General features: G+C 64.5%; 93 protein-coding genes (2 of these 93 only partly in view). 36 read left to right on the top strand and 57 right to left on the bottom strand.

Annotated features, from left to right (window positions below; translation table 11 throughout):
* From BB934_RS10795 to BB934_RS10765, 7 genes are all read left to right on the top strand, one after another.
* A protein-coding gene (locus BB934_RS10795) for an Lrp/AsnC family transcriptional regulator (RefSeq protein ID WP_099509632.1) crosses the window boundary here: on the top strand, positions 1-240 show its 3' portion. 189 nt of this gene lie to the left of the window's left edge; 240 of the gene's 429 nt are visible here — the last part of the coding sequence; the start codon falls outside the window, past its left edge; the stop codon is at positions 238-240.
* On the top strand, positions 237-1445 hold the full coding sequence (locus BB934_RS10790; RefSeq protein ID WP_099509631.1) for an NAD(P)/FAD-dependent oxidoreductase: 1209 nt from the start codon (positions 237-239) through the stop codon (positions 1443-1445). Before BB934_RS10795 ends, BB934_RS10790 begins: the two co-directional genes overlap by 4 nt.
* Positions 1446-1747: 302 nt before the next feature.
* A complete protein-coding gene (gene ugpB, locus BB934_RS10785; RefSeq protein ID WP_418294737.1) occupies positions 1748-3055 on the top strand; it encodes a sn-glycerol-3-phosphate ABC transporter substrate-binding protein UgpB in 1308 nt (435 codons plus the stop codon).
* Positions 3056-3184: 129 nt separating this feature from the next.
* Positions 3185-4066 (top strand): sn-glycerol-3-phosphate ABC transporter permease UgpA, encoded by an 882-nt coding sequence (ugpA, locus tag BB934_RS10780; RefSeq protein WP_099509630.1) that lies wholly within the window; start codon positions 3185-3187, stop codon positions 4064-4066.
* Positions 4066-4911, top strand: coding sequence for a sn-glycerol-3-phosphate ABC transporter permease UgpE (gene ugpE / locus BB934_RS10775; protein ID WP_099509629.1), 846 nt, complete (start codon positions 4066-4068; stop codon positions 4909-4911). Before ugpA ends, ugpE begins: the two co-directional genes overlap by 1 nt.
* 93 nt (positions 4912-5004) lie before the next feature.
* Positions 5005-6081 carry a sn-glycerol-3-phosphate import ATP-binding protein UgpC gene (locus tag BB934_RS10770; RefSeq protein ID WP_099509628.1) on the top strand — a complete coding sequence of 359 codons (1077 nt, stop codon included), beginning with the start codon at positions 5005-5007 and terminating at the stop codon, positions 6079-6081.
* A 1051-nt stretch (positions 6082-7132) separates the two neighbouring features.
* Positions 7133-8764 carry an HAL/PAL/TAL family ammonia-lyase gene (locus tag BB934_RS10765; RefSeq protein WP_099509627.1) on the top strand — a complete coding sequence of 544 codons (1632 nt, stop codon included), beginning with the start codon at positions 7133-7135 and terminating at the stop codon, positions 8762-8764.
* 52 nt (positions 8765-8816) lie between these two features.
* Here the strand turns inward: BB934_RS10765 and BB934_RS10760 are convergent, their stop codons facing one another.
* Positions 8817-9122 (bottom strand): hypothetical protein, encoded by a 306-nt coding sequence (locus BB934_RS10760; protein ID WP_099509626.1) that lies wholly within the window; start codon positions 9120-9122, stop codon positions 8817-8819.
* A gap of 78 nt (positions 9123-9200) precedes the next feature.
* Between BB934_RS10760 and BB934_RS10755 the strand changes: the two genes are divergently transcribed.
* Positions 9201-9716, top strand: coding sequence for a GNAT family N-acetyltransferase (locus BB934_RS10755; protein ID WP_210422146.1), 516 nt, complete (start codon positions 9201-9203; stop codon positions 9714-9716).
* A gap of 6 nt (positions 9717-9722) precedes the next feature.
* Here the strand turns inward: BB934_RS10755 and BB934_RS10750 are convergent, their stop codons facing one another.
* Together BB934_RS10750 and BB934_RS10745 are read right to left on the bottom strand one after the other, a co-directional pair.
* Positions 9723-10163, bottom strand: a complete 441-nt coding sequence (locus BB934_RS10750) for a GNAT family N-acetyltransferase (RefSeq protein ID WP_099509625.1) — start codon at positions 10161-10163, stop codon at positions 9723-9725.
* 10 nt (positions 10164-10173) lie between these two features.
* Positions 10174-11412, bottom strand: a complete 1239-nt coding sequence (locus BB934_RS10745) for an allantoate amidohydrolase (RefSeq protein ID WP_099509624.1) — start codon at positions 11410-11412, stop codon at positions 10174-10176.
* A gap of 138 nt (positions 11413-11550) precedes the next feature.
* Between BB934_RS10745 and BB934_RS10725 the strand changes: the two genes are divergently transcribed.
* The gene (locus BB934_RS10725; RefSeq protein ID WP_157934128.1) at positions 11551-15270 is read left to right on the top strand and encodes a beta strand repeat-containing protein; all 3720 of its coding nucleotides are present in this window, start codon (positions 11551-11553) and stop codon (positions 15268-15270) included.
* 28 nt (positions 15271-15298) lie between these two features.
* Here BB934_RS10725 and BB934_RS10720 read toward each other — a convergent pair whose 3' ends face one another.
* The 7 genes from BB934_RS10720 to BB934_RS10690 form a co-directional block, all read right to left on the bottom strand.
* Positions 15299-16342 (bottom strand): NAD(P)/FAD-dependent oxidoreductase, encoded by a 1044-nt coding sequence (locus tag BB934_RS10720; RefSeq protein WP_099509619.1) that lies wholly within the window; start codon positions 16340-16342, stop codon positions 15299-15301.
* A 70-nt stretch (positions 16343-16412) separates the two neighbouring features.
* Positions 16413-16727, bottom strand: coding sequence for a 2Fe-2S iron-sulfur cluster-binding protein (locus BB934_RS10715; protein ID WP_099509618.1), 315 nt, complete (start codon positions 16725-16727; stop codon positions 16413-16415).
* Positions 16728-16831: 104 nt separating this feature from the next.
* Positions 16832-17548 carry an ABC transporter ATP-binding protein gene (locus BB934_RS10710; protein WP_099509617.1) on the bottom strand — a complete coding sequence of 239 codons (717 nt, stop codon included), beginning with the start codon at positions 17546-17548 and terminating at the stop codon, positions 16832-16834.
* Positions 17545-18321 carry an ABC transporter ATP-binding protein gene (locus tag BB934_RS10705; RefSeq protein ID WP_099509616.1) on the bottom strand — a complete coding sequence of 259 codons (777 nt, stop codon included), beginning with the start codon at positions 18319-18321 and terminating at the stop codon, positions 17545-17547. The genes BB934_RS10710 and BB934_RS10705 overlap by 4 nt, the downstream gene beginning before the upstream one ends.
* On the bottom strand, positions 18318-20165 hold the full coding sequence (locus BB934_RS10700; RefSeq protein WP_099509615.1) for an ABC transporter permease: 1848 nt from the start codon (positions 20163-20165) through the stop codon (positions 18318-18320). Before BB934_RS10700 ends, BB934_RS10705 begins: the two co-directional genes overlap by 4 nt.
* Before the next feature lie 5 nt (positions 20166-20170).
* Positions 20171-20599, bottom strand: a complete 429-nt coding sequence (locus BB934_RS10695; protein WP_099512738.1) for an endonuclease domain-containing protein — start codon at positions 20597-20599, stop codon at positions 20171-20173.
* Positions 20600-20678: 79 nt separating this feature from the next.
* A complete protein-coding gene (locus BB934_RS10690) occupies positions 20679-21884 on the bottom strand; it encodes an ABC transporter substrate-binding protein (RefSeq protein WP_099509614.1) in 1206 nt (401 codons plus the stop codon).
* A 268-nt stretch (positions 21885-22152) separates the two neighbouring features.
* Here BB934_RS10690 and BB934_RS10685 point away from each other — a divergent pair, with 268 nt between their 5' ends.
* The 4 genes from BB934_RS10685 (at position 22153) to BB934_RS47015 (ending at position 25572) form a co-directional block, all read left to right on the top strand.
* Positions 22153-23346: an amidase gene (locus BB934_RS10685; protein WP_099509613.1), complete on the top strand. Its 1194-nt coding sequence runs from the start codon at positions 22153-22155 to the stop codon at positions 23344-23346.
* A 74-nt stretch (positions 23347-23420) separates the two neighbouring features.
* A complete protein-coding gene (locus BB934_RS10680; RefSeq protein ID WP_099509612.1) occupies positions 23421-24302 on the top strand; it encodes an SMP-30/gluconolactonase/LRE family protein in 882 nt (293 codons plus the stop codon).
* A gap of 5 nt (positions 24303-24307) precedes the next feature.
* Positions 24308-25309, top strand: a complete 1002-nt coding sequence (locus BB934_RS10675; protein WP_099509611.1) for an aldose epimerase family protein — start codon at positions 24308-24310, stop codon at positions 25307-25309.
* Positions 25310-25395: 86 nt separating this feature from the next.
* Positions 25396-25572 (top strand): hypothetical protein, encoded by a 177-nt coding sequence (locus BB934_RS47015; protein WP_157934127.1) that lies wholly within the window; start codon positions 25396-25398, stop codon positions 25570-25572.
* Between the two features lie 28 nt (positions 25573-25600).
* Here BB934_RS47015 and BB934_RS10670 read toward each other — a convergent pair whose 3' ends face one another.
* Together BB934_RS10670 and BB934_RS10665 are read right to left on the bottom strand one after the other, a co-directional pair.
* The gene (locus tag BB934_RS10670) at positions 25601-27679 is read right to left on the bottom strand and encodes a M3 family metallopeptidase (protein WP_099509610.1); all 2079 of its coding nucleotides are present in this window, start codon (positions 27677-27679) and stop codon (positions 25601-25603) included.
* Between the two features lie 43 nt (positions 27680-27722).
* Positions 27723-28514 carry a dienelactone hydrolase family protein gene (locus BB934_RS10665; RefSeq protein WP_237050246.1) on the bottom strand — a complete coding sequence of 264 codons (792 nt, stop codon included), beginning with the start codon at positions 28512-28514 and terminating at the stop codon, positions 27723-27725.
* A 195-nt stretch (positions 28515-28709) separates the two neighbouring features.
* On the opposite strand from BB934_RS10665, the gene BB934_RS10660 reads away from it, so the two are divergent.
* Positions 28710-30731, top strand: coding sequence for an AI-2E family transporter (locus BB934_RS10660; protein WP_099509609.1), 2022 nt, complete (start codon positions 28710-28712; stop codon positions 30729-30731).
* Between the two features lie 6 nt (positions 30732-30737).
* Here the strand turns inward: BB934_RS10660 and BB934_RS10655 are convergent, their stop codons facing one another.
* From BB934_RS10655 to bcsN, 18 genes are all read right to left on the bottom strand, one after another.
* On the bottom strand, positions 30738-31565 hold the full coding sequence (locus BB934_RS10655) for an ABC transporter ATP-binding protein (protein WP_099509608.1): 828 nt from the start codon (positions 31563-31565) through the stop codon (positions 30738-30740).
* Positions 31562-32419 carry an ABC transporter ATP-binding protein gene (locus BB934_RS10650; RefSeq protein ID WP_099509607.1) on the bottom strand — a complete coding sequence of 286 codons (858 nt, stop codon included), beginning with the start codon at positions 32417-32419 and terminating at the stop codon, positions 31562-31564. The genes BB934_RS10655 and BB934_RS10650 overlap by 4 nt, the downstream gene beginning before the upstream one ends.
* A 2-nt stretch (positions 32420-32421) precedes the next feature.
* The gene (locus BB934_RS10645; protein ID WP_099509606.1) at positions 32422-33336 is read right to left on the bottom strand and encodes an ABC transporter permease subunit; all 915 of its coding nucleotides are present in this window, start codon (positions 33334-33336) and stop codon (positions 32422-32424) included.
* A complete protein-coding gene (locus BB934_RS10640) occupies positions 33333-34343 on the bottom strand; it encodes an ABC transporter permease subunit (RefSeq protein WP_099509605.1) in 1011 nt (336 codons plus the stop codon). Before BB934_RS10640 ends, BB934_RS10645 begins: the two co-directional genes overlap by 4 nt.
* A 65-nt stretch (positions 34344-34408) precedes the next feature.
* Positions 34409-36010 carry an ABC transporter substrate-binding protein gene (locus BB934_RS10635; RefSeq protein WP_099509604.1) on the bottom strand — a complete coding sequence of 534 codons (1602 nt, stop codon included), beginning with the start codon at positions 36008-36010 and terminating at the stop codon, positions 34409-34411.
* A 261-nt stretch (positions 36011-36271) separates the two neighbouring features.
* Positions 36272-38173: a response regulator gene (locus tag BB934_RS10630; RefSeq protein WP_099509603.1), complete on the bottom strand. Its 1902-nt coding sequence runs from the start codon at positions 38171-38173 to the stop codon at positions 36272-36274.
* The gene (locus BB934_RS10625; RefSeq protein ID WP_099509602.1) at positions 38170-39894 is read right to left on the bottom strand and encodes a response regulator; all 1725 of its coding nucleotides are present in this window, start codon (positions 39892-39894) and stop codon (positions 38170-38172) included. Before BB934_RS10625 ends, BB934_RS10630 begins: the two co-directional genes overlap by 4 nt.
* Positions 39891-40967 (bottom strand): chemotaxis-specific protein-glutamate methyltransferase CheB, encoded by a 1077-nt coding sequence (cheB, locus tag BB934_RS10620; RefSeq protein WP_099509601.1) that lies wholly within the window; start codon positions 40965-40967, stop codon positions 39891-39893. Before cheB ends, BB934_RS10625 begins: the two co-directional genes overlap by 4 nt.
* 10 nt (positions 40968-40977) lie before the next feature.
* On the bottom strand, positions 40978-43194 hold the full coding sequence (locus BB934_RS10615; protein WP_099509600.1) for a hybrid sensor histidine kinase/response regulator: 2217 nt from the start codon (positions 43192-43194) through the stop codon (positions 40978-40980).
* A 27-nt stretch (positions 43195-43221) separates the two neighbouring features.
* Positions 43222-44898 (bottom strand): methyl-accepting chemotaxis protein, encoded by a 1677-nt coding sequence (locus BB934_RS10610; protein WP_210422145.1) that lies wholly within the window; start codon positions 44896-44898, stop codon positions 43222-43224.
* Position 44899: 1 nt separating this feature from the next.
* Positions 44900-45496: a chemotaxis protein CheW gene (locus BB934_RS10605; protein ID WP_099509598.1), complete on the bottom strand. Its 597-nt coding sequence runs from the start codon at positions 45494-45496 to the stop codon at positions 44900-44902.
* Positions 45497-45498: 2 nt separating this feature from the next.
* Positions 45499-46929 carry a CheR family methyltransferase gene (locus BB934_RS10600; protein ID WP_099509597.1) on the bottom strand — a complete coding sequence of 477 codons (1431 nt, stop codon included), beginning with the start codon at positions 46927-46929 and terminating at the stop codon, positions 45499-45501.
* On the bottom strand, positions 46929-47435 hold the full coding sequence (locus BB934_RS10595; RefSeq protein ID WP_099509596.1) for a chemotaxis protein CheW: 507 nt from the start codon (positions 47433-47435) through the stop codon (positions 46929-46931). Before BB934_RS10595 ends, BB934_RS10600 begins: the two co-directional genes overlap by 1 nt.
* Before the next feature lie 98 nt (positions 47436-47533).
* On the bottom strand, positions 47534-49696 hold the full coding sequence (locus BB934_RS10590) for a tetratricopeptide repeat protein (protein WP_099509595.1): 2163 nt from the start codon (positions 49694-49696) through the stop codon (positions 47534-47536).
* On the bottom strand, positions 49687-50784 hold the full coding sequence (locus BB934_RS10585; RefSeq protein WP_237050245.1) for a family 8 glycosyl hydrolase: 1098 nt from the start codon (positions 50782-50784) through the stop codon (positions 49687-49689). Before BB934_RS10585 ends, BB934_RS10590 begins: the two co-directional genes overlap by 10 nt.
* The gene (locus tag BB934_RS10580; protein WP_157934126.1) at positions 50781-53348 is read right to left on the bottom strand and encodes a cellulose biosynthesis cyclic di-GMP-binding regulatory protein BcsB; all 2568 of its coding nucleotides are present in this window, start codon (positions 53346-53348) and stop codon (positions 50781-50783) included. The genes BB934_RS10585 and BB934_RS10580 overlap by 4 nt, the downstream gene beginning before the upstream one ends.
* A gap of 9 nt (positions 53349-53357) precedes the next feature.
* Positions 53358-55553: a UDP-forming cellulose synthase catalytic subunit gene (gene bcsA / locus BB934_RS10575; RefSeq protein ID WP_099509593.1), complete on the bottom strand. Its 2196-nt coding sequence runs from the start codon at positions 55551-55553 to the stop codon at positions 53358-53360.
* Positions 55554-55714: 161 nt separating this feature from the next.
* Complete coding sequence (gene bcsN, locus BB934_RS10570) at positions 55715-56644, bottom strand: cellulose biosynthesis protein BcsN (RefSeq protein WP_157934125.1); 930 nt, start codon at positions 56642-56644, stop codon at positions 55715-55717.
* Positions 56645-57026: 382 nt separating this feature from the next.
* Between bcsN and BB934_RS10565 the strand changes: the two genes are divergently transcribed.
* Positions 57027-58214 (top strand): multidrug effflux MFS transporter, encoded by a 1188-nt coding sequence (locus BB934_RS10565; protein ID WP_099509591.1) that lies wholly within the window; start codon positions 57027-57029, stop codon positions 58212-58214.
* Here the strand turns inward: BB934_RS10565 and BB934_RS10560 are convergent.
* Positions 58205-59074, bottom strand: coding sequence for a LysR family transcriptional regulator (locus BB934_RS10560; RefSeq protein ID WP_173909509.1), 870 nt, complete (start codon positions 59072-59074; stop codon positions 58205-58207). The genes BB934_RS10565 and BB934_RS10560 overlap by 10 nt on opposite strands.
* Positions 59075-59242: 168 nt before the next feature.
* Here BB934_RS10560 and BB934_RS10555 point away from each other — a divergent pair, with 168 nt between their 5' ends.
* The 3 genes from BB934_RS10555 to BB934_RS10545 are packed head-to-tail and all read left to right on the top strand — an operon-like array spanning position 59243 to position 62441.
* The gene (locus tag BB934_RS10555; protein WP_099512735.1) at positions 59243-60439 is read left to right on the top strand and encodes an acyl-CoA dehydrogenase; all 1197 of its coding nucleotides are present in this window, start codon (positions 59243-59245) and stop codon (positions 60437-60439) included.
* Positions 60440-60456: 17 nt separating this feature from the next.
* A complete protein-coding gene (gene dapB, locus BB934_RS10550; RefSeq protein WP_099509589.1) occupies positions 60457-61263 on the top strand; it encodes a 4-hydroxy-tetrahydrodipicolinate reductase in 807 nt (268 codons plus the stop codon).
* Between the two features lie 5 nt (positions 61264-61268).
* Complete coding sequence (locus BB934_RS10545) at positions 61269-62441, top strand: CaiB/BaiF CoA transferase family protein (protein ID WP_099509588.1); 1173 nt, start codon at positions 61269-61271, stop codon at positions 62439-62441.
* A 119-nt stretch (positions 62442-62560) separates the two neighbouring features.
* Here BB934_RS10545 and BB934_RS10540 read toward each other — a convergent pair whose 3' ends face one another.
* Positions 62561-63133 carry a TetR/AcrR family transcriptional regulator gene (locus BB934_RS10540; RefSeq protein ID WP_162299153.1) on the bottom strand — a complete coding sequence of 191 codons (573 nt, stop codon included), beginning with the start codon at positions 63131-63133 and terminating at the stop codon, positions 62561-62563.
* A gap of 162 nt (positions 63134-63295) precedes the next feature.
* Between BB934_RS10540 and BB934_RS10535 the strand changes: the two genes are divergently transcribed.
* Together BB934_RS10535 and BB934_RS10530 are read left to right on the top strand one after the other, a co-directional pair.
* Entirely contained in the window at positions 63296-64429 is a 1134-nt protein-coding gene (locus BB934_RS10535) for an efflux RND transporter periplasmic adaptor subunit (protein WP_099509586.1), read from the top strand.
* A gap of 9 nt (positions 64430-64438) precedes the next feature.
* Complete coding sequence (locus BB934_RS10530) at positions 64439-67522, top strand: efflux RND transporter permease subunit (protein ID WP_099509585.1); 3084 nt, start codon at positions 64439-64441, stop codon at positions 67520-67522.
* Positions 67523-67757: 235 nt separating this feature from the next.
* On the opposite strand, the gene BB934_RS10525 is transcribed toward BB934_RS10530, so the two are convergent.
* The 7 genes from BB934_RS10525 to BB934_RS10495 form a co-directional block, all read right to left on the bottom strand.
* Positions 67758-68210 (bottom strand): Fur family transcriptional regulator, encoded by a 453-nt coding sequence (locus BB934_RS10525; RefSeq protein ID WP_099509584.1) that lies wholly within the window; start codon positions 68208-68210, stop codon positions 67758-67760.
* A gap of 195 nt (positions 68211-68405) precedes the next feature.
* On the bottom strand, positions 68406-68822 hold the full coding sequence (locus BB934_RS10520; protein ID WP_099509583.1) for a Fur family transcriptional regulator: 417 nt from the start codon (positions 68820-68822) through the stop codon (positions 68406-68408).
* Between the two features lie 115 nt (positions 68823-68937).
* Positions 68938-70113 carry a Gfo/Idh/MocA family protein gene (locus BB934_RS10515; RefSeq protein ID WP_099509582.1) on the bottom strand — a complete coding sequence of 392 codons (1176 nt, stop codon included), beginning with the start codon at positions 70111-70113 and terminating at the stop codon, positions 68938-68940.
* Positions 70114-70130: 17 nt separating this feature from the next.
* On the bottom strand, positions 70131-71189 hold the full coding sequence (locus BB934_RS10510; protein WP_099509581.1) for a sugar phosphate isomerase/epimerase family protein: 1059 nt from the start codon (positions 71187-71189) through the stop codon (positions 70131-70133).
* 189 nt (positions 71190-71378) lie between these two features.
* On the bottom strand, positions 71379-72329 hold the full coding sequence (locus BB934_RS10505; RefSeq protein ID WP_099509580.1) for a substrate-binding domain-containing protein: 951 nt from the start codon (positions 72327-72329) through the stop codon (positions 71379-71381).
* A gap of 65 nt (positions 72330-72394) precedes the next feature.
* A complete protein-coding gene (locus tag BB934_RS10500; RefSeq protein WP_099509579.1) occupies positions 72395-73393 on the bottom strand; it encodes an ABC transporter permease in 999 nt (332 codons plus the stop codon).
* Positions 73390-74910 carry a sugar ABC transporter ATP-binding protein gene (locus BB934_RS10495; protein WP_099512734.1) on the bottom strand — a complete coding sequence of 507 codons (1521 nt, stop codon included), beginning with the start codon at positions 74908-74910 and terminating at the stop codon, positions 73390-73392. The genes BB934_RS10500 and BB934_RS10495 overlap by 4 nt, the downstream gene beginning before the upstream one ends.
* A gap of 255 nt (positions 74911-75165) precedes the next feature.
* On the opposite strand from BB934_RS10495, the gene BB934_RS10490 reads away from it, so the two are divergent.
* Positions 75166-76227 carry a LacI family DNA-binding transcriptional regulator gene (locus BB934_RS10490; protein ID WP_099509578.1) on the top strand — a complete coding sequence of 354 codons (1062 nt, stop codon included), beginning with the start codon at positions 75166-75168 and terminating at the stop codon, positions 76225-76227.
* Positions 76228-76232: 5 nt separating this feature from the next.
* On the opposite strand, the gene BB934_RS10485 is transcribed toward BB934_RS10490, so the two are convergent.
* Positions 76233-76613 carry a hypothetical protein gene (locus BB934_RS10485; RefSeq protein WP_099509577.1) on the bottom strand — a complete coding sequence of 127 codons (381 nt, stop codon included), beginning with the start codon at positions 76611-76613 and terminating at the stop codon, positions 76233-76235.
* Between the two features lie 355 nt (positions 76614-76968).
* On the opposite strand from BB934_RS10485, the gene BB934_RS10480 reads away from it, so the two are divergent.
* Positions 76969-77382: a VOC family protein gene (locus BB934_RS10480; RefSeq protein ID WP_099512733.1), complete on the top strand. Its 414-nt coding sequence runs from the start codon at positions 76969-76971 to the stop codon at positions 77380-77382.
* A gap of 10 nt (positions 77383-77392) precedes the next feature.
* On the opposite strand, the gene BB934_RS10475 is transcribed toward BB934_RS10480, so the two are convergent.
* Entirely contained in the window at positions 77393-79024 is a 1632-nt protein-coding gene (locus BB934_RS10475; RefSeq protein ID WP_099509576.1) for an alpha-D-glucose phosphate-specific phosphoglucomutase, read from the bottom strand.
* 208 nt (positions 79025-79232) lie between these two features.
* Positions 79233-79490 carry a hypothetical protein gene (locus tag BB934_RS10470; RefSeq protein WP_099509575.1) on the bottom strand — a complete coding sequence of 86 codons (258 nt, stop codon included), beginning with the start codon at positions 79488-79490 and terminating at the stop codon, positions 79233-79235.
* Positions 79491-79673: 183 nt separating this feature from the next.
* On the opposite strand from BB934_RS10470, the gene BB934_RS10465 reads away from it, so the two are divergent.
* On the top strand, positions 79674-80660 hold the full coding sequence (locus tag BB934_RS10465) for a Bug family tripartite tricarboxylate transporter substrate binding protein (RefSeq protein WP_099509574.1): 987 nt from the start codon (positions 79674-79676) through the stop codon (positions 80658-80660).
* A 9-nt stretch (positions 80661-80669) separates the two neighbouring features.
* Here the strand turns inward: BB934_RS10465 and BB934_RS10460 are convergent, their stop codons facing one another.
* A complete protein-coding gene (locus BB934_RS10460) occupies positions 80670-81482 on the bottom strand; it encodes a DUF1194 domain-containing protein (RefSeq protein WP_237050244.1) in 813 nt (270 codons plus the stop codon).
* A gap of 259 nt (positions 81483-81741) precedes the next feature.
* Between BB934_RS10460 and BB934_RS10455 the strand changes: the two genes are divergently transcribed.
* Entirely contained in the window at positions 81742-82161 is a 420-nt protein-coding gene (locus BB934_RS10455; protein WP_099509573.1) for a DoxX family protein, read from the top strand.
* 75 nt (positions 82162-82236) lie between these two features.
* Here the strand turns inward: BB934_RS10455 and BB934_RS47010 are convergent, their stop codons facing one another.
* Positions 82237-83076, bottom strand: a complete 840-nt coding sequence (locus BB934_RS47010) for a hypothetical protein (RefSeq protein ID WP_157934124.1) — start codon at positions 83074-83076, stop codon at positions 82237-82239.
* 4 nt (positions 83077-83080) lie between these two features.
* On the opposite strand from BB934_RS47010, the gene BB934_RS10445 reads away from it, so the two are divergent.
* From BB934_RS10445 to BB934_RS10435, 3 genes are all read left to right on the top strand, one after another.
* Positions 83081-85243 carry a putative bifunctional diguanylate cyclase/phosphodiesterase gene (locus tag BB934_RS10445; RefSeq protein WP_157934123.1) on the top strand — a complete coding sequence of 721 codons (2163 nt, stop codon included), beginning with the start codon at positions 83081-83083 and terminating at the stop codon, positions 85241-85243.
* Between the two features lie 141 nt (positions 85244-85384).
* Positions 85385-86278: a response regulator transcription factor gene (locus BB934_RS10440; RefSeq protein ID WP_237050243.1), complete on the top strand. Its 894-nt coding sequence runs from the start codon at positions 85385-85387 to the stop codon at positions 86276-86278.
* Between the two features lie 234 nt (positions 86279-86512).
* The gene (locus BB934_RS10435) at positions 86513-86728 is read left to right on the top strand and encodes a hypothetical protein (protein WP_099509570.1); all 216 of its coding nucleotides are present in this window, start codon (positions 86513-86515) and stop codon (positions 86726-86728) included.
* Positions 86729-86791: 63 nt separating this feature from the next.
* Here the strand turns inward: BB934_RS10435 and BB934_RS10430 are convergent, their stop codons facing one another.
* The 13 genes from BB934_RS10430 to BB934_RS10375 form a co-directional block, all read right to left on the bottom strand.
* Complete coding sequence (locus tag BB934_RS10430; RefSeq protein ID WP_099509569.1) at positions 86792-86992, bottom strand: hypothetical protein; 201 nt, start codon at positions 86990-86992, stop codon at positions 86792-86794.
* Positions 86993-87112: 120 nt separating this feature from the next.
* The gene (locus tag BB934_RS10425) at positions 87113-88003 is read right to left on the bottom strand and encodes a LysR family transcriptional regulator (RefSeq protein WP_099509568.1); all 891 of its coding nucleotides are present in this window, start codon (positions 88001-88003) and stop codon (positions 87113-87115) included.
* 157 nt (positions 88004-88160) lie between these two features.
* Entirely contained in the window at positions 88161-89540 is a 1380-nt protein-coding gene (pelG, locus tag BB934_RS10420) for an exopolysaccharide Pel transporter PelG (RefSeq protein WP_099509567.1), read from the bottom strand.
* Complete coding sequence (pelF, locus tag BB934_RS10415) at positions 89540-91069, bottom strand: GT4 family glycosyltransferase PelF (RefSeq protein ID WP_099509566.1); 1530 nt, start codon at positions 91067-91069, stop codon at positions 89540-89542. Before pelF ends, pelG begins: the two co-directional genes overlap by 1 nt.
* Complete coding sequence (locus BB934_RS10410; protein ID WP_157934122.1) at positions 91062-92135, bottom strand: hypothetical protein; 1074 nt, start codon at positions 92133-92135, stop codon at positions 91062-91064. The genes pelF and BB934_RS10410 overlap by 8 nt, the downstream gene beginning before the upstream one ends.
* Positions 92092-93534, bottom strand: coding sequence for a GAF domain-containing protein (locus BB934_RS10405; RefSeq protein WP_099509564.1), 1443 nt, complete (start codon positions 93532-93534; stop codon positions 92092-92094). Before BB934_RS10405 ends, BB934_RS10410 begins: the two co-directional genes overlap by 44 nt.
* Positions 93531-94907 (bottom strand): polysaccharide biosynthesis/export family protein, encoded by a 1377-nt coding sequence (locus BB934_RS10400; protein WP_099509563.1) that lies wholly within the window; start codon positions 94905-94907, stop codon positions 93531-93533. The genes BB934_RS10405 and BB934_RS10400 overlap by 4 nt, the downstream gene beginning before the upstream one ends.
* Positions 94908-94934: 27 nt before the next feature.
* Complete coding sequence (locus tag BB934_RS10395) at positions 94935-96713, bottom strand: tetratricopeptide repeat protein (RefSeq protein ID WP_099509562.1); 1779 nt, start codon at positions 96711-96713, stop codon at positions 94935-94937.
* On the bottom strand, positions 96710-97609 hold the full coding sequence (locus tag BB934_RS10390) for a glycoside hydrolase family 191 protein (RefSeq protein ID WP_157934121.1): 900 nt from the start codon (positions 97607-97609) through the stop codon (positions 96710-96712). The genes BB934_RS10395 and BB934_RS10390 overlap by 4 nt, the downstream gene beginning before the upstream one ends.
* A gap of 146 nt (positions 97610-97755) precedes the next feature.
* Positions 97756-104388 carry an Ig-like domain-containing protein gene (locus tag BB934_RS10385; RefSeq protein ID WP_099509560.1) on the bottom strand — a complete coding sequence of 2211 codons (6633 nt, stop codon included), beginning with the start codon at positions 104386-104388 and terminating at the stop codon, positions 97756-97758.
* A 431-nt stretch (positions 104389-104819) separates the two neighbouring features.
* Positions 104820-104975 carry a hypothetical protein gene (locus BB934_RS47005; RefSeq protein ID WP_157934120.1) on the bottom strand — a complete coding sequence of 52 codons (156 nt, stop codon included), beginning with the start codon at positions 104973-104975 and terminating at the stop codon, positions 104820-104822.
* A 118-nt stretch (positions 104976-105093) separates the two neighbouring features.
* The gene (locus BB934_RS10380) at positions 105094-105975 is read right to left on the bottom strand and encodes an SMP-30/gluconolactonase/LRE family protein (protein WP_099509559.1); all 882 of its coding nucleotides are present in this window, start codon (positions 105973-105975) and stop codon (positions 105094-105096) included.
* Positions 105968-106657, bottom strand: coding sequence for a GntR family transcriptional regulator (locus BB934_RS10375; RefSeq protein ID WP_099509558.1), 690 nt, complete (start codon positions 106655-106657; stop codon positions 105968-105970). The genes BB934_RS10380 and BB934_RS10375 overlap by 8 nt, the downstream gene beginning before the upstream one ends.
* Positions 106658-106862: 205 nt before the next feature.
* On the opposite strand from BB934_RS10375, the gene BB934_RS10370 reads away from it, so the two are divergent.
* The 9 genes from BB934_RS10370 to BB934_RS10330 form a co-directional block, all read left to right on the top strand.
* Positions 106863-108059, top strand: a complete 1197-nt coding sequence (locus tag BB934_RS10370) for a UxaA family hydrolase (protein WP_157934119.1) — start codon at positions 106863-106865, stop codon at positions 108057-108059.
* Between the two features lie 20 nt (positions 108060-108079).
* Positions 108080-108889 (top strand): ABC transporter permease, encoded by an 810-nt coding sequence (locus BB934_RS10365; RefSeq protein ID WP_157934118.1) that lies wholly within the window; start codon positions 108080-108082, stop codon positions 108887-108889.
* Positions 108886-109644: an ABC transporter permease gene (locus tag BB934_RS10360; RefSeq protein WP_099509555.1), complete on the top strand. Its 759-nt coding sequence runs from the start codon at positions 108886-108888 to the stop codon at positions 109642-109644. Before BB934_RS10365 ends, BB934_RS10360 begins: the two co-directional genes overlap by 4 nt.
* The gene (locus BB934_RS10355) at positions 109641-110459 is read left to right on the top strand and encodes an ABC transporter ATP-binding protein (RefSeq protein WP_099509554.1); all 819 of its coding nucleotides are present in this window, start codon (positions 109641-109643) and stop codon (positions 110457-110459) included. Before BB934_RS10360 ends, BB934_RS10355 begins: the two co-directional genes overlap by 4 nt.
* A 30-nt stretch (positions 110460-110489) precedes the next feature.
* Positions 110490-111719: an ABC transporter substrate-binding protein gene (locus tag BB934_RS10350; protein WP_099509553.1), complete on the top strand. Its 1230-nt coding sequence runs from the start codon at positions 110490-110492 to the stop codon at positions 111717-111719.
* A gap of 60 nt (positions 111720-111779) precedes the next feature.
* Positions 111780-112679 (top strand): NAD(P)-dependent oxidoreductase, encoded by a 900-nt coding sequence (locus tag BB934_RS10345; protein WP_099509552.1) that lies wholly within the window; start codon positions 111780-111782, stop codon positions 112677-112679.
* 8 nt (positions 112680-112687) lie between these two features.
* Entirely contained in the window at positions 112688-112996 is a 309-nt protein-coding gene (locus BB934_RS10340; protein WP_099509551.1) for a UxaA family hydrolase, read from the top strand.
* 31 nt (positions 112997-113027) lie between these two features.
* Positions 113028-113852 carry an SDR family NAD(P)-dependent oxidoreductase gene (locus BB934_RS10335; protein ID WP_157934117.1) on the top strand — a complete coding sequence of 275 codons (825 nt, stop codon included), beginning with the start codon at positions 113028-113030 and terminating at the stop codon, positions 113850-113852.
* 120 nt (positions 113853-113972) lie between these two features.
* A protein-coding gene (locus BB934_RS10330; protein WP_099509549.1) for an ABC transporter substrate-binding protein crosses the window boundary here: on the top strand, positions 113973-115343 show its 5' portion. 24 nt of this gene lie beyond the right edge of the window; 1371 of the gene's 1395 nt are visible here — the first part of the coding sequence; its start codon is at positions 113973-113975; its stop codon lies off the right edge, out of view.

Genomic DNA, 115343 nt, shown 5'->3' with positions numbered 1-115343 from the left:
GTGCGCGCGCATGTGACCATCGTCGTGGCGCCCAAGGCCTCGGGCGGCGTCGTGGCCGCGCTGCAGCGCATGCCTGAATTGCGCGCGCTTCATTCGGTCGCGGGTGTCTTCGATCTCCTGGCGGTGGTAGAGGCTCAGGACGTTCCCTCCCTCGACGCCGCCATCGACAAGATCGGTGCGCTCGATGGGGTGGAGCGCACCCAGTCCTCCATCATCCTCTCAACGAAATTCGAACGATGACCTCAGCACCTTCTCTCCAAGCCGATGTCGTGATCGTCGGCGGCGCCGTCATGGGTTCTTCCGCGGCCTATCATTTGCTCGCCGATTCCGGCTTCAAGGGGCGCGTCGTCGTCGTCGAGAAGGATCCCACCTACCAGCTCTCGGCCTCGGCCCTGTCGGCGGCCTCGATCCGCCAGCAATATTCGAGCGCGGTGAACATCCGCATCTCGCTCTACGGAATCGATTTCCTGCGCAGCATCGGCGACCGTCTCGCGGTCGATGGCGAGCGTCCGGAGATCGGGCTCAAGGAAGGCGGCTATCTCTATTGCGCGTCGGAGGCTGGCGCGTCGATCCTCGCCGAGAACCACGCGCTCCAGACGGCCGAGGGCGCCGACATTCTCTATCTCGATCCTGCCGCGCTGAAGGAGCGCTTCCCCTGGCTCAACACGGAGGATCTCGCCGCCGGCACCTGGGGCCGCTCGGGCGAAGGCTGGTTCGACGGCTGGGGCCTGCTCCAGGCCTTCCGCAAGAAGGCGCGCGCGCTCGGCGCCGAATACGTGAAGGGCGAGGTGGCCGCGATCGAACGCGACGGCACCGCCATCGTCGCCGTGCGTCTGAAGGACGGCACGCGCATCGCCTGCGGAGCGCTCGTCAACTGCGCCGGCTCCGGCGGCCGGGCGATCGCGGCGATGGCCGGCCTTGCGATCCCGGTCCAGGCCAAGCGCCGCTACGTCTTCACGTTCTCGTGCCGGGGGCCTGTGGAGAACTGCCCGCTGCTCATCGACACGTCGGGCGCTTATGTGCGTCCGGAAGGGGAGGGGCATTTCATCTGCGGCGCCTCGCCGGAGGCCGATCTCGATCCCGACTGGTCCGACGAGGATCCGGCGTCGCAGGAGATCGATCACGCCTTCTTCGAGGAGTTCATCTGGCCCTCGCTTGCCCATCGCGTGCCCGCTTTCGAGGCGATCCGGCCGGGCCGCGCCTGGTCGGGGCCCTACGACATGTGCCTGCTCGACCACAACGCCATCGTCGGCACCGCGGGCGAGATGAAAAATTTCTATCTCTGCAACGGCTTCTCGGGCCACGGGCTGCAGCAGGCGCCGGCCGTCGGACGCGGCCTTGCCGAGCTGATCGTCCATGGCGGATACAGGACGCTCGACCTGTCCGAACTCGGCTACGAGCGCGTGCTCGCCAACAGGCCGCTCCTCGAGCGCAACGTGATTTAGCGCGTCGCGGCCCTTCACGGGCGATTCGCGTTTACGCGACACGGTCAAGCTTGGCCTTGAGCCGGTCCCCGCGTCCCGGTTCGTCGCTGCTCCGGGGTTTCTTCCGTTCGGGTACTCCCCCCAACGAGGAGGCGCCCAGGCTCATTCCCGGTGGCCGGCGTTAAGTCTTTTGGAGGAAGGGGCTTCCATTTTGAAGCCGGCTATGATTGTCATATTTTCGTCATAGAAACGTCACTCGGCCTTAACGCATGGGTGATGAACGACAATAACGTCCCCGACGGGATGACTTGGGAGAGATCACGATGATGAAGAAGTCCCTTCTCGGCGCACTGGCCCTCGGCCTGGCGACGAGCACCTCCGCCTTCGCACAGACGGAGATCCAGTGGTGGCATGCGATGACCGGCGCCAACAACGAGGTCGTCAACAAGCTGGCAGAAGAGTTCAACAATTCGCAGAAGGACTACAAGGTCGTCGTCAGCTACAAGGGCCAGTATGCCGACACGCTGAACGCCGGCATCGCCGCCTTCCGCGCCGGCAACGCTCCCCACATCCTGCAGGTCTTCGAAGTCGGTACGGCGACCATGATGGGCGCCCGCGGCGCGGTGAAGCCGGTCCACGAGATGATGAAGGAAGCGGGCGAGAAGTTCGATCCGCAGGCCTACCTGCCGGCCATCACCGGCTACTACTCGACCGCCAAGGGCGAGATGCTCTCCTTCCCGTTCAACTCCTCCTCGATGGTCATGTGGATCAACAAGGACGAGCTGAAGAAGGCCGGCATCGCCGAGATCCCGAAGACCTGGCCGCAGGTGTTCGAAGCCGGCAAGAAGCTGAAGGCCGCTGGCCACGAGACCTGCGGCTTCTCGAATGCCTGGGCTCCCTGGGCCAACATCGAGCAGTTCTCGGCCTGGCACAACATTCCGATGGCCACCAAGGCCAACGGCCTCAACGGCTTCGACACGGAGATGAAGTTCAACTCTCCGGCCCATGTGAAGCATCTGCAGAACCTCGTCGACCTGCAGAAGGACAAGACCTACGATTACTCGGGCCGCGACAGCCGCTCCGAGGGCCGTTTCACCTCGGGCGAATGCGCGATCTTCCTGACCTCGTCGGGCTTCTACGGCAACGTGAAGGCCAACGCGAAGTTCGACTTCACCTCCGTGCCGATGCCGTATTACCCGGACGTCCAGGGCGCTCCGCAGAACTCCATCATCGGCGGCGCTTCGCTGTGGGTCATGGGCGGCAAGAAAGCCGACGAGTACAAGGGCGTGGCCAAGTTCTTCGCCTTCCTGTCGGACACGGATCGCCAGGCCAAACTGCACCAGGAATCGGGCTACCTCCCGATCACCAAGGCGGCCTACGAGAAGACCAAGGCTTCGGGCTTCTACGAGAAGAACCCCGTCCTGCAGACTCCGCTGCTGGAGCTGACCAACAAGGAGCCGACCGAGAATTCCCGCGGTCTGCGCTTCGGCAACATGGTCCAGATCCGCGACGTGGTCTCTGAGGAGATCGAGGCGGCGCTCGCCGGCCAGAAGCCGGCCAAGGACGCTCTCGACTCCGCCGTGAACCGTTCCAACCAGATCCTGCGTCAGTTCGAGCGCACCGTTCGCTAAACTGAACCGATCTGTGCTTCTGTCATCCCGGGCGGCTTCGATAAGCTGTCCGGGATGATCTTATAGATAACCTTCGCAGACCGGTTGCCGCCGTCATCTGCCTCCCATCCCCGGACAGCCGTAATCGCGATGGAAAAACGAGCTCATTTTTCAGGTTGGACACTGCCGCTTCTGCTGATCGTTCCGCAGATGGCGATCACCCTCATCTTCTTCTACTGGCCGGCCTCGCAGGCGATCTGGCAGTCCTTCCTGCGCGAGGACGCCTTCGGCCTCTCCTCGGAATTCATCGGCTTCGAAAATTACGTCCACCTGTTCCAGCAGCCGGAATATTACCGGGCCATGGTCACGACGGCGATCTTCTCGTCCCTCGTCGCCTTCTTCTCGCTCGCCTGCTCGCTGCTGCTGGCGACGCAGGCCGACAAGAACCTGCGCGGTGGACAGGCCTTCAAGACCCTGCTGATCTGGCCCTATGCGGTCGCCCCGGCCATCGCCGGCGTGCTGTGGATCTTCATGTTCCATCCGACGCTCGGCACCCTGTCGAAGCCGATCAAGGCGATCGGCATCGACTGGAACCCGATGCTCAACGGCAACCACGCCATGACGCTGCTCGTGCTCTCCGCGACCTGGAAGCAGATCAGCTACAACTTCCTGTTCTTCCTCGCCGGGCTTCAGGCGATCCCGAAGAGCGTGATCGAGGCCGCGGCCATCGACGGCGCGGGTCCCATGCGCCGGTTCTGGACGGTCATCTTCCCGCTCCTGTCGCCGACCACGTTCTTCCTGCTCGTGGTCAACATCGTCTACGTGTTCTTCGACACCTTCGGCATCATCGATGCCGTGACCGGCGGCGGTCCCGCCGGAACGACGACGACTCTCGTCTACAAGGTCTATGCGGACGGCCGCCTCGGCGGCGATCTCGGCGGCTCGGCCGCGCAGTCGGTGATCCTGATGATCATCGTGATCGCGCTCACCGCCATCCAGTTCCGTTATGTCGAGCGCAAGGTGCAGTACTGATGGTCGAGAATCGTCCCTTCACCCAATTCATGGCCTATCTGACGCTCGCGCTGGGCATCGTCATCGTGGTCTTCCCGGTCTATCTGGCCGTCATGGCCTCGACCTTCGATGCCGCCACGATCGTCAACGGCAACATGCCGCTCACGCCGGGCGATCAGGCCGGCGTGAACTATTCGCGCGCGCTGTTCTATGGCGGCGCGCTCGCCCGCGAGCCTGTCGGCATGATGATGGTCAACTCCATGATCATGGCCTTAGGAATAGCACTCGGAAAAATCCTGATCTCGATCCTCTCGGCCTATGCGGTGGTCTATTTCAAGTTCCCGTTCCGCAAGACGGCGTTCTGGGTCATCTTCATCACGCTGATGCTGCCCGTCGAGGTGCGCATCTACCCGACCTACAAGATCGTCGCCGATCTCGGCCTGCTCGACACCTATACCGGCCTGATCATGCCGCTCATCGCCTCTGCCACCGGCACGCTGCTCTTCCGCCAGTTCTTCATGACGATTCCGGACGAGCTGCTGGAGGCCTCCAAGATCGACGGCGCGGGCGCGTTCCGCTTCTTCAAGGATACGCTCCTTCCCCTGTCGATCACGACGATCGCGGCCCTGTTCGTGATCCAGTTCATCTACGGCTGGAACCAGTATCTCTGGCCGCTGCTGATCACGACCAAGAGCTCGATGCAGACCATCGTCATCGGCATCAAGAAGATGATCACGACGACCGACGCGCTCACCGAATGGCAGATCGCGATGACTACCGCGGTGCTTGCCATGCTGCCGCCGGTGCTGGTGGTGGTCTTCATGCAGAGGCTCTTCGTGAAGGGTCTCGTCGAAACGGAGAAGTGACGCGCAAAAGTTGCGCAGCGCCTTCTCACAACAATGGAATTCATGCCCGGCGCCCCTTAAGCGGCGCGGGCAGCGGTCAAAAGGAATGAATCGATGGCAGGGGTAACGCTCGACACCGTCAGGAAGATCTACGCGGGCAATGTGGAAGCGGTGAAGGGCGTCTCGCTCGGCATCGAGGACGGCTCGTTCTGCGTGCTGGTCGGCCCGTCCGGCTGCGGCAAGTCCACGTTGCTGCGCATGATCGCAGGCCTCGAGACGATCTCCGGCGGCGAGGTGAAGATCGGCGAGCGTGTGGTGAACCAGGTCGAGCCCGCCGACCGCGACATCGCCATGGTATTCCAGAACTATGCGCTCTATCCGCACATGACGGTCTACGACAACATGGCCTATGGGCTGAAGAACCGCGGCACGCCCAAGGACGAGATCGAGAAGCGCGTGAAGGAAGCCGCGCGCATCCTCGCCATCGAATCCTTCCTCGCACGCAAGCCGCGCCAGTTGTCCGGCGGCCAGCGCCAGCGCGTCGCCATGGGCCGCGCCATCGTGCGCAAGCCGCAGGTCTTCCTCTTCGACGAGCCGCTCTCCAACCTCGACGCCAAGCTGCGCGTGCAGATGCGCGTCGAGATCAAGCGCCTCCAGCGGGCTCTCGGCGTGACCTCGATCTACGTCACCCACGATCAGGTCGAGGCGATGACGCTCTCCGACAAGCTCGTGGTGATGTCCGGCGGCCAGATCGAGCAGGTCGGCTCCCCCGCCGACGTCTATCGCCGCCCCGAGACACGGTTCGTGGCTACCTTCATCGGCTCACCGCCCATGAACATCCTCTCCGGAACCGTGGAAGGCCAGGGCCGCGTGTCGGTCGGCGGGCAATCGATCGCGGTGACAGACATGCGCGAGGGCCTGGCCCCCGGCTCGGCCATCGAGGTGGGCCTGCGCCCCGAGGACGTGCAGGCGGGCGGCGGCGCTGCGAGCTCCCTCTCCATGGATGTGGATTTCGTCGAGGAGCTCGGCGCGACCCAGCTCTTCCACGGCAAGGTCGCCGGTTCCGAATTCGTCGTGCAGGCCTCCACCGGCCAGCTCCCGGCGGACACCCGCAAGCTGACACTGGCCGTCGACCCGGCCAACGTCCATCTCTTCGACCCCCAGACCACCAAGCGTCTCGGCCGCGTCTGATCGCGGCCCGCCGGTCCGGAATACCCGTTCATCAAGGCCCCGGCATCGCCGGGGCCTTTTTCGTTGAGATGACCCTGTCCGTCTCCCTCTCCTGTTTGGGAGAGGGTCGGGGTGAGGGAAGGCCGGTGCCGGATGAGGCACTGAGCGGGACGCGCTGCAGGAGAAGGTGGACGGGCGCTTTGCCGATGGAAAGCCCCGCCCTTACGCCCGCACGGGAGAGGGGAGATCCGCGTGTCATCCCCGGCGAGCGAAGCGAGGGAAGGGGACCCATGGCGCCGAGCGTGTGGGTGGATTCCCTTCCCCTCCGATGGCTGCGCCATCTCCGGCCGGGAATGACACCGTCCTTCATGCCATCCACTCACGTCATCACCGGCCTCGTGCCGGTGATCCCGATACGGTGAAGCGCGAAGTCACCCACTGTCATCCCGGAGCCGCGCAGCGGAGTCCGGGATCCATAACCGCCAATGGCGCAGAAAGAGGTGTGAGGTCGATCACCCTCTGCGGGGATGTCGTGGCTATGGATCCCGGGCCCTGCTGCGCAGTCCCGGGATGACAGCGGAGATGGACGGAGAGCAACGTTATGTTCTCACTTTGTTCTTGACAATAGTCCCAACCTCGGCTATACACTTGCGCAAGATCTGCTCCTGACGAGGGGCGCGCTCGCGAGGCGTCGCAGTGTGGGAGCAGGCACGGTCCCGTGCATGTGCCGGTACGCAGGTGCGTGTGACGGGAGGCCCAGGCTGTGTGCTGCTGAATAGGGATTGGTCCCAGGCCCCCGCTGACGTTGCGGTTCCCGCCTGGCGCAGTCACCGAACCGGCACCGCCTGTCCGCCTAAAAAAGCCGTGCGCGAAGCGGCCTCCCGGCTCTTCCATTTCACACCATGCATCAGCGAGCCGGGCCGCCCTTCGCGCCACCCTCGCTCTCCACAAGGCTCGGAGCCCAACGGCTCCGGGCCCACAGGTGCTGGCTCTTCGACACACAGACCCGGAGGAGCGGTTGCACCGGGTCGGAAGCCTCGGTATCCCTTGTCCATCAACGTGAGGAACAGCGATGACGGTCAAGCTCGACGGGGCGACACTCCGCATTGAGGATACGGTGCGGGTCGCCCGCCCGGACGCGCAAGGCAATTACGCGCAGGCGGCCCTGGCGCCGGAAGCGCGCGAGCGGATCGCGGCGACGCGCGACTATATCGACCGCACCTGGATGCACGACGATGCGCCGCTCATGTATGCCTTCAACACCGGCGTCGGCCTGTTCAAGGATCAGCGCGTGCTCATCAGTGACATGGCGGCCTACCAGCGCAAGACCGTCTATGCCCATGCGACGGGCGTCGGCGAGGCATTTTCCGAGGACGTCACCCGGGCGATGATGCTGCTGCGGGCCAATGCCTTCGCGTCGAATTATTCCGGTCCGCGCGTCGAGCTCGTCGAGCGGCTTCTCGCCTTCCTCAATGCCGGTCTGCATCCGGTGATTCCGCAGAAGGGCTCGGTCGGCGCCTCGGGCGATCTCGCGCCGCTCGCCCATATGGCAGGCTCCGTCTGCGGCTTCGAGGAAGCCGAAATGGTCTATCGCGGAAAACTCATGCCGGCGCGCGAGGCTATTCACGCTGCCGGCTTCGATCCCGATTTCGACCTCGGCGCGAAGGATGCCTCGGCCCTCATCAACGGCTCGACCACCTCGCTCGCCCTCGCCGCGCTCGCCACGCACGATGCGCGCCGTCTGCTCAAGCAGGCCGACATCGCCATGTGCCTATCGCTGGAAGCCATGCGCGGGGAGCTTGCCGCCTTCGATCCGCGCGTGCACAAGGCGCGCCCGCATCCCGGCCAGGCCCGCGTGGCGCGCAACCTGCTGCGCATACTCGAGGGCACGAAGCGCTGCTCGCAGGAAGCGCGCGATGTCGTCTTCCCCGACGAGCCGCGCCAGCCCGGCCAGCCCGCGAGCCCGCGCGTGCAGGACGTCTATTCCCTGCGCTGCACGCCGCAGGTTCACGGGCCCGCTGTCGAGGCGATCGAATATGTCGAGCGCATCGTCGGAACGGAGATGAATTCCGCCACCGACAATCCGCTGATCTTCGACGACGGCAAGGGCGGCTACGTGTCGATCTCGGGCGGCCATTTCCACGGCCAATACATGGCGCAGGCGATGGACTTTCTCGCCATCGCCATCGCCGACCTCGGCGCGGTTTCCGAGCGGCGCCTCGCGCGCCTGATCGATCCCACCATGTCCTACGGCCTGCCCCGCAACCTGCTCGCGGGCAAGCGCGGTCTCAATACCGGCTTCGCCACGGTGCAATGCTCGATGTCGGCGCTCGTGATGGAAAATCGTGGCCTTGCGACGCCGGGCTCGGTCGATTCGATTCCCGGCAAGTCCAATGCGGAGGATCACGTCTCCAACTCGACCTGGAGTGGGCGCAAGGCGCGCACCATCGTCGAGAACGTGGAGCAGATCGTGGCAGGCGAATTGCTGATGGCGGCGCAGGCGCTCACCCTCGTCGAACCGATCGCCAAGGATTATCCGCTCGGAAAAGGCTCGCGTGCGGCGATGGAGGCGATCCGCGCCGTCATCCCGCCAGCCCTCGACGGTGACCGCTGGTATGCCATCGAGATGCGCCAGGCGCTCGATCTCGTGCGCTCCGGCGCGGTCGTCGCGGCGGTCGAGAGCGCCATCGGCGAGCTGGAATAAACGAAAAGGGCCCGGCGATGCCGGGCCCTGAAATGCTTTAAGCTGCGATGGCTCACCGGCAGCGGCGGACGTCGCGAAACACGATACGTCCGTTGGGTTGCACGATGCGCTCGCGCACCCAGCGGCAGCGATTCGGACGGTTCCAGCCCGGCCGCACGCCGCAATCGCGGACGGTGCGATAGACCACCCTGCCGTTCGGCCGCACGGTGCGCACCCGCCGCGTGATGCATTGCACATTGTCGACGAGCGAAGGCGCATGCACCTGCTCGGGGCTGAAGCGCGCCCGAGCCTCGTGCGGTGCAGCGAGGAAGCCGGCACTAAGAGCGAGAGCGAAGGCGGGGAGAATGATGGCTCGCATGGTCCATTCCTTGCGTCTTTAAGGGGCTGACGACAACGGCATGTCTATGCCATGGTTCCTGAAGCTGGAATGAACTCCATGGTGTCACGCGTTGTCATTCGTCCCGTTCAGGCTTCCGATGCGGTCGAGCTGGTCGCTGCCAATCTGGCGAGCATCGGCCTGCACGAACCCTGGGTGTCTCCCTGCCGCGATCAGGCGAGCTTTCTCGGCTATCTCGCGCGCTGCGACGGGGATCGCTCCTTCGGCTTCATCGCCCGCGAGCGGGAGAGCGGACGAATCGTCGGCGTGGTGAACGTGAGCGAGATCGTGCGCGGCTTCTTTCAGAGCGCCTATATGGGCTATTACGGCATGGCCGGCATGAACGGGCGCGGCCTGATGGGCGAGGCGGTGAGGCTTACCGTGACGCATGCCTTCCATGGGCTCGGCCTGCATCGGCTGGAGGCGAACATCCAGCCCGGCAACGAGCCGTCGCGCGCACTCGCCAAAAGACTGGGTTTCCGTCAGGAGGGCTATTCGCCGCGCTATCTGAAGATCGACGGCGAATGGCGCGATCATGAGCGCTGGGCCGTGCTCGCGGACGAGTGGCGCGGCTGACGATGTTCAGGTCACCGCACCGAGCTTCTTCTGCAGGAAGACGCGGCTGCCGCCGACCGGATAATCCTTGAGCTCGCCGAAGACCTCGTAGCCGAGACGCCGATAGAGGCCGCACGCCTTGGGATTGAGCGTGTCGATCCAGGCCGAATGGCAGCCCCGCCGTGTAGCCTCCTCCTCGGCCACCGCGACGAGCGTCGTCGCAAGGCCCATTCCGCGAAGCGCCTCGGGCACGAAGAGCAGTTCGATTCCGAGCCAGCCGCCGGCCGTGCGGCCCAGAAGCCCTCCGACGGGCATATTGCTGTCCGGATCGCGAATGGCGATGGCAAGATCCAGGCCCGGCGGATGACCGGCAAAGAGCGTTGCGTTGAAGGCTCGCACGCCGTTGAGCACGACGTCGTGGAGCGCGGGCTCGTCGTCGACGAATTCGATTGTCGGTGTCGGCGTCATCGAACGACTCTCACGCCGCGATCCGCCTGACCGCTTCGATCAGCACGCGGGCCGCCACATCCGCGTCCTCGACCGTGATCGATTCCGCCGGGTTGTGGCTGATGCCGCCCTTGCAGCGCACGAAGAGCATGGCGGAGGGGCAGAGATTGGCCATGGCCACCGCATCGTGCCCGGCCCCGGAGGAAAGATGCAGCGGCGCGATGCCGAGGCTCCGCGCAGCATCCTCGAGCTGTCCGATCAGGGTCTTGTCCATGGGCGTCGCGGGCGATTCCATGAACGGCTCGATGGTGAAGGCCACACCGCGCCGCTGCGCCGCCGCATGGCACTCGGTCACGATGTCCTCCACCATGGCGAGGCGCACTGCATCGTCCGGCGAGCGCGCGTCGAGAGTGAAATCGACCCGTGCGGGAATGACGTTGATTGCGCCGGGCTGCACCTGCGCCACGCCGACGGTCGCCACCGTATCGGTGCGGGTGGAGCCTGCGCGCTCCACGATGCTGATCATCTCGGCGACCGCCGCAAGCGCGTCGCGGCGCATGGCCATCGGCACCGTGCCGGCATGGCCCGCCTCGCCGAGGGCGGTGGCGCGGGCCCGTGTGATGCCGTTGATGGCGGAGACGATTCCGACGGGCAGGTCCTTCGCTTCCAGGAGCGGTCCCTGCTCGATGTGAACCTCGAGATAGCCGCGATAGCGCGCCGGGTCGCGGGCGAGCGCCGCCGCACCATCCGGATCGCCGCCGAAGCGGATCAGCGCATCGCGAAGCGCGATGCCATCCTGATCCCTGCCGTCGAGCCAGGCCGGATTGAAGCGGCCGGCCAGCGCCTGGGACGTGGAGAGATTGGTCGGGAAGCGCACATTCTCCTCATCCCCGAAAGCCACGATCTCGATGGGACATGCGGGCTTGATGCCCTGCCGCGTCAAAGCCTCGACCGCGACGATGCCGAGCACCACGCCGAGATTGCCGTCGTAGCGGCCGGCATCGACGACGGAATCGATATGCGAGCCGATGAGGAGGGCGGGTGCGTCGGGATCGGCGCCTTCGATGCGGCCGATCACGGAGCCGAGCGCGTCGATATGGGCGTTTAAGCCCACCTCCAGCATCAGCTGGAGCGTGGCGTCTGCCGCTTTGCGGTGCGCGTCGGAGAGATAGAGGCGGGTGAGGCGGCCGGGCTCGTCTGTATGCCGGGCGAGATCCTCGATCATCGCCATCGCGCGGCGGCCGAGGGTGAGATCTGTCGTGAGCGTCATGGGCCGGAGAGTTTCAGAAAGGCAGATTCGCCGCAAGGGCCAACGGTTCCGGTATCGGCACACCATCCCGGGCCTTGTCGATTAACATATGTTATAATAAAGCTTTGGGAAGCTTGTCCTTATCAGGAGAGTTAGGCCATGCCCGATTCCATCAGGTTGCCGGTTCGGACCGACCCGGGCGAGCCGGGCTCGGACCGCTGGAGCACCCCCATTCGCCCGATCATCTGGCCCGGCCTCGACGTGCTCTTCAGCGCGCCGGCCGATCAGGCCTATACCGACGCCCTTCCCCCCGTGTCCGGCCCGGCTGCGATGTCGGCGTCGTTCTCCTTTCCGCTTCCCGGCCCTTCCCGGCCATTCAAAGTGGAGAGCCCGACGCTTCCGAAAGACGCGGCGATCGCCGGAGGGATGAGCAAGCCGTCTGCGAAGACGGTGACGGGCGACGATGCCGCCAACAGGCTCTCCGGCGGCGCAGGCAGCGACAGGCTGAATGGCGGCGGCGGCAACGACACATTGCTGGGCGGCGCGGGGAGCGACACGCTGATCGGCGGCAGCGGCAACGACTCGCTCGTGGGCGGTTCGGGCGACGATCGCTATATGGTGGATTCCCTGCGCGACCGAGTCCGGGAGACGACGAATGGCGGCCTTGACACGGTCGAGGCGCGAGTAAGCAGATACACGCTTGCATCGGGAATCGAGAATCTCATCCTCGGCGGGCGGATCGCCAAGGGAAAAGGCAACGCGCTCGCCAACGTGATCACCGGCAACAGCGCCGCCAACACGCTCGACGGTGCTGCCGGCGACGACACGCTCAACGGCGGCGCCGGCAGCGACAGGCTGATCGGCGGCACGGGCAGCGACACGGCGAGCTATGCGAGCGCTGCCAAGGGAGTGTCGGTCGATCTGTCCAGGACGACGGCGCAGAACACGATGGGCGCGGGAACCGATCGGCTCTCAGGCATCGAGAATGCGATCGGTTCGTCGTTCGGCGACACGCTTACGGGCGGCGCCGATAGCATCCTCACCGCCAACCGGCTCGACGGAAGCGGCGGCAATGACGTGCTTTTCGGCGGCGGCGGCGACGATACGCTGATCGGGGGAAGCGGCAGTGACAAGCTCGACGGCGGCGCGGGCAACGATCTCTATTCCGTCGATAATCAGAACGATGTCGTCGTGGAGGCCCCGGGCGCAGGAATCGACACGGTCGAATCGAGCATCGATTATACCCTCGGTGCGAACGTCGAGAATCTCAGGCTTGCCGGTGCAGCCGCGATCGGCACCGGCAACGAGCTTGCAAACGTCATCACGGCGAGCAGCGCGCAGCACAGCACCCTTCATGGCCTCGACGGCAACGATACGCTCCTCGGCGCCGACGGCGGGGACACGCTTTTCGGCGGTGCGGGCAACGACTCGCTCGACGGCGGTGCGGGCGATGACGCGGTGCATGGCGATGCAGGCGACGATAGGCTCGCAGGCGGTCTCGGCAGCGCGGACAGGGCGATCTTTTCCTTCGCCGGATCGGCACTCGTCATCCGCCTCGATTCCACCGGCAGCGGAACGGCGACCGGCCAGGGCAACGACACCTTGAGCGGCTTCGAGATCGTCGAGGCCGGCGGTTTCGGCGATCTCATCGAGATCGGTACGGACGCGGACGATTTTGCCAATATCGTCCGGGGCGGCGCCGGCTTCGACACGATCCGCGCCGGCGGTGGAGCCGACCGGCTTTTCGGTGAGGACGGCAACGACTGGGTCGAGGGTGGGACGGGCTCGGACATGCTCGATGGCGGCGAGGGAGCCGACGCTCTCGACGGCGGAGCCGGCAACGATACGCTGATCGGAGGGCTCGGGGCCGACAACATCGCGGGCGGTGAAGGTGATGACAACCTGGATGGCGGCGAGGGAGCGGACACCCTCCTCGGCGGAGGCGGCAGCGACGTCATCGTCGGCGGCGCGGGTACCGACAGTCTCGATGGCGGGATGGGCGCCGATCGCCTCATCGGGGGTGCGGGAAGTGACGCTTATGTGGTGGACGATGTCGGGGACGTCATCGAGGGGGAGGCGGAGGGGACCGGCGGAGACGCCCTCGACCTGGTGTGGGCATCCGTGGACTATACGCTGGCAGCCAATCTCGAATACCTGTCGCTGACCGGCGCCGCGATGCGGGGGACGGGCAACGCTCTCGCGAACCGGATCGCGGGCAACGGCCTCGCCAATACGCTCGACGGCGGTGCCGGCGTGGACACGCTGATCGGCGGCGCCGGCAACGACACCTATATCGTAGACGAGACCGGCGACACGATCATTGGCGAGGCGGTGGGCACCGGCGACGGCTTCACCGATACCGTCGTGAGCGCCGTCGATTACACGCTGGGCGACAACCTCGAGAACCTGACGCTGACCGGCGCCGCGACGCGGGGGACGGGCAACGCTCTCGCCAACACGCTCGATGGCGGCAAGGGCGCGGATACACTGATCGGCGGCGCCGGCGACGACACCTATATCTTCGACGCCTATACCTCCAACAACGAAATGGATGTGGCGATCGAGCAGGCGGGTGAGGGAATCGACACCATCGAGATCGCCCGAAGTTTCGCGCTGCGCGAGTACCTCCTCGCCGACCATGTCGAGAACCTGATCGTCAGACGCGATCTTTTCATGATCTTGAACGGAAATAGCCTGAACAACTACATCGCGGTCACGGCCACCAACACCGAGAACAGGCTTGAGGGTCTCGAGGGAGACGACACGCTCGACGGCGGATACGACGTGAATGGCCTGGGCAGCATTGTGGACGTCATCAATGGAGGGGGCGGGTACGACTACGCGGATTACTCCAAGCATCCCTCATCGGGAGTGTTCGGCGGAGGCGTCTTCGTCGATCTCGCCGAAGGCAAGCAATATGCGATCAATACCGGCGTTGCGCTCGGAGGCCTCTCCGATCAGCTGATCAGCATCGAGGGCGTCATCGGAACGGCCTTCGACGACCGCTTCGTCAGTGGATTCACCGGCGTGGATCGGATTGTCGGCAACACCTTCAAAGGCGGCGCCGGCATGGACATCGTCGATTACCGTCGTGCCGGGGCCGGCGTCAATGTGGTTCTCGGTGACGGCGTCGAGTCGTCGACCCGCGACGTCTTCGAGAGCATCGAGGGCCTTACCGGAAGCGCGTTCGACGATACGCTGAACGGCAGTACCGGGAACGACTACCTAGATGGCGGACAAGGCGACGACATTCTCAATGGTCGCCCCGGACACGATATCGTCGACTACCTTCTGGCCACCTCAGCGATCTCGATCGACCTTCGAAACAAGGTGCAGACCGGAACGGGTGGATTCGGCACGGATGAGTTCACTTCGATCGAGGGCGTTCGGGGCACCATCCGGGCGGACTCCATCTGGGGCAACGATGCCGGCAACACCCTCATCGGCCTGATCGGTGCCGACAAGCTCCATGGCCTCGACGGAGCCGATACCCTGGACGGAGGCGACGACAACGATACGCTCGAGGGCGGCACCGGTGCGGACAGGCTCATCGGGGGCGAGGACCACGACACCTTCGTCTTCGCCACGACCCAGGAGGTGGCGGGCGATGTCATCGCCGATTTCAACGGCAGCCAGGATGTGCTCGACCTCTCCAAAATCGACGCGATCAACGGCGGCGCAGACGATGCCTTCTCGTCGACCATCACGATCAGTTTGGGTGCCCCCGCCATACTTGCTGCCGGGAGTCTGTGCTACGATTTCAGCAACGGAATCCTTTACGGCTTCGTCGGAGATGCCGGCACCAGCGCAGCTCCCAATTTCGCGATTACGGTTGGGCTCGGCATCATCTGGGGCACGAACAACAACATCCTGCTCTGAGCGGCGGCGATCATCGCCGCCGGCCCGGTCAGGCCGCGACGCCGAGCTTCTTCTGCAGGCTCGTGGACGAGGTCGTGTATTGGAACAGGAGCTTCTTTTCCGGATAGACGTAGCGGTGCACTTTCTGCGCCGCGAGCGCGGCCTCATGGAAGCCGGAGAGGATCAGCTTCAGCTTGCCCGGATAGATGTTGATGTCGCCGATGGCGAAGATGCCGGGAACGTTGGTCTCGAACTTCTCCGTGTCCACCGGGACCAGGTTCTCATGCAGGTTCAGGCCCCAATCGGCGATGGGGCCGAGCTTCATGGTGAGGCCGAAGAAGGGCAGCATCACGTCGCAATCCACCGTGATCTCCGAGCCGTCGTCCTTGCGGATCACGGCGCCTTCCAGCACCGGCGCTTCGCCCTTCAGGGTGGTCACCTGGCCGAGATGCAGGTCCATCTCACCAGAGGCGACGAGGGAGCGCATCTTCTCCACCGTGTGCGGCGCGGCGCGGAAGGCGTCGCGGCGGTGGAGCAGGGTGAGACGCTTGGCGATGGGCTGCAGGTTCACCGTCCAGTCGAGCGCGGAATCGCCGCCGCCGACGATGAGCACCTTCTTGTTGCGGAACATCTCCATCTTGCGCACGGCATAGTACACGCCGGTGCCCTCGTATTCCTCGATATGGTCGATCGGAGGCTTCTTCGGCTGGAACGAGCCGCCGCCCGCGGCGATGATCACCGCCTTGCAGGTGAACGTGGTGCCGTTCTCGGAGGTCTTGACCCGGAACAGCGGCGCCTCGGGCGTGCCGATGGATTCCAGGCTCTCCACCATCTCGCTGAGGTGGAAAGTCGGATGGAACGGCTCGATCTGCGCCATCAGGTTGTCGACGAGGCCCTGGCCCGTGACCATCGGAAAGCCCGGAATGTCGTAGATCGGCTTTTCCGGGTAGAGCTCGGCGCATTGGCCGCCCACTTTCGGCAGGATGTCGATCAGGTGGCACTTGATATCGAGGAGGCCGAGCTCGAACACGGCGAACAGGCCCACGGGCCCGGCACCGATGATGACGACGTCCGTTTCGATATGGTCGGTCATGAACAGGCTCCTTCGAGAGACCTTTTCGAAAGCACGGTCTCTTGGTCTTAGCAATATGGCAGGATGGCGGTCACGCGCCGGTCGGGGCGAGGGTGACCTCCAGGCCGTCGAGTTCGGGGGTCCAGAGGATCTGGCAGGAGAGGCGGGAATTCGGTTTCGTCACCACCGTGTCGAGCTGATCCTCCTCCTCGTCGGTGGCAGGATAGAGCTTGTCGAGCCAGTCCTCGGCGACGAAGACATGGCAGGTGGCGCATTCGCAGGCTCCGCCGCACAGGCCTTCGATGGGCAGCCCCCAGTCCCGGATGATCTCCATCACCCGCCAGCCCTCGATCGCCTCGAGAGTGTGGCGCTGGCCGGCCCGGTCGGTCACATGGATGACGCCCATGAAGCGGGAGTTCCTCTTTACATCTATTCTGGGATGTGGCGCGGACGGGGCGCCGGATGGCTGCATATCGTCCTTTCGGCCCGTTCCGTCAACGGTTTGGCGTATCAAACCCCGAGGGTTTCCGCCCGCAGCGCCTCGTCGGCGACAAGCTCGGCCATGGAGCCCTGGAACCGGATCTCCCCGCGCTCGATGACGCAGGCCCGGTCGCCGATCCCGGCGGCGAAGGCCCAGTTCTGCTCGGAGAGAAGCACGGCTACCCCCTCCGCCTTCATGGCCCGGATCGCATCGGCCATCATCTGGACGATGACCGGGGCGATGCCCTCGGAGGGCTCATCGAGCAGGATCGCATCCGGGTTGCCCATGAGGGTGCGCGCGATCGTCAGCATCTGCTGCTCGCCGCCGGACATCTGGTTGCCGCGCCGCCCGCGCATCTCGGCAAGGTTGGGAAAGAGCCGGAAGAGCCGCTCCGGCGTCCAGGGGGCACGGCCGGCCACCGCCTCTCGGCGCCCGGTCTCCAGGTTCTCGTCGACGGTGAGGTCGGTGAAGATGCGCCGGTCCTCGGGCACGTAGCCGAGCCCGAGCCGGGCGATTTTGTAAGTCGGGAGCTTGCCGAGGGTGTGCCCCTTGAAGGTGGCATGGGTGGCGGTGGCCGAGATCAGGCCCATGATCGCCTTCAGCGTCGTGGTCTTGCCGGCCCCGTTGCGGCCGAGAAGCGCCACGACCTCGCCGGGATAGAGATGGATCGATAGGTCGAACAGCACCTGCGCCCGGCCGTAGAAGGCGTTGAGGTTCCTGACGTCGAGAAGCACATCGCGTTTCATGCGGGGGCCGCCCCTTTCGGCCGCTCCAGGGCATGCGCGTCGCCGAGATAGGCGCGCCGCACCTGCGGATCCTGGCGGATCTCGTCGGGTGAGCCCGCGGCGATGATCTGGCCGCGCAGGAGTACGAGCACCCGGGCCGCATGGCCGAAGACCACGTCCATGTCGTGCTCGGTGAAGAGGACGCCGATTCCGCGCGAGGCGGCGATGTCCGCGGTCAGGTCCATCAGCGCTGCCCGTTCGCGCGGGGCCATGCCGGCGGTGGGCTCGTCCATGAGAAGGAGCTTGGGCTCGCCGGCCAGCGCCACGGCAAGCTCCACCCGCTTCACGTCGCCATAGGCCAGGGCCGAGCAGGGCATGTCCGCCGCCTCCGCCATGCCGACCTTGGCGAGCAGTTCCATGGCCTTGTCGCGATGGCGCTCCCGGGCCGGCGTCCAGAGCCTGCCGCTTTGCCGCCTGGCGCTGATCAGCGCCATCTGCACGTTCTCGGCGGTGCTCATGGAGAGGAAGGCCTGCGCCACCTGGAAAGTGCGCCCCACGCCGCGCCGAAACCGCGTCTGCGGCGAGGCATGGGTGATGTCCAGCCCGTCGAGCAGGACCCGGCCGCGATCGGCCTTGAGCTGTCCGCCGACCATGTTGAACACCGTCGACTTGCCGGCCCCGTTCGGGCCGATGATCGCCAGCATCTCGCCGCGCTCGAGCGAGAACGTCACGTCCCGCGCCGCCACGACACCGCCGAAGGATTTGTGCAGGCCCGTGACGGTGAGAAGCGTCATGCCCGCTGCTCCTGCCAGTGCCGGAGCGTGCCCACGAGTCCGCGGGGGAAGAGCAGCACCATGGCGATGATGCTCAGGCCCAGCATCAGGCGCCAGAGCGGCGTCAGCGGCATGATCTGGTCGCGCAGGAAATGCAGGACACCGGCGCCGACGAGCGGGCCGGTTACGGTCTGGATGCCGCCCAGCAGCAGCATGGTCAGGGCATCCACCGAGGTCGAGATGCCGAGAAGGCTCGGGTCCACCGAGCCGCGGGAGAAGGCATAGAGGCCGCCCGCGAGCCCGGCGGCAGCGCCCGCGATCATGAAGGCGAGCCAGCGCTGCCGGCGGACGCTCAATCCGATCGCTTCCGCACGGGCCTCCGAGTCGCGGGCGGCACGCAGGGCGTAGCCGAAGGGCGCGTCGATGACGCGCTTCAGAAGCAGCACCGTCACGAGCGTCAGCGCCGCAGTCAGGGCGTAATACGGGACAGGTCCGCTCGCCCAGCCCGACGGCCATACCCCGACGATGCCGTTGTCGCCGCCGGTCACGTCGACCCATTGGAAGGCGACCGCGTAGAGGATCTGCGCGGCGGCGAGGGTCATCATGGCGAGATAGATGCCGGAGAGACGCACCACGAAGGCGCCGATCAGCATCGCGCCCAAGGCCGCCAATGCGAGTCCGAGGGGCAGCGCTGCCTCCATCGAGGCGCCGTACCATTTCACGGCAAGTGCCGCGCCATAGGCGCCGAGGCCGAAGAAGGCCGCATGGCCGAAGCTCACGAGCCCGCCGACGCCGATGAGAAGCTGCAGGCTGAAGGCGAAGAGCGCGAAGATCAGGATCTCGGTCGCGACCTTCAGGAGATAGGCATCCGCCACCAGCGGGAAGGCGGCGAGAGCCGCAATGACGACGAGCAGGATATAGGTCCGGCCGGGCAGGGGCTTGTGGCTGGCGATGCCGATCGCGTGGGTGCCGCCAACGGTTTCGGCGCGCCCGAAGAAGCCGTAGGGCCGGATCGCCAGCACCACGGCCATGAGCAGGAACACCACGACGAGGGTGCTCTTCGGGAAGATCAGGATGCCGAAGGCCTGAAGCTGCCCGATGATGAGCGCCGCGAGAAAGGCTCCCGGCACGCTGCCCATGCCGCCGACCACGGTGACGACGAAGGCCTCGGCGATGATCGACAGGTCCATGCCCGCATGGGCCGAGACGCGCGGGATCTGGAGCGCGCCGCCGAGGCCGGCGAGAAAGGCGCCGAGAAACAGCGTGCCGGTGAACAGCATCGCCTGGTTGACGCCGAGCGAGGCCACCATGTCGCGATCCTGCGTCGCCGCCCGCACCAAAACGCCGAAACGGGTCCGGCGCAGGAGAAGCCAGACGAGCCCCAGCACGACGGGGCCGGCGGCGATCAGCACGAGCTCATAAGAAGGAAAGCGCCGTCCGAGGATTTCCACCGGCGCGCGCAGGCCGGGAGCGCGGGGTCCGAGAATATCCTCCGGACCGAAGACCTGGATCACGAGATCCTGCACAACCAGCACCACGCCGAAGGTGGCGAGCAGCTGAAAAAGCTCCGGCGCGCCGTAGATGCGCCGCAGGAGCAGAACTTCGATGATGACTCCGATGATGCCGACGATGAGCGCCGAGAGCAGGATGCCGACCCAGAAGGTGACGGGTCCGAAGGAGAGTTCGAGCAGCCGCGGCACCAGGGTCGCGGCCGTGTAGGCGCCGATCATGTAGAGCGAACCGTGCGCGAAGTTCACGATCCGCGTGACGCCGAAAACGATCGTCAGGCCGCAGGCAGCGATGAAAAGCGATGAAGCGCTGGAGAGGCCGCTCAGCGCCTGAACGGCGAGGAAGGAGGGATCCATCGCGGTTACCCTCCCCTTGAGGGGGAGGGTCGGCCGTCAGGCCGGGGTGGGGTGGGAAGCACCAGCGCTTCCGATTGCGGCGAGCCATATAAGGCCGCGTAAATGGTGTCGAGAACGCCGTTCATGTTCTTGATCAGCTCGGCATTCCAGAACCGGACGACGCGATAGCCTTCTTTTTCGAGCCAGCGGGTCCGGGCTTCATCCTTGCTGGCAACATCGTCCTGCGAATGGTGACCGCCGTCGAGTTCGATGAGAAGGCGAGCCTTCAGGCAGGCGAAATCGGCGACATAGGGGCCGATGGGGACTTGGCGGCGGAAATGGCTACCGTAGACGGGAATGCGCTTCAGGGCGCGCCAGAGGGCCCGCTCCGGCACGGTAGTGCTTGAGCGAAGTTGTTTTGCTCTTTCGCGTCTGAAGCGGCTGATATCGGACATGATCGGTTTCTGTTGCGGTGCCACCCCACCCCGGCGCTGAAGCGCCGACCCTCCCCCTCAAGGGGAGGGTGAAAGCGCGTCAATCCTTCCGCACCGCCTTCACCTCGCCCTCGGTCGGCATGAACGAGGTGCCGTCCTTGTAAGCCCAGTCGGTCATGCCACCGGCGGCGCCTTTGAGCACGAGCTTGCCGACCCAGGCTCCCATGGAGGATTGGTTGTCGATGCCGCGCATGGTGATGGGGCCGACGACGGTGTCGAACTTCGCATCCTCGAGTGCCTTGATGATGGCCTCGGTCTCGGTGGAGCCGGCGCGCTCGATGGTGTCGCGGATCATATAGACGACCATGTAACCGAGGAGCGAGCCGAGACGCGGCGTGTCGTTGTACTTGGCACGGTAGGCGTCAACGAATGCCTTGTGCTTCGGCTCGGTGATCTGGTCCCAGGGATAGCCCGTCACCGTCCAGCCCGCGGGCACCTCGTCCTTCAGGGGCAGGAGCCATTCGGGCTCGCCGGTGAGAAGCGAAAGAACGGTCTTGCCCTCGAAGAGGCCGCGGGTATTGCCCTCGCGGACGAACTGGGTGAGGTCGGGGCCGAAGAGCACGTTGAAGACGCCGTCGGGCTTCGCCTGCTCGAGCGCCGAGACCGTGGGGCCCGCCTCGATCTTGCCGAGGGCCGGATATTGCTCGGCAACGATCTGGGCGCCGGGCACGCGCTCCTGGATCAGTCGCTTGAAGGCGGCCGCCGCCGACTGGCCGTATTCGTAGTTCGGCGCGACGATGGCCCAGCGCTTCGCTCCGGAAGCCTTGGCCTGATCCACCAGCATGCCGACCTGCATGGTGTTGTTGGGCCGGATGCGGAAGGTGTAGCGGTTGCCCTGAGCCATGGTGATGGCATCGGTCAGAGGCTCGGCGGCGATGTAGACGATCTTCTTCTGGTTGGCGAAATCCGCCATGGCGACGCCGACATTCGACAGGAACGAGCCGAAGAGCAGCGAGACGCCCTCGCGGCTCACGAGCTCGTCGGCCACGCGGGTGGCATCGCCCGTGGTCGCGCCATCCTCGCGGGAGACGATCTCGAGCTTGCGGCCGAGAACCCCGCCCTTGGCGTTGATCTCGTCGAGCGCGAGCTGCCACCCGTCCCGATAAGGCACGGTGAAGGCTGCCTGTCGGGCATAGGAATTCAGCTCCCCGATCTTGATCGGAGCGGGCTGGGCCTGCACGGCGGGAGATCCGAGGGCGAGCGCCACTCCAAGGGCCAGCCAGCGGATCGTCGATGTTGTCGCCATTGCGCGTTCCTTAGCAAACGAGAACCTGCGTGGATTTAGGGCCAATCGCGCCGAGAAGAAAGCCGGAAACTGTCGAGCTTCCCCAAATCCTGCCTTGCCCCCGCCTGGAGCATCGGCCCAAAAGTGGACACCACTTTTGGGATCGGCCGATGCTCATCTTTTAACTGGCGCATTGTTTGGGCTGAAAACCGGGTCCACTTTTCCGCACAATGCGCTAGGAGAGAGTGACACATTCGCCGTCCCCTCGTCCCCGTGGTGTAGTGAATCCATGCTCCTCGACCGCGATCCCGCCCATGCCTTCATGCCCTATCCGGCCGTTCCGATGGCCAATGCCCCGAGCGGCCCCTTGTCGGGCCTGACCTTCGCCGCCAAGGACCTGTTCGATGTCGCGGGCTATCCCACCGGCTGCGGCTCGCCGCACATGCTCGCCATGTCCGGGATCAAGACGCGGACGGCTCCGACCGTGCAGAAGCTGCTCGATGCCGGCGCCCGCCTTGTGGGCAAGACGATCACCGACGAGCTCGCCTTTTCCATGAGCGGCAAGAACGCCCATTTCGGCACCCCGGTGAACGGAGGCGCGCCCGACCGGATCCCGGGCGGCTCGTCCGCCGGTTCGGCGGCGGCCGTCTCGAACGGGCTGTGCGACTTTGCGCTCGGCACCGATACGGGCGGCTCGGTCCGCGCGCCGGCGAATCATTGCGGTCTCTTCGGCATCCGCCCGACCCATGGCCGGGTCAGCCTGGAACTCTGCCACGATCTGGCGCCCTCCTTCGACTCCTGCGGCTACTTCACCCGCGACGGCGCCACCTTCGTGCGGGTCGGCGAGGTGCTGCTCGGATCGGACCGCTCGCCCCTGCCGGAGAATCCCCGGGTGCTGCTGGCGCAGGATGCCTTCGCCCTGCTCCATGGGGATGTGCGGGAGGCCCTCGCGCCGGCGCTTCGTCAGTCGGAGGCCGTTCTCGGGCAGGCTGAGAAGGTCGATGTGGCCGTGGAAGGATTCACCGCGCTCTATTGGGCCATGCGCTACATCCAGAGCCGCGAGGCCTGGATTGTCGACGGGCCGATGATCGAGCGCTACCGGCCGCCCCTCGGTCCCGGCGTGGCCGACAGGTTCGAATTCTCGAAAGCGGTCACCGATGCCCAGGTGGCGGAGGCGAAGGTGATTCGGGCCTCGTTCCGCGAGCGGTTCGGCGCCCTCATTGGCAACGACGCGGTGCTGGTCCTGCCGACCATGCCCGACATCGCGCCGCTTCTCTCCGAGAGCGACGAGTCCCTGAACGACTACCGCAACAACGCCCTGAACCTGCTCTGCCTGTCGGTGCTGTCGGGATTGCCCCACGTCTCGATCCCGCTCGCCTCCCGCCTCGGCGCGCCGCTGGGATTGTCGATCATGGGGCCAGCCGGCTCCGATATGAGCCTTGTCGCCCTGGCGCATCGAATCGCCCAGAGCGTACCAGGGTGAGGGACCCCGTCCCACGCCGCCGGAGTTACCGGCAGAGCGAGGGATCAGCCAATGACCCTAAAAGGGGAGAGATCATGACACATCCAGCCGTTCATCCGCAGACGCCGCATGTGGCGGTGGCCAGCGCCTGCATGCTGGGCGAGGGACCCGTCTGGGACCACCGCTCGAACACGCTCTTCTGGGTCGACATCAAGAACCCCGGCATCTGGCACTACCGTCAGGAAGCGAAGGAGCATTTTCGCATCGATGCGCCCGAGCGGATCGGCTTCATCGCGCTCACCCCCGACGAGGATGAGGTCATCGCCGGCTTCAAGTCGGGCCTCGCCCGTTTCAACCTCAGGACGGGCGCGGTGCAGCCCATCGTCTCGCCCGACAAGGACAAGCCGAACAACCGCATCAACGACGGGCATGTGGGGCCGGACGGCGCGATCTATTTCGGCACCATGGACGACGAGGAGAAGACCGAATCGGGCGCCTTCTGGCGCTGGGACGGCAAGGAGCTGACCCAGTTCCATTCCGGCATCGTCGTCACCAACGGGCCGGCTTTCAGCCCCGACGGGCGCCTTCTCTACGCTACCGATACGATGAAGCAGACGGTCTACGCCCTCGATGCCGAGGGCGGCCGGATCGGCGAGCCGCGCCCCTTCGCCCGGTTCGAGCAGGCCTGGGGCCATCCGGACGGCATGGCGGTCGACGCAGAGGGCTATGTCTGGGTTTGCCACTGGGGCGCCTCGCGCATCACCCGCTTCGCACCGGACGGATCGGTCGAGCGCGTCGTGCCCGTCCCGACCGCGCAGGTCACGAAATGCGCCTTCGGCGGGCCGGATCTGACCACGCTCTACATCACCACCGCCGCTATCGGCCACGACCCGCATCTCGACGTGATGGCGGGGCATCTCTTCCAGGTCGAGACCGGCGGCATCCGCGGCCTGAAGACCCATCTCTTCGAGGGGTAAGCATCATGACGATCGAGCGCTTCGGCTCCCTCAACGGGCAGGACGTCCTGCAGGTCTCGCTCAAGGGACCCGACGGGATAGAGGCGAAAATCCTCACCTGGGGCGCGGTGGTGCGCGATCTCGTCGTGCCGCTCGCGGGCGGATCCCAGCGCGTGGTGCTGGGCCTCAATTCCATCGAGGACTACGTCGCCCATTCCCCCTATTTCGGCGCCATCGTGGGACGCTATGGCAACCGCATCGGCGGGGCGCGGTTCACCCTGGACGGGGAGACTTACGAACTCGATGCGAACGAGGGAAAAAATCAGCTCCACGGCGGCAGCATGGGCTTCGGCACGCGCCTGTGGAGCATCGTCGATCACACGCCCTCCAGCCTGACCCTGGGGCTCGTGTCGGAAGACGGCGACATGGGCTATCCCGGCCGCCTCGTGGCGACGTGCACCTATACGCTCCTCGAATCGTCCCGGCTGCGGATCGCGCTCGAAGCGACAAGCGACAGGCCGACGCCGGTCAACCTCACCACCCACGGCTATTTCAACCTCGATGGCAGCCCCGATATCTCGGCGCACGAGCTGGCGATCGTGGGCGATTACATCACGCCGACTCGGCCCGATCTCATCCCCACCGGCGAGATCGTGGCGGTGGCCGGCACGGACTACGATTTTACGGCCGCCCGCCCGGTCCACGGGGCGCAGCATATTCTCTACGACATCAACTACGTGCTGCGCAGGCCCTCTGGCGAGCTTCGCCACGCGGCAACCCTGGCCTCCCGCAGAAACGGCCTTTCGATGGAGCTCTGGACCACGGAGCCCGGAGTCCAGTTTTATGACGGCCACCTGATCGATATGCCCGTGGCAGGGTTGGATGGCGCCCGATACGGTCGGCACGGCGGCCTCTGCCTGGAACCGCAGCGTTTTCCCGACAGCCCCAATAAAGCCCATTTTTCGGAGTCTATCGTGCGCCCCGGGCGGGTGTCCCAACAGGTCAGCGAGTTGCGGTTCTCGCGCTGATCGACGGAACTTCGCCCAAGCTTAGGTGTTTTTCTTAGCGGGCGTAGCGTTTCCGAACAAACACGAACCAGAAGGGAAAGCTGCCCATGCCGGTGCTCGACGCGAAAGCCCTGGAGATCGATCCGCAAGGTGCGGCTTTCCTGAAGAGCGTCCTGCGTCCGCTTCCCACGACTCAGGCCTCGCCCAAGGACACTCCGCGAATCGGCAAGATCCGCTTCTACGCGATGAGGCGCTCGCGCGAGTTCACGACCGGGACGGCGTGACGGGCCGGTTCGGGCCCGCCAGTTCACCTCAAGCGTCTTCCACCACCGCCACCAATCCGCGCTTGGCAAGAAGCGCGTCTGCCGTGGGCAGCCGTCCGCGGAACGCCGTATAGGCTTCGGCTGGGTCGCGCAGGTTGCCGGCGGAGTAGATGAAGGCTTTCAGCTTGTCCGCCATGCCCTTGTCGAAGGCGTTGCCCGTTTCTTCGAAGGCGGTGAAGGCATCCGCGTCGAGCACCTCCGACCAGAGATAGCTGTAATAGCCTGACGAATAGCCGTCGCCCGAGAACACATGCGTGAAATGCGGCGTGCGGTGGCGCATGATGATCTCGCGCGGCATGCCGATCGTCTGCAGCGTTTCCTTCTCAAAAGCAGACACGTCGAGGTCACTAAGATCCTTGCGGCGATGAAGCGCGAGATCGACGAAGGCGGAGGCGAGATATTCGACCGTGGCGAAGCCCTGGTTGAAGTTGCGCGCGGCCATGAGCCGTTCGAGCAGTGCCTCGGGAATCGGCTCGCCGGTCCGGTAATGGGTCGCGTAGCGGCGCAGGATATCCGGCTGCGAGAGCCAGTGCTCGTAGAGCTGCGATGGCAGCTCGACGAAATCCGTCGACACGGCTGTGCCGGCCAAAAGCGGATAGGTCACGTTCGAAAGCAGGCCGTGGAGGCCATGGCCGAATTCGTGGAACAGCGTGCGCGCATCGTCGAAGCTCAGGAGTGACGGCTCGCCCGCCGCGCCCTTCGAGAAGTTCATCACGTTGACGATGATCGGGCGAATGTCGCCGCCGAGCTTTTCCTGCGAGCGGAAGGCGCTCATCCAGGCGCCGCTGCGTTTGGATGGGCGTGCGAAATAATCGCCGATGAAGGTGCCGACAGGGGTGCCTTGCGCATCCTTGACCTGCCAGGCGCGGATATCGGGATGATAGCGCGGGAAATCCTTCAGCTCCTCGAAGCTCAGCCCGAAGAGTCTTTGCGCCGTTTCGAACGAAGCCTCGATGATGCGGTCGAGCTGGAAGTACGGCTTGATCGTCGCCTCGTCGAGATTGTGGCGCGCCATGCGCACCTGATCGGCATAATAGCGCCAGTCCCACGGCTCGATGGCGATGTTGTCGCCGACCGATTGCGCCTGGGCCTGCAGGTCGTCGCGCTCGCCCTCGGCGCGGGCAATCGCCGGCGCCCAGACATCATCCAAGAGCTTCTGCACATTGCCGGGCGTCTTCGCCATCGTGTCGGCGAGCTTGAAATCGGCGAAGGTCTCGTAGCCGAGAAGCTTTGCCCGCTCCGAACGCAGGGCCGCCGTCTCGGCGATGATCGCCTTGTTGTCGGTGGCATTGCCGTTATCACCGCGCGCTGCCCAGGCCTTGAAGGCCTGTTCGCGCAGGTCGCGCCGCTTGGAGAATTGCAGGAACGGCTCGATGCTCGAGCGGGAGAGCGTGATGACATGCTTGCCCTTTAGGCCGCGCTCCTCCGCCGCCTGGGCCGCGGCCTCGCGCAGGAAGGACGGCAGGCCTTCGAGATCCGCCTCGCCGTCGAGAACGAGCTGATAGGATTTCTCGTCGGCCAGAACATTCTGCGAGAATTGCGTGCCGAGGCTTGCCAGCCGCTCCGTGATCGCGGCGAGACGCTTCTTCTCCTCCGGCCCGAGCTTCGCGCCGGCGCGCACGAAAATGGTGTGGTAGCGGTCGAGGACGCGGGATTGCTCGGGGGTAAGACCGAGGCTGTCGCGCTTGTCGTAGAGCGCCGCCACGCGCTTGTAGAGCGCCTCGTTCATGAAGATGCTGTTGCGGTGCTTAGCGAGGAGCGGCGCCATCTCGCGCTCGACCGCCTGGATCGCATCGTTGGTGTGCGAGCCCGCGAGATTGAAGAACACGCCGCTGACCTTCTTCAGCGTCCGGCCGCTCGTCTCCAACGACTCGATCGTGTTGGCGAAGGTGGGCGCCTCCGCATTGTCCGCGATGGCGGCGATCTCGGCCTGCTGCTCGGCGAGCGCCGTGTCGAAGGCGGGCTTATAATGCTCCGGCGCGATGCTTTCGAAGGGTGGAAGACCGAAGGGCGTCGTCCACGATGTGAGAAGAGGATTGCCTGCGAGAGCCGCGTCTGAAGCCGTCATGATCGCTCCTGCGTCTGAATGAAGGGGCCTAGTCTTAATCGCCTCAGCCGTTCGCGGGAAGGGGGCCCGACTTGGCGGGCGCCGCGACGTCGGAGAGATGGCGTTGCAGGAATGCCAGGGATCTGGCCGTGGCATCGCTCTCCGCCGCACCACGGAAGCCGTGGCCCTGACCGGGATAGACCTTGATCTCGTGCGGCACGTTCTGCTGGCGCAGCAGCGCTTCGACCGCGTAGGCGTTCGACACAGGCACGATGGGGTCGGCCGAGCCGTGCAGGACCAAAGTCGGCGGCAGCTTGGACGTGGCGGCAATCGCACCCTGCGGCAGAGGCCCGAAATAATTCACCAGCGCCTTCACGCGGGGTTCCGTGCTCGCCACGGCAAGCCCCAGCGCCGCGCCCAGCGAAATGCCGACGATGCCGATGCGGTACGGATCTGCCCCCGGCTGATCGGCTGCGAAGGCCAGCGCATCCTGCACGGTGCTCATCCAGGGCATGAAGTTCTGAAACAGGGTGCTGAAGGACGCCCGTCTCTCGCCCGTTCTGTCGAGATAGTGCACGAGATGAACCTGGTAGCCGGCGGCAGCCACGTTGCGCGCGCCCTCGCGGTACTGCGTGTTGGTATTCAGGCCGTCCGCGCCATGCAGCATGAGAACCGCGGGACGAGGCGAGGCGCCCGCGGTCTGGAAGGTTTCGACGGCAATGGTCTTGCCCCCGCTCCTGAAGGAATTGCGCTGGGTCTTGATGGGCATCGAAGCGGGTCTGTCCTGCTGGGCGTGGGCGCTCGGGGAGGCAGCAAGGGCTGCACCGATCAGGAGATGGCGTCTGGTGATCGACATGGGACCGGAGCTTAGAAGACGGGATCGTCGGGATCCGGCTGAGATGGGATCGGATTCCCGCGCTTGCAGATGGCAAAACGTCCCAGCGTTTCTCAGGCTGACAAGCTTGCTGCTACGCTCAAGGATCGTTTGGCCTTCGAACACGTTGTTTGCAGGTCGGCGAGATCGTCTCGCGGCTCAGCAGAGATCGACCGTATGCGTCCCACGCCAGCCCCTGTTACGCCACCCCCGGAGACGGAAATTCAGCCTCCCGGCGTTCCGGGCCTCTCGGGCTTGCTGACATTGACCGTGGCGGTCGTCGTGCTGGCGGCGCTCTATGTGGGGCAGGACGTGTTCCTGCCCGTGGTGCTCGCCATCCTTCTGGCGTTCGTGCTGGCGCCGTTCGTCGATGTGATGCGCAAATGGCATATGGGCCGCGTACCGGCCGTCATCATTGCGGTGCTGGTCGCTCTTGGGATCATCCTGTCCCTGGGCGCGATCATCGGCTTCCAGGTCGCCGGTCTCGCTTCCGACATTCCTCGCTATCAGACCACCATCGAGAGCAAGATCAGCTCTCTCAGGGAAGGAACCCTGGGAAAGCTGCCGGCTCTCCTGAAAGATTTCGGCCGCCGCTTCGACAAGGCCGTCGCCGAGCCGCCGCCGGAGCAGCAGGCGCCGGCATCTCCCAGCGCGCCCGCGCCTCCGGCCGCCGAGCCGTCGGGTCCCTTGCCGGTGGAAGTCCATGAGCCGGAACCGACGCCGGTCCAGGTGGCCAGAGATTTTCTGCTGCCGCTGCTCGAGCCGCTGGCAACCACGGGCATCGTGTTCGTGGTGCTGATCTTCATCCTCATGCAGCGCGAGGATCTGCGCGACCGAATGATCCGTCTGTTCGGTTCGAGCGACCTTCATCGCACCACGGTCGCCATGGATGATGCGGCGCGCCGGCTCAGCCGATATTTCCTGACCCAGCTTGCCCTGAACGCCGCCTTCGGTGTCGTGGCCGCCATCGGCTTATGGCTGATCGGGGTGCCGAGCCCCATCCTGTGGGGAGTGTTCGTAGCCCTGATGCGCTTCGTGCCCTATATCGGCTCCTTCGTTGCAGCCATCCCGCCGATCCTGCTCGCCGCCTCTGTCGATCCCGGCTGGTCCATGGCTCTCATGACCCTGGCGCTGTTCCTGATCGGCGAGCCGCTCATGGGGCATGTGGTCGAGCCTATCGTCTACGGGCAGAGCACGGGGCTCTCTCCCTTCGCCGTCGTCATCTCCGCGATCTTCTGGACTTGGCTCTGGGGGCCCGTGGGCCTGCTTATCGCCACGCCCCTGACGCTCTGCCTCGTGGTGCTGGGGCGACATGTGGAGCGGCTTGAGTTCCTCGACGTCCTCCTGGGCGACCGACCCGCTCTCACGCCGGCGGAAAACCTCTATCAGCGCATGCTCGCGGGCGATCCGGACGAAGCTCTGGAATCGGCGGAAGTCCTGCTGAAAGAGCGCTCCCTCACGTCCTATTACGACGAGGTTGCTCTCAGAGGCCTGCAGCTTGCCGCCAACGATGCGACGCGCGGCGTCCTGACTCAGCGCCAGCTCGATCAGGTCAGGGATGTGATCCGGGCCCTCGTGCAGGATCTCGGCGGTCATGAGGATGTCGAGCCTCATCCGGCGGAGACCGAAGACGAGCCTGTCGCTCCTCCCGCCAGCGAGAAACCCGCCAACAAGCAGCCGGCCGCGGCGGCTCCGCTGCCGCAGGCGCGCGAGATTCCGGAGGCCTGGAAGGCGGAAGGAGCGATTCTGTGCGTCGCCGGCCGCGGTCCCCTCGACGAGGCCGCGTCCGAGATGCTGTCGCAGCTTCTCAGCAAGCACGGGCTCGGCACCCGTGTCGTCCCTCATGCGGCCGTCTCACGCCGGGAGATATTCAGTCTCGACATGACCGGGGTGCAGATGGTGTGCATCAGCTACCTCGAGATCAGCGGCACGCCGGCCCATCTGCGCTATCTGCTGCGGCGGCTGAAGCAGAAGGCGAAGGCGCCGGCCCTCGTCGGTCTCTGGCCTGCGGAGGACGCCGTTCTGAAAAGCGAGACCATGCGCGCAACCCTCGGCGCGAATTATTACGTGTCGTCGCTGAGGGACGCGGTGGTGCAGTGCCTGAAGGTCGCAAGCGGCGAGGAGAAATTGCCGGAGCCGGCTAATTCGCAGAATGTCGAGCAGGCAGCGACTGCCAAGCGACTGCCGCTGCCTGCATGAGGTTTCTTAGGCGGCCGCCTTCCGCGCCAACCGCGCCTTGATGCTCGCAGGGTCCGCACGCGGCGTCGCTGCGAAGAGGGTCTTGGTGTAATCGTGCTTGGGATCGGAGAACACTTGGTCGCGGGTTCCGTATTCGACCGCTTCGCCGAAATACATCACCATCACGTCATCGGCGATGTAGCGAACCACCGACAGGTCGTGGCTGATGAAGACATAGGTGAGGTTGAACTCATCCTGCAGATCGGCCAGCAGGTTCAGCACCTGCGCCTGGACCGACAGGTCGAGCGCCGACACCGGCTCGTCGAGAACGAGCAGGCTCGGATTGAGCATCAGGGCACGGGCAATCGCGATACGCTGGCGCTGACCGCCGGAGAACATGTGCGGATAACGGTTGAAATGCTCTTCGGCGAGGCCGACCTTCTTCAACATCGCCATGGCGCGATCGCGGCGCTCGGCAGCTGACGCGTTGCCATGAATCACCAGCGGTGCTGCCAGCACATCGCCGATCTTCTGGCGGGGGTTGAGCGAACCATAGGGATTCTGGAACACGATCTGCACTTCGCGCCGGAGATCCTTCGTGAGGTCTCCCTTCGCGATGTCGACCTTTTTCCCCTGGATGAGGAGATCGCCGGACGTTGCCGGGTCGATCAGCGTGAGAATGCGCGCGAGCGTGGATTTCCCGCAGCCGCTTTCGCCGACGATGGCAAGGGTCTTACCCTTCTCGACCGTGAAGCTCACGCCCTTCACGGCGTGGACAGTTTTACCCTTGGAGAAGAGGCCCCCGGGTAAATGATAATCCCGGACGATATTTCGGGCTTCGAGAACAACACTCATGATACGGCCGCTCCGGCGATCTCGCTTCCGTCCTTGAAATAGTCGGCGATGGTGGGCAGGCGGTCGCCCGTCGCGTTGTCGGGCAATGCAGACAGCAGGGCCTTCGTGTAGTTGCTGCGCGGATTCTCGAACAACGACAGAACGTCCGCCTCTTCCATCTTGCGGCCTTTGTACTGAACCACGACACGGTCGGCGGTCTCTGCGACCACGCCCATATTGTGGGTGATCATGATCATTCCCATCCCGTGCTCGGCCTGAAGCTTTACGAGAAGGTCGAGGATCTGCTTCTGGATCGTGACGTCGAGCGCCGTAGTCGGCTCGTCGGCGATCAGGAGCTTCGGATTGCAGGCGATGGCCATGGCGATCATCACGCGCTGGCACTGGCCGCCGGACATCTGATGCGGGAACGAGTCCAGACGCTCGGCGGGATCGGGGATGCCGACCGCGGTCAGAAGCTCGATGGCGCGTACACGCCGCTGAGCCCGCCCGAGGCCGAGGTGGAAGCGCAGCACCTCCTCGATCTGGAAGCCGACCGTGTAGCAGGGATTGAGGCTTGCCACCGGCTCCTGAAAGATCATCGCGATGTCCTTGCCGACGATCTTGCGACGCTCGGAATCGGACAGCCCAAGAAGATCGCGGCCGTTAAAGGTCATCTTGTCGGCCGTCACTTTCGCCGTCCACGGCAGAAGGCCCATCACGGCGAGCATCGACACGGATTTGCCAGAGCCGGATTCTCCGACGATCGCCAGGACCTCGCGCTCGTCGACCTTGAGCGACACGCCGTCGACCGCGCGGAACATGCCGGTGGAGGTCTGAAATTCGACGACGAGATTCTCGATTTCAAGAAGCGCCATGATCAGGACCTCTTCAGCTTCGGGTCGAGGGCGTCGCGGAGGCCGTCGCCAAGGAGATTGAAGGCGAGCACGGTGATGAGGATGGCCAACCCCGGGAAGGTCACGACCCACCAGGCGCGGAGCACGAACTCGCGGGCATCGGCCAGCATGGTGCCCCATTCGGGCGAGGGCGGCTGCGCGCCGAGGCCGAGGAAGCCCAGCGCCGCCGCGTCGAGGATGGCGGTCGAGATGCCGAGAGAGGCCTGCACGATCAGCGGAGCGGTGCAGTTCGGCAGCACTTCCCTGAACATCAGGCGCATCGTGCCGGCGCCGCTCACGCGAGCTGCCATGACGTAGTCCTTGGAGGTTTCGGTGATCACCGCCGCGCGGGCGAGACGTACGTAATGCGGCAAGATCACGAGAGCCACTGCCAGCATCGCGTTCATGAGGCCCGGGCCAAGCACCGCCACGATCACGATGGCGAGCAGGAGGCTCGGCAGGGTGAGGACGATGTCCATCAGGCGCATGATGAAGATTTCGGTCAGGCCGCGGAAGAAGCCCGCGACGAGGCCGAGCACCGTACCGACGACGATGGAGATCGCCACCACCACGATGCCGATGAGGAGCGACAGCCGTGCGCCGTAGATCATGCGCGAGAGGATGTCGCGGCCGATGGGATCGGTGCCGAGCGGATAGGCGAAGGAGCCGCCCTCCTGCCAGAACGGTGGCTTCAGGGCGATGGAGGTGTCGGTCAAATAGGGCGAATGCGGGGCGATCACATCGGCCAAGAGCGCTACGAGCACCACGGTCACGATCACGACAAGGCCGGCGACGGCGCCGTGGTTGGCGCTGAAATAGCTCCAGAACTCGCGCAGCGGATGGGGCGGGGTGGCCGTCGGCACGGAGACCGCCGGAGCTTCCATGATTTCAGTGGTCATCGCGTATGCCTGATGCGAGGATTGATGAGACCGTAGGCAAGATCGACGAGAAGATTGACGCCCATCACGACAACGCCGAGCAGGAGCGCACCGCCCTGCAGCACGGGATAGTCGCGCCGGAAAATGGCATCGATGAGCCACTTGCCGACGCCTGGCCATGAGAAAATGGTCTCGGTGAGGATCGCGCCCGTGAACAGCACGCCCACCTGCAGGCCGATCACGGTCACGACCGGAATGAGCGCATTGCGCAGGGCATGCAGAGCGACGATGCGGAACCGGGGGAGGCCCTTGGCCTTGGCGGTGCGGATGTAATCCTCGCCGAGGACTTCCAGCATCGCCGAGCGGGTCATGCGGGCGATCACCGCAAGCGGCACCGTGCCGAGCACGATGGTGGGCAGGATCAGGTGCCTGACGGCGGACCAGAACGCCTCCGGCTCATCGGACAGGAGCGTGTCGATCAGAAGGAAGCCGGTGACGGGCTCGATATAATAGAGCACGTCGATGCGACCCGAGACGGGCGTCAGGTCGAACTGCACCGAAAACAGCAGGATGAGGATGAGGCCCCACCAGAAGATCGGCATGGAATAGCCGGCGAGCGAAATGCCCATCACGCCATGATCGAAGATCGAATTTCGTCGGATCGCCGCGATAATTCCCGCTGGAAGCCCGAGAACGAGAGCAAAGATGATGGCGCAGAGCGCCAGCTCGATGGTCGCCGGGAACAGCGACGAGAACTCGCTCAGCACCGGCTCCTGCGTGATCATCGACTTGCCCAGATCGCCCTGGAGGACGCGGGACAGATAGATCCCGTATTGGACGATGACCGGCTTGTCGAAGCCGTATTCCTTGCGGAGTTGCTCGTGGCGGGCGGGATCGATGCCGCGCTCGCCGGCAAGCGTTTCGATGGGATCGCCCGGTACGAGGCGGATCAGGAAGAAAGCCAGCAACGTGATCCCGATGAAGGTCGGGATGATCAGGCTGACACGGGTGAAAATGAATCTGAGCATCGTCTGAACGTAAAAAGGCGGAGCGGCTTTTTTAAGCCGCTCCGCCGTAGGTTGAAGGGATTAGCTTACTTGCCCTTGATGTCGACGCCATAGAAGGTGTGGCGGCCGAACGGCGAGAGCTTGAAATCCACGACTTCCTTGCGGACCGGCTTCAGCTGCACGGCGTGAGCCACCGTGAACCACGGAGCCTGCTCCTTGAAGATCTTCTGAGCTTCCTCGTAGAGCTTGGTGCGCTCGGCCTGGTTGGTCACGACCTTCGCCTTCGTCACGAGATCGTCGAAGGGCTTGTAGCACCACTTGGCGATGTTCGAGCCCGAAGCGCTCTGCGCCGAGGCGCAGCCGAGCAGGGTGTGCAGGAAGTTGTCCGGATCGCCGTTGTCGCCCGTCCAGCCGAGCTGAGCCATCTGGTGCTCGCCGGCCTGGGCCCGCTTGCGATACTCGCCCCACTCGAAGCTCTTGATCTCGGCCTTCACGCCGATCTTGGCGAGGTCGGCCTGCATGAGTTCGGCAATGCGGCGGGCATTCGGGTTGTAGGGGCGCTGAACCGGCATGGCCCAGAGGTCGGTCTCGAGACCGTTCGGGTAGCCGGCCTCGGCCAGGAGCTTCTTGGCCGCTTCCGGGTTGTACTCGTCGTCCTTGATGGACTTGTTGAACGACCACATGGTCGGCGGGATCGGGTTCGTGGCGGGAACGCCCGAGCCGAGGAACACCGCGTCGACGATCGCCTTCTTGTTCATGGCCATGTTGAAGGCCTTGCGGACGCGCACGTCGTCGAAGGGCTTCTTCGTGGTCTGGTAGGCGAGATAGCCGACGTTCAGGCCGGCCTGATCCATGACCGTGACGTTCGGATCCTTCTTCATGGCGTCGAGGTCAGCCGGATTCGGATACGGCATGACGTGGCATTCGCCCTTCTGGAGCTTGGCCCAACGCACGGAGGCGTCCGGGGTGATCGAGAAGACGAGGTCGTCGATCTTCGCCTTGCCGTCCCAGTACTCGGGGAACGCCTTATAACGGATGATGGCGTCCTTCTGGTACTGGACGAGATAGAACGGGCCGGTGCCGACCGGCTCTTGGTCGATCTTCTCCGGCGTGCCGGCCTTCAGCATGGCGTCGGCATATTCCTTGGACTGAACGCCCGCCCACTGCATGGCGAGGTTGGCCAGGAACGGAGCCTCCGGCTTATTGAGCGTGACGCGGACGGTGTAGTCGTCGACCTTCTCCACCGACTTCAGCAGGGCGGGCATGCCCATGTCGCTGAAGTAGGAGTGGTTCGGGCTCGTGACCTTGAAGAAGGGGTTCGCTTCCTTCCACTGACGCTCGAACATGAACACGACGTCGTCGGCGTTCAGGTTGCGGGTCGGCTTGAAGTTCTTGTTGGAATGCCACTTGGCGTTCTTGCGCAGGTGGAAGGTGTAGACCGTGCCGTCAGCGGAGATGTCCCACTTCTCGGCGAGGCCGGGGACGACCTTCGTGCCGCCGCGCTCAAAGTCGACGATGTTGTCGTAGATCTGCTCGGTCGCGTCGAAGGACGTGCCGGTGGTGTTGACGCCGGGATAGAAGTTCTCCGGGCTGCCCTCGGAGCAATAGACGAGGGTTTTGGCAGCCAGCGGAGCGGCGACCAGGAAGGCCGGAACGCAGATGGCTGCGAAAAGGGCTGATTTTTTCATTACCTTGGTCCTCTGAGACGGCTCTACTCGTGGCCGTTCTGTGACGGAGTTAAGGTGCGAAGCCCCGAAATTGTCAATCTGTCCATGCAACAATGGATAATATTTAAAGGAAATTTACCATTTTCTGCCCCTACGGCAGCTCGAATCGCACCCGCGAAAGGTCAATTTTCCGCGATTTTCGCCCGGTTTCAGGCATAAAGCTGCTCGAAACGCGCTGTGAACCGTGGAGAGCATGCATTCGAACCTTTGACCGCCTTCGCCTCAATTCAGCCGATGGCGCGCTGCCTCACTGATCTTCGCCGCCAGATCGATGCGGTTGAAGGGCTTGTGCAGCATAGGATAACCTTCCGGCAGGCGCCTTGGATCGGCATAGCCCGTCACCAGAAGGATGCCGATCTCCGGCCGGATCGCCCGCACCTTGTCGGCGAGGTCAGTCCCCGTCATGCCGGGCATGGCGAAGTCGGCGATGAGAAGGTCGAGCTGGTCGTCGGTTTTCAGGATGTCGAGCGCCGACGATCCATCGGCCGCCTCCACGACCCGGTGACCCATATCGGCGAGGTATGCAGCCGTGACCGTTCTTACTTCCGCATCGTCATCCACGAGAAGAATGCGCACCTTTGGCGCGTCCGGGGCAATGGTCTGCTTCTCGCGCGGGCCATCCTCCCGCTCCGCAGCCGCACGGGACAGGTAGAGCTCGACCGTCGTTCCCGCTCCGACGGTGCTGCGGATCGTGACGGTGCCTCCGGATTGCTGGGCGAGGCCGTAGACCATGGGCAGGCCGAGGCCGGTGCCCTTGCCGACCTCCTTCGTAGTGAAGAAGGGCTCCAGCACGCGGGTCAGAACCTCGGGCGGGATACCGGTGCCGGTATCCGCCACGGAGATCACCACGTAATCCCCGCCGTTCAGCTCGGCGATGCGTCCCTCCTCCACGGCCTCGTTGCGGGTGGAGAGAGTCAGGGTTCCGCTCTCGGCCATCGCATCGCGGGCGTTGATGCACAGGTTGAGGATCGCCAACTCCAGCTGGTCCGGGTCGACCATGGCCGTCCACAGGTCGTCGGTCAGCTTCCGCTCGATCCGGACGACCCCCCCGAGCGTGCGCGTCAGCAGGTCGTTCATGCCCGTAATGACCTGGTTGACGTCGACCGCCTGCAACCGCATGTCGCGCTGGCGGCTGAAGCTCAGGAGCCGCTGCGTCAGCGACGCGCCCCGCTCGGCCGCGTAGGTGGCGTTCTGCAGGAGACGCGTCAGCCGCGGATCGTCGGGAGCCCGGCGGGATGCAAGATCCAGGCTACCGAGAACCGCCATCAGCAGGTTGTTGAAGTCGTGCGCGACGCCGCCGGCGAGCGTTCCCAGAGCCTGCATCTTGTCCGCCTGCCGCAGGCGCATTTCCATCATCTTGCGTTCCGTGATGTCGCGCTCGATGGTGGCGAGGTTGGTGACGGTTCCCGACTCGTCGAGGATCGGGATGTGATTGATGAGAAACCACCGGGTCGTGCCGTCGGGCGTGGTCCGTTCCTCGATCACCTCATCGGGTGCGCGCGCTGCGATAGCTCGCCGCTCCGCCTCTTCGATCATGGCGGCGCGCTGGGGCGAGACATAGTCGCGCTCCTTGCGGCCCAGGCACCTTCTGGCCGGGTGTCCGAGGCTGCGGGCCTTGCTTGCATTCAGGCGCACGAAGCGGCCGTCGAGATCCTTGAACGAGATCAGGTCGCCCGTGCTGTCCATCAGCCCGTGCAGGAGGGAGCGCTCGGTGTCGAGCTCCCGGGCGAGCATGCGCCGTTGATAGGCGGCGGCCACCATGTTGGTGAGGGCGGCCGGGTCCCAGGGCTTGGGCGCATAGGCCATGATGCGGCCCCTGTTGACCGCGCCGATGACAGCCTTGAGGTCGGCATAGCCCGTGAGAAGGATCGCTTCCGCATCGGTGACATTCCGGGCCTTGGCCAGGAACTCGTCGCCCTGCATCTCGGGCATGCGCTGGTCCGAGATGATGATCGCGATGTCCGGCTCTTTCCGGATGATGTCCAACGCCTTGATCGGAGACGAGGCGGTCAGCACCCGGTAATCGTCCTCGAACAGGTCCTCGAGGGCGATCAGGATGTCCGGCTCGTCGTCGACGACCAGGATGGTGCCATGCGTTGGGTTCATCTCACTCGGCAAGGTCATGCAACAATCTGCCTCGGGATCGTGATGATGAAGCTGGCGCCGCCCTGCGAGCCTGCCTCCACCGTGATCGATCCCTTGTGGGCCTGAACGACGCTATAGGCGATAGCCAGACCAAGTCCAGTTCCAGACCCTACGGGCTTGGTCGTAAAGAACGGCTCAAAGATGCGCTCCCGCAATTCCGGAGGAATGCCCGGACCCGTATCGCTGATTCTGATCGTATAGGTTGTCTTGTTGCTCTCGGTTTCAATGTCTATGCCGCCGGTCCCCTTGATCGCGTCGGCGGCGTTGCCGACGATATTCATGACCACCTGGTTCAGCAGGGCAGGCGAGCAATAGAGGTCGGGAACCGCGTTGTAGCGGCGGCGCACGTCGATCCGGGTGCCGAGCTTGTGGCCCAGGAGAGCGAGGACGGTCTCGATCGATTCAGGCACGTTGACGGTCTGGAAGTCGCCTTCGTCCAGGCGCGAGAAGCGCCTCAGGTTGAGAACGAGTTCCTGAATCCGGGCGAGCCCCAGCTTCATGGCTGCGACCCGGTCGCGCGATTTCTGAACCTGCCGCTCGAGCCCGGCCTCCGCCGGCAGCTTTGCGGCAATCTCGCCCAGGAGCCTGTCCACCGTTCCCTGATGCGCCTGGATGAAGGCGAGAGGATTGTTGATCTCGTGCGCGATGCCTGCAACGAGCTCGCCGAGGGAGGCCATCTTGGCCGCCTGGACGAGCTGGGCCTGCGTGCCCTTCAGGAGGTCGTTCGCCTCCTCGAGCTCGCGATTGGCATTGGCCAGCGCCTCCGCCGAGGCGGCTTCCGCCCGTGCCCGCGCCAGGGCGAGCTCCCGCTCGCGCAGCTCCGCCTCGATGCGCCAGTTCTCGTCCTGCATCAGCTTGCGCCGGACGAGGGCGCGGATGCGCACGCGCATCACGTCGGGCTCGATCGTCGAGGGAACGATGTCATCGACGCCTGCGGCGAAGGCGCGTGCGAGCATGTCGCCACCCTCCTCGTTGCCGAGGCCAACGATGGCGAAGGTCGGGGCGTCCGTGCCGGGCAACGGGGCGAGGCCACGATACAGGTTCAGTTGGCGGCACAGCTCGATGCCGTCGAAGCTTGGGCTGAGCAGGTTCACCAGAACGCAGTCCCAGGTGGAGTTCGGCGCGCGGACCAGCCGGAGAGCCTCGGAAGTGTTCTGGGCTCCCGTCACCGCATAGCCCTCGTGGGTCAGCATGTTCTGGAGATAGGTGCTGCGGGTGGGACTGTCGTCCACGACGATGATGCAGGCGCGGCGGAAGGCGCCGAAGCTGGGGGATTGCCGCTCTTCCCGGGCATCGCCGATCGGCGACGAGCGCCGGCGCAGCAGCGCCTTGATGCGCAGGATGATCAGCTCCTGCTCGGCCGATTTGGAAATGTAGGCGTCCGCGCCGCTCTCCAGCCCCTGGCGCTCGACAGCACGCTCCCGGGCTTCCGTCAGCATGATCACCGGGAGCGCCCGGGTGCGCACGTTGAGCCGCATCTGCCGCGTCAGCTCGTCGCCGTTCATGCCGGGCAGATGGTAATCGGCGATGACGAGATCGGGCAGCTTTTCGTTCAGGCTGTCGAGGGCGGCTTCCGCGGTGGAGCGCCACGAGACGTGAAAGCCGTTCGTCTCCAGCATATGGCGCAGCTGCAGCGCCTGAGTCTCCGAATCTTCGACCAGGAGGATTCCGGCGGTCTGGGCGACAGGGGCGGCGCTCATTCGCCGTCCCCTTGCGCCAATTTCAGAATTCGCGGTGCGAGCAGGTCGAGGGGCAGGCTGAGATTGACGCCCCCGAGGCGGGCCGCTGCTGCCGGCATGCCGTAGACGACGGCCGTGCTCTCATCCTCGGCCAGGGCATAGCCCCCTGCCTGGCGCATCTCGACGAGGCCCTGCGCCCCGTCCTCGCCCATCCCCGTGAGAATGACGCCGAGTCCCCTCGGGCCGGCAGATCGCGCGATCGACTGGAACAGCATGGTGGCCGAGGGGCGCTGATTGCCGAGGGGAGGATCGCCACTCACCCTCAGCGTGCCCGCGGGGGAAAGGAGCAGATGCCGGTCGCCGGGAGCGACGTAAACGCAGCCGGCCGACGGGATTTCCTGATCCTGCGCCAGCCGGACGTCGAGCGGCATCAGTCCATTGAGCCAGGAGGCGAAGCCCTCCATGAAAGGAGCGCCCATGTGCTGGACGAGAAGGATCGGCAGCGGGAAATTTGCCGGCAGGGCGCTCAGGATCTTGGCAAGGGCCGGCGGCCCGCCGGTCGAGGCGGCGATTCCCATGACGCTCGGGCGCGTCGCCTTCCATTCGGCCTCCCGCCTGGGAGCCGGGGACATGGTTTTCTCGCGCCATGGCGCGAAGGAGCGCTGACGGACCACCGGGACCTGGCTCATGATGTAGAGCTGGGTGCAGATGGTGCTGGCGATCCCCGCATAGCCGGCGCTGGAGAGGCCGACGGGCTTTTCCACGACGGTGAGCGCGCCCGCTCTCAGAGCATTCATGGAGATCTTGAGCGAGGAATCCTCGATGCTGTCGGCGATGACGACGATGGGCGTCGGCTGCTCCGACATGATCCGGCGGGTCGCCTCCAACCCGTCCATCCCGGGCAGGCGGATATCCATCGAGATCACGTCCGGCTGCACGCGGCCGATCTCCTGGAGGGCCTCCTCCGCCGAGCTGACGGCGGCCGCCACCAAGAGGCGGGGATCGCTGGCGATGATGTGGACCAGCAGCTGACGGACGACGAGGGAATCCTCGACGACCATCACACGGACCCGCGGCTGAGGCGCCATACTCATCGGACGAAACTCACAACACCTGCCCGATCGTCGCCAAGAGCTCGCGCTGATCGAACTTCTGCTTGGTAATATAGGCGCTCGCGCCGAGATCGAGACCCTTGCGCACATCCTCCGGGTCGGCGCGCGAGGTCATCAGGATGACGGGAAGGGTGGAGAGCCTCGGGTCGTTCTTGATCGCCTGCAACAGGCCGAACCCGTCCATGCGCGGCATTTCCACATCGGCGATGACGAGATCGACGATCGTCTCGCCCGAGCGCAGGACATGCAGTGCGTCGATACCGTCGACGCTGAGGAGAACCTCGTAGCCCTGCGCCTCGAGAATGCTCTTCTCGAGGGTCCGGGTGGTGATGGAATCGTCGACCACGAGGATCGTTCTGGCGCGGCGCTCGTCCTCGGGAGCCCACTGGGCGAGGCCGAGGCCGCCCGCAGCGAGCCTGCCTTCGTTCCTGACCCAATGATCGACCAGCTTGTCGGGACTCAGCACCAGGGCTGGCATCTCGTTTTCCAGAAGCACGGTTCCGGAGACGAGTTCGCCGAGCCCGACCGCCTGAACGTCGCTCACCAGCATGGTGCGCACGTCGTGGAAGGCGTTGACGGCAAGCGCGCAGGTACGGGAACCGTGACGGACAAGAACGGCCTTCACGTGTCCGGCCTCTGTGGGGAGGGGGGCATTCGGGGATCCTGTCAGGGCTGCGAGGGCGACGACTGGGACGATAACGTCTTGTCCCCCGATCTCGATCCGGGCGGCCGGACGGCCTTCCACACTTTCCAGCCCGTCGGAGCGCAGCCGCAGCAGCCGCTCGACCGCATGCGAGGGCATCCCGAACATCCGCTCCTCGGCCTCCAGCAGCAGCAGCGGCTGCCGTGCCGCGGTGAAGGGCACGTTCAGCAGAACCTCGGTTCCGTGAGGATAGCGCGGCCGCAGGAGAACGCTGCCCTGGAGCCTGCGCACGGCTTCCGCCACCACGGAAAGTCCCATGCCGCGCCCCGAGAGCCGGTCCACCTCGGCTGCGGTCGAGAACCCCGGCGCGAAGACGAGGGCGAGCAGCTGATCCAACATCGGAGGCGGATGGTCGGGGCTGCGTGGCTGGAGCAGGCCGCGCTCGATGGCTACCTGCTCGATCCGGCGCAGATCCGGTCCCCGCCCGTCGTCGCGGATGCTGATGGCGAGGCGCCCGCCGCGGGAGGCGAGCTCCAGGGTCACCTCGGCCCGCTCCGGCTTCCCCCTGGCGACGCGTTCCTCCGGTATTTCCGCTCCGTGGCTCACCGCGTTGCGCAGGAGATGCATCACGGGATCCTTGAGCGCTTGGAGCACCTGCCGGTCCACCTGGATGTCGAGGCCGATGCTGCGCACATGCACGTCCCGTCCCGCCTTCCGGGCGATCTCGCGCACCATGTGGCCGAAGCCGCCGAACACCGTTTCCGCCGATACCAGCGAGACGCGGTCGATATTGTCGCGCACCTGGCTCGCGGCCTGCTCGATGGACCAGCGCGACTGTCGCCGGTCGCGCGACAGGGCGGACAGCCTGCGGAACAGGGTTTTCAGGCCCTGGTCGAAATCGCGCAGGCGAGGGGCGAAGGAGCCGCCGCTTCGTATCGCTGCCGCGTTCGATTCTTGCCGAGCCGCGGAGCCTAAGGCGTTCACCTGCGCATAGAGCTGGTCCCAGCCTCGGCGCAGCCCGCGAATCTCCTGCTCGATCTGCCGCAGCGTGTCGTCGATGCCCTCATCCGCCTGCAGCTCCGTCAGGAGCCGATACATGGAATCGGAGAGTTCCTCCATCTGCTCGGCGGCGACGCGCAGATAGGAGCCCGCGCCGCTATCCGTCGCATCGGCTTTCGGAGCCGGAGATTCCGGTTCGCCGGATGCGGGCGTCGAAGCCGGCACGGTGGGGGCCTGGGGTTTCGGCTCCGGCGGCTTCGACATATCCGCGACGAGATCCTCGATCAGGTCGAGGTTCTGCCGCACCGTCGCGACGGTGGGCGCGTCGAGCGATTGCTGCCCTTCGAGCACTTGCGAGAACAGCGCTTCGAGCTGATGCGCCACCTCCTCGACAGCCGGCAGGTCGACTGCGCGGGCAGCGCCCTTGAGACTGTGCGCTCGGCGGAACACGTCCGTCAGATCGATCTCGCCCCGATCCGCATGATCGAGCGCGGAGCGGATCGCCTGGAGATGCTCCCGATGCTCCGCGTCGAAGGCGGCCAGGAGCTGCTTGCGGATATCCGTCACGATGCGCGCGTCCTCATCGACGCCGGATTAAAGGCGATAGCGCTCGGCAAGGCCGAGAAGCTGCTGTGCGAGGCTGGACAGATTGGCGGCTGCCGTATCGAGCTGACGCGTGCCGGCCGCCGTCTGCTGGCTCGCCTGGCGGATGTTCTGAAGTGCGCCCATCACCTGCTCGATTCCGAGCTGCTGCTGGTTGGTCGAGGCGATGATCTGCTGGAAGGTCTGGACGCTCTCCTGGATCTGGCTTGAGATGCCGGTGATGGTCTGCTGCGTGATGTCCGTGCGCTCCTTGCCGGCGGCGACGCGCTTCACGGCTTCCTCGGTCAGCATCACGGACGAGTTGATGCCGCGCTGGATGTCGCCGAGGATCGAGCGCACCTGCAGCGTCGCATCCTTCGCCTGATCGGCGAGGGTCTTCATCTCAGAGGCCACCACCGCGAAGCTGCGGCCGTTCTCGCCGGCTGCCGCCGCCTCGATCGCCGCATTGAGGGCGAGAAGATGCGTGCGCTCCGAAATGTCGTTGACCGACGAGATGATCTCGCCGACGGCCTGCGTCTTCTCGCTCAAGGCCACGATGTTCTCCGCCACCGCTTCCGCCTGCTCGCGGATGGAATCCATGGCGCGGGCCGTTTCCTCCACGGCCTGCAGGCCGGAAATGCTGGTCTGCGCGGCTGCCTGTGCCGATGCGATGACCTCCTGGGCGCGCTTGCCGATCTGCGTGCCCGAATGGGTGATCTCGTCCACGGTGGCGGCGGTCTCCTGCACCGCGGCAAGCTGCTCTTCCACGGAGGCTGCCTGCTCCTGGGTCGAGGCGCGGATCTCCGCTGCCGCGGCGTTCAGGTTCTCGGTCGCCTCGCGGCTTTGGCGGGCGAGTTGCCGCAACCCGTCGACCATGGTGTTGAGGGTCGTGCCGAGATGCCCGATCTCGTCCTTGCCCGTCACCGCCATCTGGCCTCCGAGCTCTCCGCGTCCGACACGCTCGACGAAGCCCATGAAGGTGCCGAGCGGGCCGGTGATGGACGAGCGCAGGGCGTAGGTGATCACGACGCTCAGGATGGCAGCACCGGCCAGGGCCAGGATGATCGACATCCGGCTCTGCTCGTAGACCTCGCCGATCCGCCGCTGCCCGATGGTGATCGCTTCGCTGAGGATGCTGCGGGATTGTGCGAGATTGCGGCTCCAGGATTCGCGGCTGCCGTTCAGTGCGCTCTGGCTGGCAGTCACCGCGGGGAGATCGTTGTTCTGAAGGGCTGCGAACTGCCGCTCGCTGGTCGAGCGCAATTGGCGCAGGTCGCTGCCTGCCCTGTTCAGGGATTCGATGATGCGCCGCCAGGCGTCGGCCCGCTGCGACGTGACCGAGTTCGCCGCAAAACCGTTCACCGTGGCAAGGGTCTGCTCGAGGGACGCTTCGGTTGCCGCGGCCTGCTGCTCCCAGGAGCGGGCAAGGTCGTCGCCGGCCCCCTGCTGCTGACCGAGCGAGCGCAGGAAGAAGCGGGAGAGGATTTCCTCGCGCAGTCCGCGCATGGTGTTCTGCCGCTCGGAGACGTCCTCGAGCTGACGCATCAGAGCGAGGTCGCGCGTGACGATCGTTTCCGTCGATTGGCGGACGTCGTCGAGCTGGTTGATGGCATAGATGCCGAGCCCGACCATCAGCGCGACGATGACGGCGAAGCCGAGAAGAATACGGTTGGCGATCGAGATCGTCACGTCAGACTCCAGGAACAGGGGAAGATGACAGGAAAGGACGCAGGAGGCGTTCTGTATCGAGAAGGGAAAGGGTTTCGTCGCGATCGGCCATCTCGGCCGCGGGTCTGGCATAGCCGGTGACTGCATCGTTTCGGAAGCCGGCAGCCTCCGCGCCGGTCAGCGGGAGAATCTCGGAGACCGCAAAGGCGCGCTCGACCCTCAGCGCCACCTGGGGCTGCTCGCGCCGCAGCAGCACGAAGTGCTGACCCTCGTCGGCAGTGGCGGGTTCCAGGCCCAGGGCGGTCGCCAAATCGATCACGCTCACAAGCCGTCCGCCGCGGCCGAAGAGACCGATCAGGGCCGGTGACGCATCCGGGACGGGCACGCATTTCTGAGCCGGCAGGACCTCGGCCACCTCTTCCACGGGGATGCCGAAACGCTCGCGACCCGACCCGCAGACCAGCGCGCGGGAGAGGGTTTCGGCAGGTGCCGAGGCCGCGTCCTTGCGGGCGGCCAGACCTTCGGTTCTGTGGTCGAGGATCTGACGAATCCGCTCCTCGGCGGAACGGATCCGGATCTGAGTCATCTGGTGCAGCTTGCGGCGCACGGATTTCGCCATGGTCAGCCCCTGCGCCCGGCGGGCGTCTTCGCGTCAAGATGCACGCGGACGAGATCGCGCAGATCCTTCGCGGTCAGCCCATCCGCTTCGTCGAGCAGGCGGTCGCCGGGCATTGCGGCCGCGATCCGGGCGGCATTGGTCAGGGAGCGTTTCCCGGGACCGGATCTACCCTCCGCGAGCAGCAGGAGTCCGAGATGATAGTGAGCCATGGCAAAGCTTTTATCGAGATAGAGGCTGTTAAGGAAGCATTTCTCCGCCTCGTCGGGACGCCGGAGTTCCCGCAGGACGAGGCCGCGGTAGAAATGCAGCGTGGCGTCCAAGGGCTGTTCGGCCAGAGCTTTTCGGCACAGCATGTCCGCCGTTGCGAAATCGCCCGCGTCGGCTCGCGCGCGGATCTCGCCGAGCAGAGCATCGGGCTCCTCGGGACCAGGAAGCGCCTTTGCCGGAACGCGCGGCGGGCGTGCCGGAACCCGAGCCTTGGTTGGCTCCACCGGCTTGGGCGCGGGCAGGAGCGGCTTCCACTCCGGGGGCACGACCGGGAGCTGCGCAACGGACGGGGCGGGAATCATCGCCTCGCTCGAGCCACGGCGATAGGCAACCGTCCCCGGCAGGTTCACGACCTGCATCATCGACGAGAAGGCAGGGTTGGGCTCCGCATGGCCGAGCAGCATCCAGCCTTCCTCGGCGAGGCGCTCGCGCAGGCCCCCCACGAGCTGGATCACGACGTCGGGGTGAAAATAGATCAGGACGTTGCGGCACAGGATCAGGTCGAAATCAGTGAACTCGAGCGGAGAGGTCCCGTCGAGGAGACTCAGCAGGTTGTGGCGCTCGAAGCGGACGACGGAGCGGAACTCCGGCCGCACCTGCCACCGATCCTTGTCGACACCGATGAAGTAGCGCTCTCTTTCCGGCGCCGGCATCGAGCGCAGGGCCCATTTGCCGAACTGCGCCTGCCGCGCCGCCTTGAGGAAGCCGTCGTTGATGTCGGTGCCGAGAATGCTGACACGCCAATCGTTCAGGCTCTCGCCGAGGATCTCGTTGACAAGGATGGAAAGCGAATAGGCTTCGGCACCCGTGGAGGAGCCGGCGCTCCAGATGCGCAGCCGCCGTGTGGCGCTCTTGCGCGCGACGATCTCGGGAAGGATCGTCGCGCGCAGGGCGGCGAACTGTTCCGCATAGCGGAAGAAGAAGGTCTCGCCGATGGTGATCTCGGCTTCAAGCCGGCTCCATTCGGCAGGCCCCGAAATCGGATCGCCGAGAAGGCTCAGATATTGCGTTGAATCGCGAAGACCGGTTGCGCGCAGGCGTTTGCGCACGCGCTCCCATAGGAGGTCGTCCTTATCCTGGTAATAGAAATGCCCCGTGCGCTCGATGATGCGGTTTTTCAGCTGCGGAAAGCCGGCATCGATCAACGGGGCGGCGCGTGCCGCCATCAAGCCTGAACCGCCCATTCGCCGAGCCGGTTCTGGGCCTGACGTCCGAGTTCCGCGAGCGCCTGCCGCTCTTCGGCGAGCAGGATGCGCTCGAGCGTGAGTAGGTGGACGAGGCGGTCCTGCCATGTGACCTCGGCCTCGACGCAGCCGTTGAGGCTGTCGGCCTGCTGCACGGGCGAAAGGCGGGAGGCATCGATGGTCGCCACGTCCAGAACCCGGTCGACGAGGAGCGCCGTCGTTTCCGTAGTACCCAAACCTCCGGTGACGATCAGATGCCGGTAGAGCGCGCTTTCCGCATCGTCACTCTTCTGGGCAAGTCCGAAAAGCACGTCGAGCCGAAGAACGGGGATCGCGCGCCCGCTCAAATTGAAGAAGCCCGCGACCGGCCTCGGCAGGGCCGGCGGACGCCACAGGCGCGGCAAGGGCAGGAACTCCCGCGCCGCACTCCTGTGCAGGGCGCAGGCGGTGCCGCACACGTCGAAGACTATGATCTGCAGGCTCGCCATCGCTCTGATCGCAGGAGGGGTAGGAAAGGGCGGGCGCGCCCGCGGCTTAAAATAGGCACAAAGTTTCAGCCGGCAACAGCGGGACGTTGGCGGCCGCGCTAATAGCGCATCTGTCCGGTGACCTCGAGAATGGCGTTCAGGCCGGCGGCGGCCTCCTCCGAATAGCCGGTCTGCTGAACGGCGCGGAAGATCTTCGCGGCATCATCGTAGCGTCCGAGCTTGAGATAGGACCAGGCGCGGATCAGCAGCAGGTCGTTCTGCTCGGGCACGAGCCGGGCCCGCTCGCTCAGGGCGTGGAGCGTCTCCACGTAGCGTCCGTCCCGGTAGGCGGCAAGCGCTCGCTGGGTCAGGATCGAGGCTCCGAGTTCCACCTGGCGCTCGCGGGTCTGAGGCGCCTCGGCAGCCGCCACGGCCGCTTCCGAGGTCAGGTTCTTGCGCAGATAGGCGAGGGACTTGCCATAGGCCGCCTCCTCCCGGGTGCGGTTGCTGCCGTTGGCGATTGCCCGATCGAAGGCGTCTACCGCCTCGAGAGGACGGTTGGCCTCCATCAGGCACCAGCCGCGGGTCAGGGCCGCATCGGCCGAGAGGCCGCTGGGATTGCGCGTGATGGCGCAGTTGCGTCCCAGAGCCGAACGCGCTTGCGATTGCCGACGGCGCACATTGTCCTCGGTCCGGACGAAGGCCTGTTCGGTCTCGACCCGCTCCACCGTGACCTCGCGGGGCGCATAACGCGGCTGCGCGGGTGGTGCGGTTTCCACCGGAGCAGCCATGGCAGGAGGAGCGGTCATGGCCGGCTGCGGGACGGCAGGCTGTGCGACGACGGCTTGTCTCGTTGCTGGATTCACGCCGTCCGCAAGATCGGCGATGCGCTGGGAGCGGCTGCGCCATTGGGCGACGACGGCATTGAAGCCGCCGCGGTCGTTCAGGCGCTGCGTCGACAGGGCGAGCCCATAGGCGGACGGCTCGTCATCGGCCTTCCAGCTCAGGGCTGTGCGGAACCAGTCGCGCGCCGTGCGGATCTGTTCCGTGTTGTAGGAGTACCAGCCAAGCGCCTGGGCCGCGTCGGAGAAGCGCTGCGCCATCACCACCGGCACGATCCGGCCAATCACCTGCGTATCGAGGCGCGGTGGCGGATCCTGGCTGAGGAGAGCCGTCGCCACATCGAGATAGATCTTCATGTTCTCGGGCGCGCGCTCGCGCCACTCATAGGCGAAGGCTTCGGCCTCTGCGAGGCGGTTGAGCGCCCGCAAGGTCATGGCATAGCCCTCCGCCGCGTTCGGGCCGGCGTTGCGGTCGAGAGCCGTCTTGAACAGTTCGAGCGCCCGCGTGGGATTGTTGTGATGGTAGTTGTACCATCCGAGGATCAGCACGGGGCCCGCTTCGCCGCTGGTCTGAACCAGCCGCTCGACGACGGCGAGGTCGTCTGCCGATGCGGTCATCTTGCTGTCGAGGGAGGCGCGCTCGACCCGGCGGCGGGCAAGTTCGTCGCGGATCGAACCGAAATCGTCCGGGGTCTCGCCGGTCCTGCGCTCGAACTGGAGCAGGGCCGTCACCTGCGGCTCGGGCAGAACGAGGAGGGCCTTCTGCAGGGTCGCCAGGCGCTCGGCCGGATTGGCGCAGTTCGTCAGGATATAGGTGTAGACGTCCCGCGTCCGGTTCGGCTGGTCGGTGCGGGCGAAGGCCTCCGCCACGCGCCAGAGCACGTCGACGTTCATGCAGGTGAGAAGGCCGGGCGCCTCCGTCGCCACCGAGAGGACCGTCCGCCATTGGCCCGTATCCGACGCGTTGGTCAGGCGGCGGCGCGCTTCGACCGTCTCGAGGGCCGTGACCAGCTCCTCCGGTGGCTTCCAGGCTGCATCCGTGGTCTGGCGCTCGGCAATGGCCGCGCGCACCTCTGCGATGCGATCCTCGCGATAAAGGTTCCAGAGCCGTTCGATGAGCGGATCCGGCGGCGGGGCACCCGGGCTGCCGGAGAGCTGGGAGAGGTCGCTCGGCGGGGTCCAATTGGGATAGAGCGCGCGCAGCCGGGCGATTTCGGCATTCACTCGGCGGGTGTCGCCCTGGGATGCGAAATAGCGCAGCGCCGATTCATCGACCTGTGGCTGCGATGGGGTCTGAGACGGGGAGCCGTTCGTCGGAGGTATCGGTGCGGGCGGCGCTTCGGCAGGCGGCTGATTGCCGCCCGTGCCCGTCTGCTGCGCGATCGCTGCGAAGCCGAGGATTGCAACCGCAATGATGATGGCGCTGCCGACTAGACGCATTGCGGATATTTTTCACCGAGCAGGGATTTTGCCAAGAGATACAGGGTCGACGGGTAATAGAGGCTCGGCTCGAAGGTCCTCAGCGGCTCCGGAATCGGCGTCCCGTCGAGCGCGCAGGCGAGCACGGCGGGAAGCATGGCATAACCCTGGTCGGTGAGCCGCTCGCGTACCTGACCGGTGACGACGTTGACCACGGCAACCCCTTCGTTCTCCGCAGACCAGCGCTGCTTGAGAGCTCTCAGCCACTCCATTTCGGTCATCCCTGCTCTCAACAGGTAAAGCGGTATCCTTAACGAGTTGTAACCGAATTCTGGGGGAAAGCCATCGGCAGGCTTAGGTTGCAAGCCGTTTTGCAGGGAAATCCAATCGGCCGGAAGCCGCACCCGGCCCGAGGTCGCCTGCTGCAGCAGCAAGACCCCATCGCGCCAGACGCGGGTCCACTCATATTCCGGCGCCAGGGCCGCCATGACCGGGAATGCTTCGAAAATCCAGTAGGAGAGATTGATGACCGGACCGTCCGGTCGATCGCCGGCGCCGAAGCCCTGGGAGCCGGGAAGCAGGACGAGGGAGCCTCCGGTTCGGCTCAAGGTGCTTTTGCCGATGGCCTTGGCGAGCTTCTGCGCCGCGTTGGTGTAGCGGGTTTCCTGCCAGGCGGCTCCGGCCCTTGCGAGCGCATAGGCGATGAGAAGGTCGCCGTCGGTCGCATTGTTGCGGTCGGTGATCCGCGGCTTGCTGCTGGGGTCCCATTTCCAGACTGCGAGGCCGTCGTCGCGGATGAGAAGTTCGGTGAAGGTGAAGTTCCAGATCTGCTCGAAGGAGCGTCGGTCCCCAGCCGCCAGCGCGAGCAGCAAGCCATAGCCCTGTCCCTCGCTGTGGCTGATGTTGCCGTTGGCTGTGTCGACAACCCGTCCGCTGTCCTCGACGAAACGGGAGCGATAGGCCTCCCAGTCGGCTGCTGAGACGGTTCCCACCAGATTCAGCGGCTGGACGGAGAGGGTTTGGGAGGAGGCCATCGTCCCGGTGAGAATGAGAATTGCAGTGACGAGCCAGGGCAGGATTCGCTTGGGACGATGCGCGCTGACCGTCATGGCCTGCGTCCCAGGCGGTTCAGAAGCAGATAGGTCGCAACGCCCAGGAACATGCAGCCTGCCAGCATGAGAATCGCGTATTGAATGATGTTGGCGGACATCCAGTTGGCCGCGACGAGGCGCATGTTCCTTAAAGAAAGCGGCTGCGTCTGGACGAAGCGATAGTCGTTGATGGGCTCGACCTGCAGCTTCATCTCCCTGGGCTCCAGAGCGACGGCCCTGCCCGCGACCTGGGACCAGAGCATCGGGTTGGCGAGGCGGGCCATCTCGTCCGCCAGAGCGCGGTCGGTGCGCGCGGTCAGAAGGGTCCAGACGCCGGCCGTGTCGGTCTGGTTCTGGGCCAGGAGCAGGGAGGCGCGCTGCGGCGGCTCGTAGGGCGCGTCGGTGCGCTCTTCCAGCGACAGGGAACTGAGGGAGAGGCTGAAGGTCTTTTCCATCCAGCCCTGCAGCGTGCCGAGGGTCTGCTGGAAAAAGCCGCGCCGCTGGAACGTGTCCGACCAGCGTCGGCGGACCTCGTCGGTCGACGCGGTAGCCGGACGGTCGGGCGAGACCTGCGCCGTGGGAAGGCTGAAATCCGAGCTGGCCACCTGCGGTCCCGCCCTGTCACCCGTAGGCGTCGAAGGCCAGATCATACGCAGATGCTCGGAAACCTTCACGTGGTTGAGGAAGCCCGATGGGATCTGATCGACGGCGCCGATGAAGAGCACGGATCCGTTGTCCGCCGAGGCTGCATTGGCGAACTGCGCCCGCACGGGCGTGCCGCCGCTGCGCGCCATGCGGGCGAGCAGAGTGCCGGCGGCGGAATAGTTGAGCGGGTCGGGCCGTGCCAGGACAATGGTTGTCGGAAGGTCTTGGTCCGGGAAGCTGCCCGTGCTCATGACGGCAAGATCCGGCACGCGCCCGATGCGTCCGTAGGTCGGGAACTCGAGGGTCGAGGTGTCGAAGAGAACGAAGCGGTTCGACTCCGAGAGGGTTTCCCCCGGGGCGCAGCGCTCGTCGGCATCGGTGTGCAGAATCGCCTCGATGGTGACTTGGTTGATGCCGGATTTGAAGTTCCTGAGAGGCAGCCTGATGGTATGACGCCGGACGATGTCGCCCTGCTTGGTGATCGTCATCTGCGTGCTGATCATGCCGTTGACGAACACGTTGATGTGGCTGCCCGGCCGGACGGCGGCGGTATAGGCCGCGTCGAGATGCAGGATCGCCTCGCCGTATTCGGTCGCGTAGAAATCCGAAGGCAGGTTGATGGAAAATTCCGCCTTCAGGCGGCGCCCGGAGAATTCCTGCGTCGGCACGCCCAGATCGGCAAAGCGGAAGGATTGAGCGCCGAAGGCGGTCAGGATCTCCGGCCAGTGCCATGCGGCCGTGTCGAGAATGCCGCGCTCGACATTGGCGGTGTTGACGGCTTGCGCGCCGACGATGCCGATGGCGGTGTCGAGGTCCTGCCAGGTCGGTCCGGAGACGACGAGGGTCGAGCCCAGGGATCCGGGCTCCTGCATCATCATGGTCAGCGGCTGCGAAGAGGCTGCATCCGGCATGCCCGCCACCATTCCGCGCAATTCGCCGGCCAGGCCCATGGCCACCTTGATCGTGCCGACGGGGGAAGGGCCGGGATCGGATTCCACTACCTGGATCACCGGATGGGCATAGCGCCCGCGCAGGGCCACCAGCTGCACAAGGCGCAGGAGGCGGTCGCGGATTTCCGGGCGGTAGATCTTGGGCGCAACCACCCGGATCGTCGTCACCCCCGTGCTGTCGACGCCGACCGCCGGCAGGTCGTCGAGGCCGCGCAGGGTCTTGGCCGCACCTTCGGCGAAGACGAGCTTGGTGGTGGCCGAGTCGAGGTCGGTCCAGAGCTCGTAGGTGGCATCGATGGTGCAGTCGGTGCGGTGGCGCTGGAAGGCCTCCGCGCGGATGATGTTCTGTCCCGCCCGCAGGAGACCGGGGCGGATTGCTGCGGTCATGCGCTTGATGTCGTTCGGCGAAGAGATCGGTGTGTCGACCACCGATTCCCCGTTGATCGCGATCCGCAGGCGCGAACCCTCGGGCATGACCACGACCGCGTTCTTGAAGCCCAGCGCGATGGAGGCGCCGCTCGTCGCCTCGTCCTGCGTCAGGTGGAACGTCCAGGACTTCGCATCCGTCTCACCCTCCAGGCGAACCGTTTCGAAGGGAAGAACCGGCCGCTCGTTCCGCACGCCGCTGCGCGCTGCCGGGGCCGGCTGTCTGGCCGGCGCAATGCCGGTCTGAGGCGCGGGGGGAGGCGCCGATGCCGCGGGGTTCTGGCGCTGCGGCCCGATGTTGAAGGGCGTTCCCGCGCTCGGTGGCACGGGCGCCGGCTGGGCTGCGGGAGGCGCGGTAGATGCCGTGCCGGGCTGGCGCATCTCGAAGGCCTGGCCGGGGGAGGGCGCGGGTGCTGCGGGCTCGGGCCGGGGCGGGGTCCTCGCCGCCGGCGGCGCGCCCTGGGAGCCGGGCGACATGGTGAAGGGCGCGGACTGCGCGGCGGCTTGCGTGGCACCCAGAGCCTGCAAGGCGAGCAGAGGGAGGATCAGAACCAAACGCACGAAGCACCTCTACTTGGCAGCCGAGGCGACGGAGGGCGCCGGCGGGCTGGAGCTGCCGATCCTCTGCAGGCCGAGGAAATAGGAGAGACCGCGTCCGGTCTGATAGAACGCGACCATGAAGAACCACAGCGTCCCGCGGAGAACGCCGATGTCGTGGTGCCGGTTCTTCTGGAAGTTGCTCCACTGGTCCGCATTGGCGAAGACGAGGTCGGCGATCATCCGGCGATGTTCGGCCTTCTCGATCAGGAAGCGGCAGCCCAGCAGCAGGCCCTTGTCGTCCATGCCGACCTTGCGGATCTCCACCGGCAGGTGCTGAACGGGAAGATTGGCGAAGGGCTGGAATTCGAGCGTGCCCGCGGTCCCCTTCTTGAGGCGCGGCTCGGCCGAGGGCGGCACGTGGAGCCTGCCGCCGCCCACGGATACGTCTTTCAGGACGGCATCGATGATCTCGTCGCCCATGATGAAGCGGCAGGGCCGCTCGACGCGGACACGGTGGCTCTGACGCCTCGTGGCTCGCTCCGAGACGACACCCAGCGCGCAGCCTGCGATGATGAGATTGAGCACGTTCCAGGCGCCCGTCACGAGGGTCAGGTCGGCCTTGTAAGGCTCGGCCCACACGCGGATGCCGGTGGCGATGACGCCAAGGATCAGGATGCCGAAGATGATGAAGTACGGCGTACCCAGTTCCGAGACCCGGCTCTCCTCCATGGACTCGTTCTTCGCCGTCACCTTGAAGGTGGGCTTGCTGGGATTGGCGATCACCGAGAGCACGGCCGGCAAGAGATAGATCGTCTGGATGTATTCGTAGAGATCCGAGATCCACGGCCAGCGGTAGCGGCCATAGAGATAGTTCTGCATCATGAAGTTCACCATCATGTAGGTGAACGTATAGGCGAAGAACTCACCTCCCGATGCGGTGAAGATCTCGAGCGAGAAGAACAGGTAGCACAGCGGCGAGACGAGGAAGCAGAACCGCGAGAACGGGAACAGCCAGAACATGCTGCTCGACATGTAGCACAGGCGCTGTGAGATCTTCAGCCCGCGCTTGAGGGGCGGAAACTTGTAGCGCAGGATCTGCATCATGCCTTGCGCCCATCGCGAGCGCTGGCCGATGAAGCTGGCGAAGCTGTCCGGCTGCAGGCCGGCGATGAGCGGCTTGTCCACATAGACGCTCGTCCAGCCGCGGGAATGGAGCTCGAGCGCGGTCTCGCAATCCTCGGTGATGCTGACGCCGCTGAATCCGTTGGTTTCCTGCAGGGCCTCGCGCCGGAGCACGGCGGCCGAGCCGCAGAAGAAGGCGGCATCCCACTTGTCGAGGCCGCGCTGGATGACGCCGTAGAACATCTCGTTCTCGGACGGCATGGTCTGGAACGTGCCGAGATTGCGCTCGAGCGGGTCGGGATTGATGAAGAAGTGCGGCGTCTGGACCAGGAACAGGCTCTTGTCCTTGGTGAAGTACCCGACCGTCTCGGTGAGGAAGCTGCGGGCCGGGGCGTGGTCGGCATCGAAGACGGCGACCAGATCGGCGGTCGAGTTCTCGAGGCCGTTGTTGAGGTTGCCCGCCTTGGCATGCACGTTGCGGGCGCGGGTCAGGTATTTCACGTCGAGGGACGCGCACATGGCCTGCAGCTCGGCGCGGCGTTCGCGCGCCTGCTGGGCGGCGGCGGTGTTGCTCGAATTGCACTTCTCGTCCGTGCCGCCGTCGTCCAGAAGCCAGACCGTCATCTTGTCGGCGGGATAGGTCATGGCCTTCGCGGCGGCGAGCGTGGTGGCCAGCAGGTCGGAACCCTCGTTGTAGCTCGGGACGAAGATGTCGACGGTCGGCAGGTTCTGCGGGTCGATCTGGGGAGCCTTGCGCGAAGGCAGAGGGCTGGACACCACGAAAAGGCTCAAGAACAGCATCATGACGCTGTACATCTCGGCCAGATAGAGCAGGAAGCCCGGGATGAAGCTCGCCACCTCGGTGATCGGCGGGATGGTGCTGGTGGTGCGCCAGAAGACGTAGCGCAGGACGATGGCGGTGCCGAGAGCCAGCGCGATCAGGCGCCAGATGCCCTGGGCGCGCATGAACTTGATGATGATCATGCAGGCCACGACCGTGAGGCCCGCAACGAGATGCGCCTGAAGGCTGATGGGAAGAGCCACGATCGACATGATCAGTACCGCCGCCACAGCCCACAAGGCCACGATAAGACCTGCTCGCATCGTCTATGTTCTCGGCTCAAAGGTTTTGCGTGGGAGGAGGGATGCTTAATCGAAGAATAGTCTAGGATCCATGAATATATCGATAGTGTAGCTTAGGCCTAATGTCACATGGGTAAATGCTATGTTATTGCAACTTAATAACATTTTCCCATGAGGCACGATTACTGGCTCGGAGGAGGCGGCACGACGGGGTATCCGCTCTCGGGCGCCGTCGGCAGCGGCGAGGAGGGCTCGGGGATCGCCGGCGTCGCGGAGTCCTTGTCGATCATGCGCCTTGGCGCTGCCGGAACGACGCGGCGGGTTTCCCCGGAAACGCTCCGGCGGCGGACGGTCGTCGTGTCGCTGCCGAGGCCCAGCGGATACATCGGTGCGTTCGTCTCGCCGAGCTGGGCCGGCGGCGGCGGCGGATCGCCATAGGGATTCCAGGATTCCTGGCGGTAGTAGGCGGCAATGGTGAAGCCGTAGAAGACTCTCAGGAGCTGCTCGACGGTGGCGTCCGCATCGCATAGGCGCAGGCGGACAGAAACCGAGCCGCCCGGCAGGAAGACGGCCGGCTCGTCCGGTTCGATCCGCTGCCATGCATAGAGGCAGAGGTCGCCGCTGGACGACCGGCCCGTCGCGAAGCCGAAAGGCCCGAACTTGTTCTGCACATAGACCAGCGATGTCTGCATCTCGACGCCCGGCATCCGCTCTTCCATCTCCGACAGGAGCCGGTCCTGGGAGAGAGACGGGAGCGACAGCGTCTCCGACTGTTCGGGATTGGCCTGTGTGTTGTTGAGCATGCTGACGTAGAAGGCATTCTGCCCGGTGGTGAGCGAGGCGGTCGAGAGCGCGATCTCCTGCGACAGGCCGTCCTGATACGAGCGCTGCAGGACGGCGACGACGGAGGGGCCGCCGGGTGGGGGGACGATGATCGCCCGCGTCGCCGGGACCTCGGACATGAGGGTGGCAAATCCGAGATCGGAGCGCCCCGCACAGGCGGACAGGGTGGTCAGGACCGCCGTAGCGAGAACGGCCTTCACGGCCGCGCCCAGGCAGGATGGACGGACGGAACCGGCGAAAGCGTCCGACGGCCTGGCGCCGAAGCTCATCCGATTCTGGGGCGTCGAAGAAATCATGAAGAACTTTGAAAACTCTGGTGGCCAGCCGGACAGCCGAAGAAGGAAGCCTCGCAGAGGAGCCAAGACCTCCTTTGCGATGAGTCCCGTTCAGCTGGATGGTTAATCAGCTATCACCATTCATGGTTAACGAAAGGTAAGCGCACGTCCAAGAGCGGATTATAGTCCAGCTTCGAGGGTAGGCCAGGCTTGACCTCAGCGCCAGAGGGCATACAAGCAATGCACATCCTTCGGCGCGCTAGCCCCCTGGGGACCCCCATCCTTTTCCGTCCAGATGCCCTGACCTGATCCGCACCGCGTTCAGGCCGTTTTCTCAATCCCGGCCGACCGGCCGGGGCTACGAAAGCCGTTTCCGATGAAGTCCGCCTTTCTGCGCAACGCGCTCGTCCTCGGCATGCTGTCCGCCGTCGGGCCCTTTGCCATCGACATGTACCTGCCGTCGTTCCCAGCCATCGCCCGCGAGTTCCAGGTTGATGTCAGCGCCGTGCAGATGAGCCTGATGAGCTTCTTCCTCGCGGTCTCCGTCTGCCAGATCGTCTACGGGCCGCTGTCCGACCGATTCGGCCGCAAGCCTCCGCTTTATTTCGGCCTGGGGCTGTTCGTCGTTGCGGGGATCGGCTGCAGCTTTGCACCCAATGTCGAAACCCTGGTCGCGTTCCGCTTCCTGCAGGGCGTCGGCTCCTGCGCCGCCATGGTGATTCCGCGCGCCATCATTCGCGATCTGCATACCGGGCACGAGGCGGCCCGGCTGATGGCCACCACCATGCTCGTCTTCAGCGTCTCGCCGATCCTCGCGCCGCTGGCCGGAAGCACGCTGACCGCGTTCTTCAGCTGGCGCGTGATCTTCTGGGCGATAGCGGCCATCGGCCTCGCGGGCCTCGCCGTCGTGGTCTTCCTCCTGCCGGAAACCCATAAGCCGGGCGAAGAACGCAGGGGTCTGGGGCAGGCCTTCGCCACCTACGGACGCCTCCTGAAGGACAGGCGCTTCCTAGGGCTCGCCTTCATCGGCGGTTTCAGCCAGGCGAGCTTCTTTGCCTATCTCGCCGGCTCCTCGGTGATCTTCATCGAGCATTTCGGCCTCTCGCCCTCGGCCTACAGCATGATCTTCGCGTCGAACGCCATCGCCTTCATCGGCAGCGCCCAGTTCAACAGCATCTTCATGCGCCGCTTCGGCGCCGAGCGGGTGGTGCGGACCGCGATCTCGGGCTTCGCCATGCTGGTGAGCCTGCTGTTCGTGCTCACAGTCCTCGGGGTCGACAACGCCTTCGTCCTCTGGGGCCTGCTGTTTCTCTCCTTCGGCTGCCTCGGCTATGTCATTCCCTCGACGGCGGTGCTCGCTCTCGAGGAGCATGGCCCGATCGCCGGAACGGCTTCGGCGCTCATGGGCACCCTTCAGCTCGGTACCGGTGCCATCATCATCGTTCTGGTGAGCCTGTCCTATAACGGCACGTCCCTGTCGATGGTCAGCGCCATCTTCGTCTGCGCCCTCGTGGCGCTCACCTTGAGCTTCCGCATCATGAAGCCGAAGCGGGATTATCCCTGACGGATCTCGGCGAGGATCCAGTCGCGGAAGGAGCGCAGGAGCGGCGTCTCCGCCTTGTGCTCGGGATAGACGAGATAATAGGCGCCGCCGCTGACGAGGCTTTTGGGAAAGAGGATCTCCAGGCGGCCGGAGGCCAGCTCGTCCGCGATCAGGAAATGCGGGATGAGAGCGGCGCCCAGGCCTGCCGCGGCCGCCTGCGCGACCATGGCGAACTGCTCGAAGCGCGGGCCGCGCAGAGGATTGCCCACCTTCACTCCGACGCCGGCGAACCATTCCGCCCAGGCCGTCGGTCGGGTGCTCTGCTGGAGCAGGGTGGCGCGCGTCAGGTCCTGCGGCGCGTGCAGGTTCTCCCGCTGCCGGTAGGCCGGGCTGCAGACAGGCACCGCCTCCTCCGTGCGCAGCAATTCGCACACCGCGCCGGGCCAATGCGGCTCGCCGAAATGGATGGCGGCATCGAAGGGCTCGGCGGCGAAGTCGAAGGGCACGAGACGCACGCCGAAATTCACCGTCGCCCCAGGATGGCGGGCGAAGAAGTCGGGAATGCGGGGAATGAGCCAGCGGGTGCCGAAGGTCGGCAGGGTCGCAAGATTCAGGACGCCGCTCGTGCCGGAGAGCGCGATCGCCTGATGGGTGGCGTCGGACAGCTCGGACAGGGTGGTCCTGACCTGCGAGGCATACATGCGCCCCACATCGGTGAGCACGACCCTTTGCCGGGATCGGCTGAACAGGGAGACGCCGAGGGATTCCTCCAGCTGCTGGATCTGCCGCGAGACGGCGCTCTGCGTCAGGTTCAGTTCCTCTGCGGCTCTCGACACGCTGCCATGGCGGGCGGTAGCCTCGAAGGCGAGGAGGTTGCCCATATTGGGCAGGAAGCCGCGACGAAACACACGTTCATTCCGGTTGAGAATAACCTGCTGCGAAGATGTCGATTTACATTTGGCCTGTCCAGCGCGATTTTGCCGGTCAATTTCAATGGCTTTGGTTAGCCTGAGCGGCTGACCCCACACTCTTTGGGAAGGATGATCGTCATGGCCGGTTCTCAGGAATATGCGAAGTTCACCTGGGAGGATCCGCTCCTTCTCGACGACCTCCTCACCGATGACGAGCGCATGATCCGCGACACGGCCCGGGCCTATGCGCAGGACAAGCTGCTGCCCCGCGTGATCGAGGCCTATCGCGAGGAGAAGACCGACCGCGCCATCTTCAACGAGATGGGCGATCTCGGCCTCCTCGGCGTGACCCTGCCGGAGGAATACGGTTGCGCCGGCGCGTCCTACGTCGCCTATGGCCTCGTGGCGCGCGAGGTGGAGCGCGTCGATTCCGGCTACCGCTCCATGATGAGCGTGCAATCCTCCCTCGTCATGTATCCGATCTACGCCTATGGCTCGGAGGAGCAGCGCCGGAAGTATCTGCCCAAGCTCGCCTCCGGCGAATTCGTCGGCTGCTTCGGCCTGACCGAGCCGGATGCCGGCTCCGATCCGGCCGGCATGAAGACCCGCGCCGTGAAGACCGACGGCGGCTATCGCCTCTCCGGCTCCAAGACGTGGATCTCGAACTCGCCCATCGCGGATGTCTTCGTGGTCTGGGCCAAGTCCGAGGCGCATGACAACCAGATCCGCGGCTTCGTGCTCGACAAGGGCATGAAGGGCCTATCCGCTCCGAAGATCGGCGGCAAGCTCTCGCTTCGGGCCTCGATCACCGGCGAGATCGTCATGGACGACGTCGAGGTCGGCGAGGATGCGCTGCTTCCTAACGTGTCCGGCCTGAAGGGACCCTTCGGCTGCCTCAACCGCGCGCGCTACGGCATCTCCTGGGGCTCCCTGGGTGCGGCGGAAGATTGCTGGCACCGGGCGCGGCAATACACCCTCGACCGCAAGCAGTTCGACCGGCCGCTCGCCGCGACCCAGCTCGTGCAGAAGAAGCTCGCCGACATGATGACCGAGATCACTCTCGGCCTTCACGCGTCCCTGCGCGTGGGACGTCTGTTCGACGAGGGCCGCGTGGCGCCGGAGATGATTTCGCTGGTCAAGCGCAACAATTGCGGCAAGGCGCTCGATATCGCCCGCCAAGCCCGCGATATGCATGGCGGAAATGGTATCCAAGAGGAATATCATGTCATGCGCCATGCGCAGAACCTGGAAACCGTGAACACCTATGAGGGCACGCACGACGTGCACGCTCTCATCCTGGGCCGTGCGCAGACCGGCCTGCAGGCGTTCTTCTGAGAGAAGGCTGGTAGCTCATGTCACTTCGGATCACCTTGGTCGGCTCGACCGGTTGGGTCGGCAAAGCTCTCGTCGCGGCAATCGCCGCCTCGGGCGATCTCAAGCTGGCGGGCGCGGTCAGCCGCAGCGCGGCAGGGCAGGATGCGGGCGAGGCGGCTGGTCTCCCCCGTCTCGGCGTTCAGGTCAGCGCCACCTTGGAAGAGGCTCTGAAAGCTCCTTCCGACGTGGTGATCGATTACACCAAGCCCGGGGTCGTCAAGGCGCATGCCCTGACGGCTCTGGCGCATCGCCGCCACGTGATCGTCGGCACGTCCGGCCTCTCGGCGGAAGATTATGCGGAGATCGACCGTCAGGCGCTCAAGGCCGAGCGCGGCGTGCTCGCTGCCGGCAACTTTTCGATTACGGCGACGCTGCTGCGCCGGTTTGCCCTGGAGGCGGCCCGCTATGTGTCGGATGTGGAGGTCATCGACTACGCCTCCGCGAAAAAGCCCGATACACCCTCCGGGACGGCGCGCGAACTGGCGGAACTGCTCAGCGAGGTGCGCCAGTCCGCAACGTCGAAGCCGCCGCATGAGCTGGTCGGCGTGCAGGAGACCCGCGGCGGTGCGCTTGGGACCAGGGAGCCGGTGCAGGTCCATTCCCTGCGCATGCCGTCCTTTGTGCTCTCCTGCGAGGCGGTGTTCGGAGCCGACAACGAGCGGCTCGTGATCCGTCACGATGCCGGTTCATCGGCTGCTCCCTACGTGGCCGGCACGCTGCTCGCGGCCCGTCGCGTCCTGTCCTTCATCGGGTTGAAGCGCGGCCTCGATGCGGTGATGGATTGAGCCCTATGAAACCGCTCGAAGGCCTGAAAGTCCTCGAACTCGCGCGCATCCTCGCCGGTCCCTGGGTCGGCCAGCTGCTGGCCGATCTCGGCGCCGATGTGGTGAAGGTCGAGCGGCCGGGAGCGGGCGACGACACCCGGGCCTGGGGACCACCCTTCGTCGAGGCAGAAGACGGCGGCGATCTCTCCGCTGCCTATTTTCATTCCTGCAACCGCGGCAAGCGCTCCATCGCCGCCGATTTCGAGACGCCCGAGGGGCAGGAACTCGTGCGCAAGCTTGCTGCCCATGCGGACGTCGTCATCGAGAACTTCAAGGTCGGCGGCCTGAAGAAATACGGGCTCGACTACGCGAGCCTGAAACAGGTCAACCCGCGCCTCGTCTATTGCTCGATCACGGGCTTCGGCCAGGACGGGCCCTACGCCTCCCGCGCCGGCTACGATTTCATGATCCAGGGCATGGGCGGCATCATGGACCTGACCGGCGATCCGGACGGCGAGCCGCAGAAGATCGGCGTAGCCTATGTGGACATCTTCACCGGGGTCTATTCGGTCGTCGGCATCCTCGCGGCGCTTCGCAAACGCGACGCCACGGGGGAGGGCGCGCATCTCGACATGGCGCTCCTCGACGTGCAGACGAGCGTGCTCGCCAACCAGGCCATGAACTATCTGGCCTCGGGCAAGGCTCCTCGGCGCATGGGCAATGCCCATCCCAACATCGTGCCCTACCAGGTGTTTCCGGTGGCCGACGGCCATGTGATCGTGGCGGTGGGCAATGACGGGCAGTTCGGCCGCCTCGTGGCCGTTCTCGGCCGGCCCGAACTGGCGCAGGACGAGCGCTTCAGGAGCAATGCCGGCCGGGTCGGGCACCGGGCCGAGCTCGCGCCGCTGCTGACCGGGCTGACGCTGGCTTTCACCCGCAAGGATCTGCTGTCGGCCCTGGAAAAGCAGGGCGTCCCGGCAGGACCGATCAATACGGTGGCGGATGTCTTCGCCGATCCGCAGGTGATTGCCCGCGGCATGAAGATCGACCTTCCCTCCGAGGCAGCCAGGGGCGGGGCAATCCCCTCCGTCCGCTCGCCCATCGTCATGGATGGGCAGCCGATGACGGCACAGCGGCCGTCGCCGCGCCTCGGGGAGCATACGAATGAGGTTTTGAGCGATCCGTCCTGGATGGCCTGAGACAGGCGGCTAGTGCATCGTGCGGACCCAGAGGGCCGCGTCAGCGACCCGAAGGGCCACGCCAGTGAAAAGTGGGTCCGATTTTCCGCGTTTAACGATGCGCAAGCCAATCCGATGCTCTATTCGGCGATGCCCTTGACGACGAGGCGGTCGATGGCGCTGACGATCCGGTCGCGATCGGCTTCCGAGAACGGGCTGAGATTGTGCATCTCGAGATTGCTGAGGCCCTCCGTCGCGAGCCAGCCGAGCAGGGCCGCGTCGAGATCGTCCGAGGTGGTCTTCAGCTGGTCGAGGGTGGTGTTGATCACCTCGCGCACCGGGTCGAGGAGGCGCGGGTTCTCGGCCGTGGCGACCATCATGCCGGTGGCGAATTCCTGCATCTTGCCGCCGCAGCAGATATTGAGCAGGGTCTTGGTGACGACCCGTGCCTCCAGGTTCGGCCCCGGCACAGCGGTTTCGCGCAGCGCTTGCTTCTCGGCCGTGACCTGGTCGATCATGCGCTGGATCATGGCCTGCAGCAGCGCATCTTTGGTCGGAAAGTTATAAAGAAGCCCGCCCTTGCTGAGCCCGGCTTTCTCGGCAACGGCTTCGAGAGTCAGCCGTCCGGCGCCGATTTCGGCTACAAGCTCTGCCGCCGCATCGAGGATCTTTTCCCGGGAACTCTTGCGGCCTCGGGCATTGGGAAACAGCATCTGCATCTCTTGTCTTGTGCGCAGGCGCACTTGCAACTAAACCGTCCAGACGGTATATAAATGCCTCCACGGTATTGGCGTCAAGGGATAGCCGCGTTAATGCCGCACCCCCTTATCGTATAAGAACCCGTTGATATGGGTTCGGAATCTCGGAAATAGCCTATGAAACGGCGTATTGTTGTTGGTCTCGTGTTCCTTCTTGCGGTCGGGCTGTGCGCCGGCCTGATCTGGTTCAACTTTTTCCGCGACAAGATGATCACCCAGTTCTTCGCGACCATGCAGCCGCCGCCGCAGACGATCTCGGCTGCCAAGGTCGAGGCGAAGACATGGACGCCGAGCATCGGCGCCATCGGCACGGCCAAGGCCGCCAACGGCGTGGAGCTCGCCTTCGAGATCGCGGGCATCGTGAGCGAGATCAAATTCAAGGCCAACCAGGAGGTTCGCCAGGGCGAGGTCCTGGTGCAGCTCGACGACACGATCGAGCGCGCCGACGTCCAGGACGTGCAGGCGGCCGTGAAGACGGCCGAAAGCAGCTTCGAGCGCGCCCGGACCCTGTCGACCCGCGGCTACGGCACGGAGGCCAACCTCGATCAGGCGAGCGCTCTGCTCGCCGCAGCCCGCTCCCGTCTCGCCCGCATTCAGGCGACCATCGAGCAGAAGGCTCTCAAGGCGCCGTTCTCCGGCGTCATCGGCATTCCGCGCATCGATGTGGGCCAGTATCTCCAGCCGGGAACCGTCATTGCGAGCTTCCAGGACCTCTCGTCCATGAAGGTTGACTTCACGGTGCCGGAGCAGCGCGCGAGCGAGATCAAGCTCGGCCAGGAAGTCCGCGTCGGCACGACCGAGGGCAATCTCCCCTTCAAGGGACACGTCACCGGCAAGGATCCGCGCGTCGATCCGAAGACACGGCTCGTCGCAGTCCAGGCCATCGTCGAAAACAACAAGGACGGGGCGATCCTTCCGGGTCAGTTCCTCCATGTGGAGGCGGTCCTGCCGGAGCAGCCCAACGTCATGACCGTGCCGCAGACGGCGGTGATCGCCAGCCTCTACGGCGATTACGTCTACACGATCGACGAGGAGCAGCGTGACGGCAAGGCGATCCAGGTCGCCAAGCAGGTCTTCGTGAAGACCGGCCGTCGTCGTGGCGGCGCTCTCGAGATCGTCTCCGGCGTGAACGCGGGTCAGCAGGTGGTCGCTTCCGGGCAGAACAAGCTGCAATCCGGTGCGACCGTCAAGATCGACAATTCCATCGATGTGACGAAGCTCGACACGTCGAAGCTCGCGAGCGGGCAATAGGCATCAGCCATGAGTTTTACTGAACTTTTCATCCGCCGCCCCGTCTTGTCGATGGTGGTGAGCCTCCTGATCCTGCTGCTCGGTGCGCAGGGTCTGATGAACCTCCAGGTGCGTCAGTATCCCGAGGTCGAGGAAACCACGATCACGATCACGACGACCTATACGGGCGCAAGCGCCGACCTGATCCAGGGCTTCATCAGCACGCCCATCGCCAAGTCCGTCTCGAGTGCGGAAGGCGTGGATTACGTCACGACGCAGAGCCGCCTCGGCATCAGCACGGTCTCCGTGCGCATGCGCCTGAACACCGATCCGAATGCGGCGCTCACCGAAGTCACCGCGAAGGTGCAGCAGGTGCGCGCGCAGCTTCCCTCGGAGGCCGAGGATCCGGTGATCATGAAGGGCACGGGCCAGAGCTTCGCCCTCATGTACATCACCTTCGGCAGCACGGAGATGAATCCGGAGCAGGTCTCCGAATTCCTCACCCGCGTGGTGCAGCCGCGCTTCGCCACGCTCGACGGCGTCGGCAATGCCGAGATCCTCGGCGGGCGCGATTTTTCCATGCGCGTGTGGCTCGACCCGGTGCGCCTCGCCGCCCGCGGCGTCACGGCAGGCGACGTCGTCCAGGCGATCAACGCCAACAACTTCCTCGCAGCTCCCGGCAAGACGCAGAGCGAATACGTGGCCTACAGGCTCGACATGCAGACCACGCTGCAGACGCCGGAGACCTTCGGCATGCTGCCGATCCGGTCCGAGGGCGATCAGCTCGTGCGCCTGCGCGACGTGGCGGATGTGGAGCTTGGCCCCGAGAGCACCGACACCATCGTCAGCTTCAACGGTAGCCAGGGCACCTTCATCGGCATCACGCCGACGCCGTCCGCCAATCCGCTGACCACCGCCGCCGAGGTCACGAAGGAGATCGATGCGATCCGTCCGACTCTGCCCAAGGGCATGAACGTGGAGATCGTCTACGACGCTTCGAACTTCATCTCGGCTTCCATCGAGGAAGTGTTCAAGACCATCGGCGAAGCGGCGCTCATCGTCGTGGTCGTGATCCTGCTGTTCCTGGGCTCCTTCCGCTCGGTGCTGATCCCCATCGTGACGATCCCGCTCTCGCTCATCGGCGTGTGCTTCTTCCTGTATGCGCTCGGCTACTCGATCAACCTCCTGACCCTGCTGGCGATGGTGCTCGCCATCGGTCTCGTGGTCGACGACGCCATCGTGGTGCTGGAGAACATCCACCGTCACATCGAGGAGGGTTTGAAGCCTGTCGATGCGGCCATCGTGGGCATGAAGGAAATCTTCCTTCCGATCGTCTCCATGACCATCACGCTCGCGGCCGTCTATGCGCCGATCGGCTTCACGACGGGCTTGACCGGCTCGCTCTTCAGGGAGTTCGCCTTCACGCTCGCAGGCTCGGTGATCATCTCCGGTATCGTCGCGATCACGCTCTCGCCGATGATGTCGTCGAAGCTGCTGAAGCCTCATGGCGCTCAAGGCCGGTTCGCCGCCTTCGTGGACCGCACCTTCACGCGGCTCGAGAACTGGTATGGAAGGCGCCTCAAGGGTTCGCTGGATTACCGCGGCGTGACGCTCGTCATCGTCGCCGTTCTCCTCGGCACCACGGTGTTCCTGTTCACCAAGACGTCCTCCGAGCTCGCGCCGGAAGAGGATCAGGGCGCCTATCTCGGCATCCTCAACACGCCGAAATACGCGACCGCCGATTACACGCAGCTCTTCTCCAAGCAGTTCACCAATGCGGGCGAGAAGATCCCCGAGATCGACGACAGCTTCCTGATCGTCGGCATCGACGGTGGTGGCGGCGGCTTCTTCGGCTTCAAGCTGAAGGAGTGGAGCGAGCGCGAGAAGAAAGGGGCCGCGACCAAGCAGGAGATCCAGAACCTCCTGAACGAGAATGCCGGCGTGCAGGCCTTCGCCTTCGCGCCGCCGTCTCTGCCCGGTGGCGGCGACGGCCTGCCGATCCAGTACGTGCTGCGCACCATCGGCGATTCGTCCCAGGCCTATGAAGTGGCCGAGCAGATTCGCCAGCGCGCGATGAAGTCCGGCAAGTTCATCGTCGTTCAGAACTCGATCTCCTACGAGACGCCGCGGGCCCGCATCACCGTGGATCGCGACCGGGCCGCCGCTCTCGGCGTGCCGGTCTCGGAGATCGGCACCACGCTCGGCGCTCTCGTCGGCGGCGCGCCGATCTCGAAGTTTGACCGCGACAGCCGGAGCTACGATGTGGTGAGCCAGGTCCGGCAGCAAGACCGCCTGAATCCGGAGCGCTTGGCCGAGTACTATGTCCGGGCCTCCGACGGCTCCATGGTTCCGCTCTCCGCGCTCGTGAGCATCAAGACGGATGCGGCACCGGCGGTCATCGAGCAGTTCAACCAGCTCAACTCGGCGACCGTCTCGGCGCTGCCGCTGCCCGGCGTGACCACGTCGGAAGGCCTGGCGACCCTGCGCGCGATCGGCAAGGAGGTCATGCCTCAGGGCTTCTACGAGGATTATTCCGGCCAGTCGCGCCTGGAGATCCAGGAAGGAAGCTCGATCTTCCTCGCCTTCGGCCTTGCGGTCATCGTGATCTATCTGGTGCTGGCGGCGCAGTTCGAGAGCTTCCGCGATCCGTTCATCATCATGATGTCGGTGCCGCTCTCCATGTTCGGCGCCATGATCTTCCTGAATCTCGGTCTGGCGACTCTCAACATCTACACGCAGGTCGGCTTGATCACCCTGGTGGGACTGATCACCAAGCACGGCATCCTGATGGTGGAGTTCGCCAACGAGCAGAAGGAGAAGCACGGGGTCAGCAAGCGCGAGGCGATCGAGGAAGCGGCGCGCGTCCGTCTTCGCCCGATCCTCATGACCACCGCCGCCATGGTGCTCGGCGTGGCGCCTCTGCTCTATGCCAGCGGCGCAGGTGCCGCGGCACGCTTCTCCATGGGCCTCGTGATCGCGTCGGGCATGTCGATCGGCACGGTCTTCACGCTCTTCGTGGTGCCGATGTTCTACACCTTCATCTCGAAGGAAACCGTGCGCGCAAGCCGCGCCGAGGAGAAGCATCCTCACCGTCAGGCCCTGGCGGCGGAGTAAAGCACCGGACGTGAAAAGTGGCTCCCGTTTTGGGGCCGATCAGATGCGCCAAGAAAAAGAAGAGGCCGGGCAATGCCCGGCCTTTTAAGTTTTGGTCTCGAAAGGCAGGATCTAAAAACCGACTCTGCCTTTCTGCTCTGAAGTCAGAGCTGTTTCCACTTGCGTGGAATCATCTCTGTTCCTTGATGTGCCGCATTTTTGACGGCGAACCGGATCCACTTCGCCGAAAAATGCTCTAGTGGGCGATCTCGCCCTCGACTTCCATGAACGGCGACACGGACCGGAAGCCGGCCTGCTCGGCGGCCTTGCGCACGGCTTCCGCGACCTCGGTCGAATGAACTTCGATGGTCTCGCCCGTCTTCGAATCGACGAACATGATCTTCATCGCGTTCACGTCCGGCTGGCCGTGGGAGATGACGTAGGAGTTCTGGGTCGCCAGACGGTGGACGAGGCCTGCATCGCGCAGGAAGTCGAGCGCGCGGTAGATCGTCACCGGAGCCAGGCGCTTCTTCTCGCTGCTCAGGCGGTCGACCAGATCGTAGGCCCCGACGGGACCGCCGCTCTGGACCAGCTCGCGATAGACGCGCTCGCGAATCGGCGTGAGCCTGAGATTGTTCTGCCGGCACAGATCGTCTGCACGACGGAGGAGGTTTTCCTCTTCTTCTTTCCTGAGGGCTTTGGTGCTCATGAGCCGCACTCCTGTTATTACGGAACCTATACATTCATATAGGTAAAATGTGTCGCTGACAATGTGCTATCGTTGCGGCAGGTGCTTGCAGCTGTGCATATTCCGAAAGGGAAGAGAGCGTTCCGGCAAAGAAGGGCCCAGCTTGCGCGATTATAATACGTAGTAACGTATCAAATTGGCGAAAGGTTCCGGGGCCTAAGCCTGCTTGGTGCAGAGGTCGCAAAGGCCCCTGATCTCGACGGTCACCTTCTTGGCATGAAAGGCATTGTCGTCGCCCCAATGGGACAGCCGCTCGCTGATATGCGGATCCGTGAATTCCCGCACGAGGCCGCAACTCTCGCAGATGGCGAAGGCGGCCATGTCGTGCTCCTGGTGGGGGTGCTTGCAGGCCACATAGGCGTTCAGGCTCTCGAGCCGGTGGGCGAGGCCCTTCTCGATCAGCTTGTCAAGGGAGCGATATACCGTGGGCGGCGTCACAGCGCCCTTGCCCCGCATCTTGTCGAGCACCTCATAGGCCGAGAGCGGATTCTGCGCCGAGCACAGGATCCGGTGGACCCGCTTCTGGGTCTCGTTCAGGTCCTCGAGGCCGTGGTGATGATGCGTGGAAGCCATCTGAAATCGTTAAAAATCCGCCGGTAACGTGATCATCCTATACGTCATGATTGCGGAGGCGATTTCAAGGGAGCGGCGCGAAAGCCCTGCGGATGGGGCAGGGCTTTCGCAGTGTCTACAGATCGACCCAGGCGGCCTTGCGCTGCGAGGAGCGCACCGCCGCTTCGATGAAGCGCACGCCGCGCACGCCGTGGTCGACGGTCGGCACCTGAAGCGCGAAGGGATTGGGATCGCGCTTCTCGATCCGGGCCGCGATCTGCTCGGCCACATCGGTGTAGAGCTGGGCGAAGCCCTCGAGATAGCCTTCCGGATGTCCGCCCGGGATGCGCGATGCGGCGCGAGAAGCCTCGTCGGCGCCGGAGCCGTTGCGGCGGATCGTGCGCGGCGGCTCGCCGAGAGGCAAGAAGGTCAGGTAATTCGGGTTCTCCTGACACCATTCGAGACCCGCCTTCTCGCCGTAGATGCGGATACGCAGGCCGTTCTCGATGCCGGATGCCACCTGGCTGCACCAGAGCATGCCCTTCGCGCCGGAAGTGAAGCGCAGCATCATATGCGCATTGTCGTCGAGGCGGCGCCCTTCCACGAAGGTGTGGAGTTCCGCCGAGAGGGAGGCGACCTCGTCGCCGACGATGAACTCGGCGAGGTTGAAGGCATGGGTGCCGATGTCGCCGACCGCGCCGGCGGGGCCGGAGCGGGCCGGATCCGTGCGCCATTCGGCCTGCTTGCTGCCAGTCTCCTCGACGCGGGTGGCGAGCCAGTCCTGCGCGTATTCCACCTGCACGACGCGGATGGCCCCGAGTTCGCCCGCCTTCACCATGGCGCGCGCCTGCCGCACCATGGGATAGCCGGTGTAATTGTGCGTGACCGCGAAGATCAGGCCCGATTCACGGGCAAGCTTCGCGAGCTGATCGGCCTCGCGCCGCGTGGTCGTCAGCGGCTTGTCGCAGATCACATGGATGCCGGCCTTCAGGAAGGCGCGGGCGGCTGCGGCATGGGCGTGGTTCGGCGTGACGATGGCGACCGCGTCGATGCCGTCCTTCAGCCGGCGTTCGCGGCGCGCCATCTCGTTGTAATCGCCATAGATGCGGTCCGGCTTCAGGAGCAGATCCTCGCCGGACGCCCTGGCCCGCTCCGGGTCGGAGGAGAGGGCGCCCGCCACAAGCTCCCAGCGGTCGTCGAGACGGGCCGCGATGCGGTGCACCGCGCCGATGAAGGCGCCGCGCCCGCCGCCGACCATGCCGAGACGTAGGCGGCGGTTCAGCTTCTGGTCCGGTGATCCTGCAATCGTCATGTGTCGCCCCTTGTCGCTTATGCATCGATGCCGAGCATGCGGCGGTTGGCGGCCTCGTCCGTTCCGCCGGCGGCGAAATCGTCGAAGGCCTTTTCCGTCACGCGGATGATGTTGGCCTTGATGAACTCTGCACCTTCGCGCGCGCCGTCCTCCGGATGCTTGAGCGCGCATTCCCATTCGAGCACGGCCCAGGAATCGTAATCGTACTGCGCGAGCTTCGAGAAGATGGCGTTGAAATCGACCTGCCCGTCGCCGAGCGAACGGAAGCGGCCGGCGCGCTCGATCCAGCTCTCGTATCCGCCATAGACGCCGACGCGGCCGCTCGGGTTGAACTCCGCGTCCTTGGCGTGGAAGGCCTTGATGCGCTCATGATAGAGATCGATGAAGGCGACATAGTCGAGCTGCTGCAGCAGGAAGTGGCTCGGATCGTAATTGATGCAGGCGCGCTTGTGGCCGCCGACCGCATCGACGAAGCGCTCGAAGGTGGCGCCGTCGTGGATATCCTCGCCGGGATGGATCTCGTAGCAGACGTCGCAGCCCGCATCCTCATAGGCATCGAGGATCGGCGTCCACCGGCGTCCCAGCTCCTCGAAGGCCGTCTCGACGAGGCCGGCCGGACGCTGCGGCCAGGGATACATGAACGGCCATGCGAGCGCGCCGGAGAAGGTGACGCTGGCGTTGAGCCCGAGGCGCTTCGAGGCTTTCGCCGCCATCAGCATCTGGCTCACCGCCCATTCCTGCCGCGCCTTCGAATTGCCGCGCACCTCCGGTGCTGCAAATCCGTCGAAGGCCTCGTCATAGGCTGGATGCACGGCGACGAGCTGGCCCTGAAGATGCGTCGAGAGCTCGGTGATCTCCATGCCGTGCGAGTGCACGATTCCGGCAATCTCGTCGCAATAGGCGCCTGAATCCGCGGCCTTCTTGAGGTCGATGAGGCGGGCGTCCCAGGTGGGAATCTGGACACCCTTGTAGCCGAGGGAGGCCGCCCAGCGGCAGATCGCGTCGAGCGAGTTGAACGGAGCCTCGTCGCCTGCGAACTGCGCAAGGAAAAGGCCGGGGCCCTTCATGGTCTTCATGGGTGAACTCCTGGTATTCCCCTCCCCCTTGCGGGGAGGGGCAGGGGTGGGGGTGGCGCGACCGGGTGGCTGCTAAGAAAGTTAGGTTCTGTATGAACCCACCGTGTTCAAAAGTGGAGTAAAGCGCTCTGACTTTGCGATCCCCACCCTCAATCCCTCCCCGCAAGGGGGAGGGAAGAGGTGCGCCGCTTAGAACGGCGAGTTCGGGAAGTAGTGATCCTTGGCGTTGTCCTTCGTGATCAGCTGGGCGTTGAGCACGTAGGTGCCGCGCATCGGGGCGCTGGTGTAGAAGTTCGCCGCGGTGACGACCATGGCGGTGGCGATCATCGACGGCGGATAGGACACGTCGGCGGGGATCATCTTGTCGCCGTCCATCACCTTCTTGATCATGTCCTTCATGCCGGCGCCGCCGAGGACGAACTTGATGTCCTCGCGCTTGCCCTGACGGATGGCTTCCATGATGCCGAGCGCCATGTCGTCGTCGGAGGCCCAGACCGCGTCGATCTTCGGATGCTTGGCGAGGTAGTCCTGCATCACCTTGAAGGCATCGTCGCGGTTCCAGTTGGCATATTGCTTGTCGATCACCTTCACGCCCGAGCCTTCGAGAGCCTTCTCGAAGTTCGTTACGCGCTCCTCGTCGATCACCGTGGGAATGCCGCGGAAGACCACCACATTGCCCTGCTTCAGGTTGTCGACGAAGTACTTGCCGGCCACGCGGCCGAACTCGGGGTTGTTGCCGGCCACATAGATGTCCTGGATCGACGGATCCTTGAGGCCGCGGTCGACCACCGTGATGAAGGTGCCGCGCTTCTTGATCTCGCGGACGGGGTTCGTCAGCTCATCCGAGTTGAAGGGCAGGACCACCAGCGCATCGACCTTCTGCGAGGTGAGATCATCGAGCGCGTTCGCCTGCGATGCGCCGTCGGGCGAGGTCTTCACCACGACCTTGATGCCGGGATAGGTCTTTTCGAGCTGCTTGGCCGTCTCCTGGGCGTGATAGACGACGCCGCCGGTCCAGCCATGGGTCGCGGCCGGGATCGAGACGCCGATCGTCACGTTCTTCTGCTGGGCCATCGCGCCGGTGGCGACGCCGGCCATCAGGCCTGCTGCCATTGCGATCTTCAGTACCGTTGCTTTCATGTCATTCCTCCCTGAAGAGTTGTTCTAAGCCCTTTGTCCCTTGTCCGGTGGGCTTAAGCCCGGTTTCATCGCCCGCGGTGGACTGACCGCTGCACGAGCATGGCGATAATGATGATGGCACCCTGAACCGCGCCCACGAGAAATTCGGAGACGAAGTTCGACAGCACCATGATGTTGGCGACGAGTTCGAGGATCACCGCGCCGACCACCGTGCCCCAGACGCGGCCGATGCCGCCCCGAAGCGCCGTGCCGCCGATGACCACGGCCGTGATGGCCTGCAATTCCCACAGGAGGCCCGTCGTCGGGGTAGCCGAGCCGAGGCGCGGCACATAGACCAGCACCGCGATGCCGACGCAGATGCCCTGGATGATGTAAGTGAGCGTGCGCACGCGCCAGATCGGCACGCCGGAATAGCGCGCCACATCCTCGTTGGAGCCGAGCGCCACCACGTGGCGGCCGAAGGAGGTGCGGTAGAGGATCAGCGCACCGATGGCGGCGACGACGAGAAATGCGATGATCGGGATCGGAACGCCGAAGATGCTGCCGAAATAGACCGGGCGATACATCTCACGCAGATCGAAATTGCGCATGGTGATGGTGCCGCCTGCCGCGAGCCAGATCACGAGCGAGCGGAAGATACCCATGGTGCCGAGCGTCACGATGAAGGGCTCGATGCGTCCGAAGGTGACGATGAGGCCGTTCGCCAATCCGCAGGCGGCGCTCAGCGCGATGGCGGCGAGCATGCCGATGGCAAGCGTCCCCAGGTCGCCCCCGCCGAGATTGTTCAGGGTCAGGATCATGACGCCGGCCGTCAGCGCCGCCATGGAGCCGACCGACAGATCGAGCCCGCCGCCGGCGATGACGAAGGTGGCGCCGACCGCGATGATGGCTATGAAGGCCGAGCGCGTCACCACGTTGAGCAGGTTCGACGCGGTCAGGAAGTCGGGATTGATCAGTGCGCCTGCGATCACGAGCACGATCAGCGCGATGAAGGGCGCGAGCGCCCGCATGTCGATGGTGAAGCGGCGCTTCTCGGCGCCGGTGCGAAGCACGGTTTCGGTCATGCGTGGCCTGCGGCGATTTCCGCCGCCCTTTCTTCATGAACGCCTGTGGCGAGATAGACGATGGAATCCTCGGACAGGTCGCCTTGAGCGACCTCGCCCGCGACGCGCCCGTTGCGCATCACCACGACCCGGTGGCACAGCCCGATCAGCTCCTGCATCTCGGAGGAGATGACCACGACGGCGCGGCCTTCCGCGGCGAGCGAGGCGATGAAGCGGTAGATCTGCTCCTTGGTGCCGATATCGACGCCGCGCGTCGGCTCGTCGATGATGACGATGCGTGGCTCCACCAGCATCATCTTGGCGAGCAGGAGCTTCTGCTGGTTGCCGCCGGAGAGTTGCCCCGCCAGCAGATCGCGGCGCCGGGTGCGGATGTCGAAATCCTTGATCGCCTTGTCGAGCGCCTGCTCCTCGGCGGCCCCGTCGATGAACGATCCGCGGGTGAACTTCTCCAGCGCCGCCAGGGACAGGTTGACGCGCAGGTTCTGCTGCAGCAGCAGGCCTTTGCCCTTCCGGTCTTCGGAGAGATAGACGATGCCGGAAGCCATCGCCTCGCGGGCGTCGCGGAAATGAACCTGCTTGCCGTCGAGGGCGATCGTGCCATGGCCCGGGCGAAGCCCGACGATTCCCTCGAACAGCTCGGTGCGGCCGGCACCGATCAGGCCGCCGAAGCCGAGGATCTCGCCGAGATGCAGGCTGAAGGAAGCATTCTCCACGAAGCCCGGCACGACCATGTCGCGCACGCTCAGAAGCACTTGGTCGGAGGCTGTCTCCGGCTTTTCCGGATAGAGCTTGGACATGTCGCGCCCGACCATGAGGCGGGCCATCTCGAGCGGCTCCAGGCCTTCGATGTCGCGGGTCGCGATATGGCGTCCGTCGCGCAAAACCGTGACGCGATCGGCGATCGCCTTCACCTCGTTCAGGCGGTGGGAGATGTAGAGGACGGCGACGCCCTGGGCGCGCAGCTTGCGGATGATCTCGAACAGGCTCTCGGCCTCGATGGGCGTGAGAACGGCCGTCGGCTCGTCGAACGCGACGACCTTATGCGGCACCAGCAGGGCGCGAGCGATCTGCACGAGCTGCCGGTCAGCGATGGAGAGGCGGCTGACCTGCCGGTCCGGGTCGATGCCGGTGCCGAGCTCACGCAGGATGGCGCGCGCCCGCTCGCGCATGGTCGCGTCGTCGACGAAGCCGAAGCGCCGGATCTCGCGCCCGAGAAAGAGATTTTGCGCCACCGTCAGGTCGGGGGCGAGCAGGATCTCCTGGTGAACGAGAACGATGCCCTGGCTTTCCGCAGCAACCGGCCCCGAGAACGTGACCGGCCGGCCGTTCAGATGAAGATTGCCTTTTGTGGGCGCGAGATGGCCCGAGAGGATGCGCATCAGGGTCGACTTGCCGGCGCCGTTCTCCCCGATGACCGCATGCACCTCACCGGGCTTCAGGTCGAGCGAAATCCCGCTCAGGACCTCGATGGGCCCGAAGGACTTGGAGATGCTCTCTGCGCGAAGAACGGATTCCATGAACTGCTCCGGATGAGCGACATCGCTCACGCCCGCTTGGGCGAAGGAGGTGGCCGGCGAGACTGTGCCGGTGACGTTCAGCTGGAAGAGGCGTGAGCTGGCATTCGTTTCCTCCTGCTTGCGGCCTGTCCTCTTTCGGGACCTTTGCGCCTTAAAAGCCCTCGACACCTGCGAAGAAGGCCCATGTAATCGTTTACATGAAACTTTACCGAAACGGCGGCTTCTGTCAAACAGAACCATCGTAGGGGGAGATCCATGGACGAGGCCGGGCAGGGAGACAGATCGGAGCAGGAGGGCGTTTCACTCCGCGCCGCCCGCATTCAGGATGTCGCGAAGCTCGCCGAAGTCTCGACCGCTACCGTCAGCCGTGCTCTTGCCACGCCGGAGCGCGTCTCGCCCGAAGCGCGGGCGAGGGTACAGGAGGCCATCGCCAAGACGGGCTATGTGCCGAATCTCGCTGCGCGCAGCCTGCGCTCGCAGAAAACCGGCATGGTGCTGGTGGTCCTGCCGGATCTCGCGAACACGTTCTTTTCCAAGATCCTGCGCGGCATCGAGGAAACCCTCTTCGAGGCCGGCTACGGCATGATCATCAGCGATCTCGATGGCTCGCCCGAAAAGGAGGCGCATTTCGCGGCCTTCACCGCGGCGGGGCGCGTGGACGGCGCCATTCTCCTCAACGGCCACCTGTTCGGTCAGACCCGCGAAGGGGAGGGCAAGCCCGCCAGGATCACGATCCCGCTCGTCGCGCTCTGCGAGGCGATCCCGGGTGCCGACATTCCGCAGATCGAGATCGACAACCGGGCTGCCGCAGCGCGGATGACGCGGCATCTGGCCTCCCAGGGGCACCGCAGCATCGCCTATGTGAGTGGCCCCGCCATCAATATCCTGGAGCGCGAGCGCTTTCAGGGCTTCAAGGACGGGCTGGAGGCTGCCGGCCTGCCGTTCGATCCCGACCTGGTCATTCCGGGGGATTACACGGTCGCATCCGGCGTTACGGCCGGTCAGAATCTGCTGGCGCGATCCAGCCGTCCGAGCGCCGTCTTCTGCACCAGCGACGAGATGGCCATCGGCCTCATGCGCACCCTTTTCTCCGCCGGGCTGCGCGTGCCCGACGATATCTCCGTTGCCGGTTTCGACGATATCGAGTTCGCGGCAGTGGCGGAGCCGGCCCTGACCACGATCCATCAGCCGCGGCGCGAACTGGGGCAGGCGGCTGCGACCGTCCTCATCGATCTGCTGCAGGGTCGCCCGACGCCCAAGAGGATCAGGCTGGACACGGAGCTCGTCATCCGCGACAGCGTCGTGTCGCGGACCTGAACAGCTCAGAACATCGAGAAGGCGCCGACGAACAGCACCAGGACGAGGCCGATGAAGCCGACATAGGCATAAAGGGCCTTGTGGGAGTTGCGGTGGGCATAGCTATCGGTCTCGGCTCCGCCTTGCCAGCGTGTGGACGCTTCCTGGTGCCGGGCAAGGTCGATCCGTTCCGGACTCGGCGGCGTCCCCGCAGCCTCGTCGTCGGTGCCCAGCGGTGAAAGGCCGGGGTCGAGCATATCGTTCTTATCCCCGGTGCGGCCGCTGTCGATGTCGCCCTTCAGCTGCGCGGTCGTGGAGCCTGCGTTCATGGGCGGCGCGTCCACCGGCTTGATCGTGTAAGCCGGCGGGATATCGCTGCTATCGCGGTCGTCAGAACGGGTGGACATGAGAACTCTCCCGGGCTCCGCCAGAACATCGGCTCAGCAATGCGTTGAGGGGAAACCACCGGGCGTTCCGAGATGTTCCTGCCAGCCGGGGTCGGAGTGGCAGGCAAGAAAAAAGGCCGTTGTTGCCAACGGCCCGAAGTTTAGGGAGGAAACGCCCAAGAAGGGCAGCAACGCAGCGACGCCAATCGCCGTGTTGCAATGCAATAGATAAGGTGTGGGGCAGCGGCCTTCAAGATCAAAAGGTCAGCATCGTTGCCCAATTTTTCGCCTCCCGAAATGCCAGGGAATTTAAGGATAGCTGGACGCGGGACCGGGACCGGAGGACAAAATGGAGGCAGGAGGAATGCCTGTTGCGATGCCCAAGCTGAACGCCGTTCTCGAAACCGCGCTTTATGTGGACGACCTGCCTCGTGCCAAGGCCTTCTACGAGAGCGACCTCGGCCTGCCGCTTCTGTTCGGCAACCAGCGCATGTGCGCTTTCGATGTGGGCGGGAAAAGCGTGCTGCTTCTCTTCCTGCGCGGCGGCTCGAACGAGCCGATGCCGACGCCGGGCGGGACGATCCCGCCCCATGACGGGCAGGGGCCGCTGCATATCGGCTTCGCCGTATCGGCGGAGGAGCTGGCCGATTGGGAGGCGCTGCTGACGACGCGCGGGATCGCCATCGAGAGCAGGACGACCTGGTCCCGGGGCGGGACCAGCCTCTACTTCCGGGATCCGGACGGCCATCTGCTGGAGTTGGCGACGCCGGGGCTCTGGGCGATCTACTGAGCGTCAGGAATCAGGTCACGACGCTCGGCTCGCCGCGCCCGGTGCGGGCGGCAATCTCCGCGATCTCGTTTGCCGCCTGCACGACCGGCGCCAGCACATCGGCGGTCGGCAGGTCGTGCCGGTCCGCATTCGGCTCGAAGCGCTCGAGATAGACCCTGAGCGTCGCGCCCGAGGTGCCGGTTCCCGACAGGCGGAACACGGCGCGCGCATCCTCCTCGAAGAGAATGCGGATGCCCTGCTTCGGCGTCACCGATTGGTCGACCGGATCCGTATAGGCGAAGTCGTCGCAGGCCTTGACCGTGAGCCCGCCGAAACGCTGGCCGGGCAGGGTGGGAAGCTTGGCGCGCAGGGCGTCCATCAGCGCGTTAGCCGGTGCCGTCTCGAGCTCCTCGTAATCGTGGCGCGTGTAGTAGTCGCGCCCGAAACTGGCCCAATGCTCGCGCACGATTTGATCGGCGGGCTTCTTCGTGACGGCGAGGATGTTGAGCCAGAGGAGCACGGCCCAGAGGCCGTCCTTCTCGCGGATATGGTTCGAGCCCGTGCCCGCGCTCTCCTCGCCGCAGAGCGTGATCAGGCCCGCATCGAGCAGGTTGGCGAAGAACTTCCAGCCCGTGGGCGTCTCGAAGCAATTGATGCCGAGCTTCTCCGCGACCCGGTCGGCGGCACGGCTCGTCGGCATCGAGCGCGCCACGCCGGCGAGGCCCTTGGCATAGCCCGGTGCCAGATGGGCGTGGCTCGTGAGGATGGCGAGGCTGTCGCTCGGCGTCACGAAAAGCCCTTTCGCCACGATCATGTTGCGGTCGCCGTCGCCGTCTGAGGCCGCGCCGAAATCGGGCGCATCGGGACCGTACATCAGCTCCATGAGGTCATGGGCATGGACGGGGTTCGGATCGGGATGATGGCCGCCGAAATCCGGCTTCGGCTCCGCGTTCACGACCGTGCCCGCCGGTGCGCCGAGACGCTCTTCGAGGATCGTCTTGGCATAGGGGCCGGTGATGGCGCTCAACGCATCGAAGCGCATGCGGAAACCGGAGCGGAACAGCTCGGCGACCTCGTCGAAATCGATCAGCTGCTCCATCAGCTCGGCATAATCCGCGACGGGGTCGATCACCTCGACCGCCATGTCGCCGACCTTGGTTTCTCCGATGCGGCCGAGATCGATGTCAGGCGCATCGACGATCTTGTATTCGGCAAGCTCGCTCGCGCGCTTGAACACCGCCTCCGTGAAGGATTCCGGCGCCGGTCCGCCATGGGACATGTTGAACTTGATGCCGAAATCGCCGTCAGGTCCGCCGGGATTGTGGCTGGCCGAGAGCACGAGGCCGCCGATGGCCTTGTGCTTGCGGATCACGCAGGAGGCGGCCGGCGTGGACAGCAATCCCTTCTGGCCGACGAGAACGCGGCCGAAGCCGTTCGCAGCCGCCATCCTGATCGCGATCTGGGCCACGGAATCGTTGAAGAAGCGTCCGTCTCCGCCGATCACCAGGGTCGCGCCTTCCTTGCCGTCGACGGTGTCGAAGATCGACTGGACGAAGTTCTCAACATACCGGGGCTTCTGGAAGACGGTGACCTTCTTGCGCAGGCCGGAGGTGCCGGGGCGCTGGTCGGAAAACGGTGTCGTCGGGATGCGGGTGGTCGCCATCGGTGCAGATCACTTCCTTGAGCGCTCTCTCGAGCCTGTTCTCGGTCCTTCAGCGATCCCGTTCGGGATCGCAACCATTTTAGGGTCGCTCAAGGCAGATGCCACTGCCAAGATGAAGGCAGCATGAAGGTCTGGCAGCCGGGTGGAACATTCTTTCGAAAGCTCTGGCACATCCTGCCAGCGGATGTGCCAGAGTTCGAAAAGGAGGTCAGGGATCGTTGCCGGAGGGCTTCTTCGAAGCGTTCTCGGCTTGAGCCGGGCCGGTGACGGGGAGCGCGTCGCCTGCCGGCTTCACCTCCTCGGGATTCGAGACGGTCTTGCTGACGGGCTCCCGCGGCGGTTCCTTCTGCGGCGGAGGACCTGCAACGGCCGAGCCGCCCATGTAGGAGGGCGGATCGCTGGCCGGGAAGGAATATTCCGAGCCGGCATCGACGAGGTCATCTTCGGCCTTCTTATTCTCGCCCATTCATCTCTTCTGTTCTGCAAAGCCTCGGGTTGCTCCACGAGAGAATGCAGGGAATGGCGCTCATGTTTCAGGCCTGGCGGTAAAATCGGGAAGGTTCGCCTATTCGACTCTGGTCCGTGTGCTCCGCCCCGCTATCTGCTGCCGGACGCCAAAACCATACGGACCGATGTCCGGGAGAACGCCATGAGCCAGACGCGTCGCAGCCTTCTCACGTCCCTGGCCGCCGCTTCAGCGGCATCGGCCCTGGCGCCATGGGGAGCCTTTGCCCAAGCCGCCTATCCGACGCGACCGGTCAAGGTGATCGTTCCCTATGCGGCCGGCGGCGGAACGGATTTCTTCGCGCGTCTCGTCTTCGGCGCCATGGGCGAGCAGCTCGGGCAGCAATTCGTCATCGAGAACCGGCCCGGCGCCGGCACCAATATCGGAGCCGAGGCGGCCGCGCGCGCCGAGCCCGACGGCTACACGCTGCTCTTGGGCGACACGGCGACCTTCGCCACGAACCGCACCCTCTACCGCAAGATCTCCTTCGATCCTTACAAGGATTTCAGCCCGATCTCGCTGACCGGGCGCTTCGCCCTCGTGCTCCTCGTCAATACGAACAAGCTGCCGGTGACCTCCGTCCAGGAGATCGTGGCGGAGGCGAAGAAGACGCCCGGTCGCATCAACTATGCGACGCCGGGCTTAGGGAGCCCGTTTCACCTCGCCACGGAGCTGCTCTCGCAGGGGACGGGGATCAAGCTGACCCACGTGCCCTATCGCGGCGCGGCACCGGCCGTGCAGGACCTCGTGGCCGGGCAGGTCGACATGATGTTCATCGATTTCACCACCGCCCGCTCGCAGATCTCGGGGCCGATCCGGGCGGTGGCCGTGGCATCGCCGCAGGAATTCGCCGGCCTGCCGGGCGTGGCGCCGGTGGCGGCCCATCATCAAGGCTTCGAGGCCTGGGCCTGGCAGGGCTTCGTCGCGCCGGCCGGGACGCCGCCCGAGATCGTCGCGAAGCTCAACGAGACCTATCGGCGAGTGGTCGCCAATCCGGAGATCCGCGCCAAGCTCGTTGCGGCCGGCATCGACGTGCTGCAGAGCTCGCCCGCCGAGATGGCGGCCTATATGCGGGAGGAGGGCGCCAAGTGGGATACGGTCATCAAAACGGCCGGCATCACCCTGGAATAGGAAGGCACCTCAATTGCGGTCCCAGCGATCCCACCGGTTCCAGCGGTCGCCGTCCTGGCAGTTGACGGGCGGGTCCGCCTGAACCTTCCGGATCAGTGCCTCCGCGGGCGCCGGCAGGGCAGCGATCTCGCGGATGATCTTGGTCCGGATCGCGTCGGCGAAATGCTGCCGCTCGCGCACCGGGACCAGGAAGGCTCCTTCTCCGCCGATCACGCAGCTCTTGTAGTAGAGATCGAGATGCTCCATGTCGCCGAAGCCGCTCGGGCGCTTTAGCATGATGGGAAGCCCGTTGATGGTGATGCCCTTGGCCACGGCCTCGTCACGCGCCGCGATCACGCCGCGCCCGCTGCTGTTGGGCCCGTCGCCCGAGACGTCGATGACCCGGCGGACCGGCTCGACGCCGGTCTGATCGAGCAGCTTCACGCCGAAATCGATCGCGCCGGAAATCGAGGTCCGCCGCAGGCGGCCGATCGGATTGTCCCTGAGACCCTCGGCGAATTTCACGGCGCTCTCGGGGCCGTCGATGATGGTCCAGGGCACGATGACGTTCTGGTGCTCGACGCCGGACCATTCCATGTAGGTCACGATGATCCGCCCCAGCATGCCGTTGCGGATGGCGTCGTGCACCACAGGTGAATGGAAGGCATCCATGAAGCCCTGGCGCTGGAGCTCCTGCTCGTCGGGGTCCATCGAGCGCGAGACGTCGACCGCCAGAACCAGGGCCACATCGACCTCGGCCTCCTCGGCTCTGGCATCCGGGGCAGGGAACCACAGCGCCGCCGCCATGGCGGTCGCCAGCATGCCGAGAAGCCTCCGTTTCATCCCTGCCTCCATTCTGCTGAGCAAGGAAGCTGACAGGAAATGTCATTCCGGCAAGGCTGGATGATGCCGGATGCAGGCCGAACCGGCTCAATTTAGCGTGAGCGCATTGTGAAATTCCGGAAGGGGAGCAGCCGGCTGCGGGCCGGATCGACAGGAATATGCGTAGGGTGCCGTTCCTCTTCCCTAGCGATGCGATATAACCGGGACGGGACAGGCCCGGCCTTGCCGGTCCGGGTCCTGCACAGGAGGTTCGACTAGCATGTTCGCCGCTCTCGATCGTTGGTCGCCCTATGCGCTGGCCGTTCTGAGAATCGTCACGGCGCTCCTTTTCCTGGAGCATGGAACGCAGAAGCTCTTCGGCTTTCCGGCTCCCCCGGAGGGCGGCACGCCAGCGCTCTTCTCCCTTTTCGGCATCGGAGCCATCCTCGAGCTGATCGGCAGCCTGCTCCTCCTGGTGGGCTTGTTCACCCGGCCGGTGGCCTTCCTCCTCGCCGGCGAGATGGCGGTCGCCTATTGGATGTTCCACGCTCCCCAGAGCCCCTATCCCGTCCTGAACGGCGGCGATGCCGCCATCCTGTACTGCTTCGTGTTCCTGCTGTTCGTGTTCACCGGCCCGGGCGCCTGGAGCATCGATGGGGCCACGCGGCCGTCGGGCAGGCGCCATTCCTGGGAGCGCTGACCGGGCTGTTGTCCACAGGCAAGAAGAGTTGGACCGCGAGGTCGCATTCTCCTACCCCGAAAGAGCGGGATCACTTCACCGACCCACGCGTTTATTGTCGGAATGGTTCTGACACGCCCCCGGATTTTTCTTCAGGGCGCCGGAAGCGGATAAAGCCAGAGCCAGTTGCGTTGCGTGGGAGTGGACATGGCCGAGATCATCGCGTTCAAGGATCTCAAGAGAATTGCGGATCGCTGCGAGGTTCTGACGCTTTTCGAGCCCAAGCGGCCTGCAGCGAAGCGCACGAAGGCTTCTCCCGAGGCCGGGGCCTTCGAATTTCCGAGCTGCCGCCCCTTCATCTCCGGCAACCTGACGGACCTTTTCGAGCAGGCGAACGCGGTGGCCATGCGCCATCACCACGGCGACCCCAAGGTGTCGGCCGCGATCGCCGAAAAGTGCCTCGAGCTGATCCAGGCGCTGGAACTCCACGCAGAACCGGAATGAACCGCTTCGTCCGCCGGAGATGAAGCCGCGGCCCGTTAACCCTGCTTGTTTGTAGTCTTGCCGATAGGTAAGTCGCCTCATTGACTCTTCGCCGGGGCTGTAGAAATGTTCAGCCCTGAACATGATACCTGTGGCTGGTTGAGTTGTTTGCCGGATGCCGCGCAACTCAAAGGCATGATGCCATCCTGCCAGGTCGGTGCGAATCCGGCGGTTCTCATCCCCAATCCCTGTTTTAATCGATCTCGGCCGTCGGACTTCACCGTCCGACCGGCGCCGAGGCCGTTCCGGTATCGCCGTGTCGAAGGCTTTGTTATTTTTCAATCGTCCAGAGCAGTCCTTTTTGCGCAGCATCCTGCTGCCGGTCTTGCTCGTCGCGTTTGCGACCTTCTCTCTCGGCGCCTTCTCGATTTTCCGGGCGGTCGGCAGCAGCAACGAGATGTCCGCAGAACGCCAGCTTCGGACCGCGGACCGCAGCATCCGCGCCGCCGTTCAGGAACTCGCCCAGCAGCAGGAGATGGTGGCCGTCTGGGACGATCTGGTGATGGAGCTCGGTCAGAACGAGCTCGATCTCAAATGGATCGATGCGAATATCGGCGTATGGCTCTGCAAGACTTTCGGCCAGGACGAAGTCTATATCCTGAACGAGCGCGACGAGCCGATTTCAGCCGCCATCGCCTCCGAACGCGTGTCCGTGCGCGACTATGATCGGGTGCGCGCGCAGATCGGCAACCTCGTCTCAGGCCTCCGGCAAGGTTCCGACACGGCTCACGGACAGCATATCGCGGGTCCCGGCGCGTCTGACTATCTTGTCACCGGCCGTGCGGTTCACGATGCCCATCTGCTCGAGCTCCTCGGCCGGCCTGCGGCCGTGAGCGTGATGAAGATCGTGCCCGAATCCGACGCGGTTCCGCAACTTCGCGGGCGCGAACACTTGCTCGTGAGCATCCGATTTCTCGATGGAAGCTTCATCAAGCAGATCTCCGACCGAAACCTGATCGAAGGCCTTCGCTTCTCCGTGATCGACAGCCCTCAGGTCGGCGAGATCTCCGTTCCCGTCCCTTCCGATGCCAGAGGGCGCATCGGCTACTTCATCTGGAGGCCGGAACTTCCGGGAAACCGGATTCTTTCGTCCGTCGGTCCTGCGACCGCGGTCGCGGCGATCGCGATCCTGCTTCTTCTCGGCGCGCTCATCTATCGGCTGAAGCAATCGACGGCGGCTCTGGAGAGGACGGTGCTCGAGCTGAAGGCAAGCGAGGCCCATGCTCATCATCTGGCTTTCCACGACGTGCTGACCGGATTGCCGAATCGGGCGCTGTTCGAGGATCGGCTGAACCACGCCATCGCCCGCACGCAGGAGGGCGCGCGCATCGCGGTGATGATGCTCGATCTCGACCGCTTCAAGCATGTCAACGATACGCTCGGGCATCACGCGGGCGACAGCCTGATCCGCGATTTTTCCATTCGGTTGGCGAAGCTTCTCGGCGAGCGCGACACGGTCACACGGCTGGGTGGCGACGAATTCGCCATCCTGCATGTGTCGGTGGCAGGCACGAACAGCGCGGAACGGTTGTGCGAGCGCATCCTTGCCGTGGCCTTGGAGCCTTACGACGTTCTGGGAAACCAGGTGTTCGTCGGCACGAGCATCGGCCTCGTCCTTGCGCCCGATGGGAGCGCAGACCGCGTCGAGCTTCTGCGCCGGGCGGACATTGCGCTCTACCGCGCCAAGGCGGAGGGGCGGAACTGCTTCCGGACCTTTACGTCGGAGATGGACGAGACCATCAATGTGCGCCGGATCGTCGAGGAGGAGCTTCGCATCGCGCTCGACGCCGATGACGGCCTCGAAGTGGCCTACCAGCCGCAGATCGCAGCGGGCGGTGCGATCGTCGGTGTCGAGGCGCTGATCCGCTGGCGGCACCCGGTGCGCGGTTTCATTCCGCCGAGCCAGTTCATTCCGGTCGCGGAGCAGACCGGGCTGATCGTGCCGCTCGGCGAGTGGATTCTGCGCCAGGCCTGTCAGGCCGCGCAAAGTTGGCCCAATCTCTTCGTCTCGGTGAATCTGTCGCCGGTGCAGTTCCGGACCGCGAACTTCGCCGAGCAGGTCATCGCCATCGTACGCGAAACCGGCTGCGATCCGCGGCGGGTCGAGCTCGAGGTGACGGAGAGCGTTCTGCTCGATGAAGTATCCGCGACCGCCGATGCGCTGCGGACCTTGCGCGAGGCGGGTTTTCGCATTGCGCTCGACGATTTCGGCACGGGCTATTCGAGCTTGGGTTATCTGCATCGATTCGAGGTCGACAAGATCAAGATCGACCGGTCCTTCACGCAGAGCCTGGGACAGGGCACGAAGGCGGCGGCCGTCATCAAGGCCATCGTGTCGCTCGGCCATGCCATGTCGTTGACCGTCACCGCCGAAGGCGTCGAGACTGAGACGCAGAAGAACTTTCTTCACAATGCCGGCTGCAACGAGATGCAGGGCTATCTGTTCTCGAAGCCGATCCCCGAGAAGCAGGTCACGCGAATGCTGAGCCGCGCCTCGTCGAGTGCAGCGCAGCCTTATGTGGAAGGCTGCCAGTTTTCAAAGCAGGCCGAGTGCGTGTGATGGCGAATCATTGTAGCAGGTATGGAACATCGATCGGACGGATTACTCATTCCGTGCCATGGCATCCGCAAGGAGTGGTGTACCTCTTTCGGTCTTGCGAATTTGAGGAACCTATACCTCCTGGAGCGGTTGTCGGCAGGCATGATCCGGCACCGGATCGGCTTTCCGGATATGGCGCCTTTCAACCAAGGCTTCTCGCCTGATCATCAAAAGGCGATCGGCGTCACGATCCTCGACTGCGCATCGCCGAACACGAACAAGGGGCATAAAATCATGGGGCACGACGTTGTCTACAAGGAGCAGATCCTCCCGATCGCCCAGGACCCTTTTGAGAATGTGACGACGGTGCTGATCTGCCAGAACTTTCTGCTGCGTGCCGGACTCCGCCATATCCTCTCCGGAACCCGCTTCACTCCGGCCGACGACGTCAGCGAAGACATGAAAGGCCTGCGGGCCTTCGCCGACAAGGTGCCCGTCCTCGTCGTCATCTGCGAGGCCTGGACGCCGGAGCAATATGCGGCCTCGATACAGGAACTGAAGGCGCATTGCCCTTCGGCGCGCGTCATCCTTCTCACCGATACCATGGATCCTGAAACGGTTCCGCAACTCTGCCGGTCAGGCGTCGACGGCTTCTGCCCGACGAACATGGAGCGCCCCACGCTCGTCAAGGCATTCGAGATGGTGATGCTCGGCGAAACCTTCATCCCGGCGTCCATTGGCCTCGCCCTTCTCGACCAGATGCGGCGTGCACCGGCGGGCGGCCTCGCCTCTGCGGCCGCCATACCGGCCAACGACACCCTCAGGCTCCTGAACAAGCTGTCGGAGCGCGAAGCCCAGATCCTGCGCTGCCTCACGCTGGGGTCCTCGAACAAGGTGATTGCGCGGGAACTCGGTGTTGCAGAGGCGACGGTGAAGGTGCATATCAAGGCGATCCTGCGCAAGGTGAAGGCGAGCAACAGGACACAGGCTGCCATGTGGGCGGCCGGGCATTTCAGCGCCGCACAGAACGGCGAGACCCAGACCCCAGGGGAATAAGAATATTTGTCGGTGCCTCCGGCGCCAGACCCCGCCCGCAGCGCACGTCATCCCTCTTCGGGTATGGCGTCATACCTCTATGGGAGTAGTCCAAGTGGCGAATTGCGGATCAGTCGAATCGGACGGTACTCCTGATATCGTCCTGACGGCGACCCAGTAAAACTGTTCCGTATCGCGTAATCGCGCCTCAGGCCAACCGAGAAGAAATCACCTCAATGGTGCGGCGGGGCATACATGAATTATCAGATAGAACTGGTTGCTCGTGCATTTTACGATGCCGAGTATGACGATGGCTCATGGGAGTTCGAGGCGGAATACATCAAGCAGGAGTACCGGGAATACGCCAGCAACGCCATCGATCTTCTTCACGAAGACATCGGCGTCCTGCTCGTTGCTCTGGAGGGAGCGGCGGTGGAGGAGAGACCCGGCCGATCGAGAGCTGCCGCTTGAGCCAAACGCGGCCAGCCTGAAAGCTTGAGGATCGGGCCATCGGCTTGATCCTCAAGTCCGCCGTCAATGCAGATCCGGCGGCAGATCGACGATCCGCTTGATCTCGTAGACGACCAGCATCAGGAAAATCGACGTGATCACGAGGCCGAGCGCATGCGTGAATACGCTCATGCTGACGCCTGAGGCCGAGGAAACGAGGGCCAGCAGGATCAGGAAGGGAAGGCCGAGCGCAATCGCGAGAACGGCAATAAAGGATCGTGACATCGGGGCGGTCCCCAGGGGTTCGAAGGAAAACGGTAAATAGCCGAAGAAACGTGGAGAAAGTGAGATCGAGCGGTCTCCGTCCCGCGTGCCGTGCCTGTTCCGGGCCTGCGTTCCGCGTCCTCAAAAATCCCAGCGCTGAGCCTTCGAGACGAGAAAGTCGCGGAAGACCTGGACGCGTGCGACCGATCGCATCTCTTCCGGGTAGACGAGATAGCTGTCGAGCACCGGCATCTGCTCGTCTCTGAGAACCTGCTTGACCTTGGGATTGTTGCTCATCGCGTAATCCGGCGCCATGCCGATCCCGGCTCCGTTCTCGATGGCGTGCCGGAGCGCGAGGCTGTCGTTGACCACGAACCGGCTGGGGCGCGGATCGCGGGCCGGGCGCCCGATGCTCGTCAGGCGATGCAGGTCGAGGATGAAGGTCGGCTGGTCGCCGCCCAGGCAGACGATGGAGTGGCGGTCGAGATCCTCGATGCGCTCCGGCTCTCCGAAGCGCTCGAGATAAGCATGCGCGGCATAGGCATGGTACTGGATCGTGAAGAGGCGGCGCTGGATCAGGTCGGGCTGTGCCGGCCGGCGCAGGCGAATGGCGATGTCAGCCTCGCGCATGGAGAGGTCGAGCTCGTCGTTGGTCAGGATCAGCTGGACACGAACTTCCGGGTAGAGGTCGAGAAACTCCGTGATGCGCCGCGCCAGCCAGATGCCGCCGATGCCGACGGTGGCCGTCACCCTGAGATCGCCCGCCGGCCGCTCGCTCGTCTCCGTGAGGCGCTGGCGGGTCTCCTCCAGGCGAAGGCGGATGTCCTGCGCCGCCCGGAACAGCACGTCCCCGTGCTCGGTGAGGACAAGGCCGCGCGGATGCCGGTGAAACAGCGGGATCTTCAGGTCATGCTCGAGGGCGCTGATCTGCCGGCTGATCGATGACTGGTTGACGCCGAGCTTCTCGCCGGCGCGGGTGAAGTTGCCGGCGCTCACGACCTCGTAGAACAGCCTGATCTTGTCCCAGTCCAATCCAGTTCCTCGGGATGGCGGCTGCGGCCGCGTTGGTCGAGGCGCCCAAGAGAGACCGTGGCAGCCGCTCAGGTCAAGCCCTCTCTTATGCGCAGGCGACAGGGACCGCCCGCGCCAGCCGGCAGGGCTCGGCCGGAGCCGCCGGTGCGGGGAAGGCCTAGTGCAGCCCGCGGTTGTTCGCGATGAAGGTCATGTAGGGCAGGCGCGTGATGCACCAGATGCCTGCCAGGCACGCGACCGCAAACGAGAGCAGGCTGGCGAGGAAGTAGCCGTAGCCGGTCCACGGCGCGCCGAAGGGAATGAAGGCCAGCGTCAGGATCGCGTTGGAGGCGAAGAACAGGCACGTGACGCCAAGCAGGATGCGGCGCAGGTCGAAATAGGCGATCACGATCATCGCGAAGAGCAGCAGCGTGTGGAAGAAGGCGCCGAGAACGCCGAACCGGAACATCGAGACGAGCTCGATCCCGCCCTTCGCCAGGCCGATCAATCCCGGCGCGACCAGGATCGCCAGGTAGCAGATGATGCCCTGAACGATGGCGATGTTCCTGATCCCTTCGCCCAGCACGCTCAGGATGAGCTTGTGGTTCTGCCGGATCCTCTGGAGCGTCGCATGGTTCTGGATGTCCCTGTAGAAGGCGACATATTGCTCGAAGAAGCGCGTCTCGATGGAGACGAGGAAGAGGATCAGCGCCGGGACGATGGTCAGATAGGCCAGGAACATCGAGCTGTCATAGGACGGATTGGTGATCACTCCCGGCGCCACGGATTGACCGTCGGGGGAGAGCCACATCACCCATTTGTCGACCCAGATGGCGGCGTTGTAGAACAGCCCGACGCAGGCGAGATCCCAGTATTTCCGGAAGGACGGCAGAAGCCCGAACGGATTTCTGATGCCATAGGGATATTCGGCGAGAATGCAGCCGAGAAGGATGTAGAAGATGACGGCAAGGCCGAGGGTGAGGCCGGCAAGCGCACCCGCTTCGCCGTAGCGCGGCGACAGATAGGTTCCCGCCGCGAAGGCGACCAGCATGCCGAGCGCGAAGGCGAGGCTGATCGCGCGGTAATTCTTCAGGGCCGAGAGGAACACGCAGGCCAGCCACACCCCTCCCGTCACGAGAAAGCCGAGGAGCGCGAGAAGACTCTCCGCTGCGGAGAGGTCGAGAACGAGCGTGACGAAGGCGATGCCGACAGGAGCCTGGATGCCCCAGAGCAGGATGAGCGCGCCGATCAGGACGCCGGGAACCTCCTCGGCCTGCCGGGCGTACAGCAGATCGGCGAGATGGCGCGTCAGCACCATGACGATCGGCCCGGAGAAGACCAGCGAGAAGGAGAAATTGTAGATCAGGAGTGCGGTGACCCGCGACAGCGCCTCGCGATCCAGTACGCCCTTGGTGGCGGCCTCGAAAGCCGCGAGCGCCAGAACCGTGAACAGCCAGGGACCCGCGGCGACGATGGCGGCATGGCCATAGCCTTGAAGCCGGGCGCTCAGATCATCCCGCTCGACCAGGGTCCTGAGCGCAAAACCAATTCCGGCCATCACACATCCTCTAGAGCAAGAGCCGATCTTTGCGGCATCTCCAGATGATCCTGATAGAGGTCCCGATAGAGTCCGTCGACGACGCGTTTGTTGTAGTACTTTTCCGTCCTCGCCCGGATGGCCTCGCCGTATTGCTTTCTGAGATTGTCGTCGAGCAGAAGATCGGCGAGGCCTTTGGCCGTCGCCAGCGGATTCGAGAGCGGCGTCACGAAGCCGCCCGGGCCGAGCGACGGGACTTCGTCCGCACGGCCGTGGAGGATCTCCCGGCACGAGCCCACATCCGTCGCCACGCTCGGCACGCTGGCCGCGCCCGCTTCGAGCAGGACGAGCGGCTGGGCCTCGCTGATGCTGGTGAGCGCGATGGCATCGACGTTGCCGAGATAGTCCTGCAGCTTCACGCGTCCGGAAAACTCGAAGGTGTTCTCCAGGCCGAGATGAGCGACCATCTGCTGGCATTCGTGAAAATACTCAGGATCCTCATCCGTCGGGCCAAGCAGCAGGACGCGCACATCCGGCACCATGTCGCGCAGGAGGGCGGATGCGCGGATGAAGGTCTTCACGTCCTTGATCGGAACGACCCGTCCGATCAGGGCGACGGTCGGCCTGCGGGGCGAGGGATCGCGGGGCACTTTCGAGAAGCCGTCGTAGTCCACGCCGTTCGGGATGATCTGGAGCTTTTCCGCCGGAGCGCCGTCGCGGGATTGCAGGACCTGATTGCCCGTATAGAGCGTGGTGATGCGGCTGCACGCCTCGTAGCAGGTGCGGGCATAGCCGGTGAAGGCGTCGATCCACACGTCGCGCAGGTCGCGCCGCCGCCCTTCGATATCGAGGGACGAGGGCATCTGATCCGAGAGCCAGTCCGCCATCGCGATCTCGACCCGGCGCTCGTTGGTGTAGATGCCATGCTCGGTCAGGATGCCGGAGCGGCCCGTCGTGAGAACGGCGCGCGCCATGGCGACGCCCGCATAACCGGTCGAGATCGCATGATAGACCTTGGCACGAGGCAGTTTGGCCAGCAGCACGGAGAAGAGGCCGCCCGCCAGCGCGCGCCAGCTCCAGAAATAGTTGAGGAACGAGCTTCCCGGCGTCGAGCGCTCATACATGCGCTCAACCATGGCGAAGATCGCCTCGGTGTTGAGGAGCGAGGAGCGAGAGACATTGGCGCCATGGCGCTCAAGGACGTCGAGGAGCTGCCGGAAATCCGCGAGCCCGCCGCGCTCGAAAAGGCGCGTCATGGGTCCTTCGATATCCTTGGCGATATCCTGGCGGCCGGAGACGATCGGCACCCGCGAAGAATCCTGCTGCAGGGCGATCTCGGTCATGCCGATCACGTTCGGCGGCAGCTTGAAGCGACTCTCCTTGGGGCTGTCGTCCGCAGAGAGCACGATCAGGTGAAACGTGAGATGGCTCTGCGCCTGGATCAGGTCGTGCATCCAGCTCGATACGCCGCCGGCCACGAAGGGATAGGCGCCTTCGACGATGAGGCACACATCGGCTTCGGTTTCGGTGGTGCTGCGATTCTCAACCATGGGCGGGCGTCCACAGGCCGAGGGAGGCGCGGATCGGTTCGTCCTCCGCGCTCGCCGTGAGGCTAGAGAGCAGCCGGGCGCTGACGCGGCGCAGGAGGCTGAGCCGCTTCAGGCTGTAGAGCGCATCCGCCATGGGAGCAACAAGCGGGTGCGGAATCGATTTCGCTCGCAGCCAGGGCATGAGCAGACGCATCGCCAGCCCAGGCCGGTCGAGTTCGAGGAGAAGCCTCGCAACGGTGGCGACGAGCTCCGGATCGCGGGGCGAGGCCCGAAGGAGCTTCATGTTGATGTCGAGTGCGATCGTCCGCTCGCTCGCCGCCCGTTCGGAATCGAGCAGGCCGGTCTGGGCATAGGATTCGTGGTGAAGAGCGATCCTGCGCATGATCGATGGGTTGCCTGGATCCCGTGCGCGCTCCTCCTGCAGCACCACGGATCGTTGAAGGAAGTGGTTCTCGATGCGCGCCACCGCCGTTGCCGCCTGCACCCGGATCGCAGGCTCGGGATCGTTCAGGGCCCGTTGCAGCGCGGGCGAGAATTCCGGCTTGAAATGGTCGGCGATCAGGGTGACGACCGACTGCTTCTGCACCACCGAGCCCTGGTCGAGCACATCGCAGAACGGCGCGACCGTGCTTTCCCGGCTCGGCTTCGCGCCGCGCCACTCGATCAGCTCGTAGAGCGCCTGGGCGCGGTCGGCGAGGGCGCGCGGGAAGAGGCGCTCGTACCATTCCTCGAAGGATATCGAGGAGCGGCTCGAAATCCATCGCACCAGCTCCATCACGGCGCAGCCGACGACTCCGATGGGCCCGAGAGCCACGAGCGACACGACATAGAGCGCCATGCCCGCACTGGAATCGCTGCGGCGGAGCCATGGCAGGCTGCCGGCAATGATGAAAACCGATACGATGCCGTGAAACAGCACAAGCTCCGTCATGGCGGCGCCCGAAGACCAACCGTGAAGCACGAGGGCGATCTCGGCCGCAACCGAGCCGCCGATCAGCAGCTCAGGCCGCGACCGGAGGTTTTCAAGCTTTCTGCTGAGCATCGACAGGCAGCTGGATGGTGACATCGAGAAGAGTCTCCGAGCGCAGGCTCTTCTCGCGCCGGTTGCGGTGAAGAATTTCGACGAGGTGGCGGGAACGCACCGGGTGGCCGTCTTCCGCCAGGATGGCGCAGACGCGGCGGATGAAGCGCTTTGCCATATCGTCGGCCGTATGCGGCTCGTGCCCCGGCAGGAGAACGGCATAGGTCCATCCTCCCTTGCCGAAGTTGAAGCGCAGGTTGTTGGGCGAGAGGATGTCGCGCGCGGCCTGCAGCACGGATTGCGCGACCAGAGCCTCGTCCGGAACGCCATGGCCGGCCTCCGGCTCGAAACCGGCATAGAAGGCGCACGCGTCGAAACCGGATTCCCGCGCGAGATCGGTCAGGGCCGCCCGCTGGCCGTCATAGAAGGATCCCGGCAGGAGCTGCTGCATCGGATCGGAATCACGCACCGCCTTCAGCGCCTCGATCCGTTCGGCGTTCGCATAAGCGGTGCCGATCCATTCGCACAGGGTCTTGAAGTTCTGCACGCTCGCCGGGTTCAGGCCCGTCAGGCCGATGCGCTCGATCTTCAGCATGCCGAAGACCGCTCCGGTCTGCGCATGCACCAGAGGCGCCGCGAGAATTCCCTGGCCCGCGAGAGTCGACTCGTGGGACGTGTCGGAGGCAAGCAGCGTCTGCTGACGGGCGACGATGGCCTGGAACATGGATGATGAGGATCCGAATGCCTTCAGAAACCCATCGCTCGCATGCCAGCCCTCGCTCGCCGAGACGGACAGGGACGAGCCGTTCAACAGGAACAGCGAAAATTTCCCCGGCGCCATGATCGCGCGCACGAGGTCGGGAATGCCGGCGAGCACATCATCGGTTCCCTGACGCTCGATGGAGCGGGAGGCGCGATAGACGGATTGCACGGTCTGAACCTGCGCCGCGACACGGACTTCAAGCGTGCTCTTCGACTCGGACAGCATCTCGTAGGCCTGCGCGATAGCCGCCACCTGCCGACGCGCATTCTCGAGCGTTCCCTTGAGTGCCTCGAACCGGTGCCGGTGGCCCGACCTGATCTCGCCCAGGAGCAAGGCCGCCATGATCCAGAGCACCGGATCGGCGCTCACCCTGAGAAGCCACGCCGTGCTCTCCTCGTTGAAGCCCTGCTCGGGAATGTGCCCCGCGAGCGCGGCGACGGCGCACAAGGCCGCGGTCGCAAGACCCTCGTTCGTCCCGTAATAGGTCGAGACGAGGAGAACGATGATCCAGAAGGGGTGAGGGGATATTTCGGAAAAGCGGTCTCCTGCCCCGAGCAGCGAATCCACGAGCAGGGCGACGGCGAGAAACAGAAGAGTTTCGACGAGCGCGGAGACACGCAGGCCCAGGATGGCCCGATGCGTCCGAGACTCGTCGATATGCGATACACCAGGCTGCGTCATCGAGCTGCGCTAGCCTCCGTCACGGATGCGCCATTGGGAGGAACCTGCGCACCGAGCGTCGAGCCCGTCTCGCGCCCGGCAACGTTCGTACGAACCGAGTGGGCGAACTGGACGACGAGAATGTCACCCGGCTGCAGGGGCGTTGCGCTCGTCGCGACGATCTCCGTCTCCGTGGCGGAAGCATCCTGGCGAACCAGCTTGAAGCCGGGGCGCTGGTTGCGTGAAGGCATGAGCTCGGTTTCCGCGAGCGTCTGGTCGGCGAGCAGAAGCTTCTGCTCGAAATCGTCGAGCGCGCCCTGCAGGGTCTGCAGCTCCCCCGCAATGTCCTGCTTGCGGCGGGCATCGGCCTCCTGCGTGGCGTTCTCCGCCTTCACCAGCTCCTGCTGCAGCCTTAAGGATTTCCCGTCGAGCTCCTGCTTGCGGATGGCGACATCGGCGAGCATGCGGTCGATGTCGAATTCGCGGCCCATGGTGGCCAGTCCGCGCGATTGCAACGAGCGAAGGTTGTCCGCCTGCTGCTTGGTGGCATCCCTGTGGCGCTCGAGGCTTTCCGCTTGAGCCTTGAGAGCCTGAATTTCCTGTCCGTAGAGATCGATGAGCTTCTTCTGTGCGGCGATGGAGGTGCTGAAGGCGCGGCGTCTCGCGTCGAAGATCGTGCCTTCGAGGCGCATCGCCGCCGCGACGACCGGATCCGCTTTGCGGGAGGACATGTCCTCAGGAAACTCGATCGCCTCGGCGTTCTTGAGTTCGGCCTCCAGACGGAAGCGGCGAACAATCAGCTCCGTGACGCGGGCGCTCAAGGAGCGGCGCTCGCCGGCAGCCTGCAACGCCTCCCGCTGTGCCTGAGCGGGTGTCTGGGAAGCGGCGCGATAGAAGCCGCCGGCCAGGCTGACGGCCTGCAGGGCAGTGATCCCGGGACGATAGGCATATTCACCCGGACGTTCGAGATCGCCCATCACGAAGAACGGGCGGAACTGAACGATCTCGATCGACGTGGTCGGGCGCTCGGACAGGGACAGCTTCGCCTGCAGCTTTTCGGAAACCTGCGTGGCGAGAACCGTCGGCTCGAGTCCGAGAGCCTTCACATCGCCGACGAGCGGAAGCGAAATGAGACCGTTGGGGCTGACCGTGTATTCGCCGTTGATGGGCGAGCGCAGTTCGCCGGCTCCCGTGAACCACTCGATGACGCTGACGCGGATCTTGTCCTGGGGACCGAGTTCGTAGACGGGCGAATCCGCAAGCGCCGCCCCAGGGCTCATCCAGGCTGCGCCGGCAACACAGGTCCACACCGAGATGGTCCTGAGCATCGCCGCGATGCGCCCACGGGCTTTGATGGAGCGGCTGTCGGATCGGGAACTATAAAACATCGGCATTATCGGTTTCCTCAATCGGTTGAATTCTCATCGCGTGGCGGTGCGGTCCAACGGTCCCGCGCTCGCCATGGCTTCGCTCGGCTTCAGCCGCACCAGAGGAGCGCCGAAGAGCACTTTGACTTCCGCGAGCAGCATCCGGTCGCTGTCGGTTCCGCGGTCCTGAACGAGGCGTGTGGCTGCAGCCAGCGCAAGGCCCTGGCTTCCGCTCTTGATCGACGTGAAGACGAGATCCTTCAGGAAGTCGGGACCGATCCTGCGGTCTTCGTTCGTCTTCAGCCATTCGATCACGGCATCCTGCCGGCGCGCTGCAGTGGCCGCGATCGCCCAGGCCCGATCGGCCTGCAGCGAAGGCTGCTTGTCTTTCAGGACCTCGAGCACCGCCTGTCCCTCCACCGGCATGCCGAGATCCGCATAGAGGCGGGCGATCGGGTCCAGCAGATTCTCGGGAATGTCGGCGGCGCCTGCGAAGGCCGGGCGCTGACCGTCCTGGAAGGCGAAAGGCAGACCGGATCTGAGCGCGGCGAGCGCGAGGTTCCTGCGCATCAGGCTCAGCTCGAGCCGGGCGAGCTTCATGGCGGTCTCGGGATCGTTTTTGGCATCGCGCGCGGCGAGGCCGGCCCACTCCATCGCGGCCTGGCGGTCTCTCAGGGCCGAAGAGGTTTCGGCCATGACGATCGGAGGCAGAGTGCTCCGCTCGTTCCTCAGCCGCTCTCGAACGGAATCGACCACGGCCGACCGTCCCGCTCGCAGCGCCACCGTCGCCGTCGCAGGCAGAAGATCCGCCGGGATCGAAGCGATGCCCATCGCCTCTGCGGCATCGGCCGCGCGCATGTGCAGGCCCATGGAAGCCGCAAGGCGCAGCCGCAACTGCGCCAGGTCAGGATGGACCTTCGCGCCGGCGGCGAAGGCCTCCAGGCGGCGCAGAGCGGCTTCCCGTCGGCCGGCATCGATTTCGGCCTGTCCCGTCGCCATCACGAGAGCGGGTTCGCGGGATTTGCCCGCCAGCGGCGTCAGGAGCTTCAGGGCGAGATCCGGATAGCCTTGAACGGACAATGCGCCGGCCAGGGGCAGGACGTCCCGTGCGGGATTGCGGGACTTGGCGAGAAAGCGCTCGCCGCGCTCGAGGGCGCCCGCCACCTGGCTGGCAGCGACCCGCAGGGACATGTCGAGGGCCACGACGCTCGCATCGACCGCGCCGGGCCGAAGGGTCTCGAGCCGCCTGATCAGCTCGATGCCGGCTGCAGGATTGCCGGTTGCCTTTTCCAGCTTGGCGAGCTCGATGAAATGCGCCGCATCGGGACGCGACCGGCCGACGAGCTGGCGAAGCACGCGCCGCTGCTCGATCGGGCGGTTGAGCTCGCCGTAAAGCTGCGCAAGTTCCTGAAGGGTGGCCGGCGTCGGCTGGATCGTGCCGAGTCGCTCTACCATGCGAAGGGACGATTCGAGGCGGCCGAGCCGACGATAATAGCCGGCCAGAGCCTGAAGCAGCTCGGGGTCGCGCGGGTGTTCGCTCAGGAGCTGCTCGAGGAGCGAGACGGCGCCCGCCACATCCCCGACCTGGGCGCGGGCCTGCGCGAGCGCGCCGATCGTCGCGGCGGAGGAATCGCCCGCACCGTATTTTTCCTCGAGAATGGCAATCGCCTTATGCGTGAAGCCAAGCTCCAGGTTGAGGCGCCCCAGCTCGGCGCCGCGGGGCACGAAGAACAGGCTGAGGGAGATGGCGGCAACGACCGTGAGCAGCAGCGCATGCTGCCCGCGAAGCGTGTTCCAGACGAACGTGCCGATGGTGCGAGCGGAGCCGATCATGGGGCTCTCTCGTTCGGCAGGCGCTCGGGCACGATCTGCGTCAGGTCCGGCGTTGCGATGTAGGGGACGAAGCCGTCGGCGCGTGCTTCGGCATAAAGCGCGGCAAGGCCCACGCGGTCTTTCGGATTCCAGTAGTCGAGCGAGAAGAGCTGCAGGGACGGGTCACGATCGCGCGCCTCGAGCATCCGCGCGCGCTGCCATTCGATATCCTGCTCCGTCCGGCGGAAATAGGCCCCGGTCTGCGGATTGAAGGTGGTGCGCACCGACTCGCCCAGGAGATAGTCGAACTCGCCCGGAATTTGCGGCAGGATCGCATAGCCGCGATTGACCATGATGATGATCGAGGGAAAGGCCGCCCGGATGGCTCGGACGAGATCCGCAGCCGCGGCGATCATGCCTTTGAACTTGACCGGGTCCTGACGCTCCAGCGACTCGGCGCTGTCGAGGGTATCGAGAAAGATGCCCTGATAGCCGTTCTTCAGGATCGAAGGGATGATTTCGTTCAGAAGCAGATTGCGCCAGACATCGCTGCGCACGTCCACGAAATAAGCGTCGGGCCAAGCCGGGTTAGGCGCGCCCAGGACGCCTTTCGAGCGCAGGCGGGAATAGAACGGCCGGCCGGAATGGACCTCCGCGATGCTGACATAGCCGAGGATCGTCGATTCGACGTGCCGCCTGACGAAAGGCTCCGCCGCCTCGCGATCCTCGATGATGACGAGGGAAGCGTCGTCCGGAATCGTGTCGTAGCGATCGCCGTAATAGACCATGAGCGATTGGTGCTGGCGATAGAGCTTGCCGGCGTGACCTGCACCCGCAAGGCTTTTGTCGCCGTTGCCCCGAAGGGCGGCCGCCACCAGCACGGCCAGAGTGATCCCCACCACGCGCCGATTCAGCATTGGCTTATCCATATCGGATGCTCGGATGCGGGTGCTGATCATTCGACGCCAGGACATGATTCAGGTTTCGGTTTCTCTTAAAAGCCCGGAGACGGCTCACCGAGGAGCGAACGGGCGCTCCTCGGTGCCGAGCTTTTTCCACGTGCTCAGAACAGGAAGTCGTCGAAGCCGATCGCCTTGACCTTGACGTTCGTCAGCGTGACTGATGTGCTGGCATCGAAGGTGACGACCGTATGGCTTCCCTGCTGCTTCACGTGGTCTGCCTTCCATGCGGCGAACGAGTTGGATGTCACGTTGAAGTCGAAGAAGCTGACATCCAGCTTGTCGTGCCGGCCTCCCGTATCCTCGAAATCCATGATCTTGTCGCGGCCGCCGTTCGACTCGAACACGAAGACGTCGTTGCCCCGCCCGCCGCGCAGGATGTCGTTGCCGCCGAGCCCGGCCAGGACGTCGCTGCTGCTCGAACCGGTGATCGTGTCGGCAAATTTCGTGCCGATCACACCCTCCATGTCGCGATACTTGTCGATTCCCAGGCCGGCAGCCCTTCCATCGAAGGTGGCGTATTTGGTGTTGTCCTGGGACAGGGTGATCTTGATTCCCTTCGTGCCGTCGGAAAAGTCGAGCAGATCCTTGCCGCCATCGCCGCTGATGGTGTCGTTGCCCTTGCCGCCACGGATGATGTCGTCGCCGCCGCCGCCTTTCAGGGTGTTTTTGCCGCTCGTTCCGACGAGCCAATCCGCGCCGCCGGTCGCTTTGGCCTGAGTCGCTCCGAAAGCCTTGAAGGCACCCGTTCCGGCGTTGCCGGCCACATCGGCGTAAGTCGCGTTGTTCACGCCGATCGAGACCTGTCCGCCACCGCTCATCAGCGGAGTCAGGATGGCTGTGTAGGTCGTACCTCCATGGGAGGTCAGGCTTTCCAACTTTGCCCCGGTCACGATCACATCCTGCGCCGTGAAGGTGGATGGGTCGATGGCCTCGCTGAAGGTGAATGTGGCGAGAATGGCGTTGCCGGAGCCGAGCTTTGCCTGCGTGATGCTGACGGTTGGGTCCTTTGTATCGATGGTGTAGTTGCCGCTGTTGGAGCCGCTGCCGGCGTTGCCGGCCAGATCGGTATAATTGCTCGTGACCCTGACGATATTCGTCGCATCCTCGATGTCGTGGGTCGGCGTGAACAAAGCTGTCCAGGTCGTGCCGCCGTCCGACGACACCAGATCGCTCAGCGTGCCGTTGTCAGCCGTGACATCGCCGGCGGTGAAACCGGTCACTTTTTCGGAGAAGACGATCGTGACGAGAGCCGTTTCACCGGCCCTGAGGAGCGTCTGGCTGAGGTTGATGGACGTGACCGTCGGTGCCTTGGTGTCGATGCCGAGCGTGGCGACACTGACCGCGCCGGCATTGCCGACGATATCGGTGTAGCTGCCGGCCTTCAGGGCGATCGAGGCCACGCCATCTTGGTCCGCGAAGGCCTTGAACGTGCCGGTATAAACCGTGCCGCCGGCATCTGGTGTCAGGCCCGTCAATATCCCGCCGACAACGTCCAGATCGGTGCCCGGATCGAAGCCTTGGGGAATTTCGCTGAATGTGATCGTCACCGTCGATTCGCCCGCTCCATCGAGTGGAGGCAGAACGATTGAAGCGATTGGACCCTTTGTATCGATGGTGTAGTTGCCGCTGTTGGAGCCGCTGCCGGCGTTGCCGGCCAGATCGGTATAATTGCTCGTGACCCTGACGATATTCGTCGCATCCTCGATGTCGTGGGTCGGCGTGAACAAAGCTGTCCAGGTCGTGCCGCCGTCCGACGACACCAGATCGCTCAGCGTGCCGTTGTCAGCCGTGACATCGCCGGCGGTGAAACCGGTCACTTTTTCGGAGAAGACGATCGTGACGAGAGCCGTTTCACCGGCCCTGAGGAGCGTCTGGCTGAGGTTGATGGACGTGACCGTCGGTGCCTTGGTGTCGATGCCGAGCGTGGCGACACTGACCGCGCCGGCATTGCCGACGATATCGGTGTAGCTGCCGGCCTTCAGGGCGATCGAGGCCACGCCATCTTGGTCCGCGAAGGCCTTGAACGTGCCGGTATAAACCGTGCCGCCGGCATCTGGTGTCAGGCCCGTCAATATCCCGCCGACAACGTCCAGATCGGTGCCCGGATCGAAGCCTTGGGGAATTTCGCTGAATGTGATCGTCACCGTCGATTCGCCCGCTCCATCGAGTGGAGGCAGAACGATTGAAGCGATTGGACCCTTTGTATCGATGGTGTAGTTGCCGCTGTTGGAGCCGCTGCCGGCGTTGCCGGCCAGATCGGTATAATTGCTCGTGACCCTGACGATATTCGTCGCATCCTCGATGTCGTGGGTCGGCGTGAACAAAGCTGTCCAGGTCGTGCCGCCGTCCGACGACACCAGATCGCTCAGCGTGCCGTTGTCAGCCGTGACATCGCCGGCGGTGAAACCGGTCACTTTTTCGGAGAAGACGATCGTGACGAGAGCCGTTTCACCGGCCCTGAGGAGCGTCTGGCTGAGGTTGATGGACGTGACCGTCGGTGCCTTGGTGTCGATGCCGAGCGTGGCGACACTGACCGCGCCGGCATTGCCGACGATATCGGTGTAGCTGCCGGCCTTCAGGGCGATCGAGGCCACGCCATCTTGGTCCGCGAAGGCCTTGAACGTGCCGGTATAAACCGTGCCGCCGGCATCTGGTGTCAGGCCCGTCAATATCCCGCCGACAACGTCCAGATCGGTGCCCGGATCGAAGCCTTGGGGAATTTCGCTGAATGTGATCGTCACCGTCGATTCGCCCGCTCCATCGAGTGGAGGCAGAACGATTGAAGCGATTGGACCCTTTGTATCGATGGTGTAGTTGCCGCTGTTGGAGCCGCTGCCGGCGTTGCCGGCCAGATCGGTATAATTGCTCGTGACCCTGACGATATTCGTCGCATCCTCGATGTCGTGGGTCGGCGTGAACAAAGCTGTCCAGGTCGTGCCGCCGTCCGACGACACCAGATCGCTCAGCGTGCCGTTGTCAGCCGTGACATCGCCGGCGGTGAAACCGGTCACTTTTTCGGAGAAGACGATCGTGACGAGAGCCGTTTCACCGGCCCTGAGGAGCGTCTGGCTGAGGTTGATGGACGTGACCGTCGGTGCCTTGGTGTCGATGCCGAGCGTGGCGACACTGACCGCGCCGGCATTGCCGACGATATCGGTGTAGCTGCCGGCCTTCAGGGCGATCGAGGCCACGCCATCTTGGTCCGCGAAGGCCTTGAACGTGCCGGTATAAACCGTGCCGCCGGCATCTGGTGTCAGGCCCGTCAATATCCCGCCGACAACGTCCAGATCGGTGCCCGGATCGAAGCCTTGGGGAATTTCGCTGAATGTGATCGTCACCGTCGATTCGCCCGCTCCATCGAGTGGAGGCAGAACGATTGAAGCGATTGGACCCTTTGTATCGATGGTGTAGTTGCCGCTGTTGGAGCCGCTGCCGGCGTTGCCGGCCAGATCGGTATAATTGCTCGTGACCCTGACGATATTCGTCGCATCCTCGATGTCGTGGGTCGGCGTGAACAAAGCTGTCCAGGTCGTGCCGCCGTCCGACGACACCAGATCGCTCAGCGTGCCGTTGTCAGCCGTGACATCGCCGGCGGTGAAACCGGTCACTTTTTCGGAGAAGACGATCGTGACGAGAGCCGTTTCACCGGCCCTGAGGAGCGTCTGGCTGAGGTTGATGGACGTGACCGTCGGTGCCTTGGTGTCGATGCCGAGCGTGGCGACACTGACCGCGCCGGCATTGCCGACGATATCGGTGTAGCTGCCGGCCTTCAGGGCGATCGAGGCCACGCCATCTTGGTCCGCGAAGGCCTTGAACGTGCCGGTATAAACCGTGCCGCCGGCATCTGGTGTCAGGCCCGTCAATATCCCGCCGACAACGTCCAGATCGGTGCCCGGATCGAAGCCTTGGGGAATTTCGCTGAATGTGATCGTCAATGTCGACGTGCCGTTTGCATCAAGGGGTGGCAGTTCGATCGTGGAGGTTGGAGCAACTCTGTCGAGGGTGAAAGTGAGGGAGGAGGCCTCCGACAGCGCTCCCGTTGCGTCCTTCTGGCGGACATGGACCGTATTGATACCCTCGACCGGCGCGAAGGAACTGGTCCAGCTGCTGCCGTCAAGCGAGTACTCGGCGGTCGCACCGGAGGCGATACCGGTCACGCTCAGATTGCCGTTGCTCGAAATGTTGTCGGCAATCGAGGTTCCGGTATCTTCGGCGAGAGCGACGGCGGGCGCCGCCAGTGCGAGCTTTACGGAGATTGTGTGGGTGCTATTGCCGTTCACCTTCAATTCGAGTTTGTCGCCGACGAGCTTTGCGATCTCGGCGCCGGTCACGGTCAACTGCCGCCCCTCGGGATTGGTCAGAGCGATAGCGATCTTACCCTCGCCCTTGATCGAGAAGTCGAGGTTGACCCCATCGCCAGTGACCGAGAGAAGTTGGGCACGTGAGGGCAGAGCCGTGATGTGCGTCACATCATCCGGCGTGTTTCCGAGCTTGATCGTGAAGGCCCCGCCATCGGCGTCCATGAAGACGCTGTCGTCGTCATAGGCGTACCAACCGGACACGCTTGCGATCTTGTGCCCCTCAAGATCAAGGGCGAAGGTGCCGATCTGGTTTGCGGTGACCGTGGCTGTGATCGTGTTGCTGGCGCTGTTGAAGCTGTAGTTGAAGCCCGCTTTTTCGAATGCCTTGATGCGCTGCGCAAGATCCAGCATCGTGACGAATTCGGTGTCCTTTTCATAGGCGTAGCGCAGGAACTCGGTGTACATCTCCTCGGTGTAGCGAGACGGCCCGTCGTTCACCATCCACTGCGTCGGCCCGTAATCGTGCCACGGCCAGACGAAGACCGGCATGTCGGACTTCAGGGACAATTCGTTGAACTCTTTGATCCATTCCTGCTTCGCCTGCTCGGCATTCAACCCGCCGCCATATTCCGGCGCGGCATCGACCATGGAGAAGTCGAACTTCATGTTGGGCGCGAGATAGACGCTGTCGGAGCCCGGAGTGATGTATCCGAAAGCGCTGGGATAGCCCGCGCCCACGCCGGTATAGCCGCCGGTCATGTACGAGAAGTACTGGCCAATCAGTTGCGAGGTGGCGAGGGATTCCGGAGCGCCGGGAACGGCCGCGCCTTCGATCGTGATGCCGAGCTGCTGTTCCAGCATCTGCTTAGACCGCTGGAATTCGAACTGAATCTGCGCCGGCGTCAAGGCATTCGTATCTTCGGGGTGCGTATAGGAATGAGTGCCGATCTCATTCCCCATGGCCAGGAGCTGTTCATAAACGGGCTTCGACTTCGTCCAGTCCGTGGTCTGTCCATTGCCGGCGTCATTGCCGATATTGACGTAATAGGACCCGACGAAATTGAAGTCCGTCTTCCATTTCTCGACGATGGAGAGCATCTTGTCGTAGATGCCGCCGCTGACGTTCTCGATCTCCTGCGACTGATCCATGTCGTTGCGCGAAGCGAACAAGGATGCCTGACGGCCCATCTGAAGCTTCAGCTCCGGAACGTTCTCGGGGCGCGCCGCCCAGCCGATGGCATGCAGCAGCATGTTGCTGTCGGCCAGCATGCTTTCCGTGGCGAAGAAGACGTTGTTGCCGCCGGTCTGGGTGGCCAGAACGGCATTGTGTGTGCCGTCCGAAGCGGTTTGGTTCGCCAGAACCTGTGTAGTCCCGCCGTCCACACCTTCAAAATAGGCCGTGCCAACCTGCGATGTGGCATTCTTCAGGTAGGTGCGGATCTGCTCGCCTTCGCCATAGCCGATCACGGTGCCGCTCTGGCCGCCGGTCGCCGTCACGGTGACTTCGTCGACATTGTTGCCGCCGACCCGCTTCACGCCCAGCAATGACTCCATACGAGCGTAAGTATCGGGAAGAGCTGCACCTGTTTCGTCATTCGTCATGAAGTTGCCGGCGGCAACGAGGCTGATGCCATATTTGTTGACGGCGTCTGCCAGGACGTCCTCGATCGCGCTCAGCTTGTCTTTGTTAACGTTCGCAAAGGAGGGGAAGATGATCGCGTCGTAGTTTACGACCTTGGACAGGTTCGTGAGGTCGCTTTCCGTCAGGATGTCGAATGGGACGCCTGCCGCAATCGCCTGGCTCTGGGCGGCCATGATGAGCTGGGAATAAGCAGTCGCACTGAAATATTTCGCCGCGCTGGATTCCGAGAAGACGATTGCGACCTTGAGATTCGTGTCCGTCCTGACCGTGACAGGATCGTCCGTGAGCGTGAACGGTGCGTGCGTGTAATCACCGGGAAGGTAGACATCATCCGGGCCTGGCGCGCCTTCCGCATTAAAATCGATCAGGGTGCTGACGGCGGTCGAATTGTTGATCTTCGCCCTGTCGATTGCCAACTCGACAACCTTGCCGTCGGCCGAACGTGCGAACGACACGCCATCGGTCACGAGGGTCGGGGTTCCGTCCCCCGCTAAGGAATAGAGAGTCGGCCGAATCTCTCCCAGTTCACTGCTTTCGAACTCGATCTTATAGTCCGCGCCGATTGCAAGGCCCCAGAAGGAATGTCCTGTTGCCGTATTCTTATCCGTATTCAGCCACATTGTGCTGTTGGCGCCGATGGAAACCGTGCTGGACTCAATGGCGAAATGAAAGATTCCATCGACGAAGCGCCCGTAGACCTTGGAGCCATTTAAGCCAGTCATTCCAAAGTCGAGACGGTCGATATTGGTCCAATCCGTAAGCTGACCGTCGAGCGTGATCGTTGAGGCCAAGATCTTAATCCCCCGAAAAACTTCATGAATCTGATAGAATTCGTTCTCTCTCGAATATTATTGAAAGGGGGTGTCGATAAAGCTGTCCTGAAGGGCTACCCTGTCGGACGGGAGCTTCTACAAGACCTACCCCCTGCCATGCGGCGTCGCACCGAGCTCATGGAAAATCGGGGGTAGGGCCCTGCCAAATATGCGGCCCAAATGTGGCAAAGCGTCAAAAAGGTGGGAGACCGGCCTACGCCGTTCTGGGCAGGAGGGTCTTCCTCCATCCCACCCCGAAAGGATGCGAAAGATGGGGACAATCCTCCCAAGTTGCGGCGAGATCACGCAGTCGTGTTGGGAGCGCGATCCCCTGCGAGGGGGCGGGCGTCCGTTCGGCCGCTCCGCGCCTCAGCCCCGCGTTCCGACTACGGTACTCACGGCTCGCCGAGTTAGCTGAACAGGATCTGCCGCCACGACTCGCTCTGAACCGTTTCCGGTATTGCCACGTCGATCAGCTTGCGGAGCGGGCTGCCGAGAGGCAGCGCGATCCCGTACATCTGCTGGTGGAAGCTTACGTCGAGCATCGCGGCGGCGGAGGCGAGCAAATGAGGCCGTGTTCATCCACCTGACGGCGGAACGCACGGAAGGATGAGCGCATGAACGATCATCTCTCGCCTGCACGTCACAGGCACATCATGCATCTTTATAGCGTAGGATTGCGCGTCACCCGGCGAAGGCCGGTTCCAGCCGGCCGGCAACGCCGACATCGAGAGCGAGCAGGCTGCCGGCGAGAGGTTGCGACTCGAGTTCCGATTCCGACAGCTTCTGCGTTGCCGTCGTGACGAACAGGGTGCGGAGGTCCGGGCCGCCGAAGGCGCAGGAGGTCGGCTGGCTCACCGGCAGCTCGATCAGCCGATCGAGGCGGCCGTCCGGCGCGAAGCGGGCGAGGCAGCCGCCCTTGTAGCGCGCATTCCAGATGAAGCCCTCCGCGTCGACGGTCGCGCCGTCCGGAGCACCCGGCACTGCATCGGCATCGACGAGGACCGACCAGGTGCCGACGTCTCCGGTGCGAACATCGAACGCTGCCTGCTCGATCTGTCCCTTTCGCGAATCGGCGAAATACATCGTCCGGTCGTCGGGCGAAAACGAGATGGCGTTTGCAACGCAGACGTCGCTGCGAATTCTGGTCACGGACAGGTCGCCATCGATGCGATAAAGACCGCCGGTGGGATGGAGGCCGTAATCCCACATGCTGCCGCACCAGATCCTGCCGGCGGCATCGCATTTCGCATCGTTCAGGCGATTGTGCGGAAGGTCGAATTCCAACTGGACGAGCGGCACCAGATCCGATCGATCCGGGTCGAATGCGTGCAGCCCATCCTTCAATGCGACGACGACGCCACCGCTCCGCCGAGAGACGACGGCACCGATGACCTCGGGCATCGGCCAGGTTGCTTTCCGCCCGCTTGCCACATGAAGCCGGTGGAGGCAGGGGCGGCGCAGGTCGACCCAATAGAGACAGCCGGTCGTCTCGCTCCAGGTCGGAGATTCGCCGAGGATATCGCGGCTGTCGGCCACGACCTCGAACCGTGTGCCGCTAGGCATGGTTCCTCCGCTTCGCGGTCTTCAGCGGCACGACGCCTTTCAGGTTCGGGTCTGCGGCCATGCATTGGAGCAGGTCGTGCTTGGCCTTCTCGATATGGGCTCCCATCAGCATGGACGCCGAGGACGCATCCCGCCGCTCGATGGCGCGGATGAGATGCCGATGGTCGTCCGATACGTTCTCGAAGCGCTTCGGGGTGTAGCCGTAGCGCTGCCACAGGGCCGCGACCAGCAGCCAGTGCCGGTCGACGAGGGAGAGGGCACCGGGATTGCCGGCGGCCTCGTTGATGATGCCGTGGAAGAGATGATTCACTTTCGGAACGGAAACGAAGTCGCCGGCGGCGACGAAAGTCTCGAACAGGTCCTGAGCCTCGACCAGCTTGCGGATGTGCTCCTCGGTCCGCCGCTCGGCCGCCCGGCGTGCCAGCATCGTCTCGATGGCGCTGCGGATATCGAACAGGTCTTCGACGAAGCTCAGATCGATCGAGCGCACCCGGGCGCCGCGGTTGGGCTCGATCACCACGAGGCCTTCGCCGTGCAGCTCGCGCAGGGCCTCCCGGATCGGCATATGGCTGACACCGTAGCGCGTTGCGAGCTCATCGATCCGCAGCCGCGAGCCGAAGGGGAGGCTTCCCGAAATGATATCGTCCCGGAGAAGGCGCTGGATGTCCGGTATGCGCGACATGCGCACTCCTCAACTGGATTTGAGCAAATCTCGTCCCATACAAGCCTGGATTAGTCAATAAGTCGCCAAAGTAGCACATTTTTGATCAAAAACACTCTTGCCACTTTGATCAAAGAAAGGCAGGTTGGGCCGCATCGCCGCGGTAGAACAGGCGGATTCGGGAGCTGATTGCCCGGCTCTTGATCAAAATTCTGAGGGAATGTGCATGCTGACGCCATCTCCCCAGCCTCCGGCAGCGGCCGGAAGCGGGCGGCTCATGGGCTATCGCCGCGCCAATGGCCGGGTCGGGATCCGGAACCATGTCCTGGTGCTCGGCATCAATGGCCTCGCCGTGCGGGTGGCGGAACGCACCGCGGCGGCGGTTTGCGGCTGCATTTGCGTGGCGACAACGGCCGGGCGCGGCCATGTCGAGCCGGACCTGACCTGTCAGATCGATCAGCTGGCCGGTCTCGGCCGGAATCCCAACGTCGCTGCCGTTCTCGTGGTCGGCGTCGATGCGAAGACGACGGAGCTGATTGCGCACCGCATCGCTGAAACCGGCAAGCCTGTCGAAACGGTGACCTTCGCCGAGACCGGCGAGGATAGGCTTGCCGTGCTCGACAAAGGCATCCGGAAGGCTGCCACGCTGGTTCAGCAGGCATCGCTCCAGCGCCGGGAGGAATTCGACGTCGTGGAGCTGATCGTCGGAATCGAATGCGGCCATTCGGATGCGACGTCGGGCCTCGTCAGCAATCCGGTCGTCGGGAAGGTGGTGGATCGCCTGGTCGACCGCGGCGCCACGGTGATCCTGGGGGAGACCGTGGAATGGCTCGGCGCCGAGCACCGGCTGGCATCCCGGGCCCGCACGCCTGTCGTCGGCGAAGCCATCATGAATGCTGTGCGGCAGCGCGAAGCCATGGTGGCTGCATCGGGGCAAAGCCTGACCTGGAACAATCCGGGCGAGGAGAACATCCAGGGCGGCCTGAGCACCATCGAGGAGAAGGCGCTCGGGGCCGTGATCAAGTCTGGCTCGCGCATTATCGATGGGGTTCTCGATATCGCGGAGGCGCCGCGCAAGCCCGGTCTCTACCTCATGGACGGACCGTCCTTCTCTCCGGAATCCCTGACCGGCTTCGCCGCGGCCGGCGCGCAGCTCATGCTGTTCACCACGGGACCCGGCAACAGCTTCGTCAATGCGCTTGCTCCCACCATCAAGATCACCGCGCAGGCGGAAACCGCGCAGCGCCTGATCCATCAGATCGATTTCGATGCGAGCGCCGTCTTATCGCGGGGCAAATCCTTCGAAGCCGAAGGCGAGCGCCTGATGGCGAAGATCGTCGATGTCGCCTGCGGCACCCTCACATGGGGCGAGGTGCTCGGCGAAGGCCTGGAGGTTCTGACGCGCATCAGGGGATCCCTGTGATGGTGCAAAGGATCACAGGGATGATGGCGTCCTTTGGCGGCGCAATGATGGGAAAATCGACCGCTCCGCGACGCTGGCCTGCCTGGACGATCTATCTTCGCACCATGGGGCTGTTCTGCCTCCTGTGGTATGTCATGTCCTGGCTCACGCCGAACAAGATCCTGCTGCCCTCGCCGCTCGACGTGGCCTCGGCCCTACGCGACCGCATCGACGATGGAGAGCTGCTCACCAACGCCACCGTGAGCCTTGCGCGGCTGCTGGTCAGTGTCTCGATCGCCTCTCTCATCGCCATACCGCTCGGGCTTGCCATGGGCACCAGTCGTCTCTTCGAGGATCTGCTCGAATGGCCGGTCGAGCTGCTGCGGCCCATCGCGGGCATCGCCTGGATCCCCCTGGCGCTGTTCATGTTCGGCATCGGTAATGGTTTGCCGATCTTCATCATGGTCTACACCGCCTTCTTTCCCCTGCTGCTCGGCACGGCGGCGGGCGTCCGCAATGTCGACCGCAGGCTCATCTCCGCTGCGAGAACGATGGGGATCCCGAAAGGGACGCTGATGCGCCGGGTCATCGTTCCTGCGGCTTTGCCCTCGATCATGACGTCGGCGCGCCTGGCGGTTGCCGCCTCATGGACGGCGGTGGTGGCGGCGGAGCTCGTCGGCGCTCCCAGCGGTCTCGGCTACGCGATCGAGTATTACCGCAGCATGCTCGACACGCCATCCGTGATGGCCTTCATCATCGTCATCGGCGTGCTGGGATTTCTCTGCGACGCAGCCCTGCGCTCTCTCAGCGCCGCCCTGATGCCCTGGGCAAATGCGGAGGAGAAGCGGTGAAGCACTTTCTCATCCGGGTCGCGACGCCGATCGTCCTCATCGTTCTGTGGCAGCTCTTCGCCGATGCGTTCGGCTCGCCGAGAATGCCGCGCCCGAGCGCGGTGGTCGCGTCCGCCATGAAGCTGATCGGCAGCGGCGAACTGGTCACCGCGCTCGTCACCAGCTTGGGCCGCGTCTTCTCGGGCTTCATGCTCGCCTCTGCCATCGCGATTCCTCTCGGCATCCTGATGGGAAGCGTCAGAACGGTCGAACGGAATCTCGATCCGCTCGTGGAGAGCTTCCGGCCCGTCGCGGCGATCGCCATTCTGCCGCTGGTGATCCTGTGGCTCGGGACGGGCAGCATGGCCGCCATCGTGATCGTCGCCTATGCCGCCTTCTTTCCGATCCTGATCAACACCATCGCCGGCGTAAAGCGGGTCGACCACAATCTCCTGCGGGCCGCCTACACGATGGGCGTTCCTCCCGCGACCCGCATGTGGGTCGTGCTTCTGCCCGCGGCCCTGCCGGCGATCCTCGTCGGCATGCGGATCGGCCTCGGAATGGCTTGGACCGCGATCATTGCCGCCGAACTGGCAGTCGGTGCGAAGGCAGGCGGCGAGGGCGGCATCGGCCAGATGATGTTCATCTTCTACGCCTACAGCGTCGAGCTCAACGGCATCGTGGTGTGCATGATCGCCGTCGGCATCGTCGCGCTCCTTCTCGACCGCATCCTTCGCGCAGCGCTTCATGCTTCCGTTCCCTGGAGCCGCCTATGACCCAGCAACCCGCTCCGAAGATCACGCTTGCGCATGTGCGCAAGGAGTTCGGCGGAACGCCCGCGGCGGTCGTGGCCGTCGACTCTCTCTCCCTCGACATCCAGCCGGGCGAATTTCTTGCCATCGTCGGACCTTCGGGATGCGGCAAGACGACGGTGCTCAACATGCTCGCGGGGCTGGAGCCCGTGACATCGGGCACCATGACCATGGACGGCAAGGCCATTTCCGGCCCAGGCGCGGAACGGGGTGTCATGTTCCAGGATTATGCGCTGTTTCCCTGGAAAACCGTCGTCGGCAATATCGGCTTCGGCCTCGACCATGGTCCTGCCGGACATGGATTGTCGCGCGCCGAGCGGGGGGCCCGCGTCGCGCGGGTGATCGACCTCGTCGGGCTGAAAGGATCCGAGACCAAGTATCCGCATCAGCTCTCCGGCGGCATGCGGCAGAGGGTGGCTCTGGCGCGCCTCGTCGCCAACGAGCCGGAGATCCTGCTGATGGACGAGCCGCTGGCGGCCCTCGATGCGCAGACGCGCATCATCCTGCAGGACGAGCTCTTGCGCATCTGGGGACAGGACAAGCCGACCTCGGAGCGGCGCACGGTGGTCTACATCACCCATTCGATTGATGAGGCCGTCTTTCTGGCGGATCGGGTCGTCGTCCTGAGCAGCCATCCGGGCAGGCTCAAGCGCATCGTCGATGTCGATCTGGCACGACCGCGCAACGACGAGACCCGCAAGAGCCGGAGCTTTGCGGAGCTCAGCCAGACGATCTGGGAGCTGATCCGAGAAGAAGCCTATCGGGCAACCATGCAGTAACGAACTGCAAGCGTAAGGGAGGACCACACAATGACAAATATCAAGACCATCACATTGGGCCGGCGCGGGTTTCTGCTGGGGGCGGCGAGCACGCTATGCGCTCCCGCCATCGTGCGCGCGCAGGGTGCAAAGGCCGCCAAGGTATCCGTCGGCCGCCAGCCCTATGCGGCGGGGAATTCCCCCGTGACCCAGTACATGATGAACGAGAAGCTGTTCGAGAAGGCCGCATCGGAGCTTGGTTACGATCTGACGGTCGATTGGCGCGACTATCCCTCGGCTCTGCCGATGGTGGAGGCCTTCGTCTCCGGCAATCTCGATATCGGCATGTGGGGCAACACCCCCATCGTGCGCCTGCTGTCGCAGAACCAGGGTATCCATGTTCTCACCGTCGGCGAAGGCCATTTGCGCATGGTGCTCTGCACGAGGCCGGATTCGCCGATTCGCAACATGGAGGATCTGAAGGGCAAGACGGTCGGCGCTCTCGTCGGCGGCGATCCCTACAACGCTCTGTCGCAGATGCTGCTCCACGAGCTCGGCAACGCCGATCCGCGCGCTTTCGACATCAAGGTGGTCAACACGCCGACGCAGGCGCAGGCCGCCTCCCTGCCGAGCGGCATGGATGCCGCGATCGCCATCTATCCGGCCTTCCTCAAGGCCAATGCGGAGATCGGGACGAAGGGCATCGTCAACTCGTTCGGATACACCGAAGCAGGTTACAAGGGGCCTGCAGGCGAAGGTGCGGGAATCCTGCTGCCCGGCGTGAAGAAGTCGCCTTTCTTCCCTGATGGATACTATCTCCATCGCTCGTTCTGGATCTGCAGCGAGCGGATCCTGTCCGCGGATGCCGCAATCGGACAGGCCTTCCTGGTCGCCCTGCAGCGGGCCGTCGTCGCGCTGGGCAAGATGAAGCCCGGCGACATCTCCGAGATGGTTTCGAAATATTGGGGCCTCTCGCCCGAACTGGGATCCAAGATCGTCGAGGACGAAGTGCTGTTCCAGCGCGGCTGGATCTGGCCGACAGAGGGCGATGCTGCCGCGATCACGCAGATCTCGAACTTCATGGTCGAGGGACGTCTCATTCCGAAACCCCTCACCTTCGATCAGGTCAAGTCGGCTTTCAGCAAGGCGGCCCCGATTCTTCAGAAAGCCTACGAGGCAACGGGCAAGCTGCCCGCCGAGTCGGACTTCACGGCGAAGGGCGCGAAGGATCTGCGCGGCTTGCCGGCTTGGCAGATGAACAGCTGGAAAGCGCCTGCGTAAGGGAGCGGCAACCGTCTCCCCAGCGAACCACAGACTGCAGCGAGAAAAGGGAAAGAACGAATGACCTCCGTCGGATTTATCGGACTCGGCACGATGGGTGGCCCGATGGCGCGGAACGTGCTCAAAGGCGGCCACGAACTCGTCGTCCTCGATATCAATCAGGCGGCCGTCGCAAAACTGACCGGGGAGGGGGCGAAAGCCGCCGCCTCCCCGAAGGAAGTGGCGGAGGCATGCGACGTGATCATCACCATGCTGCCGGATGCGCCCGACGTCGAGCGCGCCGTTCTCGGCTCAGGCGGGATTCTCGAAGGGCTTCGCCCCGGCGGCGTCTATATCGACATGAGCACCATCGACCCCGCCACCACGCAACGGATCGGACGGATGGTGGCCGAGAAGGGCGCCGGCATGATCGACAGCCCGGTCGGCAAGACCGCCGAGCACGCCGTTGCGGGGACGCTCACCCTCATGATCGGGGGTGACGAGAGCTTGATCGAGCGCGTGCGTCCGATCCTCGGCCTGATGGGCAGCGATCTCATCCGGTGCGGCGATCTCGGTGCCGGCCAGGCCATGAAGCTGATCAACAACCTGCTTGCGAGCATCCTCCTGGAGGCCAGTGTCGAGGCGCTCGTATCCGGCGTGAAGGTGGGTTTGACGCTCGACACGATGATCAGCGTGCTGAAGACGACCATGGCCTGGAACAACCAGCTCGCCATCGCCATGCATAACCGGGCGCTCAAAGGGGATTTCGCGCCGGGATTCATGGTGAAGCTCGCGCACAAGGATTGCCGCCTGGCGATGAGCATGAACGAAGGGCTCGGCCTGAAGGCTCCCGTGGGGGCAGCAGCGCTCGCAGCGCTCCAGGAGGCCTTGGACGATGGACTTGGGACGAACGATGTCGGGTCTCTGCTCCGCCTGCGCGAGAAAGCGGCCGGCGTCACCGTTCGGCTCAGCCAAGCGTGAGCCTCGCGATGAAAACCGGAACGCAGCCATCGGAGACGGGCGCCATCGTACTCGATCCCGCCGACGACGTTGCCGTGCTCATTGCTGGTGTCGAAGCAGGCGCCTTCGTCAAGGTAAGCGGTCCTAACGGCCCGCTGTCCTTGACGGTGCGCCAGACCTTGCCGATGGGGCACAAGATCGCTCTTCGCGCGCTCCCGGCGGGAAGTCCCGTGCGCAAATATGGCGAGGTCATCGGGCGCCTCACGGAGCCGGTTGCAGCGGGCGACCATGTCCACATCCACAATCTCGCGAGCCAGAGGGCCGTGACGCAGCCTTAAGGCATCCTCTCGAACGAAAATGGAAAAACCGATGTCAGGTCAGGATGTCGCTTCATCGAATGAAAGATCGATCGCCCAACGCTTCTCGATGGCGGGGCGGCGGGCGCTCGTCACCGGTGGCAGCGTGAGCATCGGCCGCGAGATCGCTCTTGCCTTCGCGGAGGCGGGGGCCGACGTGGCGATCCAGTATTCCAAAGCGGCGGACATCGCCTTCGGAAAGGACAATGCGGCGGAGGAACTGGTGCGGGAGGTCGAAATCAGAGGCCGCCGCGGCATTGCGCTCGAGGCGGATTTCGAGCGTGCCGGCCAAGCGAAGGATTGCGTTCAGAGGGCGGCGGCGCATCTCGGCGGACTGGACGTGCTCGTCGTGTGCGCATCGATCCAATACCGCACGCCGTTCCTGGACATGCCGGAGGAGCAGGTGGAGCGCCAGATCCAGATCAATTTCCGCGCGACGATCGAGCTGCTGCAGGCAGCCCTGCCCTTGATGAAGGAATCGGGCTGGGGCCGCGTCGTCACCATCGGAAGCATCAACCAGACCAAGCCTGAATCCGAGCTCACGGTCTATGCGGCGCTCAAGAGCGCGCAGCACAACCTCGCGATGAACCTCGCCAAGGACTATGCCGTCCACGGCGTCACCATCAACAACCTGTCGCCGGGCCTCGTCGCGACCGAGCGCAACAAGTGGCGCCGCGTCGATTCTGCTGTCTGGGAGGAGATCCAGCGAACCTCCTGTCCCATGCAGCGGGCCGGCGAGGCGCGGGAGATCGCTGGAGCCGCCCTCCTGCTCTGCTCCGAAGCGGGAAGCTTCATCACCGGCATCGACCTGCAGGTGACGGGCGGGCGCCATCTCTAGACCGGCGCAAGGGCCGGGGTCGGAAGAAGGTTTCGACGCGAACGGCCGCCTGCTTGACATGTCCTAACAATGTGATGTTTGTTAGAACAAAGATATAAGAACAGTCACGGGAGGAAGCACATGAAGAATACGGAATTCACTCGGCGCGCCTTTCTGAAATCGGGTGTCGCCACGTCTGCCGCCCTGGCTGCGGCTCCTGCCCTTCTGAACGGCGCGCTGGCGCAGGAGGCTGATCTCGCCCCCTACAAGGCGGCAAAGATCGACTGGCAGCAGTTCAAGGGCGAAACCATCACGGTTGCCGTCATTCCTGCGACCTATTTCGACAACCTGATCACCCTCGCGCCGCAATTCGAGGCGCTCACGGGCATCACGGTGCGCTTCGAGAAGATTCCGCCGGCCCAGATCCGCCAGAAGAGCGTGATCGACCTGACCTCGAAGACGGGCACCTACGCCACCCATGCCGCCGACCCAATGTATTACTCTTTGTATGCAGCCAACAAATGGGTCGAGCCGATGGAGGCTTACCTTTCCGACGCGTCCCTGACGGATCCGAACTGGTTCAAGCTCGACGACATCGTCGCGGCCTGGCGCAATGCCAACAGCGTCGACGGCAAGCTGCTCGGCATGCCCTATGACGGCGAGGTGACCCTGCAGGTCTACCGCAAGGATCTCTACGACGCGAAGGGGCTCAAGCCCGCGGAGGATCTGCAGACTTTCGTGTCCAATGCCGCGGCGGTTCACAACCCGGACGCCCGCGTCTGGGGTGCCGCCCTTCGCGGCGTCGCCGGCGCCGGCCAGAACGTCTACATCTATTCGTCGCTCTTTCGCGAGTTCGGAGGCCAGTGGTTCAAGGACGGTCGTCTCACCGTCAACGGGCCCGAGGCGGAGGCGGCGCTGACCTGGTATGTCGACCTGATGCGCAAATATGCGCCCGCGGCGGCGCAGAACTGGAACTGGCCCGACATCGCCGATGCCTTCTCGCAAGGAACCATCGGCACTTACGTCGATGCCCATTCCTCCGCGTCCGTGGTCAACAATCCCGAGAAGTCGAAGGTGATCGGCAAGGTCGCCTATGCCCGCTGGCCGAAGGGCCCGTCGGGCAAGCGCGTCACCTCGATCTGGAACTGGGGCTTCCCGATCAATGCGGCGCTGCCCGACAAGCGCAAGAAAGCGACCTGGTTCTTCATCCAATGGGCGGCCTGTGCGGAGACCCAGGCGCGCACCGCGCATCGCTTCGCGGGACCTGCCAAGCGCTCCGGCGTCAACCGGATCTCCATCTGGCAGGATCCTGCCTATGTGGGGCTGATGCGCGGGTTCGGCGACAACTTCGTCGAAGCGACCCTGGCGTCTCTCCAGGAGGACACCGACGTTGATTGGCGTCCGCGCGTGCCGCAATGGCCGGCCATCGGCGACACCCTGGCGACGGCGATCCAGTCAGCTCTCGCAGGCCAAGCGACGGCCAAGGCCGCGCTCGACGAAGCACAGCGACGC

It is taken from the genome of Microvirga ossetica, assembly GCF_002741015.1.
GTDB lineage: Bacteria > Pseudomonadota > Alphaproteobacteria > Rhizobiales > Beijerinckiaceae > Microvirga > Microvirga ossetica.
Note: the sequence above shows the minus strand (reverse complement) of the source record. Positions and strands in the feature narration are given on the sequence as shown.

Excerpts from the sequence above, each read along its gene's own strand:
- BB934_RS10790 (WP_099509631.1), top strand. The coding sequence starts at position 237 with ATGACCTCAGCACCTTCTCTCCAAGCCGATGTCGTGATCGTCGGCGGC.
- ugpB (WP_418294737.1), top strand. The coding sequence starts at position 1,748 with ATGATGAAGAAGTCCCTTCTCGGCGCACTGGCCCTCGGCCTGGCGACG.
- ugpA (WP_099509630.1), top strand. The coding sequence starts at position 3,185 with ATGGAAAAACGAGCTCATTTTTCAGGTTGGACACTGCCGCTTCTGCTG.
- ugpE (WP_099509629.1), top strand. The coding sequence starts at position 4,066 with ATGGTCGAGAATCGTCCCTTCACCCAATTCATGGCCTATCTGACGCTC.
- BB934_RS10770 (WP_099509628.1), top strand. The coding sequence starts at position 5,005 with ATGGCAGGGGTAACGCTCGACACCGTCAGGAAGATCTACGCGGGCAAT.
- BB934_RS10765 (WP_099509627.1), top strand. The coding sequence starts at position 7,133 with ATGACGGTCAAGCTCGACGGGGCGACACTCCGCATTGAGGATACGGTG.
- BB934_RS10760 (WP_099509626.1), bottom strand. The coding sequence starts at position 9,122 with ATGCGAGCCATCATTCTCCCCGCCTTCGCTCTCGCTCTTAGTGCCGGC.
- BB934_RS10755 (WP_210422146.1), top strand. The coding sequence starts at position 9,201 with ATGGTGTCACGCGTTGTCATTCGTCCCGTTCAGGCTTCCGATGCGGTC.
- BB934_RS10750 (WP_099509625.1), bottom strand. The coding sequence starts at position 10,163 with ATGACGCCGACACCGACAATCGAATTCGTCGACGACGAGCCCGCGCTC.
- BB934_RS10745 (WP_099509624.1), bottom strand. The coding sequence starts at position 11,412 with ATGACGCTCACGACAGATCTCACCCTCGGCCGCCGCGCGATGGCGATG.
- BB934_RS10725 (WP_157934128.1), top strand. The coding sequence starts at position 11,551 with ATGCCCGATTCCATCAGGTTGCCGGTTCGGACCGACCCGGGCGAGCCG.
- BB934_RS10720 (WP_099509619.1), bottom strand. The coding sequence starts at position 16,342 with ATGACCGACCATATCGAAACGGACGTCGTCATCATCGGTGCCGGGCCC.
- BB934_RS10715 (WP_099509618.1), bottom strand. The coding sequence starts at position 16,727 with ATGGGCGTCATCCATGTGACCGACCGGGCCGGCCAGCGCCACACTCTC.
- BB934_RS10710 (WP_099509617.1), bottom strand. The coding sequence starts at position 17,548 with ATGAAACGCGATGTGCTTCTCGACGTCAGGAACCTCAACGCCTTCTAC.
- BB934_RS10705 (WP_099509616.1), bottom strand. The coding sequence starts at position 18,321 with ATGACGCTTCTCACCGTCACGGGCCTGCACAAATCCTTCGGCGGTGTC.
- BB934_RS10700 (WP_099509615.1), bottom strand. The coding sequence starts at position 20,165 with ATGGATCCCTCCTTCCTCGCCGTTCAGGCGCTGAGCGGCCTCTCCAGC.
- BB934_RS10695 (WP_099512738.1), bottom strand. The coding sequence starts at position 20,599 with ATGTCCGATATCAGCCGCTTCAGACGCGAAAGAGCAAAACAACTTCGC.
- BB934_RS10690 (WP_099509614.1), bottom strand. The coding sequence starts at position 21,884 with ATGGCGACAACATCGACGATCCGCTGGCTGGCCCTTGGAGTGGCGCTC.
- BB934_RS10685 (WP_099509613.1), top strand. The coding sequence starts at position 22,153 with ATGCTCCTCGACCGCGATCCCGCCCATGCCTTCATGCCCTATCCGGCC.
- BB934_RS10680 (WP_099509612.1), top strand. The coding sequence starts at position 23,421 with ATGACACATCCAGCCGTTCATCCGCAGACGCCGCATGTGGCGGTGGCC.
- BB934_RS10675 (WP_099509611.1), top strand. The coding sequence starts at position 24,308 with ATGACGATCGAGCGCTTCGGCTCCCTCAACGGGCAGGACGTCCTGCAG.
- BB934_RS47015 (WP_157934127.1), top strand. The coding sequence starts at position 25,396 with ATGCCGGTGCTCGACGCGAAAGCCCTGGAGATCGATCCGCAAGGTGCG.
- BB934_RS10670 (WP_099509610.1), bottom strand. The coding sequence starts at position 27,679 with ATGACGGCTTCAGACGCGGCTCTCGCAGGCAATCCTCTTCTCACATCG.
- BB934_RS10665 (WP_237050246.1), bottom strand. The coding sequence starts at position 28,514 with ATGTCGATCACCAGACGCCATCTCCTGATCGGTGCAGCCCTTGCTGCC.
- BB934_RS10660 (WP_099509609.1), top strand. The coding sequence starts at position 28,710 with ATGCGTCCCACGCCAGCCCCTGTTACGCCACCCCCGGAGACGGAAATT.
- BB934_RS10655 (WP_099509608.1), bottom strand. The coding sequence starts at position 31,565 with ATGAGTGTTGTTCTCGAAGCCCGAAATATCGTCCGGGATTATCATTTA.
- BB934_RS10650 (WP_099509607.1), bottom strand. The coding sequence starts at position 32,419 with ATGGCGCTTCTTGAAATCGAGAATCTCGTCGTCGAATTTCAGACCTCC.
- BB934_RS10645 (WP_099509606.1), bottom strand. The coding sequence starts at position 33,336 with ATGACCACTGAAATCATGGAAGCTCCGGCGGTCTCCGTGCCGACGGCC.
- BB934_RS10640 (WP_099509605.1), bottom strand. The coding sequence starts at position 34,343 with ATGCTCAGATTCATTTTCACCCGTGTCAGCCTGATCATCCCGACCTTC.
- BB934_RS10635 (WP_099509604.1), bottom strand. The coding sequence starts at position 36,010 with ATGAAAAAATCAGCCCTTTTCGCAGCCATCTGCGTTCCGGCCTTCCTG.
- BB934_RS10630 (WP_099509603.1), bottom strand. The coding sequence starts at position 38,173 with ATGACCTTGCCGAGTGAGATGAACCCAACGCATGGCACCATCCTGGTC.
- BB934_RS10625 (WP_099509602.1), bottom strand. The coding sequence starts at position 39,894 with ATGAGCGCCGCCCCTGTCGCCCAGACCGCCGGAATCCTCCTGGTCGAA.
- cheB (WP_099509601.1), bottom strand. The coding sequence starts at position 40,967 with ATGAGTATGGCGCCTCAGCCGCGGGTCCGTGTGATGGTCGTCGAGGAT.
- BB934_RS10605 (WP_099509598.1), bottom strand. The coding sequence starts at position 45,496 with ATGGCGAAATCCGTGCGCCGCAAGCTGCACCAGATGACTCAGATCCGG.
- BB934_RS10600 (WP_099509597.1), bottom strand. The coding sequence starts at position 46,929 with ATGGCGGCACGCGCCGCCCCGTTGATCGATGCCGGCTTTCCGCAGCTG.
- BB934_RS10595 (WP_099509596.1), bottom strand. The coding sequence starts at position 47,435 with ATGGCGAGCCTGCAGATCATAGTCTTCGACGTGTGCGGCACCGCCTGC.
- BB934_RS10590 (WP_099509595.1), bottom strand. The coding sequence starts at position 49,696 with ATGCGTCTAGTCGGCAGCGCCATCATCATTGCGGTTGCAATCCTCGGC.
- BB934_RS10585 (WP_237050245.1), bottom strand. The coding sequence starts at position 50,784 with ATGACGGTCAGCGCGCATCGTCCCAAGCGAATCCTGCCCTGGCTCGTC.
- bcsA (WP_099509593.1), bottom strand. The coding sequence starts at position 55,553 with ATGCGAGCAGGTCTTATCGTGGCCTTGTGGGCTGTGGCGGCGGTACTG.
- bcsN (WP_157934125.1), bottom strand. The coding sequence starts at position 56,644 with ATGAGCTTCGGCGCCAGGCCGTCGGACGCTTTCGCCGGTTCCGTCCGT.
- BB934_RS10565 (WP_099509591.1), top strand. The coding sequence starts at position 57,027 with ATGAAGTCCGCCTTTCTGCGCAACGCGCTCGTCCTCGGCATGCTGTCC.
- BB934_RS10560 (WP_173909509.1), bottom strand. The coding sequence starts at position 59,074 with ATGGGCAACCTCCTCGCCTTCGAGGCTACCGCCCGCCATGGCAGCGTG.
- BB934_RS10555 (WP_099512735.1), top strand. The coding sequence starts at position 59,243 with ATGGCCGGTTCTCAGGAATATGCGAAGTTCACCTGGGAGGATCCGCTC.
- dapB (WP_099509589.1), top strand. The coding sequence starts at position 60,457 with ATGTCACTTCGGATCACCTTGGTCGGCTCGACCGGTTGGGTCGGCAAA.
- BB934_RS10545 (WP_099509588.1), top strand. The coding sequence starts at position 61,269 with ATGAAACCGCTCGAAGGCCTGAAAGTCCTCGAACTCGCGCGCATCCTC.
- BB934_RS10540 (WP_162299153.1), bottom strand. The coding sequence starts at position 63,133 with ATGCTGTTTCCCAATGCCCGAGGCCGCAAGAGTTCCCGGGAAAAGATC.
- BB934_RS10535 (WP_099509586.1), top strand. The coding sequence starts at position 63,296 with ATGAAACGGCGTATTGTTGTTGGTCTCGTGTTCCTTCTTGCGGTCGGG.
- BB934_RS10530 (WP_099509585.1), top strand. The coding sequence starts at position 64,439 with ATGAGTTTTACTGAACTTTTCATCCGCCGCCCCGTCTTGTCGATGGTG.
- BB934_RS10525 (WP_099509584.1), bottom strand. The coding sequence starts at position 68,210 with ATGAGCACCAAAGCCCTCAGGAAAGAAGAAGAGGAAAACCTCCTCCGT.
- BB934_RS10520 (WP_099509583.1), bottom strand. The coding sequence starts at position 68,822 with ATGGCTTCCACGCATCATCACCACGGCCTCGAGGACCTGAACGAGACC.
- BB934_RS10515 (WP_099509582.1), bottom strand. The coding sequence starts at position 70,113 with ATGACGATTGCAGGATCACCGGACCAGAAGCTGAACCGCCGCCTACGT.
- BB934_RS10510 (WP_099509581.1), bottom strand. The coding sequence starts at position 71,189 with ATGAAGACCATGAAGGGCCCCGGCCTTTTCCTTGCGCAGTTCGCAGGC.
- BB934_RS10505 (WP_099509580.1), bottom strand. The coding sequence starts at position 72,329 with ATGAAAGCAACGGTACTGAAGATCGCAATGGCAGCAGGCCTGATGGCC.
- BB934_RS10500 (WP_099509579.1), bottom strand. The coding sequence starts at position 73,393 with ATGACCGAAACCGTGCTTCGCACCGGCGCCGAGAAGCGCCGCTTCACC.
- BB934_RS10495 (WP_099512734.1), bottom strand. The coding sequence starts at position 74,910 with ATGGAATCCGTTCTTCGCGCAGAGAGCATCTCCAAGTCCTTCGGGCCC.
- BB934_RS10490 (WP_099509578.1), top strand. The coding sequence starts at position 75,166 with ATGGACGAGGCCGGGCAGGGAGACAGATCGGAGCAGGAGGGCGTTTCA.
- BB934_RS10485 (WP_099509577.1), bottom strand. The coding sequence starts at position 76,613 with ATGTCCACCCGTTCTGACGACCGCGATAGCAGCGATATCCCGCCGGCT.
- BB934_RS10480 (WP_099512733.1), top strand. The coding sequence starts at position 76,969 with ATGCCCAAGCTGAACGCCGTTCTCGAAACCGCGCTTTATGTGGACGAC.
- BB934_RS10475 (WP_099509576.1), bottom strand. The coding sequence starts at position 79,024 with ATGGCGACCACCCGCATCCCGACGACACCGTTTTCCGACCAGCGCCCC.
- BB934_RS10470 (WP_099509575.1), bottom strand. The coding sequence starts at position 79,490 with ATGGGCGAGAATAAGAAGGCCGAAGATGACCTCGTCGATGCCGGCTCG.
- BB934_RS10465 (WP_099509574.1), top strand. The coding sequence starts at position 79,674 with ATGAGCCAGACGCGTCGCAGCCTTCTCACGTCCCTGGCCGCCGCTTCA.
- BB934_RS10460 (WP_237050244.1), bottom strand. The coding sequence starts at position 81,482 with ATGAAACGGAGGCTTCTCGGCATGCTGGCGACCGCCATGGCGGCGGCG.
- BB934_RS10455 (WP_099509573.1), top strand. The coding sequence starts at position 81,742 with ATGTTCGCCGCTCTCGATCGTTGGTCGCCCTATGCGCTGGCCGTTCTG.
- BB934_RS10445 (WP_157934123.1), top strand. The coding sequence starts at position 83,081 with ATGTCCGCAGAACGCCAGCTTCGGACCGCGGACCGCAGCATCCGCGCC.
- BB934_RS10440 (WP_237050243.1), top strand. The coding sequence starts at position 85,385 with ATGATCCGGCACCGGATCGGCTTTCCGGATATGGCGCCTTTCAACCAA.
- BB934_RS10435 (WP_099509570.1), top strand. The coding sequence starts at position 86,513 with ATGAATTATCAGATAGAACTGGTTGCTCGTGCATTTTACGATGCCGAG.
- BB934_RS10430 (WP_099509569.1), bottom strand. The coding sequence starts at position 86,992 with ATGTCACGATCCTTTATTGCCGTTCTCGCGATTGCGCTCGGCCTTCCC.
- pelG (WP_099509567.1), bottom strand. The coding sequence starts at position 89,540 with ATGGCCGGAATTGGTTTTGCGCTCAGGACCCTGGTCGAGCGGGATGAT.
- pelF (WP_099509566.1), bottom strand. The coding sequence starts at position 91,069 with ATGGTTGAGAATCGCAGCACCACCGAAACCGAAGCCGATGTGTGCCTC.
- BB934_RS10410 (WP_157934122.1), bottom strand. The coding sequence starts at position 92,135 with ATGTCACCATCCAGCTGCCTGTCGATGCTCAGCAGAAAGCTTGAAAAC.
- BB934_RS10405 (WP_099509564.1), bottom strand. The coding sequence starts at position 93,534 with ATGACGCAGCCTGGTGTATCGCATATCGACGAGTCTCGGACGCATCGG.
- BB934_RS10400 (WP_099509563.1), bottom strand. The coding sequence starts at position 94,907 with ATGCCGATGTTTTATAGTTCCCGATCCGACAGCCGCTCCATCAAAGCC.
- BB934_RS10395 (WP_099509562.1), bottom strand. The coding sequence starts at position 96,713 with ATGATCGGCTCCGCTCGCACCATCGGCACGTTCGTCTGGAACACGCTT.
- BB934_RS10390 (WP_157934121.1), bottom strand. The coding sequence starts at position 97,609 with ATGCTGAATCGGCGCGTGGTGGGGATCACTCTGGCCGTGCTGGTGGCG.
- BB934_RS10380 (WP_099509559.1), bottom strand. The coding sequence starts at position 105,975 with ATGCCTAGCGGCACACGGTTCGAGGTCGTGGCCGACAGCCGCGATATC.
- BB934_RS10375 (WP_099509558.1), bottom strand. The coding sequence starts at position 106,657 with ATGTCGCGCATACCGGACATCCAGCGCCTTCTCCGGGACGATATCATT.
- BB934_RS10370 (WP_157934119.1), top strand. The coding sequence starts at position 106,863 with ATGCTGACGCCATCTCCCCAGCCTCCGGCAGCGGCCGGAAGCGGGCGG.
- BB934_RS10365 (WP_157934118.1), top strand. The coding sequence starts at position 108,080 with ATGATGGCGTCCTTTGGCGGCGCAATGATGGGAAAATCGACCGCTCCG.
- BB934_RS10355 (WP_099509554.1), top strand. The coding sequence starts at position 109,641 with ATGACCCAGCAACCCGCTCCGAAGATCACGCTTGCGCATGTGCGCAAG.
- BB934_RS10350 (WP_099509553.1), top strand. The coding sequence starts at position 110,490 with ATGACAAATATCAAGACCATCACATTGGGCCGGCGCGGGTTTCTGCTG.
- BB934_RS10345 (WP_099509552.1), top strand. The coding sequence starts at position 111,780 with ATGACCTCCGTCGGATTTATCGGACTCGGCACGATGGGTGGCCCGATG.
- BB934_RS10340 (WP_099509551.1), top strand. The coding sequence starts at position 112,688 with ATGAAAACCGGAACGCAGCCATCGGAGACGGGCGCCATCGTACTCGAT.
- BB934_RS10335 (WP_157934117.1), top strand. The coding sequence starts at position 113,028 with ATGTCAGGTCAGGATGTCGCTTCATCGAATGAAAGATCGATCGCCCAA.